General features: G+C 70.6%; 105 protein-coding genes and 2 pseudogenes (2 of these 107 running past the window's edge). 42 read left to right on the forward strand and 65 right to left on the reverse strand.

The features are described 5' to 3' along the window. Together AB0J78_RS21835 and AB0J78_RS21840 are read right to left on the reverse strand one after the other, a co-directional pair. Positions 1-64, reverse strand: the start of a protein-coding gene (locus AB0J78_RS21835) for an FAD-dependent oxidoreductase (RefSeq protein ID WP_363791798.1). 1100 nt of this gene lie to the left of the window's left edge; 64 of the gene's 1164 nt are visible here — the first part of the coding sequence; its start codon is at positions 62-64; its stop codon lies beyond the left edge, outside the window. After that, positions 64-399 carry a bifunctional 3-phenylpropionate/cinnamic acid dioxygenase ferredoxin subunit gene (locus tag AB0J78_RS21840; RefSeq protein WP_363791800.1) on the reverse strand — a complete coding sequence of 112 codons (336 nt, stop codon included), beginning with the start codon at positions 397-399 and terminating at the stop codon, positions 64-66. Before AB0J78_RS21840 ends, AB0J78_RS21835 begins: the two co-directional genes overlap by 1 nt. A 369-nt stretch (positions 400-768) precedes the next feature. Between AB0J78_RS21840 and AB0J78_RS21845 the strand changes: the two genes are divergently transcribed. Beyond that, the gene (locus tag AB0J78_RS21845; protein WP_363791802.1) at positions 769-2151 is read left to right on the forward strand and encodes an MFS transporter; all 1383 of its coding nucleotides are present in this window, start codon (positions 769-771) and stop codon (positions 2149-2151) included. Positions 2152-2251: 100 nt separating this feature from the next. On the opposite strand, the gene AB0J78_RS21850 is transcribed toward AB0J78_RS21845, so the two are convergent. From AB0J78_RS21850 to AB0J78_RS21865, 4 genes are all read right to left on the reverse strand, one after another. Continuing rightward, a complete protein-coding gene (locus AB0J78_RS21850; protein ID WP_363792273.1) occupies positions 2252-3370 on the reverse strand; it encodes an aromatic ring-hydroxylating dioxygenase subunit alpha in 1119 nt (372 codons plus the stop codon). Between the two features lie 66 nt (positions 3371-3436). Continuing rightward, entirely contained in the window at positions 3437-4273 is an 837-nt protein-coding gene (gene purU, locus AB0J78_RS21855; protein WP_363791804.1) for a formyltetrahydrofolate deformylase, read from the reverse strand. Between the two features lie 10 nt (positions 4274-4283). Next, on the reverse strand, positions 4284-5639 hold the full coding sequence (locus AB0J78_RS21860) for an L-serine ammonia-lyase (RefSeq protein WP_363791806.1): 1356 nt from the start codon (positions 5637-5639) through the stop codon (positions 4284-4286). A 46-nt stretch (positions 5640-5685) separates the two neighbouring features. Further along, positions 5686-8151: an FAD-dependent oxidoreductase gene (locus AB0J78_RS21865; RefSeq protein WP_363791808.1), complete on the reverse strand. Its 2466-nt coding sequence runs from the start codon at positions 8149-8151 to the stop codon at positions 5686-5688. A gap of 421 nt (positions 8152-8572) precedes the next feature. Here AB0J78_RS21865 and AB0J78_RS21870 point away from each other — a divergent pair, with 421 nt between their 5' ends. The 7 genes from AB0J78_RS21870 to AB0J78_RS21900 all read left to right on the forward strand — a co-directional run bounded on the left by AB0J78_RS21870 (position 8573) and on the right by AB0J78_RS21900 (position 16117). Next, complete coding sequence (locus AB0J78_RS21870) at positions 8573-9802, forward strand: sarcosine oxidase subunit beta family protein (RefSeq protein ID WP_363791810.1); 1230 nt, start codon at positions 8573-8575, stop codon at positions 9800-9802. A gap of 105 nt (positions 9803-9907) precedes the next feature. Then, positions 9908-10171 (forward strand): sarcosine oxidase subunit delta, encoded by a 264-nt coding sequence (locus AB0J78_RS21875; RefSeq protein ID WP_132673143.1) that lies wholly within the window; start codon positions 9908-9910, stop codon positions 10169-10171. Next, on the forward strand, positions 10168-12984 hold the full coding sequence (locus AB0J78_RS21880; protein WP_363791812.1) for a 2Fe-2S iron-sulfur cluster-binding protein: 2817 nt from the start codon (positions 10168-10170) through the stop codon (positions 12982-12984). The genes AB0J78_RS21875 and AB0J78_RS21880 overlap by 4 nt, the downstream gene beginning before the upstream one ends. Further along, positions 12977-13570, forward strand: a complete 594-nt coding sequence (locus AB0J78_RS21885; RefSeq protein WP_363791814.1) for a sarcosine oxidase subunit gamma family protein — start codon at positions 12977-12979, stop codon at positions 13568-13570. Before AB0J78_RS21880 ends, AB0J78_RS21885 begins: the two co-directional genes overlap by 8 nt. 14 nt (positions 13571-13584) lie before the next feature. Continuing rightward, complete coding sequence (locus AB0J78_RS21890; protein WP_363791816.1) at positions 13585-14670, forward strand: S-(hydroxymethyl)mycothiol dehydrogenase; 1086 nt, start codon at positions 13585-13587, stop codon at positions 14668-14670. Next, positions 14667-15290, forward strand: a complete 624-nt coding sequence (locus tag AB0J78_RS21895; RefSeq protein WP_363791818.1) for an MBL fold metallo-hydrolase — start codon at positions 14667-14669, stop codon at positions 15288-15290. The genes AB0J78_RS21890 and AB0J78_RS21895 overlap by 4 nt, the downstream gene beginning before the upstream one ends. Continuing rightward, entirely contained in the window at positions 15287-16117 is an 831-nt protein-coding gene (locus tag AB0J78_RS21900; protein WP_363791820.1) for a methylenetetrahydrofolate reductase, read from the forward strand. Before AB0J78_RS21895 ends, AB0J78_RS21900 begins: the two co-directional genes overlap by 4 nt. Here AB0J78_RS21900 and AB0J78_RS21905 read toward each other — a convergent pair. From AB0J78_RS21905 to AB0J78_RS21935, 7 genes are all read right to left on the reverse strand, one after another. Beyond that, on the reverse strand, positions 16114-17316 hold the full coding sequence (locus tag AB0J78_RS21905) for a hypothetical protein (RefSeq protein WP_363791821.1): 1203 nt from the start codon (positions 17314-17316) through the stop codon (positions 16114-16116). The genes AB0J78_RS21900 and AB0J78_RS21905 overlap by 4 nt on opposite strands. A 123-nt stretch (positions 17317-17439) precedes the next feature. Beyond that, positions 17440-18408 (reverse strand): prolyl aminopeptidase, encoded by a 969-nt coding sequence (gene pip / locus AB0J78_RS21910; RefSeq protein ID WP_363791823.1) that lies wholly within the window; start codon positions 18406-18408, stop codon positions 17440-17442. A gap of 149 nt (positions 18409-18557) precedes the next feature. After that, positions 18558-19568, reverse strand: coding sequence for a CobW family GTP-binding protein (locus AB0J78_RS21915; protein ID WP_363791825.1), 1011 nt, complete (start codon positions 19566-19568; stop codon positions 18558-18560). A 101-nt stretch (positions 19569-19669) separates the two neighbouring features. Next, positions 19670-20131, reverse strand: a complete 462-nt coding sequence (locus AB0J78_RS21920) for a nuclear transport factor 2 family protein (protein ID WP_363791827.1) — start codon at positions 20129-20131, stop codon at positions 19670-19672. A gap of 73 nt (positions 20132-20204) precedes the next feature. Further along, entirely contained in the window at positions 20205-22262 is a 2058-nt protein-coding gene (locus tag AB0J78_RS21925) for a hypothetical protein (protein ID WP_363791829.1), read from the reverse strand. A gap of 175 nt (positions 22263-22437) precedes the next feature. Beyond that, a complete protein-coding gene (locus AB0J78_RS21930) occupies positions 22438-23730 on the reverse strand; it encodes an aspartate aminotransferase family protein (protein WP_363791831.1) in 1293 nt (430 codons plus the stop codon). 90 nt (positions 23731-23820) lie between these two features. Continuing rightward, positions 23821-25020 (reverse strand): tryptophan dimethylallyltransferase family protein, encoded by a 1200-nt coding sequence (locus AB0J78_RS21935; protein ID WP_363792275.1) that lies wholly within the window; start codon positions 25018-25020, stop codon positions 23821-23823. Positions 25021-25104: 84 nt separating this feature from the next. Between AB0J78_RS21935 and AB0J78_RS21940 the strand changes: the two genes are divergently transcribed. Beyond that, the gene (locus AB0J78_RS21940; RefSeq protein ID WP_363791833.1) at positions 25105-26517 is read left to right on the forward strand and encodes an NAD(P)-binding domain-containing protein; all 1413 of its coding nucleotides are present in this window, start codon (positions 25105-25107) and stop codon (positions 26515-26517) included. On the opposite strand, the gene AB0J78_RS21945 is transcribed toward AB0J78_RS21940, so the two are convergent. From AB0J78_RS21945 to AB0J78_RS22010, 14 genes are all read right to left on the reverse strand, one after another. After that, entirely contained in the window at positions 26471-27064 is a 594-nt protein-coding gene (locus AB0J78_RS21945) for an ATP/GTP-binding protein (RefSeq protein ID WP_363791835.1), read from the reverse strand. The genes AB0J78_RS21940 and AB0J78_RS21945 overlap by 47 nt on opposite strands. Beyond that, positions 27048-27422, reverse strand: coding sequence for a DUF742 domain-containing protein (locus AB0J78_RS21950; protein WP_363791837.1), 375 nt, complete (start codon positions 27420-27422; stop codon positions 27048-27050). The genes AB0J78_RS21945 and AB0J78_RS21950 overlap by 17 nt, the downstream gene beginning before the upstream one ends. 3 nt (positions 27423-27425) lie before the next feature. Next, positions 27426-27848 carry a roadblock/LC7 domain-containing protein gene (locus AB0J78_RS21955; protein ID WP_363791839.1) on the reverse strand — a complete coding sequence of 141 codons (423 nt, stop codon included), beginning with the start codon at positions 27846-27848 and terminating at the stop codon, positions 27426-27428. A 5-nt stretch (positions 27849-27853) separates the two neighbouring features. Further along, positions 27854-30124: a nitrate- and nitrite sensing domain-containing protein gene (locus tag AB0J78_RS21960; RefSeq protein ID WP_363791841.1), complete on the reverse strand. Its 2271-nt coding sequence runs from the start codon at positions 30122-30124 to the stop codon at positions 27854-27856. Between the two features lie 361 nt (positions 30125-30485). Further along, positions 30486-30719 (reverse strand): hypothetical protein, encoded by a 234-nt coding sequence (locus AB0J78_RS21965; RefSeq protein WP_363791843.1) that lies wholly within the window; start codon positions 30717-30719, stop codon positions 30486-30488. 31 nt (positions 30720-30750) lie between these two features. Beyond that, a complete protein-coding gene (locus AB0J78_RS21970) occupies positions 30751-31980 on the reverse strand; it encodes a PucR family transcriptional regulator (protein ID WP_363791845.1) in 1230 nt (409 codons plus the stop codon). A 274-nt stretch (positions 31981-32254) separates the two neighbouring features. Further along, on the reverse strand, positions 32255-33361 hold the full coding sequence (locus AB0J78_RS21975) for an MlaD family protein (RefSeq protein ID WP_363791847.1): 1107 nt from the start codon (positions 33359-33361) through the stop codon (positions 32255-32257). Continuing rightward, positions 33358-34494, reverse strand: coding sequence for an MCE family protein (locus AB0J78_RS21980; RefSeq protein ID WP_363791849.1), 1137 nt, complete (start codon positions 34492-34494; stop codon positions 33358-33360). The genes AB0J78_RS21975 and AB0J78_RS21980 overlap by 4 nt, the downstream gene beginning before the upstream one ends. After that, positions 34494-35678 carry an MCE family protein gene (locus AB0J78_RS21985; RefSeq protein ID WP_363791851.1) on the reverse strand — a complete coding sequence of 395 codons (1185 nt, stop codon included), beginning with the start codon at positions 35676-35678 and terminating at the stop codon, positions 34494-34496. The genes AB0J78_RS21980 and AB0J78_RS21985 overlap by 1 nt, the downstream gene beginning before the upstream one ends. Further along, a complete protein-coding gene (locus AB0J78_RS21990; protein ID WP_363791853.1) occupies positions 35675-36703 on the reverse strand; it encodes an MCE family protein in 1029 nt (342 codons plus the stop codon). Before AB0J78_RS21990 ends, AB0J78_RS21985 begins: the two co-directional genes overlap by 4 nt. Next, positions 36700-37728: an MCE family protein gene (locus tag AB0J78_RS21995; RefSeq protein ID WP_363791855.1), complete on the reverse strand. Its 1029-nt coding sequence runs from the start codon at positions 37726-37728 to the stop codon at positions 36700-36702. The genes AB0J78_RS21990 and AB0J78_RS21995 overlap by 4 nt, the downstream gene beginning before the upstream one ends. Next, positions 37725-39047 (reverse strand): MCE family protein, encoded by a 1323-nt coding sequence (locus tag AB0J78_RS22000; protein ID WP_363791857.1) that lies wholly within the window; start codon positions 39045-39047, stop codon positions 37725-37727. Before AB0J78_RS22000 ends, AB0J78_RS21995 begins: the two co-directional genes overlap by 4 nt. After that, positions 39044-39883 carry an ABC transporter permease gene (locus AB0J78_RS22005; RefSeq protein WP_363791859.1) on the reverse strand — a complete coding sequence of 280 codons (840 nt, stop codon included), beginning with the start codon at positions 39881-39883 and terminating at the stop codon, positions 39044-39046. The genes AB0J78_RS22000 and AB0J78_RS22005 overlap by 4 nt, the downstream gene beginning before the upstream one ends. 3 nt (positions 39884-39886) lie before the next feature. Beyond that, entirely contained in the window at positions 39887-40675 is a 789-nt protein-coding gene (locus AB0J78_RS22010; protein ID WP_132673170.1) for an ABC transporter permease, read from the reverse strand. Between the two features lie 290 nt (positions 40676-40965). Here AB0J78_RS22010 and AB0J78_RS22015 point away from each other — a divergent pair, with 290 nt between their 5' ends. Further along, positions 40966-41853: an alpha/beta hydrolase gene (locus tag AB0J78_RS22015; protein WP_363791861.1), complete on the forward strand. Its 888-nt coding sequence runs from the start codon at positions 40966-40968 to the stop codon at positions 41851-41853. Positions 41854-41922: 69 nt separating this feature from the next. Beyond that, positions 41923-42120: a DUF2795 domain-containing protein gene (locus AB0J78_RS22020; RefSeq protein WP_363791863.1), complete on the forward strand. Its 198-nt coding sequence runs from the start codon at positions 41923-41925 to the stop codon at positions 42118-42120. 20 nt (positions 42121-42140) lie between these two features. On the opposite strand, the gene AB0J78_RS22025 is transcribed toward AB0J78_RS22020, so the two are convergent. Next, entirely contained in the window at positions 42141-43355 is a 1215-nt protein-coding gene (locus AB0J78_RS22025; protein WP_363791865.1) for a GAF domain-containing SpoIIE family protein phosphatase, read from the reverse strand. A gap of 69 nt (positions 43356-43424) precedes the next feature. Between AB0J78_RS22025 and AB0J78_RS22030 the strand changes: the two genes are divergently transcribed. Both AB0J78_RS22030 and AB0J78_RS22035 read left to right on the forward strand, forming a co-directional pair. Next, positions 43425-43799 (forward strand): STAS domain-containing protein, encoded by a 375-nt coding sequence (locus AB0J78_RS22030; protein WP_363791867.1) that lies wholly within the window; start codon positions 43425-43427, stop codon positions 43797-43799. A 65-nt stretch (positions 43800-43864) separates the two neighbouring features. Continuing rightward, a complete protein-coding gene (locus tag AB0J78_RS22035; protein WP_363791869.1) occupies positions 43865-44329 on the forward strand; it encodes an ATP-binding protein in 465 nt (154 codons plus the stop codon). Here the strand turns inward: AB0J78_RS22035 and AB0J78_RS22040 are convergent, their stop codons facing one another. Beyond that, positions 44330-45079, reverse strand: coding sequence for an alpha/beta hydrolase (locus tag AB0J78_RS22040; RefSeq protein WP_363791871.1), 750 nt, complete (start codon positions 45077-45079; stop codon positions 44330-44332). Between the two features lie 119 nt (positions 45080-45198). On the opposite strand from AB0J78_RS22040, the gene AB0J78_RS22045 reads away from it, so the two are divergent. Continuing rightward, positions 45199-45477 (forward strand): WhiB family transcriptional regulator, encoded by a 279-nt coding sequence (locus tag AB0J78_RS22045; protein ID WP_363791873.1) that lies wholly within the window; start codon positions 45199-45201, stop codon positions 45475-45477. 69 nt (positions 45478-45546) lie between these two features. Further along, positions 45547-45735, forward strand: a complete 189-nt coding sequence (locus tag AB0J78_RS22050) for a ubiquitin-like protein Pup (RefSeq protein WP_363791875.1) — start codon at positions 45547-45549, stop codon at positions 45733-45735. 58 nt (positions 45736-45793) lie between these two features. On the opposite strand, the gene AB0J78_RS22055 is transcribed toward AB0J78_RS22050, so the two are convergent. Further along, positions 45794-47818, reverse strand: coding sequence for a CocE/NonD family hydrolase (locus AB0J78_RS22055; protein ID WP_363791877.1), 2025 nt, complete (start codon positions 47816-47818; stop codon positions 45794-45796). A gap of 148 nt (positions 47819-47966) precedes the next feature. On the opposite strand from AB0J78_RS22055, the gene AB0J78_RS22060 reads away from it, so the two are divergent. After that, the gene (locus AB0J78_RS22060) at positions 47967-48944 is read left to right on the forward strand and encodes a TIGR03557 family F420-dependent LLM class oxidoreductase (protein WP_363791879.1); all 978 of its coding nucleotides are present in this window, start codon (positions 47967-47969) and stop codon (positions 48942-48944) included. A 355-nt stretch (positions 48945-49299) separates the two neighbouring features. Here AB0J78_RS22060 and AB0J78_RS22065 read toward each other — a convergent pair whose 3' ends face one another. Both AB0J78_RS22065 and AB0J78_RS22070 read right to left on the reverse strand, forming a co-directional pair. Continuing rightward, a complete protein-coding gene (locus AB0J78_RS22065; protein ID WP_363791882.1) occupies positions 49300-51084 on the reverse strand; it encodes a thiamine pyrophosphate-requiring protein in 1785 nt (594 codons plus the stop codon). 98 nt (positions 51085-51182) lie between these two features. After that, positions 51183-52049, reverse strand: coding sequence for an SDR family oxidoreductase (locus tag AB0J78_RS22070; RefSeq protein ID WP_363792277.1), 867 nt, complete (start codon positions 52047-52049; stop codon positions 51183-51185). A 152-nt stretch (positions 52050-52201) separates the two neighbouring features. Here AB0J78_RS22070 and AB0J78_RS22075 point away from each other — a divergent pair, with 152 nt between their 5' ends. Beyond that, a complete protein-coding gene (locus AB0J78_RS22075) occupies positions 52202-53413 on the forward strand; it encodes an ATP-grasp domain-containing protein (RefSeq protein WP_363791884.1) in 1212 nt (403 codons plus the stop codon). 3 nt (positions 53414-53416) lie between these two features. Here AB0J78_RS22075 and AB0J78_RS22080 read toward each other — a convergent pair whose 3' ends face one another. After that, complete coding sequence (locus AB0J78_RS22080) at positions 53417-54598, reverse strand: zinc-dependent alcohol dehydrogenase (protein ID WP_363791886.1); 1182 nt, start codon at positions 54596-54598, stop codon at positions 53417-53419. Between the two features lie 141 nt (positions 54599-54739). On the opposite strand from AB0J78_RS22080, the gene AB0J78_RS22085 reads away from it, so the two are divergent. Next, positions 54740-55807 carry an NAD-dependent epimerase/dehydratase family protein gene (locus AB0J78_RS22085; RefSeq protein ID WP_363791888.1) on the forward strand — a complete coding sequence of 356 codons (1068 nt, stop codon included), beginning with the start codon at positions 54740-54742 and terminating at the stop codon, positions 55805-55807. Positions 55808-55887: 80 nt separating this feature from the next. Here AB0J78_RS22085 and AB0J78_RS22090 read toward each other — a convergent pair whose 3' ends face one another. Further along, entirely contained in the window at positions 55888-57123 is a 1236-nt protein-coding gene (locus AB0J78_RS22090) for a PucR family transcriptional regulator (protein ID WP_363791890.1), read from the reverse strand. 100 nt (positions 57124-57223) lie between these two features. On the opposite strand from AB0J78_RS22090, the gene AB0J78_RS22095 reads away from it, so the two are divergent. From AB0J78_RS22095 to AB0J78_RS22105, 3 genes are read left to right on the forward strand one after another with little or no spacing between them, the layout of a single operon-like run. Next, entirely contained in the window at positions 57224-58720 is a 1497-nt protein-coding gene (locus AB0J78_RS22095) for an NAD(P)/FAD-dependent oxidoreductase (protein ID WP_363791892.1), read from the forward strand. After that, positions 58717-59622, forward strand: a complete 906-nt coding sequence (locus tag AB0J78_RS22100; protein WP_363791895.1) for an alpha/beta fold hydrolase — start codon at positions 58717-58719, stop codon at positions 59620-59622. The genes AB0J78_RS22095 and AB0J78_RS22100 overlap by 4 nt, the downstream gene beginning before the upstream one ends. Continuing rightward, positions 59619-60464 (forward strand): SDR family NAD(P)-dependent oxidoreductase, encoded by an 846-nt coding sequence (locus tag AB0J78_RS22105; RefSeq protein WP_363791898.1) that lies wholly within the window; start codon positions 59619-59621, stop codon positions 60462-60464. The genes AB0J78_RS22100 and AB0J78_RS22105 overlap by 4 nt, the downstream gene beginning before the upstream one ends. Here the strand turns inward: AB0J78_RS22105 and AB0J78_RS22110 are convergent. The 6 genes and pseudogenes from AB0J78_RS22110 to AB0J78_RS22135 form a co-directional block, all read right to left on the reverse strand. Continuing rightward, entirely contained in the window at positions 60394-61521 is a 1128-nt protein-coding gene (locus AB0J78_RS22110; RefSeq protein ID WP_363791900.1) for an NAD/NADP octopine/nopaline dehydrogenase family protein, read from the reverse strand. The two genes, AB0J78_RS22105 and AB0J78_RS22110, sit on opposite strands and share 71 nt — an antisense overlap. Before the next feature lie 142 nt (positions 61522-61663). Further along, positions 61664-63043, reverse strand: a complete 1380-nt coding sequence (locus AB0J78_RS22115) for an LLM class flavin-dependent oxidoreductase (RefSeq protein ID WP_363791902.1) — start codon at positions 63041-63043, stop codon at positions 61664-61666. Positions 63044-63056: 13 nt separating this feature from the next. Further along, complete coding sequence (locus AB0J78_RS22120; protein WP_363791904.1) at positions 63057-64076, reverse strand: LLM class flavin-dependent oxidoreductase; 1020 nt, start codon at positions 64074-64076, stop codon at positions 63057-63059. Positions 64077-64088: 12 nt separating this feature from the next. Beyond that, complete coding sequence (locus AB0J78_RS22125; RefSeq protein ID WP_363791906.1) at positions 64089-64532, reverse strand: hypothetical protein; 444 nt, start codon at positions 64530-64532, stop codon at positions 64089-64091. Positions 64533-64675: 143 nt separating this feature from the next. Further along, positions 64676-65290, reverse strand: a pseudogene (locus AB0J78_RS22130) (acyl-CoA dehydrogenase family protein); the annotation flags it as partial. A gap of 81 nt (positions 65291-65371) precedes the next feature. After that, on the reverse strand, positions 65372-65446 hold the full coding sequence (locus tag AB0J78_RS22135; RefSeq protein ID WP_363792279.1) for a putative leader peptide: 75 nt from the start codon (positions 65444-65446) through the stop codon (positions 65372-65374). A 267-nt stretch (positions 65447-65713) separates the two neighbouring features. On the opposite strand from AB0J78_RS22135, the gene AB0J78_RS22140 reads away from it, so the two are divergent. Continuing rightward, complete coding sequence (locus tag AB0J78_RS22140) at positions 65714-67027, forward strand: MFS transporter (RefSeq protein ID WP_363791907.1); 1314 nt, start codon at positions 65714-65716, stop codon at positions 67025-67027. Between the two features lie 12 nt (positions 67028-67039). Further along, positions 67040-68359, forward strand: a complete 1320-nt coding sequence (locus tag AB0J78_RS22145; RefSeq protein WP_363791911.1) for an LLM class flavin-dependent oxidoreductase — start codon at positions 67040-67042, stop codon at positions 68357-68359. A 146-nt stretch (positions 68360-68505) separates the two neighbouring features. Here the strand turns inward: AB0J78_RS22145 and AB0J78_RS22150 are convergent, their stop codons facing one another. The 5 genes from AB0J78_RS22150 to AB0J78_RS22170 all read right to left on the reverse strand — a co-directional run bounded on the left by AB0J78_RS22150 (position 68506) and on the right by AB0J78_RS22170 (position 73080). After that, positions 68506-69726: an acyl-CoA dehydrogenase family protein gene (locus AB0J78_RS22150; protein WP_363791913.1), complete on the reverse strand. Its 1221-nt coding sequence runs from the start codon at positions 69724-69726 to the stop codon at positions 68506-68508. A gap of 30 nt (positions 69727-69756) precedes the next feature. Next, positions 69757-70881, reverse strand: coding sequence for a dimethylsulfone monooxygenase SfnG (gene sfnG, locus AB0J78_RS22155; RefSeq protein WP_363791915.1), 1125 nt, complete (start codon positions 70879-70881; stop codon positions 69757-69759). 109 nt (positions 70882-70990) lie between these two features. Continuing rightward, on the reverse strand, positions 70991-71611 hold the full coding sequence (locus AB0J78_RS22160) for a 3,4-dihydroxy-2-butanone-4-phosphate synthase (RefSeq protein ID WP_363791917.1): 621 nt from the start codon (positions 71609-71611) through the stop codon (positions 70991-70993). A gap of 13 nt (positions 71612-71624) precedes the next feature. Further along, positions 71625-72836, reverse strand: coding sequence for an SfnB family sulfur acquisition oxidoreductase (locus AB0J78_RS22165; RefSeq protein WP_363791919.1), 1212 nt, complete (start codon positions 72834-72836; stop codon positions 71625-71627). Between the two features lie 94 nt (positions 72837-72930). Further along, complete coding sequence (locus AB0J78_RS22170; protein ID WP_363792280.1) at positions 72931-73080, reverse strand: putative leader peptide; 150 nt, start codon at positions 73078-73080, stop codon at positions 72931-72933. Here AB0J78_RS22170 and AB0J78_RS22175 point away from each other — a divergent pair. Continuing rightward, a pseudogene (locus AB0J78_RS22175) lies at positions 73018-73212 on the forward strand (isochorismatase family protein); the annotation flags it as partial. The gene AB0J78_RS22170 and the pseudogene AB0J78_RS22175 sit on opposite strands and share 63 nt — an antisense overlap. A 141-nt stretch (positions 73213-73353) precedes the next feature. On the opposite strand, the gene AB0J78_RS22180 reads toward AB0J78_RS22175, so the two are convergent. Next, positions 73354-74088 carry a glucose 1-dehydrogenase gene (locus AB0J78_RS22180; protein ID WP_363791921.1) on the reverse strand — a complete coding sequence of 245 codons (735 nt, stop codon included), beginning with the start codon at positions 74086-74088 and terminating at the stop codon, positions 73354-73356. A gap of 87 nt (positions 74089-74175) precedes the next feature. Here AB0J78_RS22180 and AB0J78_RS22185 point away from each other — a divergent pair, with 87 nt between their 5' ends. Continuing rightward, the gene (locus tag AB0J78_RS22185) at positions 74176-74763 is read left to right on the forward strand and encodes a helix-turn-helix domain-containing protein (protein WP_363792282.1); all 588 of its coding nucleotides are present in this window, start codon (positions 74176-74178) and stop codon (positions 74761-74763) included. Here AB0J78_RS22185 and AB0J78_RS22190 read toward each other — a convergent pair. Further along, entirely contained in the window at positions 74753-75799 is a 1047-nt protein-coding gene (locus tag AB0J78_RS22190) for a putative sulfate exporter family transporter (RefSeq protein WP_363791923.1), read from the reverse strand. The genes AB0J78_RS22185 and AB0J78_RS22190 overlap by 11 nt on opposite strands. 55 nt (positions 75800-75854) lie before the next feature. Here AB0J78_RS22190 and AB0J78_RS22195 point away from each other — a divergent pair, with 55 nt between their 5' ends. Continuing rightward, on the forward strand, positions 75855-76754 hold the full coding sequence (locus tag AB0J78_RS22195) for a LysR family transcriptional regulator (protein WP_363791925.1): 900 nt from the start codon (positions 75855-75857) through the stop codon (positions 76752-76754). On the opposite strand, the gene pabB is transcribed toward AB0J78_RS22195, so the two are convergent. After that, positions 76689-78725 (reverse strand): aminodeoxychorismate synthase component I, encoded by a 2037-nt coding sequence (pabB, locus tag AB0J78_RS22200; RefSeq protein ID WP_363791927.1) that lies wholly within the window; start codon positions 78723-78725, stop codon positions 76689-76691. The genes AB0J78_RS22195 and pabB overlap by 66 nt on opposite strands. A 32-nt stretch (positions 78726-78757) precedes the next feature. Next, a complete protein-coding gene (locus AB0J78_RS22205; RefSeq protein ID WP_363791929.1) occupies positions 78758-80263 on the reverse strand; it encodes a serine/threonine-protein kinase in 1506 nt (501 codons plus the stop codon). A gap of 220 nt (positions 80264-80483) precedes the next feature. On the opposite strand from AB0J78_RS22205, the gene AB0J78_RS22210 reads away from it, so the two are divergent. Then, positions 80484-81467 (forward strand): aldo/keto reductase, encoded by a 984-nt coding sequence (locus AB0J78_RS22210; protein WP_363791931.1) that lies wholly within the window; start codon positions 80484-80486, stop codon positions 81465-81467. A 90-nt stretch (positions 81468-81557) separates the two neighbouring features. Next, positions 81558-82790, forward strand: a complete 1233-nt coding sequence (locus AB0J78_RS22215; RefSeq protein WP_363791933.1) for an acyl-CoA dehydrogenase family protein — start codon at positions 81558-81560, stop codon at positions 82788-82790. 1 nt (position 82791) lies between these two features. Here AB0J78_RS22215 and AB0J78_RS22220 read toward each other — a convergent pair whose 3' ends face one another. Further along, positions 82792-83682 carry a YegS/Rv2252/BmrU family lipid kinase gene (locus tag AB0J78_RS22220; protein WP_363791936.1) on the reverse strand — a complete coding sequence of 297 codons (891 nt, stop codon included), beginning with the start codon at positions 83680-83682 and terminating at the stop codon, positions 82792-82794. 193 nt (positions 83683-83875) lie between these two features. Continuing rightward, the gene (locus AB0J78_RS22225; protein ID WP_132627042.1) at positions 83876-84064 is read right to left on the reverse strand and encodes a hypothetical protein; all 189 of its coding nucleotides are present in this window, start codon (positions 84062-84064) and stop codon (positions 83876-83878) included. A 352-nt stretch (positions 84065-84416) separates the two neighbouring features. On the opposite strand from AB0J78_RS22225, the gene AB0J78_RS22230 reads away from it, so the two are divergent. Both AB0J78_RS22230 and AB0J78_RS22235 read left to right on the forward strand, forming a co-directional pair. Further along, positions 84417-84845 carry a GtrA family protein gene (locus tag AB0J78_RS22230; protein WP_363792284.1) on the forward strand — a complete coding sequence of 143 codons (429 nt, stop codon included), beginning with the start codon at positions 84417-84419 and terminating at the stop codon, positions 84843-84845. A 29-nt stretch (positions 84846-84874) separates the two neighbouring features. Continuing rightward, the gene (locus tag AB0J78_RS22235) at positions 84875-86347 is read left to right on the forward strand and encodes a phosphatase PAP2 family protein (RefSeq protein ID WP_363791939.1); all 1473 of its coding nucleotides are present in this window, start codon (positions 84875-84877) and stop codon (positions 86345-86347) included. 64 nt (positions 86348-86411) lie between these two features. Here AB0J78_RS22235 and AB0J78_RS22240 read toward each other — a convergent pair whose 3' ends face one another. Then, positions 86412-87461, reverse strand: a complete 1050-nt coding sequence (locus tag AB0J78_RS22240; RefSeq protein WP_363791941.1) for an NAD(P)-dependent alcohol dehydrogenase — start codon at positions 87459-87461, stop codon at positions 86412-86414. A gap of 108 nt (positions 87462-87569) precedes the next feature. On the opposite strand from AB0J78_RS22240, the gene AB0J78_RS22245 reads away from it, so the two are divergent. From AB0J78_RS22245 to AB0J78_RS22260, 4 genes are all read left to right on the forward strand, one after another. After that, entirely contained in the window at positions 87570-88163 is a 594-nt protein-coding gene (locus AB0J78_RS22245) for a TetR/AcrR family transcriptional regulator (RefSeq protein ID WP_363791943.1), read from the forward strand. 375 nt (positions 88164-88538) lie between these two features. Continuing rightward, complete coding sequence (locus AB0J78_RS22250) at positions 88539-89426, forward strand: 3-keto-5-aminohexanoate cleavage protein (RefSeq protein WP_363791945.1); 888 nt, start codon at positions 88539-88541, stop codon at positions 89424-89426. Between the two features lie 18 nt (positions 89427-89444). Then, positions 89445-90398, forward strand: coding sequence for a 3-hydroxyacyl-CoA dehydrogenase NAD-binding domain-containing protein (locus AB0J78_RS22255; protein WP_363791948.1), 954 nt, complete (start codon positions 89445-89447; stop codon positions 90396-90398). After that, positions 90395-90817: a thioesterase family protein gene (locus AB0J78_RS22260; protein ID WP_363791951.1), complete on the forward strand. Its 423-nt coding sequence runs from the start codon at positions 90395-90397 to the stop codon at positions 90815-90817. Before AB0J78_RS22255 ends, AB0J78_RS22260 begins: the two co-directional genes overlap by 4 nt. On the opposite strand, the gene AB0J78_RS22265 is transcribed toward AB0J78_RS22260, so the two are convergent. Then, complete coding sequence (locus AB0J78_RS22265) at positions 90799-91110, reverse strand: hypothetical protein (RefSeq protein ID WP_363791953.1); 312 nt, start codon at positions 91108-91110, stop codon at positions 90799-90801. The two genes, AB0J78_RS22260 and AB0J78_RS22265, sit on opposite strands and share 19 nt — an antisense overlap. A 26-nt stretch (positions 91111-91136) precedes the next feature. Then, a complete protein-coding gene (locus AB0J78_RS22270) occupies positions 91137-91577 on the reverse strand; it encodes an Rrf2 family transcriptional regulator (protein WP_363791955.1) in 441 nt (146 codons plus the stop codon). A gap of 159 nt (positions 91578-91736) precedes the next feature. Between AB0J78_RS22270 and AB0J78_RS22275 the strand changes: the two genes are divergently transcribed. Next, on the forward strand, positions 91737-92855 hold the full coding sequence (locus AB0J78_RS22275; RefSeq protein ID WP_363791958.1) for an NADH:flavin oxidoreductase: 1119 nt from the start codon (positions 91737-91739) through the stop codon (positions 92853-92855). A gap of 54 nt (positions 92856-92909) precedes the next feature. Here AB0J78_RS22275 and AB0J78_RS22280 read toward each other — a convergent pair whose 3' ends face one another. Continuing rightward, positions 92910-94064, reverse strand: a complete 1155-nt coding sequence (locus tag AB0J78_RS22280) for a lytic transglycosylase (RefSeq protein ID WP_363791960.1) — start codon at positions 94062-94064, stop codon at positions 92910-92912. A 182-nt stretch (positions 94065-94246) separates the two neighbouring features. Here AB0J78_RS22280 and AB0J78_RS22285 point away from each other — a divergent pair, with 182 nt between their 5' ends. Beyond that, positions 94247-95020 (forward strand): enoyl-CoA hydratase-related protein, encoded by a 774-nt coding sequence (locus AB0J78_RS22285; protein WP_363791963.1) that lies wholly within the window; start codon positions 94247-94249, stop codon positions 95018-95020. Between the two features lie 5 nt (positions 95021-95025). On the opposite strand, the gene AB0J78_RS22290 is transcribed toward AB0J78_RS22285, so the two are convergent. Both AB0J78_RS22290 and AB0J78_RS22295 read right to left on the reverse strand, forming a co-directional pair. Further along, positions 95026-96513, reverse strand: a complete 1488-nt coding sequence (locus AB0J78_RS22290; protein ID WP_363791965.1) for an amidase family protein — start codon at positions 96511-96513, stop codon at positions 95026-95028. Between the two features lie 127 nt (positions 96514-96640). Continuing rightward, positions 96641-99421, reverse strand: a complete 2781-nt coding sequence (locus AB0J78_RS22295; RefSeq protein ID WP_363792286.1) for an AAA family ATPase — start codon at positions 99419-99421, stop codon at positions 96641-96643. Between the two features lie 298 nt (positions 99422-99719). Here AB0J78_RS22295 and tnpB point away from each other — a divergent pair, with 298 nt between their 5' ends. Further along, a complete protein-coding gene (tnpB, locus tag AB0J78_RS22300; RefSeq protein ID WP_363791967.1) occupies positions 99720-101078 on the forward strand; it encodes an IS607 family element RNA-guided endonuclease TnpB in 1359 nt (452 codons plus the stop codon). Positions 101079-101126: 48 nt separating this feature from the next. Here tnpB and AB0J78_RS22305 read toward each other — a convergent pair whose 3' ends face one another. The 3 genes from AB0J78_RS22305 to AB0J78_RS22315 form a co-directional block, all read right to left on the reverse strand. Beyond that, a complete protein-coding gene (locus AB0J78_RS22305; RefSeq protein ID WP_363791969.1) occupies positions 101127-102932 on the reverse strand; it encodes an NAD(P)/FAD-dependent oxidoreductase in 1806 nt (601 codons plus the stop codon). 113 nt (positions 102933-103045) lie between these two features. Then, positions 103046-104320 carry a GAF domain-containing protein gene (locus tag AB0J78_RS22310; RefSeq protein ID WP_363791971.1) on the reverse strand — a complete coding sequence of 425 codons (1275 nt, stop codon included), beginning with the start codon at positions 104318-104320 and terminating at the stop codon, positions 103046-103048. A 45-nt stretch (positions 104321-104365) separates the two neighbouring features. After that, the gene (locus AB0J78_RS22315; protein ID WP_363791973.1) at positions 104366-105556 is read right to left on the reverse strand and encodes an NAD(P)/FAD-dependent oxidoreductase; all 1191 of its coding nucleotides are present in this window, start codon (positions 105554-105556) and stop codon (positions 104366-104368) included. A gap of 360 nt (positions 105557-105916) precedes the next feature. Between AB0J78_RS22315 and AB0J78_RS22320 the strand changes: the two genes are divergently transcribed. From AB0J78_RS22320 to AB0J78_RS22330, 3 genes are all read left to right on the forward strand, one after another. Then, positions 105917-106390, forward strand: coding sequence for a nucleoside deaminase (locus tag AB0J78_RS22320; RefSeq protein WP_363791975.1), 474 nt, complete (start codon positions 105917-105919; stop codon positions 106388-106390). Positions 106391-106502: 112 nt separating this feature from the next. After that, positions 106503-107300 carry an ion transporter gene (locus AB0J78_RS22325; RefSeq protein WP_363791977.1) on the forward strand — a complete coding sequence of 266 codons (798 nt, stop codon included), beginning with the start codon at positions 106503-106505 and terminating at the stop codon, positions 107298-107300. A 49-nt stretch (positions 107301-107349) separates the two neighbouring features. Continuing rightward, positions 107350-108039 carry an HAD family hydrolase gene (locus AB0J78_RS22330; protein WP_363791978.1) on the forward strand — a complete coding sequence of 230 codons (690 nt, stop codon included), beginning with the start codon at positions 107350-107352 and terminating at the stop codon, positions 108037-108039. A 61-nt stretch (positions 108040-108100) separates the two neighbouring features. Here the strand turns inward: AB0J78_RS22330 and AB0J78_RS22335 are convergent, their stop codons facing one another. The 3 genes from AB0J78_RS22335 to AB0J78_RS22345 form a co-directional block, all read right to left on the reverse strand. Then, positions 108101-108511: a hypothetical protein gene (locus tag AB0J78_RS22335; protein ID WP_363791980.1), complete on the reverse strand. Its 411-nt coding sequence runs from the start codon at positions 108509-108511 to the stop codon at positions 108101-108103. Continuing rightward, entirely contained in the window at positions 108508-108744 is a 237-nt protein-coding gene (locus tag AB0J78_RS22340; protein WP_363791982.1) for a hypothetical protein, read from the reverse strand. Before AB0J78_RS22340 ends, AB0J78_RS22335 begins: the two co-directional genes overlap by 4 nt. Positions 108745-108950: 206 nt before the next feature. Further along, the gene (locus AB0J78_RS22345; protein ID WP_363791984.1) at positions 108951-109799 is read right to left on the reverse strand and encodes an alpha/beta fold hydrolase; all 849 of its coding nucleotides are present in this window, start codon (positions 109797-109799) and stop codon (positions 108951-108953) included. 135 nt (positions 109800-109934) lie between these two features. Here AB0J78_RS22345 and AB0J78_RS22350 point away from each other — a divergent pair, with 135 nt between their 5' ends. Further along, positions 109935-110843: a MerR family transcriptional regulator gene (locus tag AB0J78_RS22350; RefSeq protein ID WP_363791986.1), complete on the forward strand. Its 909-nt coding sequence runs from the start codon at positions 109935-109937 to the stop codon at positions 110841-110843. Between the two features lie 55 nt (positions 110844-110898). On the opposite strand, the gene lexA is transcribed toward AB0J78_RS22350, so the two are convergent. Continuing rightward, positions 110899-111558 carry a transcriptional repressor LexA gene (lexA, locus tag AB0J78_RS22355; RefSeq protein ID WP_363791988.1) on the reverse strand — a complete coding sequence of 220 codons (660 nt, stop codon included), beginning with the start codon at positions 111556-111558 and terminating at the stop codon, positions 110899-110901. Between the two features lie 119 nt (positions 111559-111677). On the opposite strand from lexA, the gene AB0J78_RS22360 reads away from it, so the two are divergent. Next, on the forward strand, positions 111678-112412 hold the full coding sequence (locus tag AB0J78_RS22360) for a glucose 1-dehydrogenase (RefSeq protein WP_363791990.1): 735 nt from the start codon (positions 111678-111680) through the stop codon (positions 112410-112412). Positions 112413-112425: 13 nt separating this feature from the next. Here the strand turns inward: AB0J78_RS22360 and AB0J78_RS22365 are convergent, their stop codons facing one another. Continuing rightward, positions 112426-113439: the 3' portion of a diacylglycerol kinase gene (locus AB0J78_RS22365; protein ID WP_363791992.1), read on the reverse strand. It continues 75 nt past the right edge of the window; only the last 1014 of its 1089 coding nucleotides appear in the window; its start codon lies off the right edge, out of view; its stop codon occupies positions 112426-112428.

Consider the following 113439-nt stretch of genomic DNA (forward strand, 5'->3'; position numbering starts at 1 on the left):
CGCGCAGCGCGCGGACCGCTGAGAGGCCGGCCAGGGACGCGCCGACGACCGTGATGTGGCGCATCAACCGACCTCCTCCGCGACGGTGCTGCCGACGCGAGTCGACTCGTGCACGTAGACCATCCCGTCCTCGATCGTGACGGCGTGCGTGCGGACCGGCTTCTTGGCGGGCGGGCCGCTGGGCATTCCCGTGCGTAGGTCGAAACAGGCGGCGTGCAGCGGGCATTCGACCGCGCAGCCCTCCAACCACCCGTCGGACAGCGACGCGTCCTGATGCGAGCAGGTGTCGTCGATCGCGTAGAGCTCCCCGTCGACGTTGAACACCGCGATCGCCACCTCGCCGTGCACGCGGACCGACTCACCCGGCGGCAGGTCGAGCAGCTCACCAACCAAGATCATTACGCCTCCTGTTGCCAATAGCGGAACACCGCGTGCTATGCGCAACAACAGGATGGGGGTCCGCGGCCCGCTCGTCAATGGGAGATTTTCGCCTGAAACAGGGATTTATCAGCGATTTCCACCCCAGGGCGCGCTCGATCGCGAGGCCGCGCGCTGCCGCGTCACGACCTCGTGGACCGGTGATGAGGGGGTCGGGGTGTTGCTTCGGCGATGCCGAGGGGATACCTTCTCGCCAACAGATATATCAGTAGTAGGTCGCGGTCACAACCGCGACACGAAGATCGCGGCACCCAGCGCACCGCGTCGCACCCGGGGGATCCCATGACCGACCGCCCCAGACGGCCTCGGCGAGGTCTGAGACCGCCTGTCGTGCAAGAGGAACGCACGGTCCACCGCGCGGTCGCGGCCGCCTCGGTCGGCAACGTCGCCGAATGGTACGACTTCGGGATCTACTCCTACCTGGCCGCCGGGGTCCTCGACCAGGTCTTCTTCGCCGACTTCGGCCCCTGGGCGGCCGTGTACACGCTCGGCGCGTTCGCCGCGGCGTTCGTGATGCGCCCGCTGGGCGGCTTCGTCTTCGGGCGTCTCGGCGACCGCTTCGGACGCACCAAGGTCCTGTCCGCCACGGTGCTGATGATGGCGGCGGCCACCGTGCTGCTCGGACTCCTCCCCGACCACGGCGCGGCCGGTCTGCTGGCTCCCGTCCTCGTGCTGCTCGTGCGGATGCTGCAGGGCTTCTCCGCAGGCGGCGAGTACACCGGGGCGCTGACGCTGATCGCCGAGTACGCGCCGGACCGGCGCCGCGGCTTCTTCGGCAGCTGGCTGGAGTTCAGCACGCTGACCGGCTACGCCCTCGGCGCGGGCACCTGCGGCGCGGTAGTCGCCCTGCTACCTCCGGACGCACTGCTGGCGTGGGGCTGGCGGGTGCCGTTCATGCTCGCGCTGCCGCTCGGGCTCACCGGGCTCTACCTGCGCATCCGCTTGGAGGACACCCCGGCGTTCCGGCAGCTCATGGAGCGCTCCCCGGTGCTGGCCACGATGACGACGCGGCGCGCGGGGCAGATCGTGCTGCGCCACTACCGGACTCCCGCGATGGTGGCCGCCGGGATCGTCGTGGCGTGGAACGTCACCAACTACGTGCTCACCAACTACGTCCCCACCTACCTGACCAGCACACTCCCCCGCCTCGGCGAGGGCGGCGCCAGCAACGCGGTCGCGACGGGCATGCAGGTCGCGGTCATGGTGGTCATGCTGTGCCTCATCGTCGGCGTGGGCAGGCTCAGCGATCGCATCGGCCGCAAACCGGTGCTGATGACCGGAAGCGTCGCCCTGGTGCTGCTCGGGCTGCCCGCCGTGTGGCTGCTGCGCGCCGGAACGGGCGGCCAGGCGCTCGGACTGCTCATCATCGGGTTGTGCCTGATGTGCTTCGCGGCGGTCTCACCGTCGACGCTGCCCGCGCTGTTCCCCACGATGATCCGCTACAGCAGCCTCGCGGTCATCTTCAACCTGTCGGTGTCGTTGTTCGCCGGCACCGCACCGACGATCATCGAGGCCGTGGTCACCGCGACCGGCAACCTGGACTGGCCGGGCTACTACCTGATCGGTGCCGGCGTCATCGGGATCATCGCCACGCACTTCCTGCGCGAGCACGCGGGCAAGCCTCTGGACGGGGCGGCGCCGCTGACCTCCAGCGCCGAGCTGCCACCGCCACCGCTGTCCGAAGACGGTGTGCCGCTGGAACTCCCGCGCTAGAACGCGGATTCCGAATCGTTCCGCCTCTGCGGCGAAGGCCCGGGAACGCGCGAAGGTGGCCTCGCACCCGTCCGTTGCGAGGCCACCTCCTCAGCCGCGGTCAGCCGGTGCGTTCGCGGACCCAGTCGTGGAACTCGGTGATGTGGTGCTCGCTGGGCACCAGGACGCCGCCGGAGGCGTAGGAGCGGGAGTCCATGGCCAGCTGGCAGCGCTCGCAGGCGTCGAAGTCCTGCTGGTTGACCCGGTGGAACAGCTCCACCGAGCGGTCGATGTCGGCACCCGAGTCGACCACCTCGGGCAGGTACAGCCAGTCGCAGCGCACCAGCGTGCGGTCGGCCGCCAGCGGGAACATCCGGTGGAAGACGACGTGGTCGGGCACGAGGTTGATGAACACCAGCGGGCGGACGGTGATGGCGTAGTAGCGGCGGTCCTGCTCCTCGTTGACACCGGGCAGCTTCGCCAGCCCGGCCGAACCGTCCACGGTGAAGCCCTCGACGTCCTCGCCGAACTCGGCGCCGTGGCCCACGAAGTACTGCGCGGCCAGGCCGTCGGCGAACTCCGGCAGGACCTCGGTGAGCTCCGGGTGGATCGTGGCGCAGTGGTAGCACTCCATGAAGTTCTCGACGATCTGCTTCCAGTTCGCCTTCACGTCGTACTCGATGCGCCTGCCCAGCTTGAGGTCGGCGACCTGGTAGCCCACGATCGCGTCCGGTGTGCCGAGGCGGTTGGTGACGTCGCCGATGACGGTGTCGTCGAACGACGGCGGTTCCTCGGCCAGGCACAGCCACACGTAGCCGAGCCATTCGCGCACGTGCACCTCGTGCAGGCCGTACTGGGTGCGGTCGACGTCGTCCATGGCGTTGAGGTTCGGCGCGGCGATCAGCTCGCCGTCGAAGGAGTACGTCCAGGCGTGGTACGGACACTGGAAGGAGCGGCGCACTTCGCCGGACTCCTCGGTGCACAACCGCGCGCCGCGGTGCCGGCACACGTTCAGGTAGGCCTTGATCTCACCCCTGCGGTTGCGGGTGACCAGCACGCTCTCCCGTCCGATCTGGACGGTCTCGAACTTGCCCGGACCGGTCAGGTCCGCGCTGAGCACAGCGCAGAACCAGCCGGCCTCGAAGATCGTCGCCTGTTCCAGGCGGAAGATCCCCGGATCGGTGTAGTAGTGCCCTCCCAGCGTCTCGCGCAGGCTCTCGGGCAGTTGGGACTCGGACATCTGGGAATCGGTGGTGGGAAGCTCACCGGTGGTCATGAGCAAGAACTCCTCAACGCAGAAGTGGGGTCAGGGGAACACGACGGTGCTGTTGCCGTTGAGCAGGACGCGGTGCTCGCAGTACCACCGCACCGCGCGGGACAGCGCGAGCGCTTCGGCGTCGCGGCCCACGGTCTGCAGGGCTCTCGGGTCGTAGGTGTGATCGATGCGGATGACCTCCTGCTCGATGATCGGCCCCTCGTCGAGGTCGGGGGTGACGTAGTGGGCAGTGGCTCCGACGAGCTTCACACCGCGGTCGTAGGCCTGGTGGTAGGGCTTGGCACCCTTGAAACCGGGCAGGAACGAGTGGTGGATGTTGATCGCGCGGCCGTGCAGCGCCTTGCAGGTCTGATCGGAGAGCACCTGCATGTAGCGGGCCAGCACGACCAGGTCGGCGGCGTAGTCGTCCACCAACCGCAGCAGCCGCGCCTCGGCCTCCGGCTTGGTGTCGGCGGTGACCGGGACGTGGTGGAACGGCAGCCCGGCGGCCTCCGCCATCGGGCGCAGGTCCTCGTGGTTGGAGACCACGGCGACGATCTCGGCGCCCAGCGCGCCTGCGCGCCAGCGGTAGATCAGGTCGTTGAGGCAGTGCCCGAGCTTGGAGACCATCACCAGCACGCGGGCCGGCCGGTCCGAGTGGAAGGCGTAGTCCATGCCGAACTCCGTTGCCACCGGCTCGAATGCGCGGGTGAGGTCGTCCGGGTCGACCTCACCGGTGGCCTGCACGCGCAGGAACAGGCGGCCGCGCACGGCGTCGTCGAACTGACGGTACTCGCCGATGTCGCAGCCGTGCTCGAAGAGGAAGGAGCTGACGGCCTGCACGATGCCGGTGCGGTTCGGGCAGCTCAGGGTGAGGGTGAACGTCACAGGATTCTCCTCAGCATTCCACGATGTTGAGCGCGAGGCCGCCGCGAGCGGTCTCCTTGTACTTGTCCTTCATGTCGGCTCCGGTTTCGCGCATCGTCTTGATGGCCTTGTCCAGCGAGACGTGGTGCTCCCCGTCGCCGCGCAGCGCCATCCGGGCGGCGGTGATCGCCTTGATCGCCGCGACCGCGTTGCGCTCGATGCACGGGATCTGCACCAGCCCGCCGACCGGATCGCAGGTGAGACCCAAGTTGTGCTCGATGCCGATCTCGGCGGCGTTCTCCACCTGCTCGGGCGTGCCGCCCATCAGTTCGGCGAGTCCGGCGGCAGCCATCGAGCAGGCCGAGCCGACCTCGCCCTGGCAGCCGACCTCGGCGCCGGAGATCGAGGCGTTCTCCTTGAACAACGCGCCGACCGCACCCGCGGTGAGCAGGAACCGGACCACGGCGTCGTCGTCGAAGCCCGGCAGGAAGCGGTGGGCGTAGTGCAGCACCGCAGGCACGATCCCGGCGGCACCGTTGGTCGGGGCGGTCACCACCCGCCCGCCGGCGGCGTTCTCCTCGTTGACTGCCAGGGCGTAGAGGGTCACCCACTCCATCGCGTCGGCATCGTCGTCGAGGCTCGCCCGCAGTTCGCGGGCCCGGCGGCGTACCTTGAGCCCACCGGGCAGCACCCCGCCGGTGCGCACGCCCTGCTCGACGCACTCGCGCATCACCTGCCAGATGTGCAGCAGGTGCGCGCGGGTCTCCTCCTCGGTGCGCCAGGCGGCTTCGTTGGCCAGCACCACGTCGCTGATGCGCAGCCCGGTGCGGGTGGTGTGGGCGAGCAGTTCGGCGGCGGTGCGGAACGGGTGGGCCACCGGGGTGGCGTCCTCGACCAGCACCGGGTTGCCGGTTTCGTCCTCGTCGAGGACGAAACCGCCGCCGACCGAGTAGTACTCGCGGTGCACGAGCCGTGCACCGTCCTCGTCCACGGCCTCGAAGGTCATGCCGTTGCTGTGGAACTCCAGCCGCTTCCTGCGGTGCAGCACGACGTCGGAGTCCACGTCGAAGGCGATCTTGTGCTCGCCGCCGAGGCTGATCCGGTGCTCCTCCCGCACCGCACGCACCTGCGGTTCCACGGCCACCGGGTCGACCAGGTGCGGCTGCTCCCCGGTCAACCCGAGCACCACGGCCTTGACGCTGCCGTGGCCGTGCCCGGTGGCGCCGAGCGAGCCGAACAGCTCGCACCGCACCCGCGCGACCCGGGGCATCGCCCCGGACTCGCGCAGGTGGTCGACGAACAGGTTCGCTGCCCGCATCGGCCCGACGGTGTGCGAACTCGACGGCCCGATGCCGACCTTGAACAAGTCGAAGACGGACAGGCTCATGAATGCTCCATCTGGTCGTGGGCGGCGCTCGTCTCGGTGCCGGCGGTCATCGGCGGATGCGGTGCATCTCGGGGTCGACCAGCGGTTCTGCCGCGACCGTGGCCGAGACGAGGCGGTCGAAGTACTTGATCTGCACCTGCGTTCCGACCTCCGCAGAGGCCGGGAGCCAGGCGTAGGCGATCGGCGTGCCGAGCGTGTGGGCGAAGGCCGCCGAAGTGACGTAGCCCGAGGGCTCCCCGTCGAGGAACACCGGCTCCGAACCGAGGACCACGCTGCGGCCGTCGTCGATCGTCAGGCACGCCAGCCGCCGCTCGACGGAGTCGGCCTCGATGCCCGCCAGGGCATCGAGGCCCACGAACTCGCCCTTCTGCATCCGGACGGCGAACCCGACACCGGCCTCGTAGGGGTTGTGCTCGGTGGTCATGTCCGCTCCCCAGGCGCGGTAGCCCTTCTCCAGCCGGAGGCTGTTGAACGCGGCCCGCCCGGCGGCCACCACTCCCAGCTCCCGGCCGGCCTCGAAGAGCACGTCCCACAGCCGCTGGCCGTACTCGGCACTGGTGTAGAGCTCCCAGCCCAGCTCCCCGACGTAGGACACCCGCATCGCGGTCACCGGGATCCCGGCGATGTGGATCTGCTTGCAGCGGAAGAACTTCAGCCCTTCGTGCGACAGGTCGTCCCGGCTCAGCGGCTGCACCAGGTCGCGCGCCAGCGGACCCCACACGCCGATGCAGCAGGTGCCGCCGGTGATGTCGCGCAGCACGACACCGCCGTCGTCGGGCAGGTTGCGCCGCAAGTACTCGTGATCGAGGTTGCCGTTGGCGCCGATCTGGAACAGCTGCTCGCCCAGCCGCGCGACGGTGAGATCGCTGCGCACGCCACCGGCCTCGTCGAGCATCAGCGTGTAGGTCACCGACCCGACCGACTTGTCCACCTTGTTGGTGGTGAGCCGGTCCAGGAACGCCAGCGCGCCGGGCCCGCTGACCTCCAGCCGCTTGAGCGAGGTCATGTCGTAGAGCGCGACGGCGGTGCGGGTCTTCCACGCCTCCACCGCGGCGACGGGGCTGTGGAACATCGCCGACCACGCGTCGCGCGAGGGCGGCTGCCACTCCATCGGCAGGTCCTTGACCAGCGGGGCGTTGGCCTCGAACCAGTGCGGGCGCTCCCAGCCGTGGGCTTCGAGGAACACCGCGCCGAGTTCCTTCTGGCGCGCGTGGAACGGGCTGACCCGCAGCTCGCGCGGCGAGAACTTCGGCTGCAGCGGGTGCTTGACGTCGTAGATCTCCACGAAGTTGCGCGAGGAGGTCTCCTCGACGTAGTCGGGCGCGGTCTCCAGCTCGTCGAAGCGGTGCACGTCGCAGCCGTGCAGTTCGACCTCGCTGCGCCCGTCGACCAGCAGCTGCGCCACCGACCGCGCGACACCGGCGGAGTGCGTGACCCACACGGCCTCGGCGATCCAGAACCCCCGCACGTCGGGGGATTCGCCGACGAGCGGTCCGCCGTCGGGGGTGAAGGAGAAGACGCCGTTGAAGCCGGTGTCGACCTTCGCGGTCTCCAGCGCGGGCAGCAGCCGCTTGCTGTGCTCCCAGGAGGCCGCGAAGTCCTCCTCGGTGAACGGCAGCATCGACGGCATCGCCCGCTCCGAGGTCTCCTCGTCCTGCGGGAGATCGCTCAACCGCACCGGCATCGGGCGGTGGGCGTAGGTCCCGATGCCGAGGCGGTCGACGTGCTCGCGGTAGTAGAGGTCGCGGTCCTGGTGGCGCAGGATCGGCAGGTTGGCCTCGGTGCGCTCGTCGTTGCGCCCGGCCAGTTCGGGCAGCGGGTCGGTCTTGGCGTACTGGTGGGCCATGGGCAGCAGCGGCACGGTCATGCCGACCATCTCGCCGATGGCCTGGCCCCAGAACCCGGCGCAGGACACCACGATGTCGGCGGGGATCTCGCCGTGGTCGGTCTCGACTCCGGTGACCCGGCCGTGGCTGTGGTTGATCCCGGTGACGGTCACCGCGCCCCGGAACCGGGCTCCCCGCGCCACCGAGCGCCGGGCGAGCGCGACGACCGCGCGGGCGGCCTTGGCGAGCCCGTCGGTGGGCGTGTGGAACCCGCCGAGGACCTTCTCGACGTCGAGCAGCGGGTGCAGCTTGGCGCACTCCTCGGGCCCGATGACCTCGCCGGGAACGCCCCAGGAGGTGGCCCATCCGTGCTTGCGGTGCAGGTCGGCGAGCCGCTCGGGGGTGGTGGCGATCTCCAGGCCGCCGACCTGGTTGAAGCACCGGTCGCCGTCGTCGTCGAGGCCCTGCAGCTTCTCGACGGTGTAGGTGGCGAACTCGGTCATCGTCTTCGACGGGCCGGTCTGGTAGACGAGGCCGGGCGCGTGGGAGGTCGAGCCGCCGGTGAGCGGCAACGGCCCCTGGTCGACGACGGTGACCTGGTTCCACCCGCGGCTCGTGAGCTCGTCGGCCAGGTTCGCGCCGACGATCCCGGCTCCGATGATGACGACGCGAGGGGTCGTGCTCATGGTGGTCTCCTAACGAGCGGGTGTGAAGCTGGGGAGACTCCGCCTCCGACGAGGCGGGATGCGTTGCGAGGGGAGCAGTTCCGGCACCGGTTGGAGCCGCGCGGAGGTGATCGGCGTCCTCTGACTGAGGACTGATATATCAACTACACATCAAAATAAGCGTCACCGGGTTTCGCGGTCAACACGTGCCGCCGAAATTCCACCGACGGGCACGTTCCGCTGCACGAGCACCGACCCTTCCGGGTGCCCCCACCAGCGCCGACGCCCAGATGAGCGCCGTGATTTCCACACCGCCGGGCTTCAGCCCTTGACCACGCGGCATGCGCTGCTACCTTTGGTATCCATCTGATATGTCAGTTGTCCGTAAGTGCCTCTCCCCCTGTCGAGCACTCGCTCACCGCCCATCGAACGGAGGGCTCTCATGCCGCGCACTCCCGGCGCCGACTTGCCTGAGCACCCGAACTGGCTCTGGGGCCCCGCCGACCCGAAACCGTCCTACGACGTGGTGATCGTGGGCGGCGGCGGTCACGGCCTGGCCACCGCCTACTACCTCGCCGTCAACCACGGCATCACCAACATGGCGGTGCTCGAAAGCGGTTGGCTCGCAGGCGGGAACATGGCCCGCAACACCACGATCATCCGCTCCAACTACCTCTGGGACGAAAGCGCCGGCCTCTACGAGCACGCGTTGAAGCTCTGGGAGGGGCTGGAGGAGGAGCTGGACTACCCGCTGCTGTTCTCCCAGCGCGGCGTGCTCAACCTCGCCCACTCCCTGCAGGAGGTCCGCGACAGCGTCCGGCGGGTGGGGGCGAACCGGCTCAACGGCATCGACGCCGAGTGGCTCGATCCGCAGCAGGTGGCCGAGATCTGCCCGATCCTCAACACCTCACCGGACCTGCGCTACCCGGTCATGGGCGCCACCTGGCAGCCCCGGGCGGGCATCGCCAAGCACGACCACGTCGCGTGGGGATTCGCCCGCGCGCTGGACCGGATGGGCGTGGACCTGGTGCAGAACTGCCAGGTCACCGGCTTCGACAAGGTCGGCGACCGGATCGTCGGCGTGAAGACCACGCGCGGTGACATCGCCACCGGCAAGGTCGCGCTGGCCGCCGCCGGGCACACCTCGGTGCTCGCCGACGAGCTCGGGCTGCGGCTGCCGATCCAGAGCCACCCGCTGCAGGCGCTGGTCTCCGAGCTGCTGGAACCCGTGCACCCGACGGTGGTCATGTCCAACGCGGTGCACGTCTACGTCAGCCAGGCGCACAAGGGAGAGCTCGTCCTCGGCGCCGGCATCGACGCCTACAACTCCTACGGGCAGCGCGGGTCGTTCCACACCATCGAGCGCGAGCTCACCGCCGCGGTCGAGCTGTTCCCGATGTTCGCCCGCGCGCACGTGCTGCGCACCTGGGCCGGCGTCGTGGACGTGACACCGGATGCCTCGGCGATCATGGGCCTGACCCCGTTCGAGAACCTCTACGTCAACTGCGGTTGGGGCACAGGCGGTTTCAAGGCGACACCGGGCGTCGGCTGGTGCTACGCCCACACCATCGCCCACGACGAACCGCACGAGCTCAACGCCCCGTTCAGCCTCGACCGGTTCACCACAGGATCCCTGGTCGACGAACACGGCGCCGCCGGCGTCGCGCACTGAGAAAACTGTTCCAGCCCCATTTTGCTTGGCGGTGCGGGTAGCGGAGCCGGCTGAGTCCCACACCTGAAGCAGCGGCTACCCCGCACATCCCCTAAGGAGGCTCCCATGATGCTGATCCCCTGCCCGTGGTGCGGGCCGCGCAACGAGACCGAGTTCCACTACGGCGGCCAGGCCGACGTCGCCTACCCCGCCGATCCGCAGGCCGTGTCCGATGTGGACTGGGCTCGGTTCCTGTTCTACCGCGCCAATCCGAAGGGCGCCTTCGCCGAGCGGTGGAACCACCAGGCGGGTTGCCGGCGCTGGTTCACCCTGCGCCGCGACACCAGGACCAACGAGATCCTCCACGACGACGGGGCGGTGACGAGGTGAGCAACGAGTTCAGGCTGGCCGAGGGTGGCCGGATCGATCGGGACCGCGCGCTGCGCTTCCGGTTCGACGGACGGGAGTACGAGGGCTTCGAAGGCGACACCCTCGCCTCGGCGCTGCTGGCCAACGGCGTCCACCAGGTCACCACCAGCATCAAGCACGGGCGCCCGCGCGGGATCATGGCCGCGGGCCCCGAGGAACCGAACGCGCTGGTGCAGATCGACGAGCCGTTCCCGGAGCCGATGCTCACCGCGACCACCGTCGAGCTGCGTGACGGCCTGGCCGCCACCGGGTTGCCCGGTCAGGGACGGCTGGCGACCGAACCCGACCCGGCCCGCTACGAGACGACGCACGCGCACTGCGACGTCCTCGTGGTCGGCGCCGGGCCCGCCGGTCTCGCGGCGGCGCTGAGCGCCGCGCGCAGCGGTGCCCGGGTGATCATCGCCGATGCGGGCACCGAGTTCGGCGGCCAGCTGCTGGGCAGCGGTGAGCAGCTCTCGGGCAGGCCGGCCGGCAGCTGGGTCCAGCGGGTCGTGGCCGAGCTCGACGCCACCCCCGAGGTGACCGCGCTGCCGCGCACGACCGTGTTCGGCCACTACGACCACAACTACCTCGTCGCCGTCGAGCACCACGGCGAGGACTCCTTCGTCCGGCAGCGGACCTGGCACATCCGGGCCCGCGAGGTCGTGCTGGCCACCGGTTCGCACGAGCGCCCGCTGGTGTTCCCGGGCAACGACCGCCCCGGCACGATGGTGGCCGGAGCCGCCCGCACCTACCTGCACCGCTACGGGGTGCTCGCGGGCGAGCGCGCGGTCGTGTTCACCACCAACGACAGCGCCTACGCCGCCGCGATCGACCTGCACGACGCCGGGGTCGCCATCGCCGCGGTGGTGGACGTCCGGCCGGTGGTGTCGACGGTGTGGGCCTCGCGCTGCGTGGAGCGCGGCATCCCCGTCCGCAACGGCTCCGCCCTGATCGGCACCTCGGGCACCGGCCGCGTGAGCGGGGCGACGGTGCAGCGGCGGGGCGAGGAGGCGACCGTCGAGCTGGACTGCGATCTGCTGCTGGTCTCCGGTGGCTGGAACCCGGCGGTCCACCTGCACAGCCAGTCGCGCGGAACCCTGCGCTACTCGGCGGAGATCGGCGCGTTCGTGCCGGACCGCAGCGCGCGCGGTGTCCGCTCGATCGGCGCCGCCGCAGGGGTTTTCGGCACCTACGACTGCCTGCGCACCGGTTCCGAGGCGGGCAGCGACGCGGCACGCGAGGCCGGGTTCGACGCCGACTTCGCCGAGGTGCCCGCGGTGGCGTGCCCGCCGGTCGTCGCGCCGCAGCCGACGTGGCTGCTCACCTGCGCGTGCGAGGACGAGCAGTACGTGGACCTCGCGCGCGATGCGACCGTGTCCGACGTCCGCAAGGCCGTCGGGGCGGGCATGGACTCGGTGGAGCACATCAAGCGGTTCACCACCATCGGGACCGCCCACGACCAGGGCAAGACCTCCGGCATCCTGTCCTCCGGGGTGATCTCCCAGCTGCTCGGCGTCGAGCTGTCCGAGGTCGGCGCGACCACGTTCCGCCCGCCCTACACGCCGGTGGCCTTCGCCGCGCTGGCCGGGCGGGACCGGGGCGACCTCTACGACCCGATCCGGGTCACCGCGATGCACGACTGGCACGTCGAGCAGGGCGCGCCGTTCGAGGACGTCGGCCAGTGGAAGCGACCCTGGTACTACCCGCTGCCGGGCGAGGACATGCAGGCGGCAGTGCTGCGCGAGTGCGACGCGGTGCGCACCGGCGTGGGCATGCAGGACGTCTCCACGCTCGGCAAGATCGACGTGCAGGGCCCGGACGCCGCCGAGTTCCTCGACCTCGTCTACACCAACAAGATGAGCACCCTGAAGATCGGCCGGATCCGGTACGGGCTGATGTGCACCGCCGACGGCATGGTCTTCGACGACGGCACGGTGATGCGCACCGGCGAGAACCGGTACCTGATCTCGACCACCTCCGGTGGTGCCGCCGGGGTGCTGGAGTGGCTGGAGGACTGGCTGCAGACCGAGTGGCCGCACCTGCGCGTGCACCTGACCTCGGTGACCGAGCAGTGGGCCACCATCGCGCTGGCCGGGCCCCGCTCCCGCGACGTGCTGGCCGCGGTGTCCTCGGGCATCGAGCTGGACAACGAGTCGTTCCCGTTCATGGCCTGGCAGGACGGCATCGTCGCGGGCCGCCAGGCGCGGGTGTGCCGGATCAGCTTCTCCGGCGAGCTGGCCTTCGAGATCAACGTGCCGCGCTGGTACGGACGCGAGGTGTGGGAGGTGCTGCACGACGCGGGCGTGCCGTTCGGCATCACCCCGTACGGCACCGAGACGATGCACGTGCTGCGCGCGGAGAAGGGCTTCCCCATCGTCGGTCAGGACACCGACGGCACGGTGACCCCGCACGACCTCGGGATGAGCTGGGCGGTGTCGAAGAAGAAGGACGACTTCCTCGGCATGCGCTCCTTCACCCGCGCCGACACCACCCGATCCGACCGCAAGCACCTCGTCGGACTGCTCCCACCCGCCGACTCCCCCGTCGTGCCGGAGGGATCGCAGCTGGTGGCCACCGGCGAGCTGCCCGAACCGCCGGTGCCGATGCTGGGGCACGTCACCTCCAGCTACCGCAGCGCGGTCCTGGGCCGCCCGTTCGCGCTCGCGCTCGTCGCAGGCGGTCGCGACCGCATCGGGCAGACGATCTACAGCCACGTGGGCGACCAGCTGGTGCCCGTGGAGATCACCGAACCGGTCTTCTACGACAAGGAAGGAGCCCGCCGCGATGGCTGAGCCCTACGGCGAATCCCCGCTGGCCGCGCACGCCGACGTGCTGACCGACGCCTCGGTGCCCGGGGCGCTGCACCTGTCCGAGGTGTCGTTCACCGCCCAGGTCACGCTGCGCGTCGACCCGAAGAGCCCTGCCGCCGAACGCATCGGCACCGCGCTCGGCACGATGCTGCCCAACCAGGCCGGGCAGGTGTCCCGCACCGAACGGCTCCTCATCGCCTGGCTCGGACCGGACGAGTGGCTGCTGGTCGGTCCGGAAGGCGAGGCCGACCGGATCCAGGCGACGGTGGCCGAGGCGCTCGGCGACGAGCACGGCGCCGTCGTGGACGTCTCGGCGCACCGCACCATCATCGAGGTGGCCGGGCCGAAAGCCGCTGAGCTGCTGGCGAAGGGCTGTGCGCTGGACCTGCACCGGCGCAGCTTCGGGCCGGACCGCTGCGCGCAGACCCTGCTGGCCCGCACCGGCGTGCTGCTGCTGTGCCGCGACGCCGAACCGCCGCACTACTGGATCTTCGTCCGCGCCTCGTTCGCGCGTTACCTCGCCGACTGGCTCCGCGACGCGGCGGCCGAACACCACCAGAACCGCTGAACAGGAGCGTTGACATGACCGAAGCGCGCGCAGTCGTGTCCACCGGGAAGGGCAAGCCGGTGGAGGTCACCACCATCCACGTGCCCGACCCGGGCCCGGGTGAGGCCGTGATCCGGGTGCAGGCGTGCGGTGTCTGCCACACCGACCTGCACTACCGCGAAGGCGGCATCGGCGACGACTACCCGTTCCTGCTCGGCCACGAGGTGGCCGGTGTCGTCGACTCCGTCGGCGAGGGGGTGCACAACGTCGAGCCGGGCGATTTCGTCGTGCTGAACTGGCGGGCGGTGTGCGGGAACTGCCGGGCCTGCAAGCGCGGACGCCCGCAGTACTGCTTCGACACCCACAACGCCTCCCAGCCGATGACGCTCGCCGACGGCACTCCGCTCACGCCGGCGTTGGGCATCGGCGGGTTCGCGGAGCGCACGCTCGTCCACTCAGGACAGTGCACGAAGGTGGACCCCGCGGCGCGACCCGCCGTGGCCGGCTTGCTGGGCTGCGGCGTGATGGCCGGGATCGGTGCCGCGGTCAACACCGGGCAGGCCGGTCCGGGTGATTCGGTGGCCGTCATCGGCTGCGGCGGCGTCGGCGACGGGGCCATCGCCGGGGCGGCCATGGCGGGTGCGCGGCGGATCATCGCCGTGGACACCGATCCCGAGAAGCTGGCGTGGGCGCGGGGGTTCGGCGCCACGCACACCGTCAACGCCTCCGAGTCCGACACCGTGGAGGCGATCCGCGAGCTCACCGGTGGTCACGGAGCGGATGTGGTCGTGGACGCGGTGGGAGTGCCCGCGACCTACGAGCAGGCGTTCTACGCCCGCGACCTGGCGGGCACGGCCGTGCTGGTCGGTGTGCCGGACCCGTCGATGCGGCTGGAGCTGCCGCTGCTGGACGTCTTCGCCCGCGGCGGGGCGCTGAAGTCCAGCTGGTACGGTGACTGCCTCCCCGAACGGGACTTCCCGATGCTCACCGAGCTCCACCTGCAGGGCCGGCTGCCGCTCGAGAAGTTCGTCAGCGAGGAGATCTCCCTTGATGACGTCGAAGCGGCCTTCGCGAAGATGGGCCGCGGCGAAGTGCTGCGTTCGGTGGTGACGTTCAATTGAGCATTCGGGTCGACCACGCCACCGTCGAGGGGAAGTTCTCCCTCGACGGCGAGGTCCACGAAGTCGAGAACAACCTGTGGGTCGTGGGTGACGACCACCAGTGCCTCGTCATCGACGCACCGCACGACGTCGACGCGGTCCTCGACCTCGTCGCGGACCGCGAGGTGGTCGCGGTGGTGGCCACCCACGCCCACGACGACCACGTGCGGATGGCTCCGAAGCTGGCCGACGCCGTCGGCGCACCGCTGTACCTGCACCCGATGGACCGGCCGGTGTGGGAGCTGACCCACCCGGCCCGGGAACCGGACGGGCGCCTGGTGGACCGCCAGACCTTCCACATCGGACGGTTGAGCCTGCAGGTCATCCACACCCCCGGCCACACCCCGGGATCGGTGTGCTTCTACTGCCCGGACCTGGCGACCGTGTTCACCGGCGACACGCTGTTCGCCGGTGGACCCGGCGCGACCGGGCGTTCGTTCTCCGACCGCGACGCGATCATCAACTCGATCCGGTCCCGGCTGCTGCCCCTGCCCGTGCGGACCAGGGTCCGCCCCGGCCACGGTCCGGGCACCACGATCGGCGAGGTCGTGGCGCAGTTCGACGAGTGGGTGTCCCGGTGAGCGCGGTGCTGGCCTCCGCGCTGCGCAACGCCTCCTACGAGGTCCTGCCCTTCAGCAGCACCGAGGAGAAGGTCCTCGCCCACGTCCCCCGGGACGTGCTGCTGACCGTCACCACCACCGAGGCCAGGGGGCTGGAGCCGACGGTCGACCTGGCCGTCCGGCTCAGCAAGAACGGCTACGCCGCAGCCCCGCACCTGGCCGCCCGGCTGGTTCGCGACCGCGCCGAACTGGACGAGATCGCCGCGCGGCTGCTGGAGTCGGGCGTGGACCGCGTGTTCGTCGTCGGCGGTGACGCCGCCGAGCCCGCCGGCGATTTCCCCGACGCGGAGAGCCTGCTGCTCGCGCTCGCCGAGGGCGGGCACGACTTCTCCCACATCGGCATCGCCGGGTACCCGGAGGGCCACGGCACGATCCCGGACTCGGTGATCGCCGAAGCGTTGCGGCGCAAGACCGTCCACGCGCACGAGATCGTCACCCAGCTGTGCTTCAACCCCGCGACCACCATCGGCTGGGCCGGGCGCCTGCACGACTCCGGCATCACCACGCCGGTCCGGGTGGGGGTTCCGGGCAGCGTGAACCGGCAGAAGCTGATCCGGGTCTCGGCCGGTCTCGGCCTCGGCCAGTCCGCGCGGTTCCTCGCCAAGCAGTCGGCGATGTTCTGGCGCTTCTTCCTGCCCAGCGGCTACCGGCCGGACAAGCTAGTCACCGGCCTGACCGACCAGATCACCTCACCGGGCAACGCGATCAGCGGATTCCACCTGTTCACCTTCAACGACCTGGCCGGAACCGAGCGCTGGCGGCAGGACCGGCTCGCCGGCCTGTCCTAGCGCTCCTGCTCGCGGCGGCGCTGCTCCTCGCGGTAGCCGTAGGCGGCCTGGCGCACCGCCCGATCGGATTCGAGACTGGAGCCCAGCGCTCCGGCGACCACTCCCATCGTGGTGAACCCCCAGGCCAGCGCCAGGTAGCGGGTGAAGTCGGCGGGTTGGCCGAGGCTGCTGGCGAGCAGGTTCGGCGGCACGAGGAACAGCGCCACCACCAGGTTGATCACGAACAGCCCGACGTACATGACGCCGATGCCGATCGTCAGCGTCGCCACCGTGGAGGTGTTGTAGAGCAGCACCTGATCGCGGTCGTTCTCGCTGCTGTTGCGCCGCTCCTCCCACAACCCGTGCGCGACGATCATCCAGCCGACCAGCAGTGCCACCGACAGGACCGCGGCTATGACCTGCCGGAACGCTCCGAGCTGATCGCCGATCTGCCAGATCGTGGTGGACGACAGGCCGAAGGCGCTGGTGGCCACGGCGGCGGCCAGCGCGCTGCGCAATCCGAAGATCAGCTGCGCGGGCTCGTTGGAGCGCACCATGCCGCTGAGCAGCCGCAACCGGCCGCGCCTGCGAGTGGTGGTGTAGCGGACGTCCGCCTCGTGCTCGCCGTCGTGCTCCTGGCGCTCCACCGGCGCCAGGATCCTGGAGAGCTTGCTGTCCAGGCCGTAGCGGTTCTCGCCGCCACCGTCGCGGGCGGTGAGCTCGTCGACCATCTGCAGCATGACCTGCTTGGACCGCCGGTACACCTGGGTCCCGCCCAGCGCCGGCAGCGACACCACGGCCACGTCGCGGTCGAGGTCGGCCTCGGCCACCACCGGACGGCCGTTGGCGCGCACCGGGAGGTCGGTCAGGCAGATGGCGTAGTCCCACCGGTGGTGGTCCATCCGATCGCGAGTGGAGGCCAGGATGTCGCGGGTGTTGTGCCTGCCCGCGGTCACCGGGTCGACGTCGACCTCGACGGCCCACGACAGCTCCTCGTCGCCGAGCAGTTCGGGCAGGTCGCCGGCGAGCCGCCGGGTGACGCGCTCGGGCATGTCCGGATCGGCCACTAGCCCGAGGCGCCGATCGGGAGTCTCCGACTCCGGCTCACCGCGTTCAGCGAGGTGTTCGGCCTCCTGCTGGTCCTCGGTGCTCTCGTCGTGCTCTTCCCCGCCCGGGTCGCCGGCTTCACCGGAGGCCTCTCCCCGGTCCTGCTCGGCCATGCTCGCTCCCCCTCTCGGTGTTCGTCGCGTCTGGTGAGTCGCGTCCGACCTCGCGGACTACCCGCAGGGACGCTCCAGTACACGCGTCAGCGCAGGTCGTCCGAACGTCGGGCAATCGCGACGTTACAGACCGCCCCCACCGCTCGCAGAGATGCCCCGCTGGGGGCGGAAGCGGTCGGTGGCCCGCACGACGGCCTCGGCCAAACCGCCTGCGGCGCGGTGACCGGCGTCCACGAGTTCCAGTTCGGCCCCCGGCCAGGCGGCTTCGAGCCGCCACGGGGTGCCGAGCAGGTTGCCCAGGTCCAGCACTCCTTGGAGGAGCTTCGCGGGAATGCCCGCCAGCGCGCCGGTTCCGCTCAGGAGCTGCTCGTCGTCCAGCCAGGAGCCGTGCCGCCAGAAGTGGGTGACGACGCGCGCGAACCCGAGGGCGAAGTCCGGGTCGTCGAACATCGAGTTCGGCGCGGAGTCCGGGACCAGCGCCTCCTCCCAAGCGCACCAGTCCCGCGCGGCTCTGCGGTGCACGGCGGGATCGGGGTCCATCAGCAGCCGGTGGTAGGCGTCGGCGAGGTCGCCGTCGCGGTCGGCTTCGGGCACGCCGTCGCGGAAGCGCTCCCACGCCTGCGGGAAGATCGCGCCGAGTCCGCGCGTCAGCAGGTCGGTTTCGGCGCGCCGTCCGGTGGCCAGACCGCAGAGCACCATCTCCGACACCCGGTCCGGGTGCCGCTGGGCGTAGGCCAGCGCCAGCACGCAACCCCACGACCCGCCCTGCACCAGCCAGCGGTCGACGCCCAGGTGCTCGCGCAGCCGTTCCACATCGGCGATCAGGTGCTCGGTGGTGTTCGCCGACAGGTCGGCGCCGGGCTCGGCCGCGTGCGGTGTGCTGCGCCCCGACATGCGCTGGTCGAACAGCACGATCCGGTAGGCAGCGGGATCGAAGAACCGCCGCATGCCGGGGGTGCAGCCCGAGCCGGGACCGCCGTGCAGCACCAGCGCCGGTTTGCCCGCCGGGTTTCCGCACACCTCCCAGTGCACGCGGTGCCCGTCGCCGACCTCCAACATCCCAGAATCGAACGGCTCGATCACCGGATACACGACGCCTCCTCTCCCAGCCTCCCCCGAGCCTGCCACTGCGCCAGGAGCTGTTCACCTGCCGACGGTGGTTCGCAGTGGGCGGTTTGGTCCGAACCGTCCATGATCAATGTATGCCCGGTCGGTTCGGACCAGGACTGGCCGTGGTGGACTCAGTCGTCCAGGTGGCGGGCCAGGTTGAGGATGCCGAGCTCGTCGATGGTGTCGGGGTCCGGGTCGACGCAGGACTGGAGCCGGCGGGTGAGGTCCTCGGTGTCGAGGTCGGTGCCGATGAGGACGAGGCTGGTGGCCCGCGGGCCCTTCCACCTGGTCTTCTCGAACGCGGCGTAGACGCCGACGGTGTGCAGCATGAAGCGCCGGTCCTCGCCGGAGGGACCGAAGTCGATGGGGCCCTTGATGCGGTAGACGCCCCGGCTGCGCTCGTTGAGGAAGCGCAGGAACGCCGAGGGGTTCAGCGGCCGGTCGGAGAGGAACTCCATCGACTCGTAGGCCGCGTGCATGTGCTGGTCGTGGTCGTGATCGTGCTCCTCCAGATCGGCGAAGGACAGCTGCCTCGCCCCGAAGTCGCGCGTCTCGACGTCGTCGAAGAGGATGCCCGGCGAGATCCTGCCCCGCTCAGCGGGCAGCACGGCACCGTCGGCGATCTCGCGGACCGCACCGATCACCCGGTCCCGGTGGGCCTCGCCGACGCGGTCGATCTTGTTGACGACCACCAGGTCGGCGAGCCGCACGTGATCGTCGAGCTCCGGGTGCCGGGCTCGGGTGTCGTCGAACTCGGCGGCGTCGACGACCTCCACCAGCCCGCCGAACTCGATGTGCGGGTTCTGCGAGGACAGCACCATCCGAACCAGCTGACGGGGTTCGGCGATGCCGCTGGCCTCGATCACGATGACGTCCAGCGGGGCGCCCGGGTAGGCCAGCCGCTCCAGCATCGGGTCCACGCCGTCGGCGTCGACCGCGCAGCACAGGCAGCCGTTCTCCATCGACATCGCGATGTCGACCTGCCCGGCGACGTTCATGGCGTCGATGTTGATGCTGCCGAAGTCGTTGACCAGCACGCCGATCCGGCGCCCCTCGTCGTTGCGCAGCAGGTGGTTCAGCAGGGTGGTCTTGCCCGAGCCCAAGTAGCCCGCCAGCACGACCACCGGAATCCGCGCCGTCACAGCTCCCCCACGTTCATCAACTCGCTCACCAGGGGTCATCCTCGCACGCCGCCGCGCGCCGACCGCGAAGGCCCTGACCAGCGATTCCAGCTCCGCGGGTCCTAGCGGAGCGGGATGTCGAGGCCGCGTTCCGCCTCCGGGCGGGGACCGCGGACGCGGCGGTCGGCCTCGTCGATGGCGACGTCGTTGATGCTGGCCTCGCGGCGTCGCATGAGGCCGTGCTCGTCGAACTCCCAGAGCTCGTTCCCGTAGCTGCGCCACCACTGCCCGCCGGCGTCGTGGCACTCGTACTGGAAGCGGACCGCGATGCGGTTCTCCCCGAAGCTCCAGAGGCTCTTGCGCAGCGCGTAGTCGAGCTCGCGCTCCCACTTGCGGGTCAGGAAGGCGACGATCTCCTCCCTGCCGCTGATGAACACGTCCCGGTTCCGCCACTGCGAATCAGGCGTGTAGGCCGACGCCACGCGCTGCGGATCGCGCGTGTTCCAGGCGTCCTCGGCCGCCTGGACCTTCTGCAGCGCGGTCTCGCGGGTGAACGGCGGGTAGGGCGGGCGATCCTCCGGCACTGCGACCTCCTGAAGACGGGAACCCCCATTCTCTCCCCGGCACCCGGCGAGGTGGAGCGGACGCGCCCGGCGGTCACTCCCGCGTGAGGCGGAGGTGGTGGCGAGGCCTGAGGTCGACCTCCACCACCGCCCTGCCGATCGCATCCGCCGTGACCTCCCGCGTGGTGGCGCCGTCGACGGCGTAGGTGCGGTGCGGGGCCAGGTGGTCGAAACCGAGCCGGTGCCGGCGCAGAGCACCGCCGGTGCCGCGCAGGATCGCGTCGTGGGACCGGCCGTCGGTGACCGCGGTGACGACCGCGATGTCCGGCCAAGGCGCTTCGGTGAGGCGCGGACCGGTGTGGCGGGACGGCGTGAGCAGCATGGTCCGCCAGGTACGTTCGTCGGTGACCGCGCCCAGGCCGAGGATCCCGTTGGCGTGCACCGACGCGTCGAACATCCGGAAGTCCGCGGGCGGGTTCTCCAGGTTCCGCGCGGCCTCGCGAAGCCTGCGGTACCAGGCCGCGTTGCGAGCGCGGGCGAGGAACATGCTCCAGCCCAGGGCGTTCGCGCGGTTCGCACCCCCGCCCCAGTCCGCATCGGTGGGGGCCGGGCTTCCCGCTCGGTCGGTTCGCGCGTAGTGGCCGGAGTTGAGCTCTTCGGCGACGAGCAGCTCCCAGGTGCGCCAGGCGAAGTCCGGGTCGAGCGGCGACAGCAGCGCGGCGATGGGCGCGGTGTTGGTGATGCCCCGAGCCGAGCGGGCCGTGATGCCGAACCTGCTGGCCTGCAACGCGCAGATGTCACCGTCCGGCGCGGTGAACTCGGTGCGCAGCCGGTGCAGGAACCTCGGCGCGATCTCCTCGGCGTGGTGGGTACCGGCGCAGGTGTCGTACATCCGCAGGCCCGCCAGGGCCACGGAGTTGCAGAACGGGAACACCAGTCCCGGCTCGCACGGCCACAGCACCAGCGGCGAGCGCTGGAAGTTGGCGCTGACCCGTTCGGCGACCTCGGTGTGGCTGTAGGCGAACTCGGTCCCCTCGTCCCAGCGGAACCGGAGCGCGCCGGGCCGGTCGAAGCTGTCGTCCCCGGTGGCCTGGCGGTACGCCGAGAGCATCAGCAGCAGGTACCCGGTGTACATGACGTTCGCCGGACCGCCGATCGGATCGGCGCTGTCGCGCAGCATCCCCCAGCGGTTCTCCCGCAGCCAGTAGCGCCAGACCGGCTTGTCGGTCATCCGCAGGACCAGCGCCCGCAGCGCGTCGTCGCGATATCCGCAGTAGGCCGGCGTGTGGGTGTGGCGCAGGCTCGCGAGCATCAGGAACACCGCCCAGACGCGGTAGCGCATGGCGGGCAGGAGGTACTCGTCGCCGAACGGACCGAAGCCGTTCCACTCGTGCGCGGGTTGCAGCGCCAGGGTTTCCGCCCACCGCGCCAGTCGCGCCCGGTCGTCCTCGTCCGCGCACTCGTCCCCGCCCGGCCGCCACTCCTCGGGCGCGGCCACGTCCAGGCGGGCCTGGCGGGCGTCGCCGGCTCGACGGGCAGCCCGGCCCCGCCGCCGCTCCCGCACCAGCAGCGCCGCCGGGACTCCGATGACCGCGAGCACCTCCGCGACCGGCACCCACTCCTGCTGCCCGTGCCCGTGCCCGTCGTGCACGGCGGCGAGGACCGCGGCCAGCACCATCGAGGCGACGACGACCGCCGGGAGGGTGAGGTGATCGCCCTTGGCCATGATGCGCTGAAGACCCGTCAGCAGGCCGGCCACGACCGCCAGCAGGACGACGAGGTTCAACAGCAACCACGGCACGAGTGCGACGGACCAGCCCGGAGTGGGCGTCGCGTAGACGATCCCGAAGCCCGGGACGAGCCCTGCGGCTCGCAGCCACACCGGGCCGCCGAGCAGGGTCGGCAGCAACCCCAGCAGCACGAGCGCTCCGCCGAGCGCACCGGTCCGCACCAGGCGGCGCTGGGTGAGCGGGCCGCGCAGGCCCGGTGGCCGAGGCAGAGTGGTCCCCGTGGAAACGCGCCCCATCGCGTTGCCCTCCCCCAGGAGTTGTCCGGCGACTCGTTCGAAGAGCCGCGTTGACGCGACGCCCCGCGTGCGGCCTACTCGGTCGCAGTGCCCCGTGTGCGCGGCGATCGCGGTCCCCTCACTCACGGTGGTGTGGTGGCGCTGGATGCGGCACCGCCGTGCGCGTGAAAGCGATCCCGACGTTCCGCCGGTCGCCCTCCCGCGCCCGGCCAGGCTTCGCGGGTACGGCTCCTGACCTGGAACGCAGGAGCGGGCCCACCGATCGGACGTCGGCGGGCCCGCTCCGAGCGGAGTTCGGCTCCTACAGCTCCGGGGTCACGTCGGTGAGGGCGTCGTCGAGGATCGACAGGCCGCGGTCGATCTCGGCCTCGGTCGCGGTGAGCGGCGGCGCGATGCGGAACGTGCCGCCCATGCCGGGCAGCTGGACGATGTTCATGTGCAGCCCGAGGTCGGTGCAGCGACGGGTGACCGCGGCGCCGAGCTTGTCGACGTCGCCGCCGTCCGGTCCGGCGGTCAGCTCCAGGCCGACGAGCAGCCCCCGGCCCCGGATGTCGCCGATCACCGGGTGCTTCCCGGCCAGCTCGCGGAGACCACCGGACAGCCGCTCCCCCAGCTCGCGGGCCCGCAGGTCGAGGCGGTCGCGGGTCAGCACGTCCAGGACCGTGTTGCCGACGGCGGCCGGGAGCGGATCGTTGACGTGGGTGGTGAAGAACAGGAATCCGCGGTCGTGGGCCTGCTGCTCGATCTCGGCGCTGGTGAGCACCGCGGCCAGCGGCAGTCCCGCCCCGAGGGTCTTGGACAGGGTGAGGATGTCCGGGACGACGCCGTCGCGCTCGAAGGCGTACCAGGCGCCGGTGCGGCACAGGCCGGTCTGCGCTTCGTCGAGGATCAGCAGCATCCCGCGCTCGCGGCACTTGTCCCGCAGCGCGGCCAGGTAGCCGGGCGGCAGGTCGATGACGCCGCCGGAGCTCAGGACGGGCTCGACGATGCAGGCAGCGAGGCTGCCGACGGACTGCGCGTCGATCAGGTCGAAGCCCAGGTCCAGCTGACGCCGCCAGTCGAGGTTTCCGACCGCGTCGACGATGTCGGGGTGGAAGGAGTCGGGAACGGGCAGCGCGAAGTTGCCGGGAGCCGCCGGACCGTAGCCGACGCGGCCGGCGCTGTAAGTGGCGTTGGCCGCGGCCAGGGTCATGCCGTGCCAGGAGCGGGCGAAGGAGACGACCTCGTGCTTGCCGGTGACGAGCTTGGCCATCCGCAGCGCGGCCTCGTTGGACTCCGCGCCGGTGGTCAGGAACAGGGCCTTGTCCAGCGGTTCGGGGAGAGTCTCGGCGAGGCGCCGGGCCAGGTCGATGACCGGGCGGCTGAGCATCCCGCTGTAGAGGTGGTCGAGCTTGGCGGCCTGGTCCCGGACGGTGCTGACGATCTCCGGGTGGGAGTGCCCGAGGATCGCGCTCATCTGCCCGGAGGTGAAGTCGAGCAGCTCGCGCCCGTCCTCGGTGAAGACCGAGGCGCCCTCGGCGCGCTCGATGATCCCGGGGCTGAACGCACCGTGCCCGGAGTAGCGGATCAGATCACGTGTGGCGAGGTCGTCCATGCCCCGAAGCTACGGGCTCAACCGCGCGAACGGGAGCCCCCGGGAGGAGGTGGCGGTTCCCGGGGAAGCGCCACCACCTTCTTGGCGGGATCAGGAATCGACGGGACGGTCGTAGACGGAGAAGCGCAGGTACATGCCGATGTCGGCGGCCTCGTCCGGGTGCGTCGTGCGGAACGCCAGGAGGTCCTGGAGGCCGGTCAAGGTCGACGGGTGCTGGGGCGCGAGAGCGTTGATCATCGACAGGTAGGGCCCGGGGTCGAGCCCTTCCTGTCTCATGAGGACGGCGGTGCGTTCCGCGGCGTCCTCATCGGACACCGCGTTCTCCGGCAATCGGAGGTACACGTTGGCTTCCTCCGGCTGCGCCGAACCGCTGCGAAAAGCGAGGCACACCATCGGTTCCTCGCCGTCGGCCTTGTCCTGGCCGTGATACAGCGACCGCCACACCCGGGCCGCCCGCTCGGAATCGTGTCCGGCCGCGAGGGCGGCCACCGAATCAAGATCTTCCCATGCGCGACTGGCGATCCGGAAATAGATCTTCACCCTCGCCCGATCGGAATTCGTCAAATCGAGAGCGGTGAATTCGATCTCATTTCCCCGTTCCATCATTTCCGGCATCCACATTCGGACCGAGTCCCACGGGCGCTCCAATCCGAGCCGTCCCATCGCCTCGGTGGTCTTGGCCAGGACGTCGACCGGATCCGTGCTCTCCGCCTGCGGGTTGAAGTAGGCCTTGTACCGCGTGGATTCACCCGGGCGCCATGCGAGCGAATGCCAGATGGTGGGACGGTTCACCCGCGGATCGTCGCTGACGAAGAGATCTTCCACACGGTGGTAGCGGCTGAGGTCGACGTCGTGCAGATCGGCCAACCGCTCGGTGAGCGCACGCCCGGCGCGCTGACAACCCGCAGGTGTCGGCTCGTCCCCGAGGGACTCGAAGAGGATCCGCAGCTCGGGTCGCCGGGCTCGCCAGCTGATGGACATCTCGGCCGGAAAACCGTCCGCCGAAACAAAAGACGGAACCTCCGGACAAGAGCCGATCGGGTGATCGCCCCAGGGGCTCAGCGCAACGCTGAGTTCTGTGATGAGGGTCTCCACATCGGGGGGCGAGAACCCGAGATGTTCGGCAACGGTTCGGTACTGGCTGGTCAGGAACTGTGTGAATGACACGCCGTGCGCGGGAAAGACTCCCCACCGGCGAACGGACGACGATCCTGCTCGTGAACTGGGCACTACCCCGACCTTCCGCATCGCGGTTACTCTTGATCGCGGCATCGCGCCTGTCAGCAACATCAACACGATCTCATCCAGACGACGAATTGGGAATGGTCTCCACGCGGAGAGGGTTCGATGGGCACTGTGGACGGTCGCGGAAACATGACATCTCCCCAGGTTGAAACCCGTGATGTGTGCGTGATCGGAGCCGGCGTTTCCGGATTGGCCATGATGCGTTCGCTCCGTCGCCGCGGAATCGACTTCGTCGGTCTGGAACGCGATGACGTCGTGGGCGGGGTGTGGAACTTCGGCCCTGCCAGTTCGCAGAGCTCGCACCCGGCCTACGGGTCCCTTCACCTCAACACCTCCAGCAAGGTCACCGGGTTCACGGGATTCCCCGTGCCCGAGGACTTCCCGCGCTACCCGCGCCACGACCAGGTCGCCTCCTACCTGGCGCGATTCGCCGACGAGCACGACCTGACCGGCCGCATCGAGTTCGGCACCCAGGTCCACCAGGTGGAACCGTCCCCCGGCGGCGGATGGCTGGTCACCAGCCGCAGCAGCGGGAGCACGCGGACGCGGCACTTCCGCGAGGTGGTGATGGCCTCGGGTTATCACTCGGCGCCACGACTTCCCGACCCGGCGATCACCGGTTCGGAGGTGTTCCGGGGCAGCCAACTGCACTCCGCCGACTACACCGATCCGGAACCGTTCCGCGGCAAGAACGTCACGGTCGTGGGCTTCGGGAACTCGGCCTGCGACATCGCCGTCGAGCTCTCCCGCGTCGCGGCACGCACGGTCCTGTCGGTCCGCCGGGGCGCGCACGTGGTGCCGAAAACCCTGATGGGATTGCCGATCGACGAGATCGCCGTCAGCCGCTGGTGGTCGTTCCTGCCGTTCCGGGTGCAGCGCAAGCTCATCGAGGTGCTGCTGCACCTCTCGCGCGGGCGCATCACCGACTACGGCCTGCCGGAGCCCGACCACCGGGTGATGGACGCCCCGATCACCATCTCGGACGAGCTGCTCAGCCGGATCTCGCACGGCGAGATCACCATCAAGCCCGGCATCCGGGAGCTCACTTCCGACCAGGTCGGCTTCACCGACGGCAGCACCGAAGACTCCGATGCGGTCATCCTCTGCACCGGCTACGACATGTCACTGCCACTCCCCGACGACGTCGCCTTCGACGGCGACGGGAGGCTCTCGCTGTTCCAGCGGATCGTTCCGCTCGGCCACGACGGGCTCTACTTCGCGGGATTCCTGCGCCCGGTGGGTTCCCTGACTCGGCTCGCCGAACTGCAGGCGGAGTGGATCGGCGACCTCCTCACCGGCGAGGCCAGGCTCCCCGGCCGCGACGAGATGGCCGCGGAAGTGCGCGGCCACCTCGACCGGATCGCCGAGCGCTACGGCGCGCAGCGCCCGGAGGACGACCTCAACGTCGACGTCGCGAGCTACGTCCGGGGGCTCAAGCGAGAGCGCCGCCGGGGCGCGGCCCGCCCGGCGGCTGACGCTCATCCGAACAACGGGCTCACTGACCTGCGCCGACGGCCTGCTGACTCGCCATTTGCCTCATGACGTGCTCCAGCAGCCGGGCGAGGACGTCCTTGACGTCGGCGCGCTGCCGCGCGTCGAAGTTGATCACCGGGACCTTGGCGGTGTCGATCTGCAGCGCGTTGGCGATGTCCTCGGGCTGGTAGCGCTTCGTGCCGTCGAACTCGTTGACCGCGACCACGTAGGGGATGTTGCGGTCCTCGTAGAAGTCCAGGCTGGAGAAGCAGTCGTCCAGCCTGCGGGTGTCGGCCACGACCACGGCGCCGAACGCGCCGTGGGTGTGGTCGTCCCACACCGACCAGAATCGGGACTGGCCGGGCATTCCGAACAGGAACAGCGGCGTGCCGTTGCTAAGGTTGATGCGCCCGAAGTCGATGCTGACCGTCGTGGTCGTCTTCTCCGGAACACCCGTGAGCGGGTCCACCGAGGCGCTGGCGTCGGTGATCGGCTCGTCGGTGAGCCGCACGTACCGGTCCGGGTCCGCCACGCTCTTGATCAGTGTCGTCTTGCCGCATCCGTACCCACCGGCGATGACGAGCTTGACCGGCGGCCGCTCAAAGCTGTTTAACACTGTCCAGAACCCCCTGCAGGTAATCCAGTGTTGCATCGGAAACGGTTTCTTCCGGGTTGCTCTCACCGTCGAGGGTGAGGACTCCCCGGCGGAGCAGCGCACCCACAAGGGCGCGGGCGGTCAGCACCGGGGTGCCCAGGCTCCCCGCCACCTCCGCTATCGCGACCGGGTTCTTCGCCAGCTCCAGCGCGGCGCTGTCGCTCATCGACAGGTCTCGGTGCCCCTCGCCACCTGGCTTGGCGACCACCTGGGTCGCCAGGTCCAGGTCCAGGTCGGACTTCTCCGGGGCGCCGGCCACGACGAAGGGCCGGACACCCGCGACGGGGTCCTCTGCGTGGACGTTCTGCTGATCGGACATGGGTTACGGCCTCGTCCCGGTCAGCGGGTCCGCGGAGCCACCGCGGCCCTCGGTCACCAGGTGCTCGCCGACCTGGGCGAGCAACCGGTCGAGCTCGACGTTGACGATCAGCGGGTCGGCCGCGGTGTCGACGACCACGGTGATCCCGGTGCGCTCGGCGGCCAGGGCGAGGATCACGAACCGGTTCGCGCCCTCGATGACCGTCTTGCTCAGATCACCGCCCCCACCGATCACGCTGACCCGCTTCGACGAGCTGAACGCCGACGCCGACATCGCGGCGAGGTCTTCCGCCTGCTCCTTGGCCACACCTTCGGAGGCCCCGCGGGGGAATCCGTCGGACGACCACAGCACGACGCAGTCCACGTCCGCGACGCGCTGTGCGAAGTCGGTCAGCACCCAGCTCAAGTCATCCCTGCCATCGCTCATTGTGTTCACCCCTCACCTGTGTCGCTGCTGTGGTTCTGGCGTCCGGACACGAAGCCCATGGCCCCGCCGCCGCCCGCGCTGCGCCGGGTCCCGGTGCTCTCGTTGGTGGAACCGCCCTGAGCCTTCTTCTCCTCGTCGAGGGCCCGGCCGACCGCCGAGGCTCCCCTGCGCCGCACCGGGAGGCCCACCGACGAGGTCTCCAGCGGCTCCTGCTCGACCGGCTCGGCCCGCGGCGTCGGTTCCGGGCGCGTCTGAGCGCGGGTCTCGACGGGGTCGGCCAGCAGCGCGGTCGCCCCGCTGAGCGTGCCGCGCGCGCTGGAAACTCCCACCGGGGCGGCCCTTTCGATCTCGGCCTCGCGCAGCAGGCCGGACGGGATGGACACCTCGGCCCGGATGCCGCCGGACTCGCCCGCGGCCAGGGTGACCTCGATGTTCCACTGCTGCGTGATCCGGGAGACCACCGGCAGGCCGAGCTGCATGTGCCGCTGGACGCTGCCGAGCGCGAAGTCGGCCTCGGTGCCCAGGATCGCGTTGGCCTCGCCGAGCTTCTCGGCCGGCATGCCCAGACCGCGGTCCTCGATGATGACGACCAGCGATCCGCTGCGCTCCTCGGTCCAGACCCTGGCCTTGCCCTGCGGGGAGCTGTAGTTGGCGGCGTTGTCCATCAGCTCGGCGAGCGCGCGGATCAGGTACGGCGCGGCCTGGCCGTCGACGGCCACCGCTCCCGGCTTGCGGGTGTGGATGCGGCCGTAGTGCTCGATCTCGGCTCGCGCGGATTCGAGGATGACCTCCATCGACGTCGGTCCGCGGTGGTAGCGGGCGAGCCGGTTGCCGGACAGCAGCCGCAGGTTCTCCGCCAGCCGGCGGGCGCGCAGCAGGAGGCTGTCGAGGACCAGCAGCGCGCGGTACCGGGGCGCGGCCTCGCCGGCTTCGCGTTCCTCGGTGTCGACGATCTGCATGGCGCTCTGCACGATCTGCTGGACTCGCGCGGCCATGCCGACCACGACGCGGGTGAACGCGTCGCTCGTCCGCTTCTGCTTGATGCGCTCCTGCACGGCGACCTGGTAGGCACCGGCGAAAGCGTCCGCCACCTCGCCGATCTCGTCCTTGCCGAAGTCCAGCGAGCGCAGCGGGGCGGAGGCGTCGACGTCCTCGCCGCGCTCCACCCTGCGGAACAGCTCGGGGACCTCCTCGTCGGCGATCTTGCGCACGGCGTCGCGCAGTTCGACCAGTCGCTGCGGCACCAGGGCGACCAGGTGACGTCCGGCGAACCACCACATCAGCAGGGCGGCACCGGCGGTGGCGACGAGCACGAGGCCGGCGAACAGGGCGGTGCGCAGCAGCGCGGCGCTGCCGTTGGTCAGGCCGAGTTCGGCGCCGTAGCGGGCCTGCTCGATGGAGATCTCGGTGAGCTGCCCGCCGACCTGGTCGCTGATCTGGTGCCACTGCTGGATCGTCACGCCCTGCACCTGGCCGTGGGCGATCAGCTGCTGCTCGATGGCCTGCAGCTGCTTCCAGCTCTGGGAGCGGGTGAGCTCCTCGTAGCGCTGCTTGACCAGCGGTGACGCGTTGGAGATCTGCTCTTCGAGCTCGTCGTGGTAGGAGCCGACCAGGACGGCGAAGTTGACCTGCTCGTCGGGCTGCATCCGGGTGACCACGCCCCGGGACGCCAGCAGCGCGGTCTGCGCCATCTGGTCGCCTGCGCGGAAGAACTCGGTGGCGGTGATGCCCGCCTGCCCGGCCTTGGCGTCCTCGACGGCGCGGGCCTGCCCGTCGAAGAGGTCGGCGCCGGCGTCGAGGACCTCGTTGTAGCGCTGGACGGTTTCGCGCTTGCGGGTCGGGTCCAGCGGGAATTCGGGACGGGAATTCGGCAGCCGCCCGATCAGCGTGTTGACGGCGTCGATCTTGACCTTGAGGTCCGGCGGCGTCGCGGAGTTCCCGGACAGTTCGGTGAGCTTGCCGGAGAGTTCGCCGATGGCCTGGTCGGTGGCGGCGTAGCGCTGGCCGAGGGTGCCGGGGGTGGCGTCGCCGTCGAAGGCGCGGGCGACCAGCTGGCGTTCGGACTGCACGGCGGCGAAGGTCCGCACCGCCGGGATCGAGGTGTCCTGCACGGTGACGGCGACCGCGCGGACGATGAGAGCGTCGACGAACGCGGGCGCGAAACCGGCGAGCACCACCACGAAGAACAGCGCAACGATGGCGATCAGGATGTTCCTGATCCGCCGCCGGAGACTCGTCCTGTCCGGCTCGCGCGTTCTGTCCCTGGTTAACTTCACGTCGACCGCGCTCCTTCGGTTGTGCTCTCCACGAGACAGGCCCCGGCCCCCCCGGCAGCCTCGGCGCGAATTGCGCGAAGCACGAGCTCCGCTGGGATTCCCCGACATTGGGCGATGTCACCGATGCGAGCGGGCACGCCGCACTCCCGGCCCCGTGATCATCCGCGCTTGGCCGGGACAGTACCAGCACGGTTTTCGCGGTTGATCAGCGATCCGAAGTGGTCTTCGCGTTCCAACGAGGTGAACAGCAGCACCTGATTTCGGTTACGTTCTCCTTTCGATCACCGCACAGATCTTCCGCAGAGGGCGGGACTGCGGCGGTCATTCGCGCCCCTCCGATTCACCCCGGCTCGTCCGGTTGTCATCGTCGCCCGAGCATGTCGTTCCACGCCGCGCGGGTGCCGTCGCGGATCTCCTCGAAATCGCGCCCGCCCTGCTCGGATTCGGCGTTGGCCCTGGCGTTGTCCGCGCTGACGAACGAGATCCCGATCCGGGCAACGACCTGCGGGGACCCGGCGGTGTCGAACTCGACGAACGCCGGCCGCCGTTGACCTCGCGGGAGGTGAAGTCGCGGTCGCAACGCGACCGAGGGCACGCGCAGTACGCCAACCACTCCGGGTGGGAGATCAGGCGTCGGCGCCGCGCCAGCGGAGCACTTCCAGCGCGGCGCCGACTCCGACCACGTCCTCGGCCAGCGGGCGAGGCAGCAGCTCGTCGGCGCGCGCCAGTCGCCGCAGCACGGTGTTGCGGTGGGTGTAGAGGCGCTCGGCGGTGCGGGAGGCGTTGCACTGCTCGCGGATGTAGGTCCGCACCACCTGGCGCACCTCGGGGTCGGCGTCGCGCAGCGCACCGAGCGCTTCGGCGACGAACTCGTCGGCGTGGGCGGGGTCGGCCGTCATCAGGGCCACCAGCTGGACGTCCTCGTAGCGGGCCACCTGACGACGGGAGCTGAGGCGGGCCAGCATCCGCTGCGCGGTCAGCGCGTCGAGGTGGCTGCGGCGGAAGCCGTCCACCTCCCGACCCGGTCTGCCGATCGACACGCGCACGTGCGGGCGGGAGCCGAGGTGATCGGACAGCTCCTCGGTGCCCACCGCGGTCGCCACCGGCAGCCAGACCCACAGGGTTCCTGCGGCGGCCACCACCGTCAGCCGTCGGCGCGCGCCGGTGAGGCACACCAGCTCCTCGGCGGCGCTCTCCAGTTCCTCCAGACCGACGTGGGCGGTGCTCCACACCACGGCCGCCGTGTGCGGCCCGGTCAGGCCGTACCCGAGCTTGAGCTCGGCCCTGCGCGCGCTGATCGGCGAACCTTCGAGGACGAGCGCGACCGCGGCGCGGCGGTCGGCGTTGGTGCCGCGGATGAGGGTGTCGAGTTCCGCCTGCATCCGCTCGCTGATGCAGGCGATGGTGTCGTTGACGTAGGTCGAGATCGACAGCGCCGTGACGTCGAGGAGTTCCCGCAGCTCGTCGGGGTCGGAGGTCAGCGAGAAGCAGATCTCCATCCAGTACCGCCAGGCGACGTTCTGCCCGGCGCGGTAGGTGTCGAGCGCGTGGGCGTCGAGCCCGCGGCGGACCAGGTCCCGGGCGGTGTCGAGCGCTTGCCTGCCGAGGTGCGGTGGGACGCGGCAACCGGGGTCCTGCACGTTGGCCGCCGCCCAGTGCACGACGTTGTCGACGTTGGTCTGCCGCAGCCCGTCGGCCAGCACCGGATCGGCCGCGATGGCCTGCGTGCGGTCGGTGGCGAGCACCGCGGCGTGCAGCTCCTCCGCCCAGCGCGCGGGCGGTTTCAGCGCCGTCTCCGCGCCGAGCCGGATCAACTCCCGAACCCGAGCGGACGGACAGGGCCACGATCGAGTCACGGCAGGCACTATGCCCCAAAAAGTCGCCTATGTGGAGTGTCGGTGAGGAGCTGGTTAAGAATGCGGCGGAGCCGTTGCTTCAGGTGTGGGACTCAGCTAGCACCGCCGCGGGTTCTGAGCGGCTTCGTGGCGAGTACGCCGCGACGCCGATGTCCACCCCCTGGGTAAGCGGAATACATAAGGAGCGGCGCACGGAGACCACGAAGCCGCTGCGCTTTCCCCTTCGGGGTTTCCGCCACCTGCACCGCCAAGCAAAGCAATTCCCTCAATCCTCCTAACGCGGTGATTCGTGTTGGGAGCCTCTGACGTTGGTGGGACTGCCCGGGGGTTCCGCGCAGTGGGCTTCCAGGTTGGCGGGGTTTTCGGCGATGTCGGTGCCCGCTCGCTGGTGGGTGCTCTCGTAGCCCTGGGTGCAGACGAACGGGTCGAAGCTGTTCAGGACCAGGCCGAACCGGGCTCTCCCGTCGCCGGGGACGGTGGTCTTGGTGCCCTGCGCGAGGCTCGGGTAGGTCACCAGCAGCTGCTCCACGCCGTCGAGCCGGGTGCGGTAGACGTTGGCGGTGGTCAGCAGGTTCGAGAACAGCCCGCCGAGCTGCGGCCCGGATTCCCGCAGCAGACCGCTGACCTGCTCGGCGGCGTCCGGCGCTGCGCCGATGACGCGGCGCAGGTCGGGGTCGGAAGCGCGCAGCTGCCCGGCGAACAGGTGGAGGTCCCGGCTGAAGGAGGCGATCTCGGCGCCCTGCTCCCGCTGCGTTTCCAGCACCTCCCGCCCGCTGGAGATCAGGTCCAGCGTCTGCGGCAGGTGGTCGGTGGCCTGCCGGGTGTAGGCGTTCGAGGTGTCGAGCAGCGTGCCGAGCGGGCCGTTGAGGCCGGTGAACGCCAGGTCCAGTTCGGTGACCACGGTCTGCAGCGAGCCGATCGGGATGCTGCGCACCGTGCGGTCCAGGTTGGCCAGCAGGTCCTCCGGCGGCACCGGGATCGAGGTGCGGTCGCTGGTGATCACCGAGCCTTCTCCGAGGTGCGGACCACCGTCGGATCGGGGGCGGAGGTCGACGTACTGCTCCCCCACCGCCGATCGGTTGGTGACCACCGCGTCGGTGTCGGCCGGGATCTTCGGTGCGCTGTCCTCGATCTCCAGCGACACGTCGACGCCCGAGGGCGTCAACCGCAGCGGTCCGACCCGCCCGATGGGAAGTCCTCGGTAGGTGACCTCGGCGTTGGTGAAGATGCCGCCGGAGTCGCGGAACCGGGCGATGGTGGTGTACCCGCGGGAGGACACCAGCCGGTCCAGTCCGGCGTAGGTGGCGCCGACGTAGGTGATGCCGACCAGGGCGATCAGCACGAACGCCCCGATCTGCAGCTTGACCCGCTTCGAGATCACCGGACACCTCCGAGCACTGCGTCGAACGGTCCGCCCGGCCGCGGCGGTGGCGGCTCGGCGGGTGCGGGTCCCGGTGCCGGTGCGGGCAGCGGGAGGGGGAGTTCGCCGGGCCCGATGCCGCCGGTGGGCGGCGGGCGTCCCTGCAGCACGTTGTCGACGAACGTGCTCAGGTCGAGGTCCAGCTGCAGGTCCAGGTTCGTGTAGTCGCCCTTGATCGCGTTCACCGTGTAGTCGGTGAACGGGAAGGTGAGCAGGATTTCCAGCGACTTGGGGAGGTCTTCGCCCGCTTCCGCCAGCTTCTGCAGGATGGGGCTCAGCGACCGCAGGTTCTCCAGGGTGTCCTGCTTGCTGCGCTCGGTGGTCTCCACGGCGACCTCGGAGAGCCGGTCCATCTGCTGGAGCATGGTGACCAGCTGCCCTCGCTGCTCGTTGATGACCTTCAGCCCGGGCCCGAGGTTGTCAAGCGCGAAGGCGATGTCGTGCTTCTGCCCGACCAGCGAGGTGGCGAGCCGGTTGAGCCCGTCGATGGCGCGGGTGATCTCACCGCGCTGGCCGTCGAGCTCCCGGGTGAAGACCTCCAGGTTCCGGTGCAGCGAGCGGATGTCGGCCTCGTTGCCGGACAGGGCGGCGCCGAGTTCCTGGTTGATGTGCTGGAGCTGGCCGATGCCGCCGCCGTTGAGCAGCATCGACAGCGCCCCCAGCACCTCCTCGACCTGCGGGTGCCGGTTCGTGCGCGACAGCGGGATGCGGTCGCCGTCGGACAGCAGCGCTCGACCGTCCGTCGCGGAACCGTCGAGCTGGACGTACTTCTCGCCGAGCAGGCTGGACTGGCGCAGCTGGGCGATGGCGCTCGCGGGCAACCGCACGTCGCGGTTGATCTCCAGGGTGACCTCGGCGGTCCAGCCGTCCGGGGCCAACCGGATGCCGGAGACCCGGCCGACGGAGACGTCGTTGACCTTCACGCTGGCCTGCGGCACCAGGTCCAGCACGTCGGCCAGCTGGGCGGTGACCCGGTACGGGTCGTCGCCGAGGTCGGCGCCGCCGGGCAGCGGCGCGTTGTACAGGCCGGTGAACCCGTGCTGGCCGCATCCGGCGACCAGCAGGAAGCTCAGCAGCGCCACCGCGATCCGCATCAGCGACCACCTCCCGGGTGGGGCGTGCCGGTGTCGCGCATGGCGTCGACCAGCGGGAGCGGGATGTCCGGTGCGTGCCCGTGCTCCAGCGAGGTGATCGTCTCGGCCGGGGACGGCAGCGGGACCGCTCCGGTGACGATCGGTTCGATGCGGTTGCAGGCGTCGGCGAGCACGGGCGGCACCGGGCGGTCCGGGGGCGACTGCCGCAGCAGCTTGCAGACGATGACGATCGGCGGGTGGGTCAGCTCGTTGATGTTGCCGCGGGTGCGGGTGGACCCGGTGGAGGCGTCGTAGGTGTTGGCGAGGTTCGACAGCCCCAGCGGCGCGAGGTCGGTGACCTCCTCCAGCGCCGCTCGCTGGTCGACGAGCACCTGCGTCACCACCTGAAGGTGGTCCACGTTGGTCCGCAGCACGGCGCGGTTGTCGCGGATGAACCCGGCGGTCTCCGACAGCGCCGGGCCGAGTTCCCGCAGCGCCGCGCCGAGTTCGCCGCGTTCGGCGGCCAGGAACGCGGCGGTGTCGGACAGCTGGGTGTTGAACCGGCGCACCTGCTGGTCGCTGTCGGCGAGCGTGCGGTTGAACAGCTGGAGGTCGTCGACGGTGGCGAACATGTCCTCCTTGGAGCCCGACAGCGTGCTGGTGGCCTGGCTCAACCGCTGCAGCATGTCGTTGAGCTCGGCGCCGTGCCCGCCCAGGTTGGTGGCCTGCACGTCGAGGAAGTCCGACAGCGCGCCCTTCTCGTTGGCCCCGTCCGGGCCCAGCATCCGCATAGTGCGGTCGGTGTTGCGGTTGATCTCGTCGAGCTCCAGCGGCGTCGCGGTCCGCTCGCGCGAGATCACGGCCCCGTCGGCCAGTTCTGGTCCGCCTTCGTAGACGGGCGTGAACTGCACGTACCGGTCGCTGACCAAGCTCGGCGCGACCGCGACGGCCTTGGCGTCGGCGGGGATCGGCGTGCCGTCGTCGATGCGCATCTCGACCCGCACCTGGGTGCCCTCGGGGACGACCTCGGTCACCGAACCGACCCGCATGCCCAGCACCCGCACGTCGGAGCCGGGGAACAACCCGACGGTGGCGCCGAAGTGGGCGGTCACCGAGGTGCGCGCGGTGAGCGCCACGGCCCACCAGGCACCGCCGGTGATCAGCAGAGCGGTCGCGAGGACGACGGCCACAGCGCGCTTGCTCATCGCGGACCTCCCCCGGCGCCGCCCTCGATCGGCGGGCGGCAGCCTTCCTCGTTGGACGTCACCGGGCCGGCGTGCAGCACGGGCGGGACCTGGCCGCAGACGTAGCTGTCGAACCAGCGCCCGTTGCCGACCGTGTTGCTGAAGTACCGCGCGAACGGCGCGAGGTTCTGCAGGCCCCTGTTGAGGTTGTCCTGGTTGCGGTGCAGCACCTCGGTGACCCGTTCGAGCGTGGTCAGCGCTGGTCGCAGCTGGACGTGGTTGTCGGCGACGAGCCCGCGCAGCTGCTCGGAGAGCTGCCGGGTGCTGCGCAGCAGCGTGCTGATCGCTTCGCGACGGAAGCGGATCTCCTCCATCAGCAGGTTGCCGTCGGCCAGCAGCCGGGCGAAGACCTCGTCGCGGTCACCGAGCACCTGGCTGACCTGCCGGGTGTTGCTCAGCAGCTGCTTGAGCTGCTGGTCCCGGCTGGAGATGACCTGGGAGAACGCCGAGAGCCCGCGCAGCGCATCGCCCACGTGCGCCGGGGTTCCGCGGAAGGTGTCGGCCATGGTCTGGAAGCTCTGCGCCAGCGCCGCGGTGTCGACCTCGCCGGAAGTGCGTCCGAGGTCCTGGAAGGCTTCGGTGACGTCGTAGGGCGAGCGGGTGCGGTCGGCGGGGATCGTCGCGGCGGCGTCCTGTTCGCGTTCGCCGTGCGGGTCCAGCGACAGGTACTTCTGGCCGAGCAGCGTCTTGATCTCGATGGAGGCGGTGGTCCGGTCGCCCACCCACGCGTCGTCGACGCGGAAGGCGACCTCGACGTGCTTGCCGCGCAAGGACATCGAGGTCACCTCGCCGGCCTTGACCCCGGCGATGCGGACCTCGTCGTCGGGTTTGAGCCCGGCCGCCTCGGTGAACTGCGCGCGGTAGGTGGTGCCGCCGACGACCGGCAGGTCCTCGAAGTAGAACGCCAGCAGCGAGATCGCGGTGATCAGCACCAGGCCCACCACCCCGGCGGCCGCCGGGTCGCGCCGTCTGAGCCGCTCGATCATCGGCACCTCTCAGGCATCTGCTCGGGGGACGTCGCGGGCAGCGGCGCAGTCACGCCGAGGCTGGAGATGCGCACCTGCCCGGAGCTGCGGCACAGGAAGTAGTTGAACCACGACCCGTAGCTGGCGGTGCGGTTGATGGTGTTGAGCTTGTTGGGCAGGCCCGCGGCGAACCGCTCCACGAGCGGCCGGTGGTTGTCGAGGTGGTGCGAGAGCACGCCCAGGTGCGCGATGCTCTCGCGCAGCGGCTGCCTGCCCTCGGCGAGCAGCCCGGCGGTCGCCTCGTTGACCTGGCCGATCCCGTCGACGGCCGAGCCGATCTGCTCGCGGTCGGCGGCCAGGCCGGAGACGACCTGCTGGGTCTGCACCAGCACCTCGTCGAGCTCGGCGTTGCGGCTGTTGACGGTGCCGAGGACGTCGTTGAGGTTGGTGATGACGTCACCGATCACCTGGTCCCGGGACGCCAGTGTCTGGGTCAGCGAGCCGATGTGCGCCAGCAGGCTCTGCACGGTGCCGCCTTCCCCTTGCAGGGTTTGGATGATCGCGTGCGAGAGCTTGTTGACGTCCTCGGGCGAGAGCGCCTGCAACAGCGGTTTGAACCCGTTGAACAGGACCGTGAGGTTCAGCGCGGGCCGGGTGCGGTCGATCGGGATCGTCGAGTCCTCCGGCAGCATCGCACCGGCTCCCTCTCCCCGTTCGATGGCGAGGTAGCGCTGTCCGACGAGGTTGCGGTACTTGATCGACGCGGTGGTCGAGGCGGGTAGCGCACGGTCGCCGAAGAGCGTGAACTCCACGTGCGCCCGCCGCTTCTCGGCGATCTCGATCGAGCGGACCTGGCCGACCTTGACCCCGGCGATGCGCACGTCATCGCCCTCGTTGAGCCCGGTGACGTCGGTGAAGCGCGCCGAATACCCCGTGGTGGGGCCGAAACTGGTGTTGGCGATGGTGACCGCGAGCAGCCCGGTGGCCAGCAGCGTGACCGCGATGAACGCGACGAGCTTGGTCAGCGACGGCGTGATCGACCTCATCGCACCTGCACCTCCGCTCCTCGGTACAGCGGTCCGACCAGCAACGTGCTCCAGGCCGGAACCTCGTCCGGGCGCAGCCTGGTCGCCGGTGACAGCAGGGCCGCGATGAGGCGCTGCTCGGCCGGCGAGTGCTGCATCGAGCCCCCGGGCCCGGTGAACGAGCTCGGGCTGGTCGAGGCCGGTGGTGTGCGCTGCTCGCGCTGCGGCGGGTGCGTCGAGCCGTCGCGCGGCGGTCCGCCGCCGGGCAGGTCGGCGGGCATCGGGACCTGGTCGTAGCAGCGGGGACCGCGCCGGTCCTGCCAGCTCGGTTCGTCGTGGCCGGGCAGGTACTTGTCGGCGCTGTCGCTGATCTGCACCCGCAGGCGGATCACGCCCGGGGTGTCGGTGCCCTTGCCCGCGACCTGGTCGAGGCGGGGCACCGAATCGGCGAGATCGTCGAACAGGCAGGGGTATTCGGGCGAGTAGCGCGCCAGCAGCCGCAGGTGTTCACGACTGGCCGCGTTGAGGTCGATGATGTTCTCCGAGTTGACGCGCAGGAATCCGTCCAGGTCCGCGACCCCGGTCGTCACCGTGCGGTAGAGGCGGTCGAGGCCTTCGCGGTTGTCGGCGACGGTCCGGTGGTTGACCGCCAGGTCGCGCAACGCCTGCGTGAGCTCCGGGGTGGTCTCGGCGTAGAGGTGCGCGACGTCGGCGAGCGCCTGGATGTTGCCCTTGAGCTCGGGCAGCGCGGGGTTGAACTGCTCCAGGTAGCGGTTCGTGGCCACCAGCGTCTCGCCGAGCTGCTCGCCTCGTCCGTCCAGCGCCATCGAGACGGTGTTGAGCGTGGTGGCGAGCTTGTCGGGCCGGACGGCCTGCAGCACCGGCATCAGGTCGCTGAGCACCTTCTCCAGCTCGATCGATGCCTCGCTGCGGTCCTGCTCGATGACGTCGTCGTCGCGCAGCGACTCGCGGGAGGGCTCGGGAGGCGGGACGAGGCTGACGTAGCGCTCGCCGAAGAGGGTCTTGGGCAGCAGCCGCGCGGTGACCTCGGCCGGGATGAGGTGCGCCTTGTCCGGGTGCAGCGCCAGGTCCAGCTCGGCGCCGCTCGCGGTGGCGCGCACCTCCCGCACCTCGCCGACGACCAGCCCGCGCACCTTGACGTCCGAGGGCGGTTGCAGCTGGTTCCCGACGCGGTCGGTTCGCAGCAGCACGTTGACCACCGGTGTGAACGCCTTCTGGTACACCGCGACCGTCGAGGCCAGGAACAGCACGATCACGCTGATGAACACCGCCCCAACGACGCGGCGGCGCACCGCCTCGGCCCGCTCGCCCGCCCTCATCCGGCGATCCGCACGGTCGTGGTGGCGCCCCAGATCGCGAGGCTGAGGAAGAAGTCCAGCACGTTGAGGGCGATGATCGCGGTGCGCACCGCCCGGCCCACCGCGCTGCCGACTCCGGCGGGACCGCCGGAGGCGCGGAAGCCGTAGTAGCAGTGCACCAGGATGATCATCAGGCTGAACAGCAGCACCTTGCCGAAGGAGAACAGCACGTCCTCCGGCGGTAGGAAAAGGTGGAAGTAGTGGTCGTAGGTGCCCGCGGACTGGCCGTAGAAGTAGACGGTGATCACCCTCGACGCCAGGTAGGACGACATCAGCCCGATCACGTACAGCGGGATGACCGCGCCGATCCCGGCCAGCACGCGGGTGGTCACCAGGAACGGCACGCTGCGCACCGCCATGACCTCCAGCGCGTCGATCTCCTCGGAGATGCGCATCGCGCCCAGCTGCGCGGTGAATCCGCAGCCGACGGTCGCCGACAGCGCCAGACCCGCCACCAGCGGCGCGACCTCGCGGGTGTTGAAGTAGGCCGAGACGAACCCGGTGAAGCTGGCCGTGCCGAGCTGGTTGAGCGCGGTGTAGCCCTGCATCCCGACGACCGTGCCGGTGAACAGCGTCATGCCCACCATCACGCCGATCGTGCCGCCGAGCACCGCCAGCGCGCCGCTGCCGAAGGTCACCTCGGCCAGCAGCCGCAGCACCTCCTTGGAGTAGCGGCGCAGCGTGCGCGGTGCCCACGCGATGGCGCGCAGGTAGAACAGCGCCTGGTCACCGGAGGTGTCGAGGACCCGCAGCGGCCCGTTGAGCAGCCGGCGGACTCGGCCGTTCGCCACGACCACGGCTCACATCCCCTTCGCCGGGACGAGCTGCAGGTAGATCGCGGTGAGCACCACGTTCACCAGGAACAGCAGCATGAACGAGATGACCACGGCCTGGTTCACCGCGTCCCCAACGCCTTTCGGCCCCGGGGCGGGGTTGAGGCCCCGGTGTGCGGCGACCACCCCGGCGATGAACCCGAAGATCACCGCCTTGATCTCACCGATCCACAGGTCGGGCAGCTGGGCGAGGCCGTTGAAGCTGGCCATGTAGGCGCCGGGAGTGCCGCCCTGCATGATGACGTTGAAGAAGTAGCCTCCGAGCACGCCGACGACGCTGACCACGCCGTTGAGCAGGGTGGCGACGAGCATCGCCGCGAGCACGCGGGGCACGACCAGCCGGTGGATCGGTGAGACGCCCAGGGTTTCCATCGCGGCGATCTCGTCGCGGATGGTGCGCGCGCCCAGGTCGGCGCAGATCGCCGAGCCGCCGGCCCCGGCGATGAGCAGTGCGGTGATCAGCGGGCTGGCCTGCTGGATGATGGCCAGCACGCTGGAGGCACCGGTGAACGACTGGGCGCCGATCTGCTTGGTCAGCGAACCGAGCTGCAGCGCGATCACCGCCCCGAACGGGATCGACACCAGGGCGGTGGGCACAATGGTCACGCTGGCGACGAACCAGGACTGCTGGACGAACTCGCGCCACTGGAACGGCCGGGCGAACACCGCCCTCGCCACGTCCACGGCGTGCAGGAACAGCCGTCCGGTCTCGCTGAGCGGACCGGTACCGGCTGGTCGTGCCACTCCAACACCCATCGCGGCTCCCCGTGGTCTCGGCAGGGCATCCAGAGTGATCAGCCACACACCTCGCTTCCAGGGGCACTCTGCCTCCCGATTCCCCCACTCTGGTGCACATCGCCCGTAACCCGAACCCGAACTGCGAGCGATAGACCTCTCCGGGCTCGTGAAATCCGTTTCACCCCAACGACATCCACGGTCTCAAGTGGAACGCCCCCGTCCGCCTCGCCCAGCAGGGTCCGGTTAGACCGGTGGTGAGCGGGTACTCCGAGAGCGGAGGTCGGAGCACGAGAGGAGGTTCACCGGTGGTGAGCTGGCAGGCTCGGGTCGTCATCGCGAAGTACTGGGTGACCCGGCGCAAGCAGGTCTTCGCCGATCCGGGGAAGTTGCGGGACAGCGCGGAGAGCCACCAGGCGGAGAGCGTGCAGGTGCCCGGTTGGGTCCACCGGCGCTTCGACGTCGTGGAGTCCGACGTGCTCGGGCACCGCTGCTACACGCTGCACCCCCGCGAGCCGGAGAACTCGCAGCACATCCTCTACCTGCACGGAGGCGCCTACGTGCACCAGGTCGAGCAGGCTCACTGGCGGTTCCTCGCCCGGCTGATCGACTCGACCGGGTCGGTGGTCACCGTGCCGATCTACCCGCTGGCTCCCGCGCACGCCTACGACGAGACGCTGGCGATGGTCTGGGAGACCTACCAGCGGACCCTCGGGGATCTCCCGGCCCAGGACCAGATCGTCATGGGCGACTCCGCGGGCGGCGGGCTGAGCCTGTTCGTGGCGCAGCGGATCAAGCACCGCGGGTGGCCGCAGCCGCGACGCCTGGTGCTGTTCGCGCCCTGGCTGGACCTCACCACGTCGAATCCGGGCATCGCCGAGCGCGAGTCGCACGACCCGTTCCTCAGCGGGCCGGGGCTGCGGGAGGCCGCCCGGCTCTACACCGACGGACTCGATCAGCGCGATCCGCGGGTGAGCCCGCTGTTCGGCGACCTGTCGGGGCTGGCTCCGATCAGCGTGTTCACCGGAACCCGCGACGTGCTGCTGACCGACTCACGACGACTGCGCGACCGGATCCGCGCGACCGGCGCCGACGTCGACTACGAGGAGTACCCCGGGATGTTCCACGGCTGGATCTTGCAGAACCTGCCGGAGGCCAGGCACGCGACCGACCGGGTCTCGGAGCTGGTCGGTGATTGAACGGGCAGGTTTCGGGGAAACCACCCCCCAGAGCCTTCCCCGGACACGCCGAAGACGAGGTGAGCGGTCATGACCCATCCTCCGGACCCGGACAGCGTGCAGCCGTTCCTGCGGGAGGTGCACTACCCGGTCAGCAAGCAGGAACTGGTGCACATCGCCGAGCAGCAGGGCGTGGACGGCGAGGTGCTGCGCGCGTTGCGCATCGTCCCCGACCGCACATACGAGAACCAGGAGCAGGTCAACGAGGAGGTCGCGCTGGGAAGTTAGGAGCTGGTGACCGACAGCGCCTAGCCGTGGCGGCTGAGGACCAGCAGCGTGACGTCGTCACCGGCTGACGCCGCCGTCACCAGGCGGTGGGTGACGGCGGTGCAGACCTCCTGGGCTGGCGCGCACTCGATCGCCTCGCACAGCGAGTTCAGCCCGACGTCGATGGACTGCTGGCGGCGCTCGATGAGCCCGTCGGTGTAGAAGCACAGCACGGAGGACTCCGGCAACTCGATGCTGGTGGAGCGCCGCTCGCGGCGGGACACCTCCACGCCCACCGGCGGGTCCACCGGCGCCTTGACGAGGTCGCCGCAATCACCGGGCAGCGCGAGCACCGGCGGCAGATGCCCGGCCAGCGAGAGCTCCAGCCGCGACGTGGCCGGGTCGTAGAGCGCGTAGGACACTGTGGCCATCGCGTCCGACTCGAAGTAGGTGACCTTGCGGTCGAGCTTGTGCAGCACGCGGGCGGGGTTCTCGTCGTCGAGCGCGTACGCGCGCAGCGCGCTGCGCAGACGTCCCATCACCACCGCGGCCAGCAGACCGTGGCCGACGACGTCACCGATCACGATGCCGATCTGGCCGGAGGGCAGTTCGAACACGTCGTACCAGTCACCGCCGATGCCGTGGTCGGCGCCGGCGATGTAGCGGCCGTCCATCGACGCACCGGGAACGGACGGCAAGCGGCTGGGCAGCAGGCTGTGCTGCAGCACGGTCGCGGCGATGCGTTCCGCGCGCGAGGAACCGACCTTCGAGACCGAGGCGATGCGGTCGGCGGCGATGCGCACAAGACCGGCGTCCTGGTCGGTGAACCCGTGCTGCCCGAACGCGCCGACGCACAGCACTCCCAGCGTGTCGCCACCCGCGACCATCGGGGCCCCGACGAGCGATCGGATCCCCTTCGGCTGCAACGGCGTGCTGACGAGGACGTCGTCGTCGACTCGGTTGGACACCACGGCCCGCTCGGAGTCGAGCACGGCGGCGGCGAAATCGTTGCCCACCGGGATGCGGACGCCCTGCCGGACCTCGTCCTCGATGCCCACCGAGGCGGTCGCGATCAGCTCCTCACCACCCGAATCCAGCAGCAGGACCGTCGCCATGTCCACACCAAGGACATCGCGCACCCGAGCCAGGATTTCGCGCAGCAGCTCGTTGACGTCCAGGTGAGCCAACGAGGTGTCCGTGACCAGTTCGATGCGCCGCAAACGCTCCTCGGCGGAAGATTCCGCAGAAGCACGCATGCGTTCAGCATAGCCGCCACGGTGCCGTGCGTCTTTGCCAAGCGGGCCCAGCGGTCCCATCATGGGGTCATGGCTACCGACATCAACGAGAGCACGACGCCGTTCAGCGCGGTCGCCGAGTGGTCGGGCCGCACGCTCTTCGTCACCGCGACCGGCGAGGTCGAACTGGTCAACTCACCGCAGCTCGAGGCGGTGCTCAACCACGCCCTCACCGATGAGCCCGAGGTCCTGGTGCTCGACATCATGGACGTCACGTTCCTGTCGTCGGCCGGACTGGCCGTGCTGGTGCGCACCCACCGCAACGCGGAGGCGGCCGGCACCCGGTTCCGGGTCGTCGCCGCCAACGTCGCCACGCTGCGCCCGATCCAGCTCATGGGACTGGACCAGGAGTTCGACGTGTTCGCCGACCGCGATGACGCCCTGTCCGGCGCGCGGGGTTTGTGAGCTGTCCGAGTCGCCGAACCTAGGAGCTGAGCCTCGTTTGACGGAGAACTGTTAGGAAGCGACCTATGGCACCCGCTCAGTCAGGCGGGCCGGAGCCCGGGGCCGTGGAGGCTCTGCGCCGCCACGGAGTCCTCGCCTCCGCCGGCAGCTTGCCGGTGCTGCGCGATGAGCTGGACCAGTGGGCCCGCACCGCCGGGCTCGGCGACAGCCTCGCCGGTGCGCTGGCGCTGGCCACCTACGAGGCGATGGCCAACGCCGTCGAACACGCCTACGACGGCATGCCCGGGCCGTTCGACGTGGAGGCCTCGCTGCTCGACCGGGGCGTCGAGGTGACGGTCACCGACCACGGAACGTGGCGCTCACCGCACGACGGTGACCAGGAGCGCAAGCGCGGCCTCCCGCTGATCCACCGGCTCGCCGACGAAGCGGTCGTGTGCGCCGGCGAGAACGGCACGCGAGTGCGGATGCGGTGGGAGGTCCGGGGCCAGCACGCCGACGGCGACATGTCCTCCGCGGACGCCTCCGGTTGATCACGACGCGGCGAGGAAGTCCTCGACCGCGCTCCCCAGGTCGTCGGGCGCCGCGAACGGCACCATGTGCGCTGCGCCGGGCCAGACCAGCAGGCGCGCCTCCGGGAGCAGCCTGGTGACCCGCTGAGCCCAGTCCTGCGGGACCAGCGCGTCGTGCTCGCCGCGCACGACCAGCGCGGGCGCACCGACCCGGGGCAGCTTGTCCTCGAGGCGGTCGTGAATCGACTCGGCGAAGCTGGTCATCACGCGCCGAAGCCCGGCCTCCCGGTAGTCGCGGAACGTCAGCGGTGCGAGCCGGCGCGGTTCGCAGCGGGCGTTGCGCAACCACCGGCGGACCTGGCCCTGCCAGGTGCGGGCGCGCGGGTCGGTGGTCGGGCCGACCAGGACGAGCCCCCGCACGCGCTCCGGGGCGTGCAGCGCCGCCTCGACGGCGATCTGGCACCCGAAGGAGCATCCGAGCAGGTTCACCTCCGCCAGCCCCGCCTGCTGCCGCCACACGTCCAAGGCCTGCGCCAGGTCGTGGAGCCCGAGCGGGCGGCCGGAACGGCGGCTGGACCCGAAGCCGGGCAGGTCCACCGCCCAGGTCTCGCGCACACCGGCCCGGCCGGACACGAACGGCAGCAGCTCCCGGCTGGAGACCCCTGCGCCGTGCACGCACACCAGCGGAGGGCCCCGGCCCTCGACGCGCCACGCCACGACACCGGCCTCGGACAGGTCCGGGCGGTCGAGTTCGGTCTTCGTGCGCTGCATCATCTCCGGGCTACCCGGAACGGCTCGGTCCGAACCGGAGCCCGCCACGTGTGAACCGTGCCCCCACCGGGTAATCCATGATCGACCGGATGATCGAAATCGGCAGCACGGAGGTGAGAATGACCGCCACGACACGCCTTCCGAAGCCCAACAGCGACTCCTGGCAATGGCAGCTGCGCGCCGCGTGCCGGGATCTCAGGACCGCTCGGTTCTTCCACCCGGACAACGAACGCGGCGAGCGCCGAGCCCAGCGGGAACGGCAGGCGAAGGCCGTCTGCCGCAGCTGCCCCGTCATCGCCCAGTGCCGCGAGCACGCGCTGCGGTCCCACGAGCCCTACGGCGTGTGGGGCGGTCTCGGCGAGCAGGAACGCCGCAGTCTGCTGCGGAAGGCGAGTTGAGCGCGGGGATTCGCGTTCCACCGCAACGGGTATGGCGAGCGGGCGAGCCCGCCGACCGTGGAGGCCCACATGCACCAGGACAGGACCCGCAGACCACCGGACGACGACGAGGACGCCCCGGCCCCGACGACGTCGGGCCAACAGCGCCGCGAGCAGCTCGACGAGGACACCGACGAACTGCTCGACGACATCGACGACGTCCTCGAGGAGAACCCGCAGGACTTCGTCCGGGGTTACGTGCAGAAGAACGGCCAATGAGAACGGCGTTGCCGCGCCGGGGGTGATCGACCCCCGGCGCGGCAACGCTTTTCGGTCATCACACGTTGTCGCGCGGGATGCGGCGGTCCCAGTTCTTGGAGAACACGCGCTCCCCGCCCAGGTAGGCGTCGAGTTCGGCGTGCAGCCGGAACTCGGTGGCCGTGGACGTCAGCGCCGTGCGGGTGCTGGTGCGCACCGCCCAGTCGCCGCGGGTGAAGCCCATCGTCCACTCGATGTCTCCGCGCACCGAGTCGAAGTCCTCCCCGACCCAGCTGTACAGCTCGGTGACGCGGCGATCGACGTCCAGGTCGATGTCCTCGAAGTGGGCATGCCCCAGGTCCTTGATCACCTCCAGCGACGAGCGGTAGTCGGCCAGGTCCCTGCTGACCTGCCACCGCTGCTCCCCTGGGGTGATCTGCTTCGCCGACACCGGTGGGGTGCCCTCGGGTTCACCGAACAGCGGCGTGGGCAGCTCATCAGCCTCTTCGGCCGGCCGGATCGGCAGTTCCAGCTCGCTTTCGGTCGGATGCACGGTCAGCCGCACCGGTTCCGGCGGCGGCCAGGCGAGCGGCCAGTACGAAGTGGACAGCGCCAGCCGGATGCGGTGGCCCTCCGGGAAGGCCTGGGCCACGCCGTTCAGCCGCAACCGAACCTGGTACCGCACACCGGGTTCCAGCGGTTTCGGATCGTCGTGCCCGTCGCGGTGGGTGAGGTTGAGCAGGCCGTAGGTCACGCGCGTGGCCTGCCCGACCGGGCTGACGTCGGAGAGCCGTGCGGCCAGCATCGCCACCGGCCGGTCCACCTCCACGCACACGTCCAGCAGCGGTCCTCCCAGGATCTCGCAGCGCTCGGTCAGCGGTTCGGTGTCGAACACCAGCGACCCGCCGTCCTCCTCGCGCTGGTCGTAGGGCAGGTCCGGGGGTGCGTTGTAGGAGCACCACTTGCCGCCGTACTGCCCGACCGACAGCGGTGAGGACACCGTCAGCGGCCGTGCGTCCTGGTGCTCCCCCGGTTGCGCGATGCTGTTCTGCCCCAGCGGGAACCGGGTGCGGCGCACGTGCGGGGAAGGCCACGACGGCTCGCCGACCCAGCGACCGTGACGCTCCTCGTAGCTGGTGGACGGCGGCATGCTCTCCTGCATCCAGGTGCACAGCATCGGGCCGTCCATGGCTCCGTTGTCGACGCCCTTGAGCCAGTGGTCCCACCAGCGCACCAGCTCCTGCAGGAAGCCGATCGCGGGACCTGGTCGCCCGAGGTGCGGGTACTTGTGCGACCACGGCCCGATCAGTCCGCGACGCGGCGCGTCGAGGTTCTGCATCAGCCGGAACACGGCGTTGGAGTAACCGTCGGCCCAGCCGCTCACCGCCAGCACCGGGCATTCGACCGCGGAGAAGTCCTCGCAGATCGAGCCGTGCCGCCAGTAGTCGTCGCGGCGCTGGTGGCGCAGCCAGGTGTCGATCCACAGGCCGCTCTCGTCCATGCGTTCGCGCCACATCTCCTCCCAGCGGTCGCCGACGACCTCCGGGTCGGGCGGGCAGGAGGTGTAGGCGAACATCGTGCTCGCCCAGGACAGGTTGTCGCTGAGCAGGCATCCGCCCATGTAGTGCACGTCGTCGGCGTAGCGGTCGTCGGCGCAGCACACCGCAGCGATCGCCCCCAGGCTCGGCGGTCTCCTGGCCGCCACCTGGAGGGCGTTGAAACCGCCCCAGGAGATGCCCATCATGCCGGTCCGCCCGGTGCACCACGGCTGTTCCGCCAGCCATGCCAGGACTTCCTCGGCGTCGGCGAGCTCCTGCTCCAGGTACTCGTCGGCCAGGATGCCGTCGGAGTCTCCGCTGCCGCGCAGGTCCACGCGGGCGGCCGCGTAACCGTGCCCGGCCAGGTACGGGTGGTGGATGGAGTCGCGCAACGACGTGAGGTCCCGCAGCCGGTACGGGATGAACTCCAGCACCGCCGGAACGGGTTCGGTGTCGGACGCGACCGGGCGCCAGATGCGTCCGGCCAAGCGGGTTCCGTCGGACATCGGAATCCAGATGTGCTCCTCCTGCTTGATCTCGCAGGGCAGCTCGTCGACCTCGCGCACGCGTCCTCCTCGCTCACCTCGCTTGTCACGGGCGTCACTCGTTGATTACCCATCAACCGTTGCGGCCATGCCCGGCGCGCGCACGTTTCACCGCGCCGCCCCGCGGTTACTCGCGGACAGGACTGCCGAGCACCGAAGGGCGGGCAACATGGTTCGGTTCGGGTACACGCTGATGACGGAGCAGTCGGGGCCGCGCGATCTGGTCAAGCAGGCGGCCGCTGCCGAGCGCGCGGGGTTCGACTTCGCGGTGATGAGCGACCACTACTCGCCGTGGCTGGATGAGCAGGGCCACTCCCCCTACGCGTGGAGCGTGCTGGGGGCCGTCACGCAGATGACCGAGCGGATGGACCTGCTGAGCTTCGTCACCGCGCCGATCATGCGCTACCACCCGGCCGTCGTGGCGCAGAAGGCCGCCACGGTCGGGTTGCTCTCCGAGAACCGGTTCACGCTCGGCGTGGGTGCCGGGGAGAACCTCAACGAGCACGTCATCGGCCAGGGTTGGCCGCCGGTCAACGTGCGGCACGAGATGCTCACCGAGGCGTTGCGGATCATCTCCTCGCTGTTCGACGGCGGCCACGTGAACTTCACCGGTGACCACTACCGGGTCGATTCGGCGAAGCTGTGGGACCTGCCGGACCAGCGGGTCCCGGTGGCCACCGCGGTGTCGGGCGACCAGTCGGTGCATCGCTTCGCCCCGTTGTCCGACGCGATGATCGCCGTCCAGCCCGAATCCTCGCTCTGCCGGGCCTGGGATTCCGCGACCGGTGGTGGCCATCGCAAGTACGGTCAGCAGCCGATCTGCTGGGACCCGTCCGCCGATGCCGCCGCCCAGCGCGCGTGGGAGCAGCTGCGCTGGTTCGCCGGTGGTTGGAAGGTCAACGCCGAACTGCCCGGGCCTGCCGGCTTCGCAGCCGCCACCCAGCACGTGCGGCTCGACGACGTCACGGCGGGCATCCCGTGCGGCCCTGACGTCGATCCGATCGTCAAAACCGTGCAGGCCCACTGGCAGGCGGGTTTCACCGACATCGCCCTGGTCCAGGTCGGCGTGGACGCCGATCCCGCGGGCTTCTTCGGGTTCGCGCGGGAGAAGCTGCTGCCCGCACTCCGCGAAGCGGCCGGCAGCTGAACGCCCCTCCACCGGAATTCTGATTGCACCAGCGTGTTTGGCACCCGTGCCGCGGTGACAACCCGACGGGTGCGAAGGAAGAACCACCTCGACGACGGCTGAGAGGAGTGGTGGGAATGCCCGGGGACCGGATCCGCCAACTCACCAAGAGGGTTCGCGACGAAGTAGCGCAGCACAACCCGATGAAACTCGCCAGGGAGGCTTCGGCTTCCCAGGACGGCGCTCCGAACAAGACGGGAAGGGCGAACTCGCTGCTCCACACCGGGCCTCGCGTCCCACCGGAGCGGCGCAGGAACAGCTGAGATCCCACGGCGCGGCGCCCCCCGGTTTTCCGGGGGCGCCGGTTCGTGCCGCGTCAGCGACGGCGCGGGAGGAACTCCTGGGCCTTGGACTTCACGCCCTCGGTGACCACCGACCACGCGTCGGGGTCTCCCTTGAGCATGGCCTCGGCCATCGACTCGACCTGGCTCCAGTCCGCTTGCGGCGGGATCGGTGGCACGGCCGGGTCGGTGACGAAGTCGATCAGGCAAGGCCGATCGCTGCTCAGCGCTTCGGCCCACGCATCGGAGACGCTGCCCGGGTCGGCGACCCGGATCCCCCGGAAACCCGCGCTGCGCGCGAACTCCGCGTAGTCGAACTCCGGGAGCCGTTGCGAGGGAAGGAACTGCGGAGCGCCGTTGAGCGCGCGCATCTCCCAGGTAACCTGGTTGAGATCGCCGTTGTTGAGCACACCCACGACCACCCGCGGGTCCCGCCACTCGCGCCAGTACTGCCCGATGGTGATGAGCTCGTTGATCCCGTTCATCTGCATCGCGCCATCGCCGACCAGCGCGATCACCGGCCGGTCAGGGTGGGCGAACTTCGCGCCCGTGGCGTAGGGAGCTCCCGGCCCCATGGTGGCCAGCGTCCCGCTCAACGAGCAGCGCATGTGGCCGCGCACCCGCAGGTGCCGGGCGTACCAGTTGGCCGCCGAGCCGGAGTCGGCGGTGATGATGGCGTCATCGGGCAGCTGCGGTGACAGCTCGTGGAACACCCGCTCCGGGTTGAGCGGTTCGGCCTCGACCCCGGCGCGGCGCTCCATCACCTCCCACCAGTCCTGGACTCCGGACTCGACCTTCTCCCGCCAGGCACCGTCCTGCTTGCGGCGCAGGCGCGGCAGCAGGGCCGACAGCGTCGCCTTCGCATCGCCGAGCAGGTTCACCTCGAACGGGTAGCGCATGCCGATCATGGTCGGATCGATGTCGATCTGCACCGCGCGGGCCTGCTCGTAGTCCGGCAGGAACTGGCTGTAGGGGAAGCTCGCGCCGATCATCAGCAGCGTGTCGCAGTCGCGCATCAGCTCCCACGACGGCCGCGTTCCCAGCAGTCCCGCCGCACCGGTCACCCACGGCAGGTCGTCCGGCAGCACGTCCTTGCCCAGCAACGCCTTCGACACACCGGCTCCGAGCACGTCCGCGACGGCGGTGACCTCGCCCGCCGCCTTCCGGGCGCCCTGGCCGACCATGATGGCCACGCGCTCGCCGGCGTTGAGCACCTCGGCGGCGCGCTCCAGGTCCGCCTCCGCGGGCGTGGTGACCGCCTCGGAGATCCCGACGCTGGAGGGCACCATCTTGAACGCGTGCGTGGGCGGCGAGTAGGTCATCTCCTGCACGTCGCCCGGGATGATCAGGGCCGTGACGGTCCGGCGCGCGAAGGAGGTGCGCATCGCGCGGTCGAGCGCGTTGGGCAGCTGCTGCGGGGTGGAGACGAACTGCACGTACTCGGCGACGTCCTTGTACAGCGAGGAGAGGTCGACCTCCTGCTGGTAGGCCCCGCCGAGGGAGGTGCTGGCCTGCTGCCCGACGATGGCCACCACGGGAACGTGGTCCAGCTTGGCGTCGTAGAGCCCGTTGAGCAGGTGGATGGCGCCGGGTCCGCCGGTCGCCGCGCAGACCCCCACCTCCCCGGAGAACTTCGCGTACCCCACGGCTTCGAACGCGGCGAGCTCCTCGTGCCGGGCCTGGATGAACCGCGGGTCGTCGTCGGCCCGCTCCCAGGCCGCGAGGATCCCGTTGATGCCGTCCCCGGGGTAGGCGAAGACGTGCTCCACGCCCCAGGTCCGCAGCCGTCGCAGCAGGTAGTCGGCCACCGTGTCGGCCATGCCGAAGCCTCCGATCGTCCGTGTCGGCGTCGTCCCCACCCGCCTACCCGGATGTCGGCGCGCTCAACCGGGATCTGATGGATCTCCTCGGGCGCGGGTCAGCCGGGGTGGGTTTCGCCGCCGACCGGTGCCAGCACCTCGCCGGTGTAGTAGCTGGACAGGCGGTCGGAGGCGAAGAAGACGTAGGACGGCGCGATCTCGTCGGGATGGCCCATGCGCCCCATCGGCGTCTGCTCGCCGAAGCCCTCCACCTTGTCCTCCGGCAGCGTCGCCGGGATCAGCGGTGTCCACACCGGACCGGGCGCCACGCAGTTGACGCGGACACCGGAGGCGGCCAGCGACTGGGCGATCGACTGGGTCAGCACGTGCACCGCGCCCTTGCTGGCCGAGTAGTCCATCAGGTCCTTGTTGCCGCGCAGCCCGTTGACCGAACCGGTGTTGATGATCGCCCCGCCTTCGGGCAGGTGCCGCAGCGCCGCCTTGCACAACCAGAACACCGCGAAGACGTTGACCTCGAAGGTCCGCTTGAACTGCTCGGTGCTGATCGACCGCAGGTCGTCCTGCGCCGCCTGCGTGCCGGCGTGGTTGACCAGCACGTCCAGCCCGCCGAGCCGCTCGGCGGCGTCGTCGACCAGGCGTGTGCAGAAGCTCTCCTCGGCGACGTCGCCGCGGAAAAGGTGGCATTCGCGGCCTTGCTCGCGCACCAGCTCAGCCGTGCGCTCGGCGTCGGCGTCCTCCGAGGTGTCGAAGTAGGCGAGCGCGACGTCGGCGCCTTCCTTGGCGAACGCCACCGACACCGCTCGACCGATCCCGGAGTCTCCGCCGACCACCAGCGCCCGCTTGCCGGCGAGGTGCCCGGAGCCGGTGTAGTCGCGCATCTCATCGCGCGGGTGAGGCTGCATCGGCCCGGTGGCACCCGGTGGGGCCTGCTGCTGGGCCGGCGCGCTGCTGGGCGGCTGTTCCATCTCGTCCTCCACGTCGGAAGTCTTCGGCGCCCCGCCGAGTACCCCACCTCCCGACGTGTTCAACCTCGGCGTGCCAGGGGTATGCGGAGGGTGTGATTGAACGGCCGAAGAACGTGTTCCTGCTAGGTCCCGACGAACGCAATCTCGCCCTGATGCGCGAGCTCCAGCACCTCGCGCCGTACCGGTTCCACGCGCTGCTCGACAAGGAGCAGCTGATGTACGGCGACATCGGCCTGGAGGAGCTGCTGGAGAAGGCCCAGCAGCGCCTCGACGACTTCGCGGAGCCCATCGACGCGATCGTGGGCTACTGGGACTTCCCGGTGAGCTCGATGGTCCCGATCCTGGCCACCGACAACGGCCTGCCGGGACCGAGCCTGGAATCGGTGGTCAAGTGCGAGCACAAGTACTGGAGCCGACTGGTGCAGCGCGAGGTCACCGACGCGCACCCGGGATTCGCGATCATCGACCTGGACGAGCCGGCCACACCGCCGGGGATGCGCTTCCCGATGTGGCTCAAGCCGGTCAAGTCCTTCTCCTCCGACCTGGCGTTCAAGGTCGACGACGAGGACGAGCTGCGCGCGGCGACGGCCGAGATCCGGGACGGCATCGGTCGCATCGGCCGGGCCTTCGACTTCCTGCTATCCAAGCTGGAGCTGCCGCCGGCGATCGAGGAGGCCGGGGGCATGGCGTGCCTGGCCGAGGAGGCCGTGCGAGGCGAGCAGCTCACCACGGAGGGCTACGTCCACGACAGCCGCGCGCACGTGCACGGCATCGTGGATTCGCTGTGCTACCCGGGTTCCTCCAGCTTCCTCGGCTACCAGTACCCCTCGCAGGCCCCGGAGGAGGTGCGGGACCGGATCACCGAGATCAGCCGGGAGGTGATCGAGCACATCGGGCTGAACGATTCGACGTTCAACATCGAGTTCTTCTGGGACACCGAGACAGACGCGGTCAACATCCTGGAGATCAACCCGCGCCTGTCGCAGTCGCACGCGCCGCTGTTCGAGCTGGTCGACGGCATGCCCAACCACCAGGCGATGGTGCAGCTCGCGGTTGGTGAAGAGCCGACCATGCCGAGCCGGGAAGGTCAGGACCGCATCGCGGCGAAGTGGTTCCACCGCGTCTTCGAGGACGCCGTGGTCCGCTCCACCCCGTCCGAGGACGACCTCGCACGGCTGGCCGAGGAGATTCCCGGGGCCACTGTGGACATCATCGCCGAGGAGGGCGCGCGGCTCTCGGAGCTCCCGGCGCAGGACAGCTACAGCTACGAGCTCTTCGCCGTCTACCTGGGAGCGGCGGACGAGGAGGAGCTGCGAGCGAAGTTCGACCGCTGCGTGCAGCTCCTCCCCTTCAGCCTCGCTTGACTCCTACGGCTCCAGGAGGATCTTGATCGCCCCGTCCGCCTTGCGCTGGAAGATGTCGTAGGCGTTCGGGGCATCGTCCAGCGGGAGGTGGTGGGTGGTCAGGTCGCGCACCCCGAGCGGGTCGGATTCGTGGCCGACCAGCGGCAGCAGGTCCGGGATCCACCGCTTCACGTGGGCCTGCCCCATCGCGATGCGAACGCCCTTGTCGAACATGGTGAGCATCGGCATCGGGTCGGCCATGCCGCCGTAGACGCCGCTGAGCGAGATGGTGCCCGCCCGGCGGACGCTGTCGATGCACTGGTGCAGTGCGGAAAGCCGGTCGACCCCGGCCTTGGACATCAGCGGCTCGGCGACGGCGTCGGGCAGCACCCCGGCGACCTTCTGGCCGAGTTCGGCGACGGGTGAGCCGTGCGCCTCCATGCCGACGGCGTCGATCACCGAGTCCGCGCCGCGACCCTCGGTCAGCTCGCGCACGGCGTCGGCGACGTGGTCCTGCTGCGCGGCGTCGATGGTGCGAACTCCGTGCCGCTCGGCCATGTTCAGCCGTTCCGGCACCCGGTCGATGCCGATGGCGCGGAATCCGTGGTGCAGGGCGATGCGGGCCGCCATCTGCCCGATGGGGCCCAGGCCGAACACCGCCACCGTGCCGTCCTTCGGCACGTCGGCGTACTCGACTGCCTGCCACGCCGTGGGCAGCACGTCGGAGAGGTAGACGAACTGCTCGTCCGGCGGTCCTTCCGGTACCTTGATCGGACCGAACTGCGCCTGGGGCACCCGCAGCCACTCGGCTTGGGCGCCGGGAACGCTGCCGTAGAGCTTGGTGTAGCCGAACAGCGCGGCGCCGCTGCCCTGCTCGCGCACCTGGGTCGTCTCGCACTGGGCGAACAGGCGTCGTTCGCACATCCAGCAGTGACCGCAGGAGATGTTGAACGGCACCACGACCCGGTCTCCCGGCGCGATGTCGGTCACCGCGGACCCGGTCTCCTCCACCACGCCCATGGGCTCGTGGCCGAGGATGTCGCCGGGGTCGAGGAACGGGGCCAGCACCTCGTAGAGGTGCAGATCGGAGCCGCAGATCCCGCTGCTGGTGACGCGGATGATCGCGTCCGTGTCCGCCTCCAACTTCGGGTCGGGCACGTTCTCGACGCGCACGTCGCGCGGTCCTTGCCATGTCAGCGCCTTCACAGGCCACCTCCTCAGTAGCTCACCACCACGTTCTTTCCGGTGGCGGCACCGGGCAAACCCCGCACCTCCGCGGCGCGTTTGTGCCGCGGCCTGCGGGGAACCCGTTGTGGGAGACCGTCCGGACCGATGGCAGGAGTCCTCATGGCAGCGTCCGCGAGTTCCCGGCGAGTCGCGATCGTCGGGGCCACCGGCAACATCGGGACCAGCGTTGTGGAGGCGCTGCGCGGCGACCCCCACGTGGAGGGGATCACCGCGCTGTCCCGGCGGCAACCACCCGAACAGGGCCCGGAGATCCAGTGGGAGCGCACCGACATCCGGGAGGACGACCTGGTCGGGCGGTTCGCCTCGGTGGACACCGTGGTCCACCTGGGCTGGTTGTTCCAGCCCACCCACGACCCGGTGACTACTTGGCGCACCAACGTGCTCGGCAGCATCCGGGTGTTCGAGGCCGCTGCCGCCGCCGGGGTGCGCCACCTCGTCTACGCCTCGTCCGTGGCCGCCTACTCCCCCGGGCCCGCCGGGCGCGCGGTCAGCGAGACCTGGCCGACGCACGGGTGGCCGGCCGCGGCCTACAGCCGGGAGAAGGCCTACCTGGAGCGGTTCCTCGACTCCTTCGAACGGCAGCACCCGGACATCCGGGTCGTCCGGATGCGCACCGCGTTCTGCTTCAAGCCCGAGTCCGCCGAACAGCAGCGACGCCTGTTCATCGGGCCGTTCCTGCCCAACAGCTTCGCCCGCCCGGAACTCCTCCCGGTGCTGCCGCTGCCGACCGGGCTGCGCTTCCAGGCGGTGCACAGCGACGACGTCGGCGAGGCGTACCGGCTCGCGGTCCTGTCCGACAGCCGGGGAGCGTTCAACGTCGCGGCGGATCCGGTGGTGGACTTCAGCGCGCTGGCGGATCTGCTGCACGTCCGTCCCGCAGCGGTTCCGGCGCCACTGGTGCGCGCGGTTCTGGCGGCGGCATGGAACCTGCACCTGGTTCCCGCGTCACCGGACCTGTTCGACGCGTTCCTGCGGCTGCCGATGATGGACACCGGCCGCGCACGCGAGGAGCTCGGCTGGAGCCCGCGACGCAGCTCCACCGAGGCGGTCGCCGACTTCCTGCGCGGTTTGCGTTCCGCCACCGGCGATTCCAGCCCTCCGCTCCGCTCTCCCCTCCCGGGCGGCAGGCTGGAGGAGCTCCGCACGGGCGTCGGCCAACGCCCTTGAGCGCTGAGCGCGAGTTCACCTCGTGGCCGAAATCGCCTCCCACGTCGTGGTCCTGCTCCGGGTCTCCCCGCCGAGCAGCTCTAGCCGGTCCCGCGCCAGTGCAGGGCTTCGAGAGCTGCCGCCACCGCGAGGGCGTTCTCGGCGAGCGGGCGCGGCAGCAGCTCGTCGGCCCTGGCGAGCCGGCGCAGGACCGTGTTGCGGTGGGTGTAGAGGCGTTCGGCGGTGCGGGTCGTGCTGCCCAGCTCGCGAACGTAGGTCAGCACCGCGGTGCGCGTCTCGGCGTCGGCGTGCCGCAGATCGCCCAGGGTGTCGGCCAGGAACTCGTCGGTCTGGGTGGGTTCGCTGGTCAGCAACGACACCAGCTGCACGTCCTGGTAGCGGGCCACCTGCTGCGGTGAGGTGAGCCGGGCGACCATGCGCTGCGTGGTGGCGGCGTCGAGGTGGCTGCGGCGGAACCCCTCCACGCCGGTGCCGGGACGACCCACCGCGACCCGCACGTCGGGGTGCTCGGCCAGGCGCGCGGCCAGTTCGGCCGCGGGGGGCGCGGTGGCCACCGGCAGCCAAACCCACATGGCCGCGGCGCTGGCGATGACGGTGAGCCGGTGGTCGGCGCCGGCCGCGCGGGTCACCGCCTCCGCGGCGGCCTCGACCTGCTCGGAGCCTCCCGCGCCGCTCCAGAGGATCGCGGCGGTGTGGGGTCCGGAGAGCCGGTGGCCGAGCCTGCTCTCGGCCCGAGCCTGCCCGATCGGCGCGCCTTCCAGCAGCAGCGTCACCACTGCGCGGCGCTCCGCGTGCGCACCTCGGGTGAGCTCGTCGCGTTCGTGCTGCATGCGCTCGCTGACGGCGGCGACGGTGTCGTCGATGAAGGTGCCGATCGACACGGCGGAGACGTCGAGCAGCTCGCGCAGCTCGCCGGGGTCGTCGGTGAGGCCGAAGACGATCTCGATCCAGCGCCGCCACGCGACGTTCTGCGCCATCCGGTAGGAGTCCAGCGCGGTCTCGTCCAAACCCCGTCGCACCAGGTCGCGGGATGCTTCGAGCAGCTCTGAGCTGGTGTTGGCCGGAACCCTGCGGCCCGGGTTCTGGACGTTGGCCGCCGCCCAGTGCAGCAGGTTCGCGAGGTTGGCGCGGCGGGTCGCGGCGGCCAGCGCCGGGTCCTCGGCGACCAGCCGGACCCGCGCACCGCCGAGGGCGGCGGCGTGCAGCTCCTCGACCCACTCGGCGTGCGGGTTCAGCGCGATCTCGGCACCCCGCCGGAACAGCTCCCGCACGCGCGGGGACACGCTCGGCCAGTCGGACGCAGCATTCCGCACCATCTCCGCATGATCCTGGTGCATGTCGCTGTGGCGCAAGTCAGGGGGCCCCGGGCATGCTCTTCCGGGGAGAGAGCAGTCCGTTCGCGCGGGGAGCAGCACGATGACCACCACCGAAGCACCGGTAGAGCACCTCGACGTCCTGATCGTGGGGGCCGGGATCTCCGGCATCGGCGCAGGCCGCTACCTCAAGACGTCGCACCCGGCGAAGTCCTTCGCGATCCTGGAAGCGCGCGGCGCTTCCGGCGGGACGTGGGACCTGTTCCGCTACCCCGGCATCCGCTCGGACTCCGACCTGCACACCTTCGGCTACGAGTTCAAGCCGTGGCGGGACGAGGAGTCGATCGCCTCGGCACCGCGCATCCTCGACTACCTGCGCGAGACCATCACCGAGAACGACCTCGAACCGCACATCCGCTTCCACCACAAGGTGGTGGGCGCCCAGTGGTCCTCGGCGCAGGCGCGCTGGCTGGTCGACGTGGAGAACCCCGAGACCGGCGCTCGCCACCAGCTCAGCGCGCGCTGGGTGTTCAGCGCGGGCGGCTACTACCGCTACGACGAGGGGTTCACCCCGCACTTCGAAGGCCGGGAGCGGTTCGCCGGCCCGATCGTCCACCCGCAGCACTGGCCGGAGGACCTGGACTACTCCGGCAAGAAGGTGCTGGTGATCGGCAGCGGCGCGACAGCGGTGACGCTCGTCCCGGCGATGGCGGACACGGCCTCGCACGTGACGATGCTGCAGCGCACGCCGACCTACATCATGCCGGTGCCCAAGAAGGACGCCGTCGCCAACATCGCGGGCCGGCTCTTCGGACCCGAACGCGGCTACGCGATCGCGCGGCGCAAGAACATCCTGCAGCAGCGGCTGATCTGGAGCTTCTGCCAGCGCTTCCCGAAGACCGCGCGCAAGCTGATCCGCTACGTCAACAGCAAGGCGCTGCCCGAGGGCTATCCGGTCGACACCCACTTCAACCCGCCCTACGACCCGTGGGACCAGCGCTTGTGCGCGGTGCCCGACGGCGACCTGTTCAAGGTGATCCGGCGGGGCCAGGCCTCGGTGGTCACCGACCGGATCGAGACGTTCACCGAGCGGGGCGTGAAGTTGGAATCCGGCGCGGAGCTGGAGGCGGACGTCATCATCACCGCCACCGGCCTGAACCTGCAGCCCTTCGGCGGTGTGCCGCTGGTGGTCGACGGCGAACCGGTGCACCTGCCGGACACGATCGCCTACAAGGGCATGATGCTCTCCGGCGTGCCGAACCTGGCGTTCGCGATCGGCTACACCAACTCGTCGTGGACGCTGAAGATCGGGTTGCTGTGCGAGCACTTCTGCCGCCTGCTGAGCCACATGGACAACTACGGGCTCGACATCTGCCGGCCGGTTCCCAGCGATCCGGCGATGCCCAAGCGACCGTTCCTGGACTTCAACGCCGGCTACGTCCAGCGGGCGGTCGACCAGCTGCCCAAGCAGGGCGACCGGATGCCGTGGCTGACCTCGCTGAGCTACCACTCCGACGTCAAGCTGCTGCGTGCGGACGACGTCACCGACCCCGAGCTGCGGTTCTCCCGCGCCGAGGCCCGCGTGGAGGTGACCCGATGAGCGAGGACCTCTTCGTCGACCTGCCCGCGGGCCCCCGGATCTGCTACCGCCTCGACGGCCCGGCCGACGGGACTCCGCTGGTGCTCATCGCGGGGCTGGGCCTGGACCTGACCTCGTGGCCGCAGCGGCTGGTCGACGGGTTCACCGAGCGCGGTTTCCGCGTGGTGCGCCTGGACAACCGCGACGCCGGCCGCTCGTCGCGGATCGGCACGCCACCGCCAGGCAGGCTGCGCCAGCTGTTCGTCCGGCCCCGGCCGGACGCCTACGACCTCGGTGACATGGCCGCCGACACCGTGGGCCTGCTCGACCACTTGGGCCTCAAGCTCGTGCAGCTGCTGGGGATGTCGATGGGCGGGATGATCGCCCAGACCGTCGCCGCCCGGCACCCCGACCGGGTCGACTCGCTGACCTCGATCTTCTCCACCACGGGTGCGCGCGAGGTCGGCCAGCCCGCGCGGTCGACGCTGGTGCGCATGGCCAAGGGCCCGACGCACACCGTCGAGGAGTCGGTGGAGCGCCACCTGTGGATGCTGCGGCACATCGGTTCGGCGTCGTTCCCACCGGACGACGACCTCGAACGCGCGTGGGCGGCCGGGCTGTGGGAACGCGGTGGCGGTGCCCGCGCCAAGGACGGTCGGCCGCGTCAGATCAGCGCGATCCACGCCAGCGGCGACCGCACGGCCGAGCTGCGCCGGATCGCCGCGCCGACGCTGGTGATCCACGGCGACACCGACCGCATGGTGCACGTCAGCGGTGGTCGCGCCACGGCGGCGGCCATCCCCGGCGCCCGCTACGTCGAGATCGAAGGCATGGGCCACCACATCGCACCCGGTCTGATCGACCGGTTGGTGGCGATGACCACCGAGCACATCAGCACCGCTGCAGAGGAGTCGTCCCGATGAGCGAGGTTCGCGGCAAGGTCGCCGTGGTCACCGGTGCCGGTTCGGGCATCGGGCGCGAGGTCGCGTTCGAGCTGGCCCGCCGGGGTGCGCGGCTGGCGGTGTCGGACGTCGACGAGACCGGCCTGGCGGCCACGGTCGACCGGCTCGAGGCGCTGGGCGCCGAGGTGCGCTCGGCTCGGTTGGACGTCAGCGACCGGGAGGCCGTCGAGTCCTACGCGGCGTCGGTGGCCGCGGACTTCGGCGTGGTGCACCAGGTCTACAACAACGCAGGGATCGCCGCGGGCGGCGCGGTGGCCGACAACGACTGGGAGACCTACGAGCGCGTGCTCGGGATCAACCTGTTCGGCGTGATCCACGGCAGCAAGGCCTTCCTGCCGCACCTCATCGCCTCCGGTGACGGTCACGTGGTCAACGTGTCCAGCCTCAACGGCATCATGGGCCAGCCGCGCAGCACCGCCTACTGCGCCAGCAAGTTCGGGGTGCGCGGATTCACCGAGAGCCTGCGCGCCGAGATGCTCATGGCCGGGCACCCGGTGCGGGTCACCGTGGTGCATCCCGGAGGGGTGCGCACCAACATCGCCTCGGCCGGTCTGGAGGACGCGCGCAAGCGCGGTGAGGTGACCCCCGAGGACGAGGCGCGCGTGCGCACCTACAACGAGAAGCTGCTGAAGATGCCTCCGCGGCAGGCCGCCGGCATCATCGTCGACGGGGTCGAGGCGGGCAAGCAGCGGGTCCTGGTCGGGAACGACGCGAAACTGGTGGACCTGCTGGTCAGACTGCTGCCGCGACGCTACCCGGCGCTGGCCGCGATGTTCGAACGCCGGCGGTTCTCCCGGGGTTGAGCGCGCGGCGGATCTCGCCGTGGTCGAGGTCCGCCCAGCCCAGCCGTTCGAGGGTCCTGCCGTTGCGGCGGAAGGACTTCCCGGACAGCGTGGACATCACGTTGATGATGGAGCCGACCATCGGCGTGGCCACTCCGGCCTTGTCGGCGAGGCCTTCCAGCGGCACGAGCGTCGAGGCGATGTCCTCGTGCAGGAACCGGTGGTCCAGCGATCCGGGCGCGAGGATGGTCTTGTAGGGCGCTGCGCTGCGCATCGCGTCCAGCAGGCTCGTGGTGGTGCAGCCGTAGTAGCGGTCGAGGACTTCCGGCATGGGCATCAAGGTTGCGCCGTAGGCGGCGGCGACCTCGCGGAACTCCTGCTCGACCTCGCGCAGCAGCGCGACGGTGCGGTCGGAGACCCCGTCGAGGTAGAACAGCAGCTCCTCGCCGCGGTCGATGGTACCGAGGTTGGCCAGCGCGATCGGTGCGTGGGCGACCGCGCCGAAATCGGTCAGTCCTCTGTGGACCAGATTGGTGGCGTTCTCCAACCAGGGGAACCACTCCCGGACGACCGGCGCCCCGCGTTCAACAGCACCGGGTGTGGCGCCGGAGAGGAGGTTCCACCGCTTCGTGCCGAGGACGCGCACGCCGTCGTCGCCGTCGGGGCGGGCGGCGAACAGGGCGTCGGTCTCCACCACGTCCACCTCCGGAGCTCCGGCGCTGCTCAGCGATGCGGCGAATTCCGCGCTGCCGCAGAGCTTCCCGGAGAACAGCACGATCACGTGGTCCTCGGTGAGATGCGCGGCCAGCGACGCGGCGATCTCCGGGTAGGCGGTGGTGATCGCGGCGATCACCAGCACCCGGCAGCGCCGTGCCAGCTCCGCCGGATCGGCGGTGACCTGCGCAACCGGGAACCTGCCCTCCAGCTCACCGGTCGCCCGGATCTCACCTCCGGCCCGGATGCCCGCCACCCGCTGCGGGTTCCGGGTGCACAGCCGCACCCGGCGACCCGTCGAGGACAGGTGGGCGACCACGGCCAGCCCTTCGCCACCGGCCCCGATCACACCGATCTCGTCCACCGCAGCACTGCTCCTCGCGATCGATTCCACGTCCCAGTGGTCGGAGAGATCACCGCCCCGGTTCCCACCGCACTTATGACTTGCCGCACAGCACGGCGTGCGCTGCAGGAACTCCCGGGTCGCGAGCGAACCCGTGGAGGCGTCAGCGCGGGGTGTTGCGGAAGGCTCCGCGGTGGGATGCCGCCGGGTGGCGGGCGTTGAGGCGGGGCCCGGAGTCGGTGAAGAGCTTCTCGCGGAAGGTTCCCGGTGCGTAGTCGGACTGCGCCAGGCCGCGTCGGCGGAGTTCGGGCAGCAATCCCTCGATCACCTCGTCGTAGCTGCCGGGGATGACGTGGTTGATGATGTTGATGCCATCGATTCCCGCGTCCTGCCAGCGTTCCAGCTCGTCGGCGATGCGCTCCGGAGTGCCGACGAGTCGCATCCGCTCGGCGCGGTAGCGCACCATGTCCTCGATGGTCGGCGCACCACCCGGCACCGAGTCGATGATCGATTGCAGGATTCCCCGGGCCCCTTCGACCTCGAGGTCCTTCAGCGGAGTGTCGACGGGCGCGTCTCCGAGATCGACGCCCATGCCGCCGAGCATGTGCGCGGCCAGGCCCTCGACGGACATGTGGGCGTCCGTGTCCTCCTTGCGCCGTCGCGCCTCGGCTTCGGTGCTGCCGACGACGAAGGACAGACCGGCGAAGAACAGCAGGTCCTCCCGGCGGCGCCCGTATCGGGCCGCAAGGGACCGCACGGTGTCGGTCACCTTGCTCGCGCTGTCCGGCGAACCGGCGAACATGAACACGGCTTCGGCGTTGCGCGCGGCGAAATCCATCCCGGCCGGCGAGTTCCCGGCCTGGAACAGCACCGGGGTGCGCTGCGGTGACGGTGCCACCAGGTGCGGCCCGTCGACGCGGTAGCGCTGACCGGAGTGGCGGATCTTGTGGATCCCGGCTGGGTCGGCGTGCAGTCCCGCGGCCTTGTCGCGCCGCAGCGCGCCGTCGTCCCAACTGCCCTCGAGGAGCTTGTAGACGACATCGACGTACTCGTCGGCCCAGCGGTAGCGCTCGTCGTGCGGAGTCAGACCCGGCAGCCCGAAGTTGCGGTGGGAGTTCTCCAGCGCCGAAGTGACGATGTTCCACCCGACGCGGCCGCGCGTGAGGTGGTCGAGCGTCGCCGTCCGGCGGGCGAAGTTGAACGGGTGCTCCTGGATGACCGAGCTCGTCCAAGCCAGGCCCAAGTGCTCGGTGGCAGCGGCGAGGGCGGAGATCATCACCGACGGGTCGTGCGAGGGGATCTGCAGCCCCTCGGTGGCGAAGATGTCCCAATCGCCCCGGTAGTTGCCGTAGAGGCCGACGACGTCGGCGAAGAACATCGCGTCGAACCGCGCGTCTTCGAGCCTGCGCGCCAGGTCGGTCCACAGCTCCAGCTCGTCGAACCGGTGCTGCTGCGCGTCCGGCCGCCGCCACTGCCCTTCCAGGATGTGCGAGGTGGTGGCCATGACGAACGCGCTCAGCCGGAGTCGCTTCCTGGTGCTCACGTGCTCATTCCCATCAGTGCGCGGGTTTCCAACCGAGCCGCGGGCCGAGCCCGGTGGCGATGTCGGTGAGGATCTGGACGTAGTCGTCGTGGTCGAAGGTGAACGGCAACGCGAACGCCACCTCGTCGACCTCGCGGAAACCGGCGTGGGCGTGGAGCTGCTCCGCGATCTGCTCGGAGGTGCCCAGCAGGTCGCGCGCGAACAGCAACCGCCCGGGTCCTTGCGGGGCGGTGGTGCGCGGTGTTCGGCGCGCCACGTAGTCCGCGTACTTGGCCCGCTGCTGGGGCGTGGCCGAGTCCGTGGGGATGACGACGAGGCCCTGGGAGACGCGCGCCCGCTCACCGTCCGGGTGGTGGGCGCGGAAGGTGCGGATCAGGGACCGCTGGATCTCGGCGAAGTCCTCGGACTCCTCCGACTTGACGACGCTGCTGGTCAGCAGGTTCATGCCGTGTTCCCCCGCCCATCGGGCCGAGCCGAGGCTGCCGCCGCCGTACCAGAGCCGCGAAGCGAGTCCGGGCGAGTGCGGCTGCACCCGGTCGGAGAACTCCTCGAAGCCCTCCGTCCCGCTCCACCCGGTCACCGGTTCCCCGCGCACGTGCGCGAGCAGCCGCGCCACGCGCTGGTGGCTGAAGTCCTCGTGCTCGGCGCTGTCCGGGTACAACGCCTCCTTGATCTCGTCGTACGCGCGCGGCGGGCCGACGCTGATGCCCGGGTTGAGCCGACCGCCGGAGAGCACGTCGACGGTGGCGAGGTCTTCGGCCAACCGCAGCGGGTTCTCCCATCCCAGCGGGGTGACCGCGGTTCCCAGCTGGATGTGCCGCGTGCGTTGCGATGCCGCGGCCAGCACGGCGACGGGCGAGGAGATCCCGAACTGCAGGTGCCGGTGCCGCACCCAGGCGCTGTCGAAACCGAGCCGCTCGCCCAGTTCGATGATCCGCAGCGTGGTCTCGTGGCCGGCGCCGGGATCGGCCTCATCGAACAGCCCGATGGTCAGGAATCCGAGGTGGCGCAGGGGCTGGGATTCGGTCGGCACGGCTCCTCCAGGTCAGTTCACGGTTCCCGGCGTCCACCGGTAGATCGGATCGGTGCCGTTGATCGCCCAGTCACCGATGCCGCGCGTCTTGTACAGCACGGGGTTGTGCACGGCGAGGGTGCGAGCGTTGCGCCAGTGCCGGTCGAGCGCGAGTTCGCGGCCCACGATAAACGCGCCTCCGACGTCGAACATCCTGGTGATGGCCGCGAGCACCTGCTCGACGATCACCACGTGCGCCTTCGAGACCGCGATCTCGGCCCGGTCCAGCTCCTCGTCGGTAACGTCTCCGGACCGCAGTGCCGACAGCGCCCGCTGCAGCGGGGTCACGGCGGCGTGCAAGGTGGCTTCCGCGGCGAAGTTCGTCGCGTGCAGCCCACCCACGAGCTGTTGCACCAGCGGATCGTCCTTGGGCAGCTCCGCGCTGGCGTGGCTGTAGGACCGGCGGCGCTCCCGCACGAAGCGCGTGGCGTCGGCGGCCGCGTTGCGGGAGATGCGCCGACCAGGCAGCTCAGCAGCACCAGCTGCGCCACCGCCGGGCGCAGCGTGCGTCCCGATTCCCCCGCTGCCACGTCCGCAGGGTCGACTGCGACATCGGTGAACTCGATGGTGCCGCTGCTGGTGGTCAGCTGCCCGAATCCGTCCCAGTCGTCGCGCTGCGTCACCCCGGGCGCGTCGGCGGGGACGAGCACGCGCACGGATTCGCCGTCATCACGCTCGGCGGAGACCTGGATCCAGTCCGCGTAGAGGCTGCCGGTCGTGTAGTACTTGGTGCCGTTGAGCAGCAGTCGGCCGTCGCTCTCGTTGATGCGCGTGCCGACCCGCCCGACGGCGGCCGACCCGGTCTCGCTGATCGCGTTGCCCACCAGCGCGCCGCCCTCCAGCAGCGCGAGCCAACGTTCCCGCTGCGGCGAATCCGGCTGGTGCAGCACTGTTTCGGTGAACATGATGTGTGCGCGCAGCAGCTGCGGGAAGTTCGGGTCGGCTTCACCGAGCTCCACCAGCAGGCGGAACAAGTCGTCCAACGCCAGCCCGGCACCGCCGCGTTCGACCGGCAGCCGCAAGGTGGTGATGCCGGCCTCGCGCAACCACCGCACCTCCTCGAAGGGCAGTCTGCGGCGACGGTCTCGGTCGGCGGCGGTGTCGGCGATGCGCGTGAGGAGCGGGCGAAGGCGGGTGGTGATCGCGTCGTCGGACTGCGTGGTGGAAGCGGTCACAGGATGCTCCTGAGCAGGTGCCCGGTTTTTCGCGAACCGGCGAGGTGAGAGTTCCCGCGAGAGCGGGGAGGAGACGAGCGCTCAGGCCGAACAGGAAGCCGACGTCACGCGACGCAGGTCGACGTGCAACCGCACGAACAGCTTCGGTTCATCCACGCGGTTGACGGTGCCAGCCGCTGATCGGAGGTGTCAACGACACTCACCTGATGGGAAACCGCTGGTGGCCGTGGAGGATTCTCACTCGCTGGACGACCTTGGCCGGTTCGACCTCGGCGGCTCATACTCTCGGCCATGGTCCAGCTGGTCGCCCGTCGACACATCGATCTCGCACGCGTGACCGCGGCCTCCTGTCGTCCCTGATCCGCACACTTCGGCGGATTTCGCTTCCGCAGCAACGGAACTCGACTTCAGGGACGGCACGACATGAACAGCGCTCTGCGCGATCCGGCCACCAAGGCCGGTATCGGTGGCTTCGTCGGCACCACCATCGAGTGGTACGACTTCTACCTCTACGGCACGGCGACGGCACTGGTCTTCGACCGGATGTTCTTCCCCGACATCAGCCCCACGGCCGGAACGCTGGCGGCGTTCGCGACGTTCGCCGCCGGTTTCGGTGCCCGGCCGATCGGAGCTCTGGTCGCCGGGCACCTCGGAGACCGGGTGGGCCGCAAGCCGATTCTGGTCGGCTCGCTGCTGCTGATGGGCATCGCCACGCTCGCGATCGGTCTGCTGCCCACCTACGTCCAGGTCGGCCTGGCCGCCCCGGCGCTGCTGGTGACCGTGCGGTTGCTGCAGGGCCTCGCGGCCGGCGCCGAGTGGGGCGGTGCTGCGCTGCTGGCGGTGGAACACGCCAAACCCGGCAAGCGCGGTTTCTACGGCAGCCTGGTGCAGGTCGGCTCCCCGGCCGGAATGCTCCTGGCATCGGGCGGTTTCGCGACGGTGCGCTGGCTGATCGGCAACGACTCCTTCGACGCCTGGGGCTGGCGGCTGCCGTTCCTGGCCAGCATCGCGCTCATCGCGGTCGGCCTGGTCATCCGGATGAAGCTCGACGACGGCCTGGTGTTCACCGAAGTTCGGGAGCGCGACGAGCTCGCCCGCTGGCCGCTCCTGGAGGTCGCCCGCACCCAGCAGAAGAACCTGTGGCTGACCGCGGGCATGCGGCTGTCGCAGAACGGCGGCTACACGATCTACACGACCTTCGGCCTGACCTACATCGCGCAGCACTTCGGCACGCACAACAACGTCGGCCTCACCGCGATCCTGGTCTCCTCCGCCCTCGGCCTGATCAGCACACCCGCGTGGGCGGTGCTCTCGGACCGGGTCGGGCGCAGACCGCTGTACCTGTTCGCCGCGATCGGCGGCGGGTTGTTCCTGCCCGCCTACTTCCTGGCGGTGGGGTCCGGGTCACCGGTGCTGGTGGTGCTGGCGGTCGTGGTCGGCATCAACGTGTTCCAAGACGCCATGTACGGGCCGCAGGCCGCGTGGTTCAGCGAGCTGTTCGGCACCCGCGTGCGCTACAGCGGCGCCTCCATCGGCTACCAGTTCGGTTCAGTGGTCAGCGGTGGTCTGGCTCCGCTGATCGCCGCGAGCCTGCTCATCGCCGGTGGCGGTCAGCCGTGGCTGATCGTGGCGTTCTACGCGGCGCTGTCGGCGATCACCGCCGTCTCGGCTTACCTGGCGGCGGAGACGCACCGGCTGCCGACGCTGTCCGGCCGTCCGGTCGCCGTCACCGCCTGATCTGGAGCCGACATGGGACAGCTCCATCTCGGCGTGAACATGTACAACGCCGGAATCCACGCGGCGGCGTGGCGGACCCACGACGACCCGTTCGCCTACCTCGACATCGACCACTACCGCGACATCGCCCGCATCGCCGAGCGCGGCACCCTGGACGCGGTGTTCCTCGCCGACATCCCCGGACTGCGGGAGGATCCCCGGGTCCGGCCGACGCTCGGGCTGGAGCCGACCGTGCTGCTGACCGGCATCGCCTCGGCGACCACCCACATCGGACTGGCGGCCACCGCTTCGACCACCTTCAACGACCCGTACAACCTGGCCCGCAGGTTCTCCTCGCTGGACCACATCAGCCGGGGCCGGGCGGCGTGGAACGCCGTCACCACCTACGACCCCGTGGTGGCCCCGAACTTCGGGCTTCCTGAGCTGCCCGACCACGACGACCGCTACGGCCGCGCGGAGGAGGTCGTCGACGTCGTCAACGCGCTGTGGGATTCCTGGGAGGATTCCGCGCTGGTCGGCGATCGACGTGGGGATCTCGCCGATGCCGACCGGATTCACACCATCGACCACCGGGGCCCGCACTTCTCGGTGCGCGGACCGCTGCCGCTGCCCCGATCGCCCCAGGGCCGGCCGGTGGTGGTGCAGGCGGGCGGTTCGGAACCGGGCAAGCGACTGGCCGCCCGCACCGCCGACGCGGTGTTCGCCGCCCAGACGACCTTCGCCGACGGCAAGACGTTCTACGACGAGATGAAGGGCCGGGCCCGCGAGTTCGGCCGGGACCCGTCGACGCTCAAGGTCCTGCCGGGGCTGTGCACCGTCATCGCCTCCACCGAGGCCGAGGCGCGGTCCCGCAAGGCGGAACTGGACGAGCTGGGCGGTCAGGAATGGGCCATCGCGAGACTCGCCGCCAATCTCGGCGTGTCCGCGGACGAACTCGACCTGGACGCGCCGGTGCCGGAACACCTGCTGGCCAACCTCGACGAGAAGCGCGGTTCGCGCGGGTTCGCGCGCGCGGTGGCCGGTTACGCCCGTCAAGGCGGTCTCACGGCCCGGGAGCTGGCTCTGCTGGGTGGCGGCGGCCACCGCTACGCCATCGGCACGCCCGAGCACATCGCCGACACCATCGAGCACTGGTTCCGCAACGGAGCGGCGGACGGCTTCAACCTCATGCCGGACGTCCTCCCCTCAGGTCTCGAAACCTTCGGGACCACGTCGTGCCCGAACTCCGGAGACGAGGGATCTTCCGCCACGACTACAGCGGGACGACCCTCCGCGAGCACTTCGGCCTCCCACGGCCCCAGTCGCTACGAACCCACTGCCGGAGCCGGCTGACCCACCGGGAGGATGGTCGCCCGGTGGCGGTTCTGGTCCGAACCCTCTTGCCCTGGCAGTTCGGACCAGAACTGACGCCCGGAGGCCCGGGGGTGACGGTCGGTCAAGAGGGGGTGCGGTGGCCGCACCCCCTCTTCGCGGTCCGGTCATGTGTACCAGGTGGGTTCGGGCACCTCCCCCAGCAACGCGTACCGGCCGACCTCGACCCGCTTGTAGGCCACCGGGTCGTGCAGGCTGTGGGTGCGCAGGTTGCGCCAGTAGATGTCCAGGCCCACCGAGTTCGACGACGCGCGAGCACCGGTCAGCTCGAACACGCGGGTGGCGATCTCCAGCCCCACGTCGATGACCCGCTGCTTGGCCGCGGCGATGCGCACCGCGACGTCGCCGCGCTGCTGCTCGGTGAGCGCCTCCCGCTCGGCGTGCAGCACGGCCGAGATCTCCTCGCCCGCCTTGTCCACCAGCGCCTCGGCCGCCCACAGCTTGGCCTGCAGGTCGCCGTAGCCGTCCAGGACGTAGAACTCCTCGCCCGCGGACTCCTTGTTGTCACCGCCGTAGGGCCAGGCGCGGGTGTTGCCCGCCGTGTAGGACAGCCCCGCCTCCAGCGCGCCTTGGGCGATGCCGAGGTAGAAGTTCGCGAACACCAGCTGGATGGTGGGCACGTTGAGGGTGTTGTAGGTCAGCGCCTGGAACTGCTTGTCCACGAACCCGGCCGCCGACGCCCACGGCACGCGGACCCCGTCGATCCGCACGCTGCCGGACTCGGTGAGCCGCTGACCGAGGTTGTCCCAGTCGTCGCCGTAGACGATGGCGTCCTGCTGGGAGGGCACGATCGCGAAGACGTGCGTGTCGGTTCCCTCCAGCACGCCTTCCAGCACGGTCAGGTCGGAGACCTTGCTGCCGGTGGAGAACGACTTGCGCCCCCGGTACACCAGGGTGTCGCCCTCGTCGGTGATGACCAGGTCGTCGTCGCGCGGGTTGACCGCGCCGCCGAAGAAGAACTCGTTGCTGGTGTAGAGCTGCTCGACCTCGGCGATCTGCTCGGGGGTGGCCACCAGCCGCGCGGCCCAGGCCCACAGGTAGTGGTAGCCGAGCAGCTGGCCAATGGAGCCGTCTCCCTTGGCGACCTCGCGGATCACGCGGTAGGCGGTCTGCCAGGTCTCGCCGGCGCCGCCGTGCTCGCGCGGCCCGAGCAGCGTGACCAGCCCGGATTCCTTGAGCAGCCGCACCTCCTCGTGCGGTGTCTCGTTGGCCCGGTCGCGGCTCAGCGCGGTCTCGGCGAGCACGCCGGCGACCTCGCGGGCTCGGTCCAGCCAGCCCTGCGTGGTGTCGGGCCGGGTGGTGAAGCGGCGTTGTTCGGTGGTGGTCATGACTCTCCTTCTCTCGGTGTTTCCGGGATTTCAGCGAGCGTTCCCCACACCGATCGGGTCGCCGGTGCGGTCCAGGTCCGCTTCGAGTTCGCGGACGATCGGCAAGATGTTCTCGCCGAAGTGCTCGACGTCTTCGAGGTAGTGCAGGAATCCGAGCAGCAGGAGGTTCGCGCCGCGCTTCTTGTACTCGATGATGCGGCGCGCGATCTGCTCGGGAGTCCCGATCAGCCCGGTGCGGAACCCGTCGTTGTACTGCACGAGATCGGCGAACTCGGAGTCGGCCCACATGCCCTTGCCGTCCGATGTGGAGTTCCCGGCCTGCTGCACGGACTTGCGGAACCCCTCGACGGCACCGGCGTCGGCCTTGTCGACGATCTCGCGCAGCACCTCGCGGGCCTCGGCTTCGCTGTCGCGGGCGATGACGAAGCCGTTGAGCCCGAAGCGCACGGCGTGGTCGTTCTCGGCCGCGAAACCCCGGACGTCGGCGACCTGCTCGGAAAAGCCGTCGAAGTCCTTGCCGTTGCTGAAGTACCAGTCCGACACGCGTCCGGCGAGCTTGCGCGCGGCGGTGGAGTTGCCGCCCTGGAAGATCTCCGGATGCGCTCGGCCGGGAACGTCGACGGGCTGCGGGCGGAGGCTGAAGTCGTGGATGCGGTAGAAGTCGCCGGAGAACTCGAAGTTCGGCTGCGTCCACAGCCCGCGCAGCACGCGGATGAACTCCTCGGTCCGGCGGTAGCGCTCGTCGTGTTCGAGCCAGGGTTCGCCGAGGCCGGTGAACTCGTCCTTGAACCAGCCGCTGACGATGTTCACCGCGAACCGGCCCTCGGAGATGATGTCGGCGGTGATGCCGAACTTCGCGAGGATCGCCGGATGCCACAGGCCGGGGTGGGCGGCGACGATGAGCTTGAGCCGTTCGGTGGCGGTGAGCAGGCCGAGGCTGAACGCGGCCGGGTCGTGCTGCTGCGCGGCTCCGTAGCTCGATGCGTAGCGCACCTGGCTCAGGGCGTACTCGAACCCGCTGTTCTCGGCGAGCACGGCGAGCTTCTTGTTGTAGTCGTAGGTGAACTCGGTGCGCTGCTCGATGGTGCTGGTGACCAGGCCGCCGCTGACGTTGGGCACCCAATAGGCGAACTTCAGCGGTGTGTTCTCGGACATGCGAAGAACTCCAATGCGAACGTGAATCGGGCGTGCGGGATCGACGCGCGTGGATCACGCGCGTGCGGTGGGAAGTCCCGCTCTGCAGCGGGTTTTCAGGAAGGGTCGGTCAGCTGGGCGACGGCGCGCCGACGCGGGCGAGGTCCCCTTCGGTCAGGTTCCGCGCGTCGAACGCGGTGAGCCCGTGGTCGGCGGCGAAGGTGCGCAGCTCGTCGCCCGTGGCCATGCGGGTCTCATCGGCGGGGCTGACCAGGTGGGCGAACACCGCGGCCGGGGCGTGCCCGGCCAGGGTGACCAGGCGCAGCGCGGCGTGCGCGAGGCCGGGCTTCGGGAAGTCGGGGTCGACCGCGACGGGGACCAGGTGTCCGGGCCGGGTGAGGTCGGCGGCCACCGCCGCCGGGTCGGCGAGCACCCGCGCGGCGCGGGCGCGGTCGGCGGCGGAGATTCCGGTGCTCACCCCGACGGCGGCGTCCACCGTCACGCACACCGTGCCGCCGGTATCGCGTCGTGCCCGCGGCGACATGGGAGGCAGAGCCAGTTCATCGCAACGGTTCTCGGGGAGCGCGACGCACAGGAAGCCCGACGAGTGCCGGACGGCGAACGCGGTGCTTCCCACGTCGGCGCGTCCGGCGGCGAAGACGACTCCGCCTTCGTCACCCGCGTCGTGCACGACGACGGCTTCTCCTGCGGCGACCGCCGCCAGGGCCACGTCCTGTTCTTCGATCAGCATGAGCGTCCTCGTTTCAGATCTGGCCGTGGCGCGGCGGGAGGGTGCCGTTGAGGGTGTGGCGACCGATGTGCTGGATCTTCCAGCGGACCGGGTCGTGCAGGGTGTGGGTGCGCGCGTTGCGCCAATGCCGGTGCAGGTTCGCGGAATCGAGGCTGGACCGCGCCCCGGAGACCTCGAACAGGGCGTTGGTCAGCTCGATCGCGGTGGTGTCGGCGAACGCCTTGGCGGCGGCCACGGCGATGGAGGCGGCTCCGGCGGAGTCCTCGGTCAGGTCCGCTCGGGCGTCGTCGATGGCCGCACCGGCGGAGTCCAGCAGCGCTTCGGCGGCGCGCAGCCGGATGCCCAGTTCGCCGAAGCGCTGGATGGTCAGCGGGTCCTCGGCGGCGGTGTCCACTCCCGCTTCACCCCACGGGCGGCTGCGGGTGCGCACGAACTCCGCGGCGTCGGCCAGGGCTCCCCCGGCGATGCCGACGTCGATCGCCGCGTGCAGCGCCTGGGCGAGCGCGCCGTGCAGCTGCGGGCGCTGGAAGGTCAAGTGGTGCGGCACGATCCGCTCGGCGGGCACCCGGACGTCGTCGAGCTCGACGGTGCCGCTGGCGGTGGTGCGCTGACCCATCCCGGCCCAGTCGTCGATCACGGTGACGCCGTCGGCGTCGCGCGGCACGTAGGCGACCTGGAGGCGGTCGCTGTCGTCCTTGGCCAGCACCGGGATCCAGTGCGCCAGCAGCGCCCCGGTGGAGTAGCCCTTCGTGCCGTTGAGCGCGAAACCGCCGTCCCCGGTGGGCCTCAGCCGGGTCTGGATGTCCTGCGCGGTGCGGCTGCCGTTCTCGGACTGCGCGTTGCCGAAGCGCTTGCCCGCCAGCACTTCTGCGAAGAAGAACTCCTGCTGCTCGGGTGTCGCGCTCTCGCGCAGCACGTTGACGTAGGCGAAGTGGCTCTGCGGGATCTGCGCGATGCTGGGGTCGGCGGCGGCGAGCAGCCGGAACACCTCCAGCAGCGTGCGGGTTCCGACGTCGGCGCCGCCGTGGTCGGCGGGGACGGTGGCGGCGAGCAGGCCGCTGGCCGACAGCTCGCCGAGCTCGGCGCGCGGGATGCGGCGCTCCCGATCCCGGTCAGCGGCCTCGACCGCGAACGAGTCGGCCTGCCGGCGTGCCTGCACGAGCGCGTCGGCGTCGTCGCGCAGCACGGCGGCCACCGGGGTGGGAACGGTGGACGTGGTTGCCATGGGAGGGCTCCTCGGAGGCAGCGGAAAACGGCGCGCGGCAGCCTGAACCAGACGCGGCTGCGCCGAATGAGAAGAGGGAGAAGAGCGCTGCGGATCAGCGGATGCGACACGCCTGCGCGGCCACGCGAACGAGGTCGACGTGGCGGCGCTTGGTCAGCAGATCCGCGGGGAGCACGCACTCATGCCACCAGTGCCCACCACAGGTGTCAACAGCCGGATCGACGATCCCATCCTGCGGACGCACGAGGTCCGCAAGACCCGCGCGGGCGCGTGCTCCAGCACCGACCTCGACGCGCGGCCGCGCGAGCGCGGGGTGAACACCCTGCTGTCGGCGGGGATCTCGACCAGCGGCGTGGTGCTGTCGACCGTCCGCGACGCCGCCGGCCGGGACCACCGGGTCCGGGTGCCGGCGGACCTGTGCGCCGACCCGGACCCGGTGGTCCCCGACTTCTTGGCCGGCCAGATCTGCGCCGCGCACGGCCAGACGATCACGACCGGGGGGACTTCGACCGGCGAGTCAGACCTGCCCGACTCCCCCATCGGCGGCGAGCACCGAGCCGTTGACGTAGCCGGCGGCGTCCGTGGCCAGGAAGACCGCGGCCGCCGCGATCTCCTCGGGCTTGCCGTGGCGACCCAACGGGATCGTTCGCTGGGCCCGCTCCCGGGTTTCGGCGTCGACGAGGTCGAGCAGGCCCGGTGTGGGGACCATGCCGGGCGAGACCACGTTGACCCGGAACTCGCGCGCACCGGAGCTGTGCGCCCAGCCGCGCGCCAGGTGGTGCACCGCGGCCTTGGTCGCCGCGTAGATCTCCAGGCCGGGCTGCGGGTGCGTCGCGGCGGTCGATCCGGTGAGGATGATCGAGGCGCCCGACCGCAGCAGCGGCAGCGCCTTCTGGACGGTGAAGACCGTTCCCTTGACGTTCACGCCGAACTGGGCGTCGAACTGCTCCTCGGCGACCTCGCCGAACGGCGCGTCGATGCCGATGCCGGCGTTGGCGACCACCACGTCGACGTGCCCCGCCCGCTCTCGGACCGTCTCGTAGAGGGCGTCGAGATCGGCGAGCTTCGAGGAGTCGCAGACCACGGCGGTGACGTCCTCGCCGAGCTCGGCGATCGCCTCGTCGAGCGCCTCCTTCCGGCGGCCGGTGATGAACACCGTCGCGCCTTCGTCGCGGAACGCTCGCGCGATCGCGAGCCCGATTCCGCTGCTACCACCGGTGACCACGGCGACCTTGTCCTGCAGGACGGCCATGCCGCCCACCTCCCTGAATTATGGACCATTCCGTCCACAACTCTGCCCGTTCTGGACCGAACGGTCAAGAAGTCGTATTCTCGTGCCGTGCCACGACCCCGGGAGTTCGACGAAGCCGGTGTCGTCGCGGCGGTCCGCCAGGAGTTCTGGGACAAGGGCTACGCGGCGACGTCGCTGGACGACCTCATGCGCGCCAGCGGACTCGGCAAGGGCAGCCTCTACGGCGCGTTCGGCGACAAGCGGAGCCTGTTCCTGCGCGTGCTGCGCGACTACGACGAGGCCAACGACCGCATGCTCCGCGAGCGCCTGGCCGCGGCGAAGCGGGGCGTGGACTTCGTCCGCGACTTCGTGCGCGGTCCGGGGAGCGACGTGACGGGCGCCCGGCGCGGCTGCCTGCTGGCCAACACCACCGCCGAACTGGCCATGAGCATGCCCGACGTCGCCGCCGAGGCCCGCCGCAGCTACGAGGCGACCACGCGGGTGCTGACCGAGGCGCTCGACCGCGCCCAGCGCGAGGGCGACGTCGAGGCGGACGCGGACGCCGAGGAACTCGCCCGGGCCGTCCTGGCCGCCCAGCTCGGCATCGTCGCACTCGGGCGCACCGGCATGAGCCTCGACGAGCTCGCCACGGCCGCCGACTGCGCCCTGCGCAGGCTGCTGCCCGCTACTGGCTGAGCAGGCCCATCGTCGTGGTGGCCAGTGCGACGACGAGGATCGTCGAGCAGGTGCCCAGCGCGAACGCGCGCGGTCCCGTGCGCAGCAGCGCCCCGACGCGGACCGCCGTGCCCAGCGCGAACAGCGCGGCGGTGAGCAGCAGCGTGGTAACCGGCCGGGACACGTCGACGACGAACTCCGGCAGAACCCCGCTGCTGCGCAGCACCACGGTCACCAGGAATCCGGCCACGAACAACGGCATGATCGGCGGTCGCGTCGCCGTCGCGCGCCGCCGGCCGAGCAGGCTCACGCCGGCCACCAGGGGGGCCAGCAACACCACGCGGCTGAGCTTGACCACCACCGCCAGCGTCACCGCCGAGGCACCCAGCGGCGAGGCGGCGGCCACGACCTGAGCGACCTCCTGCACGCCCGCCCCGGCGATCCGCCCGCCGAGGTCGGCGCCGACACCGGTGCCCGCGAAGGTCACCGGCAGCGCGATCATCGCGACGGTCCCGAAGACCGTCACCATCGCCACGCTGGTCGCCACGTCCTCGTCCTCGCGGTCCACCACTCCCTCGACCGCGGCCACGGCGGAGGCCCCGCAGATCGAGAACCCGGTCGCCACCAGCAGCGACAGGCCTCGCGAGACTCCCAGCACCCGGCCGAGCCACAGCGTCCCGGCGAAGGTCGCCACCACGGTGATCAGCACCGCCAGCACCGTGCCCGCGCCCAGCCCGAGGATCTGCCCGATGCTCAGCTGCAACCCGAGCAGCACCACGCCCGCGCGCAGCGGGGTGCGCGCCGCCCACGCGAGTCCCGGCCGAACCCGCTCGGGCAGGCGCGGGAGGTTCCCGACCACCACGCCCAGCGCGACCGCGACGGTCAGCGCGCTGAGCACCGGAACCTGCGAGGACACCAGCATCGCCGCGGCCACGGCCGCGCCGGTCAGCACGAGTCCCGGAACGAGGTGGGTATCGGCGCTGGTCAGGATCTTCACATCGGTCAGGTTCGCCGACCGGGCGGCCACCTTGTAGCCGTCGTCGGCGCAGGTCGTCATAGCCCAGCGGAATGCCCGCTCCCCAGTGGGCCTGCCCAGGACCTACCCTTCGGGCATGACCGCGCCCGATTCGGAATCCCTGCGCCTGCTGGTGCTGGTGGGCGAGCTGGGCAGCATCGGGGCCGCCGCCGCCGAGCTGCGCATCAGCCAGCCCTCGGCGAGCAAGCGCCTCAACCGGCTGGAACGGCAGCTCGGCCTGGCGCTGCTGGAGCGCACCCGTCAGGGCTGCACGCCCACCCCCGCCGGGGAGATGGTGTGCGGCTGGGCGCGCGAGGTCCTCGCGCACGTCGACGGACTGATGAACGGCGTCCGGGCGCTGCGCGCCCAGCAGGAGTCCAAGCTGCGGGTGGCGGCGAGCATGACCGTCGCCGAGTACCTCGTGCCGCGCTGGATCAGCCGGCTTCGAGAAGCCCTGCCCGAGGTCCACCTGGAGCTCGACGTCACCAACTCCGCGGCGGTGGCCGAAGCGGTCCGGCACGGCCAGGCCGATCTGGGCTTCATCGAAACCCCCGACCCGCCCGAGGGCGTCTCGGTTCGCTACGTCGCCCGCGACCGCATGGTCGTCATCGCCCCGCCCGGACACCCCTGGGCGAAACTGCGGCGACCGCTGACCCCCAGCGAACTGGCCGCCACGCCGGTGATCGTGCGCGAACACGGCTCGGGAACCCGGGAAACGCTGCACCGGGCGCTGGCCGACGTCGGCGCCACCCCGGTGGCTCCGCTGCTGGAGCTGCGCTCGACCACCGCCGTGCGCAACGCGGTGGTCGCAGGCGCCGGCCCGGCGGTGCTCAGCACGCTCGCGGTGGCCACCGACCTCGCCGAGAAGCGGCTCGTGGAGGTCCCGGTCGCCGACCTGGACCTGCGACGACCGCTGCACGCGGTCTGGCGCTCAGGACTTCAGCTCACCGGCCCGGCCGCGGCGCTGCTGGCCACCGCCATGCGCGCTCCCGACTGACGACGGCAGCGCGCGCGTCGGTGCGGCGGCCTTGAGCAGCATCTCGTCGAACTCGTCCTCCGGATCCGACGCCAGCACGATCGCACCACCGGCGCCGACCTGCCAGCGGCCGTCGACGAGCACCATCGTGCGGATGACGATGTTGAGGTCGGCCACGCCCGAACAGCCCAGGTAGCCGATGGTGCCGGAGTACACGCCGCGCGCCCGGTCCTCGACCTCTCCGATGATCTCCAGCGTGCGCGGTTTGGGCGCTCCGGTCATCGATCCGCCCGGGAAGCAGGCGCGCACGCAGTCGATCGCGTCGCGCTCGGGGCGCAGCGCACCGCGGATCGTCGAGACCAGCTGGTGCACGGTCTCGTAGGTCTCCACCGCCATCAGCTCGGGCACGTGCACCGTGTCCACCGCGCACACCCGGCCGAGGTCGTTGCGCATCAGGTCGACGATCATCAGGTTCTCGGCCCGCGTCTTCGGATCGGCCGCCAGCTCACGCCGGATGCGCGCGTCCTCCTCGGGGTTCTCGCCGCGCGGTGCGGTGCCCTTGATCGGCTTGGCCTCCACCACCCGGTCCGAGGTGATCTTGAGGAACCTCTCCGGCGAGGAGCACGCCACCTCGACACCGCCCGCGCGCAGGAAAGCGGAGTACGGCGCGGGATTCCGGCGGCGCAGGCGCCGGTAGGTCCGCAACGCCGGTTCCGCGGCGGGCAGGTCCGCCGAGTTGGTCAGGCAGATCTCGTAGCTCTCACCGGCCAGCAGGTGCTGCTTGCACCGGAGCACGTCGCTCACGTACTCGGCGCGGTCGCGGGCCAACGCGGACTCGACGCCGTCGGCCTCACCGCCGCCGGGTTCGTCGAGCCGGACCGGGTCCGCCAGCCGCGCGGCGGTGTCGGCGAGCCAGTCGACCGCACCGGACCGGTCCTCTCCCTCGCTCAGCGCCACCAGGTAGGTGCGCTGCTGCTGGTGGTCGACGGCGACGAAGCGGTCGGCGAAGATCCACACCGCGTCCGGCGTCGGCGAGCGGTGCCGGTTGGGCGAGCCGCAGTCGGCCTTGAGCTCGTACCCGAAGTAGCCGACGTAACCACCGGTGAAGTCGAACGGCAGCGGCGGCGCTTCGACCTCGCGGCGCGCCAGCTCCCGCTGCAACCGGTCGAGGACCGGCTCGTCGCCGGAACCGACGCGGTAGACGAGGGTTTCGCTGAGCGGACCGGAATCGTCGCCGAGGAAGGAGAACCGCGACAGCCCCTCCTCGACCCGGGAGCTGTCCAGCCAGAACGCGTTCTCCGACTCGGAGAACAGCCGCGTGAACGCCGATTCGGTGTCGACCGCCCCGTCGAGCTCCACGACGTTGGCGCGGAACCTCCTCTGCGGCAGGACCCTTCGCGGCGCTCGTCGCGCGGCCCGAGGCGTGCTGCGGGTGGCGAGATCGCGGAAGTTCGCGAGCAGCCGCTCGCCGTGCTCGGACTCGACGGACTCCGGGTGGAACTGCACGCCCCAGCGCGGCAAACGCCTGTGCCGCAACGCCATCACCACCCCGTCCTCGGCGCGCGCGGTGACCAGCAGCTCCTCGGGCACCGGCTCGGCCACGCACAGCGAGTGGTAGCGCACGGCCCCGAACCCGGTGGGAATCCCGGCGAACATCAGGTCGCCGTCGTGCGCGACGCGGGTGATGTGACCGTGCCGCGCGACCGGGGCCTGCACGACGCGCGCGCCCTCGCTCACCGCCAGGCCCTGGTGCCCGAGGCACACCCCCAGCACCGGAACGGTGGCCCTGTCCAGGACGTCGGCGCAGATGCCGAAGTCGCGCGGACGTTCCGGCGTTCCAGGTCCGGGTGAGAGGACGACGTTGTCGTAGTCGTCGAGGTCGACGGACGCGTCGTTGGTGACCACGTGCGGCTCGCAGCCGTTGACCCGGGCCAGCAGGTGGAACAGGTTGTAGGTGTAGGAGTCGTGGTTGTCGACCAGCAGCGTGCGCACGACTCCGCCCTCCCGTCCGGGGGTTGCGAGGGTCAGCTGTCCTCGCCCCTCTTGTCCTCTTCGCCCTTGCGGTCCTCGCGCCCCCTGCGCTCCTCCTGCTTGTCCCCGTCGGGCGGCTGGGGACGCTCGGTCCGCGCGGGCGGCGGAGGCGGAGGAGGCGGTGGCGTGCTGGTCGTGGAGTTCAGGACCGCGTCGGACACGATCAGCGGCTGCTGGGAGCCGCGCAGTCCGAGCTGGTGGCGCTCGGTGATGCGGGACCCGTCGGTCATGTGGAGTTCGACTCCGACCAGGACGGTGTTGGGCGCGCTGGTCTTCGGCGGCTCGACGACGCGCACGTCGGCCACGCTCGACCAGAAGCCCTCGTAGCCCGCGCGGCCCTGCGCCTGCAAGCCGGTGCCCAACCGCGTCCACGCGTTGGCGGGGTGCTCGGGCAGCAGCGCGTAGTAGTCCGAGACGACGCGTTCGAGCTCGGCGGCCGTGGCGGACCGCTCCACCGGCTGCTCCTTCTCGGCCGAGGGCAGCAGGAAGGCCAGCAGGACCAGCACCACCGCGGCGGCACCGGCGGCCGCGTAGATCCAGCGCCGCGAGCGAGCGGGCTGCGGCGCGGAGACCGGAACGTTGTCGAGGCGGGTGTCCTGGCTCGGCGAAGCGGCCTGCACCCGGGCCACCGGCTGCGTGAGGTCCGGGTCGGTGATCGGCGGGAGCGGCGACGGGGCTCCGGAGAGCACGGCCTGCATCGCCTCGCTCGCCTGCGCGGGCGAGGGCCGCTGAGCGGGGTCGACGTGCAGCATCCTGGTCAGCACCGGGGCCAGCACGCCGGCCAGCTGCGGCGGGCGGATCTGCCCCGCCGCGACCTCGTGCAGCAGGGCGATCGAGTTCTCCGCGCCCTCGCCGAACGGGGGCACGCCCTCGACCGCGGCGTAGAGCGTCGCGCCCAGCGCGTAGACGTCGGAGGCGGGCGTGGGCGCCCGCCCGCGAGCGACCTCGGGAGACAGGTAGGCGGGCGTGCCCGCGATGACGCCGGTCTGCGTGACAGCGACGTCGTCGACGGCGTGCGCGATGCCGAAATCGGTGATCTTGGCGGTGCCGTCGTCGCTGAGCAGGATGTTGCCCGGCTTCACGTCGCGGTGGGTGATCCCGGCGGCGTGGGCCGCGTCGAGGGCGGCGGCCGTCTGCGCGCCGATGCTCGCCACCGCACCGGGCGTCATGCGCCCCTTCTCCGCCAGGACCTCGGCGAGGCTGCGCGAGGGCAGGAACTCCATGATCAGCACGGGGAAGCCGTCCTGCTCGATCACGTCGTGCACCGCCACCGCGTTCGGGTGGTGCAGGCGCGCGGCGATGCGGCCCTCGCGCATCGCCCGCTGCCGGGCCACTTCGACGAGCTCGGGGGTCGACGCCGCGCTGGGGTTGAGCTGCTTGACCGCGACGGGGCGTCCCAGCAGCTCGTCGGCGGCCAGCCACACCACGCCCATGCCGCCGCTGCCCAGTCGCCGCTCCAGCCGGTACCGATCGGCGAGCAGCGCGCCCACCTCTGCCACGCGTAGCCCTTCTGCTCGGGAAAAACCCCGACCAGGCTAACCCGGACGTGTGATCCGCCCTGGACCCCCGGGCACCTTCTCAGCCTCCGAACTGGGAAAACGCCTTCTTCCGGAGCGCATCCCTCCGGTTCACGGGCACCGCGACCACGCAGCGCGAAAATCCTGACGGCGCGTGACCGATGGGTGACACTGTGATCCGACCGACCACGGGAGGAACGTGATGGAGTACCGGACCGTCGGGGCGACCGGCGTTCGCGTGTCGCCGCTGTGCCTGGGAACGATGTCGTTCGGCGCCGAAGCCGACGAGCAGACCTCGGCAGAGATGTTCCAGCAGGCGCGCGAGCTTGGCCTCAACTTCTTCGACACCGCCGACGTCTACGCGGGCGGGCGCTCCGAGGAGATCCTCGGCAGGCTCATCGCCGACTGCCGCGACGAGGTCGTGCTCACCTCGAAGGCGTTCTTCCCCACCGGACCCGACATCAACGCCCAGGGTTCCTCCCGCCGCTACCTCGTGCGCGCCGTGGAGGCCAGCCTGCGGCGCCTGGGCACCGAGTGGATCGACTTCTACTTCGTGCACGCCTTCGACGCGCACACCCCGATCGAGGAAACCCTGCGCGCGCTCGACGACCTGCAACGGCAGGGCAAGATCCGCTACCCCGCGGTGAGCAACTGGGCGGCCTGGCAGATCGCCAAGGCGCTGGGGATCTCGGCCAAGGACCGGCTGGCGCGCTTCGAGCTGATCCAGCCGATGTACAACCTCGTCCGCAGGCAGGCCGAAGTGGAGATCATGCCGCTGGCCGAATCCGAGAAGCTCGGCGTCATCACCTACAGCCCGCTCGGCGGCGGTCTGCTCACCGGCAAGTACGGGACCAGCCGCCGTCCCGAGACCGGACGTCTCGTCGACAACGAGCGCTACGCCCGCCGCTACGGGCAGGAGTCCGACTACGTCACCGCCGAGAAGTTCACCGACTTCTGCGCTCAGCAGGGCGTCGAACCGGCCACGCTCGCCGTCGCCTGGGCGATGTCGGCCCCGGCGGTCACCGCCCCCATCATCGGCGGCCGCGATCTCGACCAGCTCGCCGACTCGCTGGCGGCGCTCGACATCGACATGACCCCCGACCTCCGCGAGGAGATCTCCCAGCTCTCCCCTCCCCCGCCGCCGGCGACGGACCGCACCGAAACCCGCGACGTCGCTCTCACCTGAGGCCGGGAAGTTCGCCGGGCGCGGGGAGACCGCGACGACGCGGGCGCTATTGTGCCTCTCGTCGTGGCGTTTTCGCTTCGCTCGGAGGGGATGGCCTTGAGCAGCAACGAGATTTCACGTTGGTCCGATCAGTCCAAGCCATCGTCCGCCGAAGGGTGGATCGCGCGAGCGCGCGAAGTCGCGGGAGTCCTCGCCGCCGACGCCGTCGAGCGCGACTGGGCCGGTGCGGTGCCGACGCGAGAAGTCCAGCTGCTCAAGGACTCCGGGCTGGTCACCCTGCTGGGCCCCGCGGAGCACGGTGGCGCGGAGCAGCACTGGACCACCGCCTGCCGCGTGGTGCGCGAGGTCTCCGCCGGGGACGGCTCGATCGGACAGCTGCTCGGCCACCACTACGTGTGGGCGTGGGCGATGCGCCTGGTCGGCACTCCCGCGCAGATCGCCGAGGTCGACGAGCTCTACACCACCCGCGGCCACTTCTTCGGCGGCGTGGTCAACCCGCGCGACCACGACCTCGTCGTCACCGATGAGGGCGAAACCCTGCTCTACCGCGGCAAGAAGTTCTTCTCCACCGGGAGCAAGGTCGCCGACCTGCTGGTGATGGAGGGAACGCTGGAAACCAGCGGGAGCAGCGTGTTCGCGGTCGTGCCCGCCCAGCAGGACGGGATCACCTTCGGCGACGACTGGAACAACCTCGGCCAGCGGCTCACCGTCTCCGGCAGCGTGGAGATCACCGACGTCCGGGTGCCGTGGTCAGGCGCCGCCGGGTACGTCGACAAGCAGTTCCGCCCGTCGGCCTTCAGCACCCTGCACGTGCCCGCGCTGCACCTGGTGTTCGCCAACCTCTACCTCGGCATCGCCCAGGCGGCGCTGCGCGCCGGCGTCACCTACACCCGCGGTCACACGCGCGCCTGGCCCTACGGCGGCGAGGGCAAGAACTCCGGCACCGAGGAGTTCTACGTGCTGGAGGGGTACGGCGACCTGCAGTCCAAGCTGTGGGCGGCCGAGACGCTCACCGACGCGGCGGGAGCGAACCTCGCGCAGCTGCTGCACGCCGACCGCGATTCGGTGACGCGCGAACAGCGGGGCCGCGCAGCGGTTCTCGTCTCAGCCGCCAAGCAGCGCGCGATCGACGTGGGCCTGGAGATCGCCAACCGGGTCTTCGAGCTCACCGGCGCCCGCGCCACGGCCAACTCGGTGGGCATGGACCTCTACTGGCGCAACCTGCGCACCCACAGCCTGCACGACCCGGTGGCCTACAAGCGGGTCGAGGTCGGCCGGTACACCCTGCGCGGTGACCTGCCGACCCCGTCCCCCTACAGCTGATCTACTCCGGCGCTTCGCCGTCGGTCCAGGTGCGCGGCACGACCACGTGCAGCGCGTTGCGCGCGACCTCGAAGGTCTGCGGAGTGCTGGAGACGACCTCGCCGTCGATGTTGATCGGCAGCGGCTCCTCGGTGTCGATCCGCACCGCGCGGGTCCGGATGTGCTCGACCTGATCGCTGGACTTGCCGGTCTTGAGCCCGCGCACGACGTCGGCGAGCTGGCGGAGGTTGCCCTGCTTGATGACCGTGACGTCCAGCGCGTCGTCGTCGATGCCGGAGTCGCTGGCGGCCAGCTGCCCGCCGCCGAAGTAGCGACCGTTGGCGACCGAGACCTGGAGCAGCTTGTCGTGCTCGCGGTCCTCGTGGTCTCCGTCCGGGAAGGTCAGCTTGGCGCCGAAGGGCCGGTGCTTGAGGAACGCCTTGGCGGTGGCCACCGGGTAGGCCAGCGGGCCGACGTAGCGCTTGAGCCGGGGCGACATGGCCTGCGCGACCTCGGCGCCGATGCCGACCGAGGCGCGGTTGACGTAGTAGTTGTCCCCGCAGAGACCGAGGTCGACGTCGACGATGTGGCTGCCCAGGATGGTCCGGCAGGCCCCGTCGAGGTCGTCGGGGATGTGCATGGTGCGGGCGAAGTCGTTGGCCGTGCCCAACGGCAGCAGCGCGAGCGGGACGTCGCGGTGCGCCAGGCAGTCGACCACCGAGCTGACGCTGCCGTCTCCGCCGCCGACGATGATCAGGTCGTGGCCGCTCTTGGCCGCCGAGTCGACGGTTTCGACCAGTCGTGACGGGTCGTGCAGCGGGTAGGTGGCGCCCAGGGGTACGCCGAGCTCGCGCAACCGGTCGAGGGCGTAGGCGTAGGCCTTGCCTCCGGTGCGCGAGTGCACGTTGACCACCAGGGCGGCTTTGGTGACAGGCCGCTCGATGCGAATGGTCCGCCTCCTGCGAAGTTCGGGGACACCGATGGCGTCCTTTCTACCGCCGCCAGGTCGCGGGCCACACCCCACAGGGGTGTCCGGGACCGAGCGGCACCGCCGCGAGACGTGGAACCGGGCCTCGCGGCCTTCCCCTCGCCGCAGGAACGGACGGTCAGGCGCGGGCGCCGACGTCTGCGGTGACGACGCCGGTCGAGACCAATCGGCGCTTGGCTCGGCGGGTGCCCCACGGACCGTGCAGGGCGATCATGTCGGACGGGAGCGGACAGGTGCGCCCACCTTCGGCGATCCGGGAAATACCGGCCTCCGGGCGGGGCTGAGCGTGCTTGGACACAGTTCTCACCAGCGAAAAGTAGGTAAAGAGCAAAATTGGGGGCAGGAGAGCACGCGCTGCCGAGAACCAATTATGCGCCATCCGATGTCGATCTTCACGGCGGGGTCGACATCTGCGCCCGAATGCGTCGAATTCCATTCGCATTCCATTGTGGATCGAATTGCAATTCCCGCGATTTCACCGGGTTTTAGGCTCAATTTCACTTTGCACTGAAGTGATAGGTGTCATCGCCACGTGCACGACCCCTCGGCGGGTCGCGTTCATGCGGGCATGCCATCGTGGGGCCATGAGCGCCGGGCAGCAGGCCGAGCCGATCGCACAGCAGTCCCAGCCCGACCGAGGGCAGCGGTTCCACACCGCGATGGAAGCCGTGACGCGAAGACTCCCCTTCGGGCTCTCCCGCGTCGTCGCGCCCAGCCTCCTCGGCTTCGCGCTGATCAACGGATCCACCTTCGCCTTCGACCTGCTGCTGCTCACGCTGTTCCGCAGCGTGCTGCACTGGCCGGTCCCGGTGGCCTTCACGGTCGCGTACCTGATCGCCTTCGCGCTGAGCTTCGTGCTCAACCGGGCGCTGAACTTCCGCTCGCACGCGCCCGTCGGACCGCAGGCCGCGCTCTACGCGCTGGCGATCTTGATCAACTACCTGGCGTTCATCCTCGGCCTCGGCAGCGGCCTGGCGGCACTGGGCACGCAGTACCACGTGTCGCGGCTCGTCGCCGGCCTGTGCGAAGCGGTGTACATGTACAGCGTCATGCGCTGGGTCATCTTCCGCGACACCGACGGTCGCTGAGCTCCAGCCGCACGGGCTAGGGTCGCGACGTGCTCAACAGCGTTCGCGTGATCCGGCGACTGAAATCCGCGGACCACGACTTCGTGCTGCGCTCGGCGTCGTGGCCGCGCAGCACCGCCGACCCGGCGTTGCGCCGGCTCACCCACCTCGCCGACCACAGCAAGCTGTGGCTCGGCGTCGCCGCCGTGCTGGCGACCAGGCGCGGACGGCTGCGGCGGGCGGCGTTGCGCGGAGCCAGCGCCATCGCGTTCACCAGCGCCGTGACCAACGGCCTCGGCAAGCCCCTGCTCCCCCGCCGTCGTCCGGCCGCCAACCTCCTGCCCGTGCGCCGCAGGCTGAGCACGCCGCCGTCGTCGTCCTCGTTCCCGTCCGGTCACGCGGCCTCGGCGGCCGCGTTCACCACCGCGGTGTGGATGGAGTCCCCGGAGCTGGGCCTGGCGCTGCTCCCGCTGGCCGGGGCCGTGGCGTACTCGCGGGTGCACACCGGGGTCCACTGGCCGACCGACGTGCTCTTCGGCGCCGCGATCGGCACCGGCGTCGCCGCCGCCACCAGCCGCTGGTGGCCGGTGCGCCCGTCCACGCCGAGCATCGCCAGGCCCAGCGCGCGCACCGTCGCGATGGACGAGGGCGAGGGTCTGGTGCTGCTGGTCAACCCCTCCTCCGGCGATCCCGCCCGGGACCCCACCGCCGAGCTCACCGGACTGCTGCCGCGCGCCGACTTCGTCCGCCCGCTGCCCGGCACCGATCTGGCCGATCAGCTGCACGAGCACCTCGACGCCACCGGCGACGCGAAGGCGCTCGGCGTCGCCGGTGGGGACGGCAGCGTCGCGGCGGCGGCCGCGGTCGCCGCGGTGCGCGGGCTGCCGCTGCTGGTGGTGCCGAGCGGGACGCTCAACCACTTCGCGCGCGATCTCGGCGTGAACAGCACCGACGACTCCGTGCGTGCGCTGCGCGCCGGTTCGGCGGTGAACGTGGACCTGGGCACGGTCAAGGTCGACGACCTGCCGCAGCAGTGGTTCGTCAACACCGCGAGCCTCGGCGGCTACCCGGACATGGTGCGGCTGCGCGAGAAGTGGGAGCACCGCTGGGGGAAGTGGCCCGCCGGAGCGGCGGCGCTGGTGCGGGTGCTGGCCAGCGCCGAGCCGATCCCGGTGCGGATCAACGGGATCGACCGCAAGATCTGGCTGTTCTTCGCCGGTGGCAACGGGTACCAGCCGAAGGGTCTGGCTCCGACCTGGCGGCCGAGGCTGGACACCGGCGTGCTGGACGTCCGCTACATCCGCGCGGACCTGCCGTTCTCCCGGACCCGGTTCGTCGCGGGAGCCCTGACCGGGGCGCTGTTCCACAACCGCGCCTACGTGCAGGAGGAGCGCGACCGGGTTCGGGTCGAGGTGCTGGGCGCGCCCGTGGCGCTGGCCCGCGACGGCGAGGTCTCGCTCAAGGGAACCGTTTTCGAGTTCGCCGCCCGCGACGGCGCGCTGCACGTCTACCGGCCGGATTGAGCGGGAGAGCCCGGGGGCGCCGCGTCCCGCGTTCGGCGCCCCCGGGGTTCTCCTCGATCGTTCGTCAGGCGCCGATGGTGGCGGTGTCGATGACGAAGCGGTAGCGCACGTCACTGCCGGTGACGCGCTCGTAGGCGGCGTTGACCTGGTCCGCCGAGATGGTCTCGATCTCCGCGCCGATGCCGTGCTCGGCGCAGAAGTCCAGCATCTCCTGGGTCTCGGCGATGCCGCCGATCATCGAGCCGGCCAGCGACTTGTTGCCGCCGATCAGCGAGAACGCGCTGTAGGACAGCGGCGTGCCCGGGGCACCGACGTTGACCATGGCTCCGCCGACGCGCAGCAGACCCAGGTAGGAGTCGACGGGCAGCTCGGCCGAGACCGTGTTGAGGATCAGGTCGAAGCGGCCCGCCAGGGTCTCGAAGGTCGACTCGTCGCTGGTGGCGTAGTAGTCCTTCGCGCCGAGCCTGAGGCCGTCCTCCTGCTTCTTCAGGCTCTGGCTGAGCACCGTCACCTCGGCGCCCATCGCGGCGGCCAGCTTGACGGCCATGTGGCCGAGACCGCCCAGGCCGACGACGGCTACCTTCTTGCCGGGGCCGGCACCCCACTGGCGCAGCGGCGAGTAGGTGGTGATGCCCGCGCACAGCAGCGGGGCGGCGACGTCGAGGCCGATGCCCTCCGGGATCCCGCAGACGAACGCGTCCTTGACCACGACCTGCTGGCTGTAGCCGCCGTAGGTGTTCTCGCCGTCGAAGCCGACGCCGTTGTAGGTCTGGACGTTGCCCTTGACGCAGAACTGCTCGGTCCCGGCCTGGCAGTACTCGCACTCACCGCAGGAGTCGACCATGCAGCCGACGCCGACGCGGTCGCCGACCTGGTACTCGGTCACCGCCGATCCGACGGCGGCGACGGTGCCCGCGATCTCGTGGCCCGGGACCATCGGGAAGATCGCGGTGCCCCAGTCCTCGCGGGCCTGGTGGATGTCGCTGTGGCAGATGCCGGCGTAGGCGATGTCGATCAGCACGTCGTCCGGCCGCAGGTCACGTCGCGTGATCGTCGTCTGCTCCAGGGGTGCCCCCGGGGACGGAACGGCGATAGCGTTCGTGATCGTGCTCATGAACCCTCCATGGAACAGCTTGTGCACGAGCTCTCGATGTAAGAGCCTTCTTACATCGAGACGTGAGAGGGCTCTTACATATTCCGAGCGAGAGATGTGATCCAGGACATGGGCGGCAAGTACCACCACGGCGACCTCCGCGCCGAGCTCGTGCGAGTCTCGCTGGAGATCATCGCCGAACGCGGCGTCGAGAGCTTCTCCGTCGCCGAGGCCGCCCGCCGCGCCAAGGTCAGCCCCGGCGCTCCCTACCGGCACTTCCCCGAGCGGGAGAGCCTCGTCGCCGCCGTGGCCACCGAGGTCGCCCGCCAGCTGGCCGACGAGGTCGAGCAGGCGGCGGGCGAGCACACCGACCCCGTGGAGGGGCTCGCCGCCGCCGCGGGCACCTACACCGGGTACCTGATCCGGCAGCGGGTCGGGATGGACCTGATCAACGCCGAGGTCCTGCAGGGCGCCCGCTACGCCGAGCTGCACGACCAGACCCGTCGCCTCACCGACCAGTTCCTCCTGCGCACCATGGCGGTGGCCACCCCGGCCGATGCCCTGGAGCTGATGGAGCAGCTGTTCACCCAGGCCCACGGCTACGGCACCTTCTGGCTCAACGGCGTCTTCACCAAGCACGGCTACACCCCGGACCTCGTCGTCCGGAAATCCGCCCAGGCCGCCCGGGTCGCCGTCGAGGGCTACCGCCACACCTCCCCCTGACGCCTTCGATCACCTCCACAACCCCGACCGCCGCGTTCGGACATCGGCGAACTGCGGCAATCGGTCCACCAGCGCGGGCCGGGCACCCGACCAGGGTATTGCGACTGACTGATTCCTCAGTTGAATGTTGCGATTTGCGCATGGGGTCGGTACGGTCCGATGCGTGTCGGATGGCGGGTGGGTCGCGCGGGTTCGGCCCCGGCTCCAGGAAGCGGCCCGGCACGCGATCGCCGGCGCGTCGCGCACGCGCGCCACGTCAGCCGCCACGATCCACCGCCACTCCCCCGGCCGCTCCGCGGAGCCGATGCGCCGGGCGCCCCACGAGTCCATCCGACGCGAGATGGTCCGCACCGCAACGAACTTGAAGGAAGACCGATGAACGAAGAGGTCATCATCACCGCGGCGCTCACCGGCGCCGGCGACACCGTCGGCAAGAGCCCGCACGTGCCGGTCAGCCCGGAGCAGATCGCGCAGTCGGCCGTGGAGGCGGCGAACGCGGGCGCGGCCGTGGTCCACGTGCACGTGCGCGACATCGAGACCGGCCAGGGCACGCGCGACGTGTCGGTCTACCGGGAGACGGTGCGGCGGATCCGCGAGTCCGGTGTGGACGTGGTGCTGAACCTGACCGCGGGCATGGGCGGTGACCTGTTCATCGACCAGGACGACCCGCTCAAGCCGGTCGACGGAACCGACCTGGTCAACGGCTTGGAACGGCTGCCGCACGTCGAGGAGCTGCTGCCGGACATCTGCACGCTGGACTGCGGTTCGCTGAACTTCGGCGACGGCAGCCAGCTCTACATCTCCACCCCGGACATGCTGCGCGCGGGCGCCAAGCGCATCCAGGAGCTGGGCGTGAAGCCGGAGCTGGAGATCTTCGACACCGGCCAGCTGTGGTTCGCCAAGAAGATGATCGAAGAGGGCCTCATCGACGCCCCGCCGCTGTTCCAGCTGTGCATGGGGATCCCCTACGGCGCTCCGGTCGACCCCGGTGTGCTGCAGGCGATGGTGAACATGCTGCCGGAGGGCGCGAACTGGGCGAGCTTCGCCATCGGCCGCAACCAGCTCCCGTGGGTCGCGCAGTCGGCGCTGCTCGGCGGGCAGGTCCGCGTCGGCCTGGAGGACAACCTCTACCTGAGCCGCGGCGTGAAGGCCACCAACGCGCAGCTGGTCGAGCGCGCCGTGACCATCGTCGAGGGCATGGGCGCCAAGATCGCCACTCCGGACCAGGCCCGCGCCAAGCTCGGCCTCAAGCCCCGCTCCTGAACCGAAAGGGAATCCACTGTGGACAACGAGAGCGCATCGCGGGTCCGCCACGTCGCCTGCATCGGCGCGGGCGTGATCGGCGGCGGCTGGGCAGCGCACTTCCTCGCCCGCGGCTACCGGGTCACCGCGTGGGACCCGGCGCCGGATGCGGCGGAGAAGCTCCGCCGACTCGTCGACGCCGCCTGGCCCGCGCTGACGGAGCTCGGGTTGGCCGACGGCGCCTCCCGCGACAACCTCACCGTCGCCGACACCCTCGAAGGAGCCGTCGCCGAAGCGGAGTTCGTGCAGGAGAGCGCGCCGGAGGACCTCGCGCTCAAGCAGGACCTGCTCGCCAAGATCGACGCCGCGACGCCGGCGGGCGTGGTGATCTCCTCGTCGACCTCGGGCTACCCGATGACCGACATGCAGACCGCGTGCGCGAACCCGGGCCGCCTGGTGGTCGGGCACCCGTTCAACCCGCCCTACCTGATCCCGCTGGTGGAGGTCGTCGGCGGTGAGTCCTCCGAGCAGTGGGCCGTGGACTTCGCGGCGGAGTTCTTCGAGGTCGCGGGCAAGCACGTGATCAAGATGGACCGCGAGGTGCCCGGTTTCATCGCCAACCGCCTGCAGGAGGCGATCTGGCGCGAGGCGCTGCACATGGTCGACAGCGGCGAGGCGACCGTGGAGCAGATCGACGCCTCCATCACCGAGGGGCCCGGGTTGCGCTGGCCGCTGCTGGGGCCGTGCCTGACCTTCCACCTCGCCGGAGGCGAGGGCGGCATGGCGCACATGCTCGACCACTTCGGGCCGTCGCTGAAGTCGCCGTGGACCCGGCTGGAGGCGCCGGAGCTCACCGCCGAGCTGCGCGACCGCATGGTCGACGGGTGCGAGGAAGCGGCCGACGGCCGCAGCATCCCGGAGCTCGTCGCCGACCGGGACAAGGCCGTCATCGCGGTGATGCGCGCGGTCAACGAGGTCCGGGAGGCGCGATGATGATGCGGCAGCAGGTCCGCCGGGAGTGGATCGACTACAACGGTCACCTCAGCGAGGCCTACTACGTGCTGGTCTTCGGTTTCGCCACCGACGCCCTGATGGAGCGGATCGGCATGGACTCCGAGCACCTGAAGCGGACCGGCTGTTCGCTCTACACGGTCGAGGCCCACGTCCGCTACCTCCGCGAGGTGCCTCCGGACTCGGAGATGCTCATCACCACCAGGGTCGTCGAGGTGGGCGCCAAGAAGGTGCGCCTCTGCCACGAGATGGTGGTGGACGACGTCCTGCGGGCCACGACCGAACTCGTCGCCCTGCACGTGGATTCCGAGCAGGGGCGCACTTCCCCGTTCCCGGAGGACATCACCGAGGCCCTCAACAGCCGCCTCGAAGCGGCCCCGGACTACGCGGGTCGCGTCTGAGCCGCCACGGCCTTCTGTAGGAAGCGGCGGAGCGCCTGGTGCTGCGCCGGTGAGAGTTGCGGGACCTCCGAGCTCATCGCCTGGATGGCGAGGGCTTTGATCTCGGGGTCCTGCTCCTCCTCTGCGGCGAGGTCCCGCCAGAGGGCGTCGCCGTCGATGCCCGTCGCGAGTTCGGCTTCGCGGACGGCATCGGCCAGTTCGAGCTGGTGGTGCCGAACAGTGCGGGGTTGAGTCGTAGGCGAGCTCAGCGACCTGGCCGATCGTGCTCCAGCGGGTTCATGGCGATCAGCCAACCAGTTGACGCTGCGTCAACCGCAAGTCATCGATGCGCCGGTTCGAGCGCGCGGATCTCGCGAACGCTGTCGGCGAGGGTGCGGTCGCCGAGGGAGGCCAGCACGGCACGTTCGGCCTCGGCGGTGAGGTTGGCGAAGAACTCCCCGGTGCGCGCGGCGACCATGCACACGTGCTCGCCGTCGGGTGAGCGCGCCCACAGCGGCTTGTCGCCGACGGCGCAGCGGTAGATGTCCGCGAGCGTGATCTCCTCGGCAGGCCTGCCCAGCCTGGCACCGCCGCCGCGGCCTTTGGTGCAGATCACGAGACCTTCGGCGTGCAGCGGGACGAGCAGCTTGCGCACGAGGCTGGGGTTGGTGCTCAGCTCCTCGGCGAACTGCGTGGAGCTGCGCACCTCGGCGCCCTCTTCGGCCGCGATGGCCAGCCGCATCATCACCTGAAGCGCACGGCAGAACCGGATGTCGAGCATCTCCTCCACCTCCGTCCGCGAGTCGCACCGAAGTCTAACAACGCCCCCATAATAGCGACTGTCACAGTTGCAGTTTCCTGAATCGAATATGTAAGTTTGTCTTGCACACTTCAGCTCCGGGACTTCACTCCTGGAACGCACCGACAGGAGAGCATCGCTGTGAGCAGTCGCGCTTCGCAGGCATTGGCCCGCCCGTTCACCCTCGGTTCGGCCGAGCTGCCCAACCGCATCGTGATGGCGCCGATGACGCGGCAGAAGTCCCCGGGCGGCATCCCCGGCGAAGACGTCGCCGCCTACTACGCGCGCCGCGCCGCCGCGGGCACCGGCCTGATCATCACCGAGGGCACCTACGTCGACCACGCCTCGGCGGGCTTCAGCGGTGACATCCCCCGCTTCCACGGCGAGGAGCAGCTCGCGGGCTGGTCGCGCGTGGTCAAGGCCGTGCACGCCGAGGGCGGCAAGATCATGCCGCAGCTGTGGCACGTGGGCATCCAGCGCCCGGCGGGCGCGGGCCCGTTCCCCGAAGCCCCGGTCGTCGGCCCGTCGGGCGTCGGCCTGAACGGTGAGCCGGGCGCCGGTTCCCCGCTGACCCTGTCGGACATCGACGACCTGATCAACGCCTTCGCGGAGGCCGCGTGGGCCGCCGAGCGCATCGGCTTCGACGGCGTCGAGCTGCACGGCGCGCACGGCTACCTCATCGACCAGTTCCTGTGGGAGCGCACCAACCGGCGCACCGACGCCTTCGGCGGCGACCCGGTCGAGCGCACCAGGTTCGCGGTCGACATCGTCAAGGCGATCCGCGAGCGCGTCGCCCCCGACTTCCCCGTCGTGCTGCGCTTCTCGCAGTGGAAGGCCGACAACTACGACGCCAAGCTCGCCGAGAACCCCGACGAGCTCTCGGCGATCCTCGCGCCGCTGGCCGACGCCGGTGTCGACGCCTTCCACGCCTCCGGCCGCCGCTACTGGGAGCCGGAGTTCCCGGAATCGGGTTCGGAGCTCAACGTCGCGGGCTGGGCGAAGAAGGTCACCGGCAAGCCCGTCATCACCGTCGGTTCGGTCGGCCTGGACGCGATCTTCGACGCCGCTTCGCTGGCGGGCAAGGGCGCCGGCGTGGAGAGCATCGAGCGGCTGCTGGAGCGCTTCGAGCGCGACGAGTTCGACATGGTCGCGATCGGCCGCGCGCTGCTGGCCGACCCGCTGTGGAGCCAGAAGGTCCTGGATGACCGCCAGCACGAACTCGTCCCGTTCTCCAAGGACGCCCTGGTGAACCTGTACTGATCTCAGCGAGACCGACGAGGGCGCAGCGCGGGTCCGCGCGCTGCGCCCTCGTCGCTATCCCGTGGGTTCCGTCGTGGTGGCCATCGCCGGTGACGTCGTCGTGGGCGCGGGCTCCGGCGGTGGCGTGCTGCTGGAAGGCGGCGGTTCGCTGGGTGGAGGTGGTTCGCTCGGCGGAGGTGGCGGCGGCTGGGTCGGCGTCGGCTCCGGAGCGGGTGCCGGTGGAGGCGGCGGCGGAGGCGCTGGTGCAGGGGCCGGAGCCGGCGCAGGGGCAGGCGCCGGTCCTGGCGCAGGGGCCGGAGGCGGTGGCGCGCCCGCGGGAGCGGCGCCGGGCGGCGCCATCGCGACCGCCGCACCGGCCGGTGGGGCTTCCGCGAGAGACGGCGTCGGGTCCGGCGCTCCCGGCGGCAGACCCGGCGTGGAGACGACGCCGCGGGCGTAGCGGTCCGCCCAGGCCAGGACCGTGCGGACGTAGGTCTCCGACGGGTTGTAGCGGAAGAGGGCGGCGGCCAGCTGCGCGCGGTCGCGCAGGTTCCCGCCACCCGCGCACAGGTACCGGCCCGAGGTCACCGCGGCGTCGAAGACGTTGTGCGGATCGGCTCCGCGGTGCGCGTAGGAGCGCCAGGTCCCCGGGATGAACTGCATCGGCCCGACCGCGCGGTCCCACACCACGTCGCCGTCGAGCCCGCCACCGTCGGTGTCGCGGATCGCGGCGATGCCCGGACCACCGTTCAGCCGCGGTCCCAGGATCGGCGAGTACGTGCGTCCCGAGGCGTCGACCTGACCGGATCTCGCGTGGTTGGACTCGACGCGCCCGATGCCCGCCAGCGCCGACCAGTGCAGGCCGCACCCGGGGTCCGACTTCGCCAGCGCGTCCTGCGCCCGCTGGTACGCGGCGAGCACGACGCCGGGAATCCCGAGCGCCCCGGCCGGGATCCGCCCCAACCGGCCGGTTCCGCGTTCGATCCCACCCCGCCGCAGGTCCTCGTGGAACCGCGGGCTCAGGACCGGGTCGTGGGGCACGCGTCCGCTGACGCCCGTCCTGCTGCCTCCCGGCGGCGTCGGTGCCGGGCTGGCCGCGTGCGACCGCTGCTGCCCCGCGTCCAGCGCGGAATCTCCGCGCACCGCCAGGACCGGCAGCAACACCACCAGGAGTCCCGTGGTCACCGCGGTGAACCGCTCGCCACGGCTGAACTCGTCCGGCAACGCCAATGCCCGCACCTCCCCGTCCCACCGCCGCTGCGAAAATCGTCGGATTCGAGCGGTTCTCAGGGGCGGTACCGGCATTGTTCAAAGGCGCACCGACCGCCTGTACCGCCGATCGGCGCAAGTGGTTCGACCAATGGGAAGCGTGAATTCCGGTTGTCGATCTTCGCTCGCGGTACCGTCGGAACATGGGCGACCACGCGCACATCCTGACCAGGCGGGACGACGCGACCGTCACGATCACGATGAACCGGCCGAAGCGCCGCAACTCCCTGTCGCAGGAGCACCTCGCCGAGCTGCTGGCGGCCTTCCGCGAAGCCGGCGAATCCGATGCGACGGGGATCGTGCTGGCGGGCGAGGGCCCGGTGTTCTCGGCGGGCCACGACTTCGCCGACGTCGCCGCGCGCGACCTCACCGGCGTGCGCGAGCTGCTCCGCCTGTGCACCGAGCTGATGGACACCGTCCAGTCGGTGCCGCAGGTCGTGCTGGCCAGGGTGCACGGCCTGGCGACCGCAGCCGGGTGCCAGCTGGTCGGCGCCTGCGACCTGGCGGTGGCCGCCGAATCGGCGGGGTTCGCGCTGCCCGGCGGCAAGGGAGGCTGGTTCTGCCACACGCCCGCGGTGCCGGTGGCCCGCACCATCGGCCGCAAGCGGCTGATGGAGATGGCGCTCACCGGTGACGTCATCGATGCGGCAACGGCCCTGGACTGGGGCCTGGTCAACCGGGTGGCCGCCGACGACGCGCTGGACGACGCCGTCTCCGACCTGCTCGCCCGCGCGACGCGGGGCAGTCGCACCAGCAAGGCCATCGGCAAGCAGACCCTCTACGCCCAGCTCGACCGCCCGGAGCAGGACGCCTACGCGATCGCCCTGGAGGTCATGGCCGCGGCCTCCCAGCTCCCGGCCGCCCGCGAAGGGATGGCCGCGTTCCTGGAGAAGCGCAGCCCCGATTGGCCGGACTGAGCCTCCTACGCGGCCTCGAGCAGTGGTGCCTCCAGGGTCCAGGGAGCCGCGAGCTCCAGCTGACGGGCCAGGCGCAGGAGCAGTGCTTCGCTCTGCAGGGGGCCGACGAACTGCACGCCCATCGGCAGACCCGCGTCGGTGCGGTGCAGCGGGAGGCTGATCGCCGGACGCCCGGTGATGTTGGCCAGCTGGGTGTAGGGAACCCAGGCGAGGTTCTTCTCGACGAGCTGGTCCACCATGCCCAGCAACCGCAGCACGCGCGTGGTCCGGGTGCGCACCAGCAGCTTGGAGACGGCCTGCAGCGCGGGCGGGGTCGCCAGCGATCCGACCTCGATCGGCGGCTCGCCCAGGGTGGGCGTCATCAGCAGGTCGTAGCGGCTGTGGAACCCGGCGAGCGCGGCGATGTGCTCGCGCCGCCGCTCCTGCGCCTGCGAGAGCTCGACGGCGCCGGTCATCCGGCCGAGCGCGGCCATCATCAGCGTGTCGGGTTCGAAAGCGTCATCGCCGCAGCCCGTTTCGCGCTTGATGCGGTCGACCTCGTCCGCCTGGTGGACGAACCACACGAGCAGGAAGTCCTTGCCGAGCTGGCGATCGTCGTGCGGCGGGTCCACCTCCTCGACCTCGTGCCCGAGCTCGGTGAGCAGTTCCGCCGAACGCTCCACGGCCCGCACCGCTTCCGGGTGCGGTCGCTCGCGCAGGGCGCACTGAGTGGTGTAGCCGATGCGCAGCTTGCCGGGCGCCTCGTCGAGCTGCTCGGCCAGCGGGCGGTCGGGCAGCGCGGCGGCGAACGGGCTCACGGCCTCCGGGCCGATCAGCGCGTCGAGCATCGCGGCCGTGTCGCGCACGGTGCGGGAGAGGACTCCGCTGGTGGCCAGGCCGAGGAGCGGTTCGCTCTCCACCGGCCCCGCGGGAACCAGGCCGCGGCCGGCCTTGAGCCCGACCAGTCCGTTGCAGGCCGCCGGGATGCGGATGGATCCGCCGCCGTCGCTGGCCGCCGCCACGGGCACGATCCCCGCCGCGACGGCCGCGCCCGCTCCGCCGGAGGAACCGCCCGGGGTGCGCTGGAGGTCCCACGGGTTGCGGGTGGGGCCGAACAGAGCCGGTTCGGTGACGCCCTTGGAGCCGAACTCTGGCGTGTTGGTCTTGCCGAAGACGACGAGCCCGGCGTCCAGCCAGCGCTGCACGACGGTGTCGGTGACGGCCGAGGTCCGGTCGGCGAACGCGCGGCAGCCGTCGGAGCTCGGGGCTCCGGCGAGGTTGTGGCCCAGGTCCTTGAGCAGGAACGGAACCCCGGCGAACGGGCCGGAGAGCTCGCCGGCGACGCGCTGGTCGGCGTGCTCGTCGAGCCACGCGACGATGGCGTTGATGGCGGGGTTGACCGCCTTCGCCCTGCTGCGGGCGGCGTCCAGCAGTTCGCCCGCCGTCACCTGTCCCGATGCGACGAGCTCGGCCAGTCCCAGACCGTCGTGCCGCAGGTATTCCTCGACGTCCACCCGTTCTCCTCTTCCACCACCGAGCAGCGCGCGCTGCACCGAAAAACCGGACCCAGCATCTCCGCCCGGCTCACCGAGATCAACGGGCCGCGCCGTTTCTGCAGTTCACCGGCGTAGCTCGGGAGCGTCAGGCTCGGTGCCCGGTCGCCTCCACCGCGACCTCGACCCTGGAGCGCACGCCGAGCTTGGCCAGCACGTGCGAGACGTGCACCTCGATGGTGCGCCGCGAGGCGAACAGTCGCGCCGCGATCTCCGGGTTCGACATCCCGTCGCCCACCAGCAGCGCGACCTGGCGCTCGGTCTTGGTCAGCGCTTCCCAGCCCGTGGTGGCGCGGAGCCGCTTGGTGCGCGGCGACCGGATGCCGTGCGGGCGCATCCTGGCCGCGGCGCGTTCGAGGTCCCAGTTCGCGCCGAGGTGGGTGAAGATCTCCACCGCCTGCACGTACGCCTTGCGGGCGGCGGGGATCTCGTCCCGTTCGGCGAGGACGGCGGCCAGGTCCTCCAGCGCCCGTGCGCGCTTGGGCGGCTGGTTGGTCTTGTCGTAGTGCTCGATGGCGGCGCGCAGCGTGATCGGGTCGCGTTCGAGCAGGCCCCGGCAGTGCTGCGCGGCGGCGAGGATGTTGGGCGCGGCGCCCACCGTGGCGCCCTGCACGCAGGCGTTGGTGGCCCGGGTGGCGGTCTCCTCGTCACCGGTCTGCAGCGCGAGCCGGACCAGGATCGGCAGCCACACGTAGTTGCTGCCGAAGCGCTCGCTGGTGTCCAGCGCCTCGGCGAGGATGCCCATCGCCCGCCGGGGTTCGCCCTCGATCTCGGCCCGCAGCACGCCGGCGACCATCAGGAATCCGGCGTTCTCCTGGGAATCCGGTGTCGCTTCCCCGGCCACCGCGAGCTGCTGCTCGAAGACCTCGCGCTCGCCGCGATATCCGGCCAGCATCGCCCGCAGTCCGTGCAACCAGCGGAGTTGGTGCGAGCTCATCTCGGCGGTGAGCTCTCCGGCCGCCTGGAGCTCGGCCGCGGCGTCGTCCCAGCGGCCGACGGTGAAGTAGTGGTTGGCCGCCGACAGCCGCACCACCGCGAGCCGCGACGGGGTGGCGCTGCGCTCGGCGATGGCCAGCATCTCGTGCAGCGCGACTCCGGCTTCTTCGGCGTGCCCGAGGGCGAACAGCAGCATCATCCGGTTGCTGAGCACCTGCAGCAGCAGGTCGACGTTCTCCAGGGCGTCGCCCAGCGCCGAACCGGCCTGCTGGTAGCACACGAGAGCTTCGGCGAGGTCGTTGTTGCGGGCTCGTGCGGTGCCTCGGACGTGCAGCGCGAGTCCCAGCGCGTAGTCGTCGTCGGCTTCGTGGGCCTCGGCCAGCGCTCGATCCACGGTGGTCTCGGCTTCGGCGAAGCTCCCGCTCATCAGCTTCGCCTGCGCGAGCTTGGCGCGCATCCGGGCCAGCCAGCGGAGTTCGAACCCGGCCGTGGCATCGGCTTCGGCGATGACCGCTGCGGCTTCGTCGGCCATCCGGCGCGCGGTCAGCGACCACACCAGGTACCAGGTCAGCTCGGCGGCGCAGGAGGGGTCGGCGGCCTCGTGGAGCGCGCGCTCGCTGAACTCGTGGGCCTGTTCGGAGCGTTCGAGCTGCACCAGCGCGAGGGCGCGGGCGGCCAGCAGGACGTCGCGGTGGTGCTCGTTCGCGGGCAGCGGGACGAGCGCGGCTTCGAGCAGTTCCGCCGCGCAGGCCGGGGCGCGGTGGGCCAGCGCGCGCCCGTTGCGCACCAACCAGTCCAGACCCCAGTCGTCGACTTCGGCGTCGCCGAGGGAGATCGAGGACAGCAGTTGCTCGCCGACCCGTTCCACGGAGGCGCCGGAGTCTTGCAGGACGCGGGCGGCCTGGTTGTGCAGGGCGAGCCGCAGCGCCGTCGGGGTGGTCTCGTAGAGGGCACGGCGGACCAGCGGGTGCTGGAAGCTCAGCTGCAGCCCCGATTCCACCAGCACGCCGGTGTCCAGCACCTGCTCGACGTAGCCGACCAGCGCCGACACCGGGCGTTCGGAGACGGTGGACAGCTCGGTCACGGAGAAGGTCGGTCCCAGCAGCGCGGCCATGCGCAGCAGGCCGATGGTCTGGCTGTCGAAGAAGCCGAGCCGCTCGACGACGGTCTCGGCGAGCGGGCGCGGCACGCCGGCCACGCCGACGACCAGTTCGGCCCTGCCGTCGGTGGCCACCAGGGTGCGCTCGCGGGTCAGTGCGGCGACGACGTCGCCGACGTAGCACGGGTTTCCGGCCGCTCCGGCCAGGAACCGGCGCAGTTCGGGGCCGATCCTCGCTGCCTCGGTGAGCTTCGCGGCCATGTTCGCCACGGCTGCGTCGTCCAGGGGTGCCAGCGCGATCCGCCGGACGCCGGAGCGCAGTTCGGTGTGGCTGCGCGTGGGCCGCGCGGCCGCGACCAGCAGCAGCGGCAGCTGTTCGGACAGCCGCTCGAACCGCTGCCACACCAGCAGGCTCGCCTCGTCGGCCCACTGGACGTCGTCGACGACCAGCACCAGCGGGGCGTTCGCGCACCACTGGGCGACGTGCCCGGAGAGCTCGTCGGCGACCGAGGGCACGGGCACGTCGGCCGCGCCGGAGAACCGCTCGTGCAGCGCCCGCAGTTCCGGTTCCTCCGACTTGGGCCCGATGCCCAGGCAGTCCAGCACGAGCCGCAGCGGGAACCGCTGGGTGAGCCGGTCGGCGGTGGCGCTGCGGACGGCGCAGCCCTTGAGGGCGGCTTCGGCGATGAACTGGCTCAGCAGCGCGGTCTTTCCGATCCCGGGTTCGCCCTCGATCCACAGCGCGCCGCCGGTGCAGTCGACAACCGACGCCACCGCGCGCCGCAGCTCGCCGAGCTCCGCTTCACGGCCGAAGACCACCGGTTCCGCCGTCATCACGCCCGCGAGCCTAGCGCCTGATGACCTCCGTCGAGCACCGAAGTGATCAAGGTCGGGGCAGGATGGGGTTTGGACTGTTCGAGTTTTTCGGTCGTTCGTGTAGTTCGTTGTCGTTGTGTGGTGTTCGCCGGTGCGTCTGCCAGGTGAGGGTGGTGCGTTGTCCGGTTTCGGTGCGAGTGCTTTGCTGGCTGGGTGTTTCGCTCGATCGTGAAGGTCGCTGGTTGGCTGGTGGGTGGAAATTCGCGTGACAGTCTCGGTATCGTTTCAGCAACGGCGATCTTGGGGGTGAGCGGGTATGGCGGTGGTGATCCAGTCCTACCGGTTCGCCCTCGAGCCCTCTCCGGCACAGGCCGAGGCATTGCGGTCGCATTGTGGCGCGCAGCGTTTCGCCTACAACTGGGGCCTGGATCTGATCAAGGTCGTCATGGGCCAGCGCGCGGCGGAAGCCTCTTATGGCATTGGTGAGGAGGATTTGACGCCGTCGTTGTCGTGGTCGGCGTACTCACTGCGCAAACTCTGGAACACCGTGAAGGACGAACTCGCTCCCTGGTGGGCCGAGAACTCCAAGGAAGCCTACTCCTCCGGCCTGGCGAACCTCGCGACCGCACTGAAAAACTGGCGCGACTCTCGGAAAGGCAAGCGCAAGGGCGCGAGGGTCGGATTTCCGCAGCGTAAGAGTCGACGGCATGTGATGTCGTGCCGGTTCACCACCGGCAGCTTCGGCCTCGCCGACCACGACCGTCGGCATGTCAAGCTCCCGCGCATCAGCCTGGTGCGCACGCATGAGTCCACCCGAAAGCTCGCCCGCCACATCGAGCGAGGAACCGGTCGAGTCCCGTCTGCGACGGTGTCGTTCCGGTCGGGGCGGTGGTTCGTGTCATTCTCCGTGGAGATCGACCGCAACGAACCCCCGCCCCGCGATCCCGACGGTGCGGTCGGTGTGGATTTGGGGATCAAGTCCCTCGCCGTGCTGTCCACTGGTGAGGTCATTCCGAATCCGCGTCATCTGGAGCTGGCGTTGAAGGAGTTGCGGCGGCTGCAACGCCAGGCCTCACGTCAAACCGGACCTGACACCGGTCGAACGCCGTCGAAACGCTGGATCAAGACCCAAGCCCGCATCACAAAACTCCACGGCCAGATCGCCCAAGCCAGGTTGGACGGGTTGCACAAGCTCACCACCCGCCTGGTCCGCGAATTCGGGACGATTGTCGTGGAGGACCTCAATGTTAAGGGCATGATGTCCAACCGCCGACTCGCCCGCCACGTCGCCGGAATCGGCATGGGCGAATTCCGGCGCCAGGTCGAGTACAAAGCTGCCTGGTCCGACGTGCGCGTGATCATCGCGAACCGGTGGTTCGCGAGTTCGAAGACGTGTTCCGGTTGTGGTGTGGTGAAAGCCAAGCTGCACCTCTCGGAACGCCTGTTCCACTGTCAGTCGTGTGGCCTGATCATCGACCGGGACCTCAACGCCGCCCTGAACCTCGCCGCTCTCGTCGAGCGGGAGACCTCTTCGGCGAGTTGCGCCGCGAGGTTAAACGAGCCCGATGGAAACCCACGTAAGCCCACCACTCGTGGCCACGGGTACCGCCACGGGAAGGCCCCAGCCCACGCGGGCCGGGGCCAACGTCAGAGCGGCAACGCGCTGACTCAGTGAACGTTCTTACACGTTTACTGAACGGGTAGCCCCACCCCGCCCCCGGAATCAGGAGGTGTGGTGGACCTCCTGGAGGCCGTAGACCGGAGTGGGGATCCCTTCCGCCCTGGCCTTGAGCTGCAGCGCGAGATAGAGGGAGTAGTGGCGGGACTGGTGCAGGTTGCCGCCGTGGAACCAGAGTCCCTCCTGCTGGGTGGGTTTCCACATGTTGCGCTCCTCGCCCTCCCACGGGCCCGGGTCCTTGGTGGTGTCCGATCCCAGGCCCCACACCTTGCCGACCTTGTCGGCGACCTCCTGCCCGACGATGTCGGCGGCCAGGCCGTTCATCGACCGGAAACCCGTTGCGTAGACGACGAGATCGGCTTCCAGCCGGGTTCCGTCGGCGAGAACCACCTCGTTCTCGGTCAATTCGGCCACGTCGCCGTGGGCGAGCTTGACGCTGCCGTCGGCGATGAGCTCGCACGCGCCGACGTCGATGTAGTAGCCCGAGCCTCGGCGGAGGTACTTCATGAACAAACCCGACTCGTCGTCGCCGAAGTCGAGCTGGAAACCGGCCGCGGCCAGGCGCTCGTAGAACTCGGCGTCCTGCTCGCGGATCGCGTCGAACGCCGGTTTCTGGAACCGGTGCAGGATCCGATACGGGATGGACGCGAACGTCAGGTCGGCGGTGCGGGTGTCGATGCCCGCCGCGACGGCCTCCTCCGAGTACAGCGGGCCGAGGCTGTGCTCCATCAGCGAATCCGACCGCACCACGTGCGTGGAGGAGCGCTGCACCATGGTGACGTCGGCACCGGACTCCCACAGCGCGCCGCAGATGTCGTGCGCGGAGTTGTTCGACCCGATGATCACCGCCTTCTTGCCCTGGTAGGCGTCCGGGCCCGGGTGCTGGGAGGAGTGGTGCTGATCGCCGCGGAACCGCTCCTGGCCGGGGAAGACCGGCACGTTGGGCTTGCCGGAGACGCCCAGCGCCATCACCAGCTGGCGCGGCCGCAGCGTGACCTGCTCGCCCGCGCGGTCGACGACGAGCTCCCACCTGCCCTCGTCCTCGTCGTACTTGCCGCTGAGCGCCGTCGTGGAGCCCCAGTAGTTGAGCTCCATGACCTTGGTGTACATCTCCAGCCAGTCGCCGATCTTGTCCTTCGGCGAGAAGACCGGCCAGTTGTCCGGGAAATCGATGTAGGGCAGGTGGTCGTACCAGACCGGGTCGTGCAGGGCCAGCGACTTGTACCGCCTGCGCCAGGAGTCGCCCGGCTTCTCGTTGCGCTCGACGATGATCGTCGGCACGCCGAGCTGGCGCAGCCGCGCGCCGAGCGCGATGCCGCCCTGACCGCCGCCGACGATGACGACTTCCGGCTGGCGGGTGTGGCCGAGCTCGGCGAGCTCGGTCTCGCGCTGCTCGCGCCAGGTCACCCGGTCCGGGTTGGCGCCGTGCTCGGCGCCCCTCGGCCTGCGGTGGTTCTTCGGCTCCTCGTGCCCCTTGAGCTCGTCGAGGGTGGTCAGCAGGGTCCACGCCGTGCCACCGGCGAGGCGCAGGTGGCCGGTGCCGCGTCCCACGGCGGTCTCGAACGAGAACCAGGCCTCGGTGACGCCGTCGGCCTCGGTCGGCTCCCCCAGCACGGTGAACCCGCTCGGGGCCGCGTGCTCCAGCGTCGCCCGCAGCATGGCGGCGATGTCCTCGCGCCCTTCGGACGTCTTGAAGTTCCAGGTGAGCGCGATCAGGTCGCGCCAGTAGCTGTCCTCGCCGAACATCGACGCGACCCGATCGGCGTCCCGGGCGGCGATGGCCTCGGAGAACTCGGAAATCCACTGCTCGACCCGGGTCCGGGTCGCGTTGTGCTCCACGGTCTGGCTCACGGAAATACCTCCCGCGCGGGCGTCGTTGCCCTCAGTGGTGGCGATCACATGACACAGTCATGGAGCCACACCGAACTCGGCGGCGCACGGGTTGCAGGGGGTTGCAACGGCGGTCAGCCGCCGCGCACCGCGGGGGCGATCGAGTGCGGCAGCAGCGCGCCCGGGTCGTCCGGGCGCAGCACCTCCACCTCGACGTTCTCGCTGAACCGGTAGGGCCGCCTGTCCAGCAGGCCGCCGAGGCTCCGGCGCAGCCGGGACATCTCGGCCCGGACCGTGACCGTGCGCAGCTCGTCGCCGAACACGTCGGCGGCCAGCTGCGCGGCCGTCTTTCCGCCCGGATGGACGGCCAGCAGGAACAGCAGCTCCGCGTGCCTCGGGGTCAGCGGGTGGCTCCACCCGCCCGAAGCTGAGGTGACCTCGATGCGGGCATGCGAGTCGCGCAGGTCCAGGCGCACCCCGGTGCGTTCGTCGAGCGCCGAGGCCGGATCGTCGTCGATCAGCCGCACCAGCCAGCCGCCCGGCACCGGCTCCACGGCGCAGTCGCCGAGCGCGGGCACCCACGCGCGGCCGACGCCGCACGCGTCGGGCAGCGCGACGTGGTGGACCGGCGCGATGCCGGTGGACGCGGCGACCCACCCGTGCGAGTCGGTCACCACCGCCCGCCCGGTGACCCGCGACAGAAGGGGGACCGCGCTGCCGCGCAGCGCTTCGAGCGCCTCGAGGTGCGCGGTGCGCAGCTGGGACTCGGCCAGCTGGGCCACGGTCTCGACCAGCGCGAGCGTGGTGGGGCTGACGGTGGCGGCGGGCCCGGAGAGGTCGACGGCGCCGAGCAGCCTGCCGGTGCGGGGATCGTGCACGGGTGCGCTCGCGCAGGTCCAGGCGTGGTGGGTGCGCACGTAGTGCTCGGCGGAGTACACCTGGATCGGCAGGCCGGTGACCAGCGCGGTTCCGATCGCGTTCGTGCCGACGACGTCTTCGCCCCAGCTCATGCCCTCGACGAACCCGAGCGCGTCGGCGTTGCGGCGCACGGCGGTGCTCCCGTCGCGCCACAGCAGGTGGCCGTCCGCGTCGGTGATCACCATGATGTTGGCGGTCTGCTCGGCGACACCGGCGAGCTTGCCGCGCAGCAGCGGCAGCACTTCCGACATCCCGGACTCGCGTCTGCGCTCGACGAGCTCGTCGGCCCGCAGCAACCGGCCGGTGCGGCCGCGTTCCGGGTCGATTCCGCGGGAGCGCACGCGCGTCCAGGACGCGCCGATCACCGCGCGGGGCCGCGCGGGCGGGACCTCACCGGCCACCGTCGCGTCGTGCACGCGGGCGAGCAGCCGCGCGTGGCGGTGCGGGTCCTCCCCGACCGGCAGCGCTGCCCCGAAGCTCTCCTGACGCACCGCCACAGTGTGTCCCACATCTCACGCCACGCCAAGGACCAGCGACTACGCGGTGCTCTCCGGCCAGTCGATGTGGTGGTCGTAGGCCCAGCCCCCGCCCATCGGGGGCGTGCGCTGCCACGTGAAGTAGCGCTTGGTCCTGGTGCGGAGGTTGCGCCAGCGGCGGGCCAGCGGCCGGTGGTGAGCGCGGCTGGTGCCCATCCGGCCCGCGGCGACGACGGCCTCGACCCGGCCCCGGCGCATCCGCTCGAACGCGGCGAACGCGGCCGCCGGGGTGGCGTGGTCGCGCAGGCAGCGGGCCAGCTGAACGCCGTCCTCCAGCGCCGTCGCCGCACCCTGCTCGGACGCCGGCGGGGCGACGTGCAGGGCGTCGCCGATGATGATCGCCCGGTCGGTGTGCCAGCGCGGAACGCTCGGCAGGGCGTGGTCGTCGAAGGACAGGACGCGTTCGGAGTTGCCGATGACGGTCGGCGCGATCGTGCCGTCACCGGCGAACAGCTCGCTCATCTCGGCGCGCAGCGCGTCGGGGTCCTGCGGTTCGTCGCGGCCGCGCGGAACCGGGGCGCGCAGGCTGGTGAACCAGAAGCAGCCGCCTGAGTGCGAGTCGCGGGTGGCGGCGAAGAACGCCGTCGTGCCCACGTGGGAACGCATCACCTCGGGCGGCGGCGGTTCGCATCCGGGTTCGGAGGCGTAGCCGTAGATGGTGCGGGTGCCCAGCCGTTCGGGCTCCGGTCCGTCGGGGTTGATCCTCCCGCGCACCAAGGAGTTCGCGCCGTCGGCGCCGACGAGGAGGTCGCCGTCGACCCGGCTGCCGTCGGCGAGCGACAGCGCCGCCGTCGCGCCGACCTCGGCGTCCACGACGCGGCTGCCGTGGCGGAACACCGCGCCGCGTTCGACGGCCTGCTCCCGCAGCACAGAGGCCAGCACCGGCCAGTGCATCACGCGGGGCAGACCGCGCTGCGAGCTCGGGTCGGCGCCCAGCGAGTACCCGATCCGGCTGCCGTCGGGGTTGATCCGCTCGGTGCGCACGAGCGGGAACGAGCGGGCGATCACCGGCTGGTGGGCGCGCACGGCGCGCAGCGCGTCCATCCCGTTGGGGTTGAGCCGCACCACTGCGCCTTCGCCGTGATCGGCCGGTCGCGCTTCCACCACGGTCACGGCGATTCCCGCGGTCCGCAGGGCCAGCGCCAGGGCCGTCCCGGCGATCCCTCCCCCGCTGACAACGACGTGCTCCAACCACATCCCCCAACGCCCGAAAACCCGGCCGGCACCGGCCCCTCACTCCCCGAACAACCCTATCCCCGCCACCACCGCGACAACCCCGAAACCGCGAACCCACAACCCCCAATACCCCGAACTCTCCGAAATGCCAGATCCCTCCCCCACTTCCCCTCGACCAATCCCCCGGCCGGGTGAACTTTCCGGTTTCAGTGGAATTCGGGATTCGGAATTCCACTGAAACCGGAGTCCCGATTTCCATTGAAATCGGGGACGTCTCGGGAGGTGACGCCCGGTGGAGACGAGACCCCGTCGAGCGGTGGCCTCCCACCGGGTGATCCGGCGAGCTCGAGCGCACCCGCGCGATAGCGTCGTCGCATGGCCATCAGCGAAGTTGATCGAGGTTTTCTGCGGCACGCCGTCGTGCTCGCCGAGCGCGCGTTGGCCTCCGGCGACGAACCGTTCGGTTCCGTGCTCGTCTCGCCCGAGGGCGATGTGCTGTTCGAGGACCACAACCACGTCGCGAGCGGAGACCGCACGCAGCACCCGGAGTTCGCGATAGCCCGGTGGGCGGCCGAGAACCTCACCGCCGAGGTGCGTCCGCGGTGCACCGTCTACACCTCGGGTGAGCACTGCCCGATGTGCTCGGCGGCGCACGCCTGGGTCGGCCTGGGCCGCATCGTCTACGCGTCGTCGGCGGAACAGCTGGGCCAGTGGGCCGTCGAGCTGGGGCTGCCCCTCTCCCCCGTCGCGGCGCTGCCGATCGAGGCGATCGTGCCCGAAGCCGAGGTCGACGGCCCCGACCCCGAGTTGGCCCCCGCAGTGCGCCGGCTCCACGCGCGGCGTCTGTGACCCGCCGCCGCGCTGTGCGGTGCGTGACAGTCGGTCGCGCCTCCGCGGATTCCGGGGTCGTGCCGGTTAGCTTGATCGGCGATCATTCCGAGCACGACGTCGGGGGACGACAGTGAGCACACGGGAACGGTTACGAGCGCTGGTCGACGCGCCACGATTCCAGCAGTTCATCATCGGTGTCATCCTGGTCAACGCGGTGACGCTGGGCTGCGAGACCTCCCCGGCGCTGGTGGCCGAGCACGGGGAGCTGCTGCACGCGGTGGACCGGATCGCGCTGGCGATCTTCACCGTCGAACTCGCCGCCCGCCTCTACGCCTACGGACCCAGGTTCTTCCGCGATCCGTGGAACTGCTTCGACGCGGTCATCGTCGGCGTCGCGCTGCTGCCCACCTCGGGCTCGTTCGGGGTGCTGCGGGCGTTGCGGATCCTGCGAGCGCTGCGGCTGATCTCCGCCGTCCCCAGCATGCGCCGGGTGGTCGGAGCACTGCTCGGAGCGCTCCCCGGCATGGCCTCGATCGCCGCTCTGCTGGGGCTGATCCTCTACGTCGGCTCGGTCATCGCCACCAAGCTGTTCAGCAGCGTCGCGCCGGAGTACTTCGGCGACCTGGGTGCCTCGCTGTTCACGCTGTTCCAGGTCATGACAGGTGAGGCCTGGTCGGAGGTGGCGCGCTCGGTGATGGAGGCCGAGCCGCTGGCCTGGATATTCTTCATCATCTACATCGCCGTCACGACGTTCACCGTGCTCAACCTGTTCATCGCGGTGACCGTCTCGGCGATGGAATCGCAGGTCGCGCGCGAGCAGGAGATCGCCGAGGAGAACCAGACCGCGATCCTGCTCGCCGAGATCCAGCAGCTGCGCGAGGAGGTCCGCGGCATGCACGCCGTCGACCAGCGTCGTCAGGAGAGCTGAAGCAGGAAGTGGCGCCACCACTTCACCACCGGATTCGAGGAGCCACGACGTGGACGAGCGCTTGGTGCTGTGGGACGTCGACCACACGCTGATCGACTCCCTGGGCTTGGGGGGAACGGCCTACCAGCGGATCTTCCCGCAGGTCACCGGACAGCCGGTGCGTCGGCCCGCGCTGATGGACGGCCGCACGGACCTCGGCACCATCGAACACATGCTGCGCTCGCACGACATCGAGCCGACCGGTGAGCTGGTGACGGCGATGACCACCGCTCTGGCCGGGGTTTTCGAGGAGGTGCGGAGGGAACTGGCCGACAACGGCCGGGTTCTGCCCGGCGCGCGGGAGGCCCTGGCGGCGTTCGACGCCGATCCGCTGGTGCACCAGAGCGTTTTGACCGGCAACACCGCGGAGGTGGCGCGGATCAAGCTCGACGCGTTCGGCCTGCTGGACCACGTCGACCTCGACATCGGCGCGTTCGGCGACGACCACCTGCGGCGGGGCGGGCTGGTGCCCATCGCCCGGGAGCGCGCCGCGGACAAGCTCGGGATCGACTTCGCGCCGGAGCGGACCGTGCTGATCGGCGACACCCTCAACGACGTGCGCGCGGCCCTGGAGTCCGGCGCGCACCTCGTCGCGGTCGCCACCGGTTCCTACAGCGCCGACGAACTGCGGTCCGCCGGCGCCGAGGTGGTCTTCGAGACCCTGCCCGCACCGGACGAACTCCGACTGGCGCTGGGCTGAGGTCTCGATCCTGGGCGGCCTGCCCCCGTGCGCGACGAGCAGGCCGCGTCCAGAGCTTCGCTCATCGACCCAGCCGACGGTAGAAGCGCTCGCGGTCGACGGTGGCCACCTGGTGGTGCAGCACTCCGGCCTGCTGACCGGTGTCGACGTTGAAGGCGCGGGCGGTCCAGGTCTGGCGACCGAGGTCGGGCGCGGGGCCGCGCTCGACCTCGATGCGCACCACCTGTCCGGGCAGCGTCGGCGCGGTGTGCTCGTACACGCCGCCGCAGCCGAGCATCGCGAACTCGTCCGGCACGTCCGGGGCCAGCAGCTCCCAGGTCGCGTCCTCCAGCATCGCGATCAGCGTGCCGGTGGCGAGCACCGGTTCGCCGCGCCTGGCCAGCAGCGTCCCGGGCAGGATCCTCGGGACGGTGTGCGCGGCGGTGATCGTGCGGGTGCAGGCCTGCACCTGGACGGGCTGGGTGTTGGTCACGGCTGGTCTCCTCCCAGCAGCGACGGTGCCGTGGTGATCACCGCGCCGCCGGTGCGGATCGGGTCCTCCAGCTGGCCGGGTTCGCACGGGTGGCGCCAGAACACCGCGCAGTCCGGGCAGAACCAGCGCAGCAGCGGTGGTTCCAGCCAGCGGACCTCTTCGGTGCACAGTGGACAGTTCAGGGCCAGGCCTTCCGGCGCTGGCCCGTATCGATTCAGTTCGACCGCGGTCATCCCGCTCCTCCCATTGATGAAGACGAAGCGGATCTTCCGGTGTCCGCTTCGTCCGGGATATCGGTCGCACCAAGATCGAAACTGAAGAGGCCCGATCAGCGCCGTGCACCGATCGGGCGTCATCTCAGGCTTCGCCGTGAGGAGCGATCCACAAAGGATCACCCGGTCGTGCAGCAACCAAAGTGACCCGGTAACAATCGGTCCCGTTACTCCACTGTGGACTTGGTCACAAGGAAGGCCGACACGCGCTCCGCCTGCCCGACCACGGAGTGCCCGACCCCGGGCAGCACTCGCACCGTCGCGCGCGGCGCGTTCCGGAGCCTGCGGCGCGTTTCGGCGGTGTCGAACATCGCGTCGCGCTCCCCCGCGATCGCCAGCACCGGCATCGGTAGGCCGGCCAGTTGCGCATCGGTGAACACCGGGAGCCGCTCGGTCCGAGGCCGGAACGCGCGGTAGATCTCGGTGAGGTAGTCCAGGAACGGAGCGTCGTCCAGCCCGGCGACCTTCGCCGCCGACCGGCGCAGACCCCACGGACCCAGCAGCCGCAGCAGGAGCACCGGGAGCAGCCAGCCATAGGTCTGCCTGCCGATTCCGGCCGGGCACAGCAGGACCAGCCGGTTCACCCGGCTCGGCCGCCGCACGGCGTGGTCGAGCGCGACCCAGGCGCCCAGCGAGGCCCCGACCACCGCCGCGTCGTCCAGGCCCAGCTCCTCGAAGACCTCGTCGAGCCACCGGGCGTGGGCGTCCGAGTCGAGCGGCGGGCGCGCCTGAGCGCTCATGCCGGGCTCGCCGGGCAGGTCGAGCGCGAGCACGCGGAAGTGCCTCGACCACTCCGGGAACTCCGCGCGCCACATCGCCGCGTTGGTACCGGAACCGTGCAGCAGGACCAGCGGTGGCGCGTCCGGTGGCCCGCCCTCCAGCACGAACGTCTCACCGAGCGAGGTCTCGACGGTTCGCCGCCTCGCGGGAACGGGCCAGTCGTCGAGCAGCTTCCGGTAGGAGCGCTGGATCGCCAGCTTCCCGCGCTCGGACTTGTAGATCTCCGCCTTGCTCATCGCTACCCCATTCATCCGCAACTGACGCTATGATGCCTCATCATAGGGTTGTTTAGGGAATCTTCCATCGATTTTCTCGCGACCCTGGAAAATGGGCTTGAGTCTCCAGCCGGTGGAAGGTTGAAGGTGGATCCCGTGAGCGAGAAATCCGAGCTGTTCACCATCGGTGAGCTGGCGCAACGCACCGGACTGGCGGTGCGCACCATCCGCTTCTGGTCCGACAGCGACGTCGTCGCGCCCAGCGGGCGTTCGACCGGCGGCTACCGGCTCTACGACGCCGAAGCCGTCGCGCGCCTGGACCTGGTCCGCACGTTGCGGGAACTGGGCCTGGACCTGCCGTCGGTGCGGCGGGTGCTGACCAGCCAGGTGACGGTCCAGGACGTGGCCGAGGCGCACTTGGCGGCGCTCGACGCGGAACTGCGCACGCTGCAGGCCAGGCGCTCGGTGCTGCGGTGGATCGCTCGACGTGGAACCACTACCGAGGAGATGAGGACCATGCACGAGGTGGCGAAGATGTCGGCCGACGAGCGGCAGCGCATCATCGACGACTTCGTCCAGCGCACCTTCGACGGCATCGACGACGACGCTCCGGGCGCCAGCATCGCCCAGGGCATGCGCTCGATGCCCGCCGCACTACCGGCCGATCCGTCCACCGAGCAGGTGGACGCGTGGATCGAGCTCGCCGAGCTGGTCGGCGACGAGGACTTCCGGCAGCGCTGCCGCGAGATGGCGGTGACCGGTTCGCAGGGCATCGAGCAGCCCGGCGGATACTCGCCGGAGAAGACGATGGAGCACGCCGCAACGGCGCTGCGCGAAGGGATCGCACCGGAATCCGCCCGCGGCAAGGAGGTCCTGGACCGCATCGTCGACCCGGACCTGAGCCCGGAGGATCGGCGGGCGCTGGCCGACGTGGTCGAGACCTTCACCGACCGCCGGGTGGAGCGCTACTGGCAACTGCTGGGCGTGCTCAACGGCTGGCCGGCCTTCGACCCGCACGTCCCCAACTTCGAGTGGCTCATCGAAGCCCTGCGGGCCCACGCCTGAGCAACGCCCGGAGGCGGGTTTCGCGCGACAACGGGAAAGCCGGGCGGTTCTGGGGTCAGACGTTGCGGAGGACGGAGACGACGGCTCCGAGGATCACGGCGTCGTCGCCGTCGATGACCTCGTAGGCGGGGTTGCGCGGTTCGAGGTAGACGTGGCCGTTGCGGCGGCGGAACACCTTGACCGTGGCCTCGTCGTCGAGCATCGCGGCGACGATCTGCCCGGAGTGCGCCTCGGGCTGCTGGCGCACGACCACGATGTCGCCGTCGCAGATCGCGGCGTCGACCATCGAGTCACCGCGCACTCGCAGTCCGAAGACGTTGCCGCGCCCGGTGAGTTCGCGCGGCAACGTCAGCACGTCGTCGACGTGCTCCTCCGCGGAGATGGGCGCACCGGCGGCGATGTCGCCAACGACCGGGACCGGCACGGACTGCTCGTCGGTGGGCCGGGACTGCTGGTCCTGCAGGAAGATCCGCACGTCGATGGGCCGGGAGAGGGTTTCGCTGCGCCGCAGGAAGCCCTTCTCCTCCAGGCTCGCCAGGTGGCGCGACACCGAGGACGCCGAGCGCAGCCCGACCGCTTCACCGATCTGCCGAGTGCTCGGCGCGTAGCCGTGCTTGACCACCCAGTCCCGGATCGTGGCCAGGATGCGCTGCTGGCGCTCCGGCAGGATCGAGGTGTCCAGGTGCTCTAGGTCGAGATCGTCGAATGCGGTCATCCGGAGCATCGTAATGGTCCCGTCGGCGGGATGATCTACCTGGTCACCGCCATCCCGACCATCGCCGACCCGGACGCAATATTGAAACATGTTCTACCGCTCGGGTAGCGTCCCCGGGCATGGGACGTGTGGACGGCAAAGCAGCCATCATTTCCGGTGGCGCCCGGGGCATGGGCGCCGCGCACGCTCGGGCCCTGGTCGCCGAGGGCGGGAAGGTCGTCATCGGCGACATCCTCGACGACGAGGGCGAGGCGCTGGCCGAGGAGCTCGGCGACGTGGCGCGCTACGTCCACCTGGACGTGACGAAGCCGGACGAGTGGAAGAAGGCCGTCGACGTCGCCGTCGGCGAGTTCGGCCTGCTCAACGTGCTGGTCAACAACGCGGGCATCGTCAACGGCAGCACCATCGAGAACTTCGACCTGACCCGCTGGCAGCAGATCCTCGACGTCAACCTCACCGGCACGTTCCTGGGCATCCAGGCCGTGGTGGAACCGATGAAGGCGGCCGGCGGCGGGTCGATCATGAACATCTCGTCGGTCGAGGGACTGCGCGGGAGTCCCTGGGCGCACGGTTACGTCGCCACCAAGTGGGGCGTGCGCGGACTGGCGAAGTCGGCGGCATTGGAGCTGGCGCCGCACAAGATCCGGGTGAACTCCATCCACCCCGGCATGATCCGGACCCCGATGACCGAGAACCTGCCCGAGGACATGGTGAAGACGCCGCTGGGCCGGGCCGCCGACCCCGAGGAGGTGGCGACCTTCGTGGTGTTCCTCGCCAGCGAGGAGTCGTCGTTCGCCACGGGTTCGGAGTTCGTCGTCGACGGCGGTCTGGTCGCCGACGTGCCGCACAAGTGAAGCGCGCGGCGCGTCACGCGGGCCGGAGAGCCTGGGCGAACCGGCCCCTGCCGGTGCCCAGCGGCATGTCCAGCGTCGTGCGGATGCCGGGTTCGGCGGCCACCACCGCCGGGATGGCGTTCACGATGCGACCGGCCGCGGCGACGATGGCGGCGTGGTTGTGGTCGCCCTTCTCGCTGCTCGGGCAGATGTCGACGGCGTAGGACGGTTCGCCGGTGATCTCCACTCGGTAGGAGCCGCCGGGCTGGGCCGGTCGTGCCCAGTCCGGCCGCAGGTCGTCGCGCAGCCGGGTCACGTGCTCGACGACGATCGCCGGTCGCCCGGCGACCATCCCGGTGATCTCGAAGCGGACCGCGGCGGTGCCGCCCCGCGGGATGTGGCCGGCGGCGACGTCGAAGGCCTCCGGCGCGGGTTCGCGTTCGACTTGCTCGGTGATCTCGTCGACCTCGATACCGAAACCCGCCGCCAGCTGCCGGATCGTCGTTCCCCACGCCATGCCGAGCACGCCGGGCTGGTAGAGCATCGGCGTCTCGTGATCGGGCTTGCCGAAGCCCATGACGTCGAACATGACCGTGGCGCCGTCGTAGGTGGCGTAGTCGGCGATCTCCAGGCACCGGACCTGCTCGATGCGCTGGCACGTGCTCGCCAGCGCGAACGGGATGAGGTCGTTGGCGAATCCCGGGTCGACGCCGGTGATGAACAGGCTCGCGCCGCCGTCCCGCGCGGCTCGCTCGACGCCGTCGATCATCTCCTGCGGGAACACCTGCCACGGGTACTGCAGCGTCACGGGGGACGAGCCGACGACGTTGATGCCCGCGCGGAGCAGCCGCTCGACGTCGGCCATCGCCTCGACCGGGCGGGTGTCGCCCATCGCGCAGTGCACGGCGCAATCCGGCCGTGCGGCGAGGATCTCGTCGAGGTCACCGGTCGCGGCGATGCCGGTGCGGCGGTCCAGCCCGGCGAGCTCACCGGCGTCCCGGCCGATCTTGGCCTCGCTGGAGACCCGCACTCCGGCCAGCTCGCATTC

Origin of the sequence: Saccharopolyspora sp. NPDC049426 (assembly GCF_040676935.1) — a bacterium.
In the GTDB taxonomy this organism is placed as follows: domain Bacteria; phylum Actinomycetota; class Actinomycetes; order Mycobacteriales; family Pseudonocardiaceae; genus Saccharopolyspora.

Coding starts and splice junctions, on each gene's coding strand:
- AB0J78_RS21840 (WP_363791800.1), bottom strand. CDS start 399: ATGATCTTGGTTGGTGAGCTGCTCGACCTGCCGCCGGGTGAGTCGGTC.
- AB0J78_RS21850 (WP_363792273.1), bottom strand. CDS start 3,370: ATGTCCGAGTCCCAACTGCCCGAGAGCCTGCGCGAGACGCTGGGAGGG.
- AB0J78_RS21860 (WP_363791806.1), bottom strand. CDS start 5,639: ATGAGCCTGTCCGTCTTCGACTTGTTCAAGGTCGGCATCGGGCCGTCG.
- AB0J78_RS21865 (WP_363791808.1), bottom strand. CDS start 8,151: ATGAGCACGACCCCTCGCGTCGTCATCATCGGAGCCGGGATCGTCGGC.
- AB0J78_RS21870 (WP_363791810.1), top strand. CDS start 8,573: ATGCCGCGCACTCCCGGCGCCGACTTGCCTGAGCACCCGAACTGGCTC.
- AB0J78_RS21875 (WP_132673143.1), top strand. CDS start 9,908: ATGATGCTGATCCCCTGCCCGTGGTGCGGGCCGCGCAACGAGACCGAG.
- AB0J78_RS21885 (WP_363791814.1), top strand. CDS start 12,977: ATGGCTGAGCCCTACGGCGAATCCCCGCTGGCCGCGCACGCCGACGTG.
- AB0J78_RS21890 (WP_363791816.1), top strand. CDS start 13,585: ATGACCGAAGCGCGCGCAGTCGTGTCCACCGGGAAGGGCAAGCCGGTG.
- AB0J78_RS21905 (WP_363791821.1), bottom strand. CDS start 17,316: ATGGCCGAGCAGGACCGGGGAGAGGCCTCCGGTGAAGCCGGCGACCCG.
- AB0J78_RS21930 (WP_363791831.1), bottom strand. CDS start 23,730: ATGGACGACCTCGCCACACGTGATCTGATCCGCTACTCCGGGCACGGT.
- AB0J78_RS21935 (WP_363792275.1), bottom strand. CDS start 25,020: ATGTTGCTGACAGGCGCGATGCCGCGATCAAGAGTAACCGCGATGCGG.
- AB0J78_RS21940 (WP_363791833.1), top strand. CDS start 25,105: ATGACATCTCCCCAGGTTGAAACCCGTGATGTGTGCGTGATCGGAGCC.
- AB0J78_RS21950 (WP_363791837.1), bottom strand. CDS start 27,422: ATGTCCGATCAGCAGAACGTCCACGCAGAGGACCCCGTCGCGGGTGTC.
- AB0J78_RS21955 (WP_363791839.1), bottom strand. CDS start 27,848: ATGAGCGATGGCAGGGATGACTTGAGCTGGGTGCTGACCGACTTCGCA.
- AB0J78_RS21980 (WP_363791849.1), bottom strand. CDS start 34,494: ATGCGGATCGCGGTGGCGCTGCTGAGCTTCCTGCTGGTCGCCGGATGC.
- AB0J78_RS21985 (WP_363791851.1), bottom strand. CDS start 35,678: ATGAGCAAGCGCGCTGTGGCCGTCGTCCTCGCGACCGCTCTGCTGATC.
- AB0J78_RS21990 (WP_363791853.1), bottom strand. CDS start 36,703: ATGATCGAGCGGCTCAGACGGCGCGACCCGGCGGCCGCCGGGGTGGTG.
- AB0J78_RS21995 (WP_363791855.1), bottom strand. CDS start 37,728: ATGAGGTCGATCACGCCGTCGCTGACCAAGCTCGTCGCGTTCATCGCG.
- AB0J78_RS22000 (WP_363791857.1), bottom strand. CDS start 39,047: ATGAGGGCGGGCGAGCGGGCCGAGGCGGTGCGCCGCCGCGTCGTTGGG.
- AB0J78_RS22010 (WP_132673170.1), bottom strand. CDS start 40,675: ATGGGTGTTGGAGTGGCACGACCAGCCGGTACCGGTCCGCTCAGCGAG.
- AB0J78_RS22020 (WP_363791863.1), top strand. CDS start 41,923: ATGACCCATCCTCCGGACCCGGACAGCGTGCAGCCGTTCCTGCGGGAG.
- AB0J78_RS22025 (WP_363791865.1), bottom strand. CDS start 43,355: ATGCGTGCTTCTGCGGAATCTTCCGCCGAGGAGCGTTTGCGGCGCATC.
- AB0J78_RS22030 (WP_363791867.1), top strand. CDS start 43,425: ATGGCTACCGACATCAACGAGAGCACGACGCCGTTCAGCGCGGTCGCC.
- AB0J78_RS22035 (WP_363791869.1), top strand. CDS start 43,865: ATGGCACCCGCTCAGTCAGGCGGGCCGGAGCCCGGGGCCGTGGAGGCT.
- AB0J78_RS22040 (WP_363791871.1), bottom strand. CDS start 45,079: ATGCAGCGCACGAAGACCGAACTCGACCGCCCGGACCTGTCCGAGGCC.
- AB0J78_RS22045 (WP_363791873.1), top strand. CDS start 45,199: ATGACCGCCACGACACGCCTTCCGAAGCCCAACAGCGACTCCTGGCAA.
- AB0J78_RS22050 (WP_363791875.1), top strand. CDS start 45,547: ATGCACCAGGACAGGACCCGCAGACCACCGGACGACGACGAGGACGCC.
- AB0J78_RS22060 (WP_363791879.1), top strand. CDS start 47,967: ATGGTTCGGTTCGGGTACACGCTGATGACGGAGCAGTCGGGGCCGCGC.
- AB0J78_RS22065 (WP_363791882.1), bottom strand. CDS start 51,084: ATGGCCGACACGGTGGCCGACTACCTGCTGCGACGGCTGCGGACCTGG.
- AB0J78_RS22070 (WP_363792277.1), bottom strand. CDS start 52,049: ATGGAACAGCCGCCCAGCAGCGCGCCGGCCCAGCAGCAGGCCCCACCG.
- AB0J78_RS22075 (WP_363791884.1), top strand. CDS start 52,202: ATGCGCGAGCTCCAGCACCTCGCGCCGTACCGGTTCCACGCGCTGCTC.
- AB0J78_RS22085 (WP_363791888.1), top strand. CDS start 54,740: ATGGCAGCGTCCGCGAGTTCCCGGCGAGTCGCGATCGTCGGGGCCACC.
- AB0J78_RS22090 (WP_363791890.1), bottom strand. CDS start 57,123: ATGGTGCGGAATGCTGCGTCCGACTGGCCGAGCGTGTCCCCGCGCGTG.
- AB0J78_RS22095 (WP_363791892.1), top strand. CDS start 57,224: ATGACCACCACCGAAGCACCGGTAGAGCACCTCGACGTCCTGATCGTG.
- AB0J78_RS22100 (WP_363791895.1), top strand. CDS start 58,717: ATGAGCGAGGACCTCTTCGTCGACCTGCCCGCGGGCCCCCGGATCTGC.
- AB0J78_RS22105 (WP_363791898.1), top strand. CDS start 59,619: ATGAGCGAGGTTCGCGGCAAGGTCGCCGTGGTCACCGGTGCCGGTTCG.
- AB0J78_RS22140 (WP_363791907.1), top strand. CDS start 65,714: ATGAACAGCGCTCTGCGCGATCCGGCCACCAAGGCCGGTATCGGTGGC.
- AB0J78_RS22145 (WP_363791911.1), top strand. CDS start 67,040: ATGGGACAGCTCCATCTCGGCGTGAACATGTACAACGCCGGAATCCAC.
- AB0J78_RS22150 (WP_363791913.1), bottom strand. CDS start 69,726: ATGACCACCACCGAACAACGCCGCTTCACCACCCGGCCCGACACCACG.
- sfnG (WP_363791915.1), bottom strand. CDS start 70,881: ATGTCCGAGAACACACCGCTGAAGTTCGCCTATTGGGTGCCCAACGTC.
- AB0J78_RS22160 (WP_363791917.1), bottom strand. CDS start 71,611: ATGCTGATCGAAGAACAGGACGTGGCCCTGGCGGCGGTCGCCGCAGGA.
- AB0J78_RS22165 (WP_363791919.1), bottom strand. CDS start 72,836: ATGGCAACCACGTCCACCGTTCCCACCCCGGTGGCCGCCGTGCTGCGC.
- AB0J78_RS22180 (WP_363791921.1), bottom strand. CDS start 74,088: ATGGCCGTCCTGCAGGACAAGGTCGCCGTGGTCACCGGTGGTAGCAGC.
- AB0J78_RS22190 (WP_363791923.1), bottom strand. CDS start 75,799: ATGACGACCTGCGCCGACGACGGCTACAAGGTGGCCGCCCGGTCGGCG.
- AB0J78_RS22195 (WP_363791925.1), top strand. CDS start 75,855: ATGACCGCGCCCGATTCGGAATCCCTGCGCCTGCTGGTGCTGGTGGGC.
- AB0J78_RS22210 (WP_363791931.1), top strand. CDS start 80,484: ATGGAGTACCGGACCGTCGGGGCGACCGGCGTTCGCGTGTCGCCGCTG.
- AB0J78_RS22215 (WP_363791933.1), top strand. CDS start 81,558: ATGGCCTTGAGCAGCAACGAGATTTCACGTTGGTCCGATCAGTCCAAG.
- AB0J78_RS22230 (WP_363792284.1), top strand. CDS start 84,417: ATGGAAGCCGTGACGCGAAGACTCCCCTTCGGGCTCTCCCGCGTCGTC.
- AB0J78_RS22240 (WP_363791941.1), bottom strand. CDS start 87,461: ATGAGCACGATCACGAACGCTATCGCCGTTCCGTCCCCGGGGGCACCC.
- AB0J78_RS22245 (WP_363791943.1), top strand. CDS start 87,570: ATGGGCGGCAAGTACCACCACGGCGACCTCCGCGCCGAGCTCGTGCGA.
- AB0J78_RS22250 (WP_363791945.1), top strand. CDS start 88,539: ATGAACGAAGAGGTCATCATCACCGCGGCGCTCACCGGCGCCGGCGAC.
- AB0J78_RS22260 (WP_363791951.1), top strand. CDS start 90,395: ATGATGATGCGGCAGCAGGTCCGCCGGGAGTGGATCGACTACAACGGT.
- AB0J78_RS22270 (WP_363791955.1), bottom strand. CDS start 91,577: ATGCTCGACATCCGGTTCTGCCGTGCGCTTCAGGTGATGATGCGGCTG.
- AB0J78_RS22285 (WP_363791963.1), top strand. CDS start 94,247: ATGGGCGACCACGCGCACATCCTGACCAGGCGGGACGACGCGACCGTC.
- AB0J78_RS22295 (WP_363792286.1), bottom strand. CDS start 99,421: ATGACGGCGGAACCGGTGGTCTTCGGCCGTGAAGCGGAGCTCGGCGAG.
- tnpB (WP_363791967.1), top strand. CDS start 99,720: ATGGCGGTGGTGATCCAGTCCTACCGGTTCGCCCTCGAGCCCTCTCCG.
- AB0J78_RS22320 (WP_363791975.1), top strand. CDS start 105,917: ATGGCCATCAGCGAAGTTGATCGAGGTTTTCTGCGGCACGCCGTCGTG.
- AB0J78_RS22340 (WP_363791982.1), bottom strand. CDS start 108,744: ATGACCGCGGTCGAACTGAATCGATACGGGCCAGCGCCGGAAGGCCTG.
- AB0J78_RS22345 (WP_363791984.1), bottom strand. CDS start 109,799: ATGAGCAAGGCGGAGATCTACAAGTCCGAGCGCGGGAAGCTGGCGATC.
- lexA (WP_363791988.1), bottom strand. CDS start 111,558: ATGACCGCATTCGACGATCTCGACCTAGAGCACCTGGACACCTCGATC.
- AB0J78_RS22360 (WP_363791990.1), top strand. CDS start 111,678: ATGGGACGTGTGGACGGCAAAGCAGCCATCATTTCCGGTGGCGCCCGG.